Consider the following 115031-nt stretch of genomic DNA (forward strand, 5'->3'; position numbering starts at 1 on the left):
GCAGCCCGAGCCGGGCTCGCTGCCCACAGACCCGAACGCCAAGGCGCCGATTCCGCCCGCCAACTTCGCGGCCCCGAACATCAGCCCCGGTGACGGGGATGTGGTCGGCGTGGCCATGCCGATCATCATCAACTTCAAGGACCCGGTCGGCGATCACGCGGCCGCCGAGAAGTCGATTCGCATCACCTCCAGCAACAAGGTGAGCGGCCACTTCTACTGGATGGGCGACAAGCAGGTGCGCTGGCGGCCCGAGGACTTCTGGCCGGCCGGCTCCAAGGTGACCGTCCAGGCGGGCGGCACCGACGTCGCCTACCAGATCGGCGACGAGTTCATCACCACCGCCGACGACACCACCCACGAGATCACCGTGACCCACAATGGCGAGGTCGTGAAGACCATGCCGACCTCCATGGGCAAGAAGGATCACGAGACCCCGAACGGCACATACATCATCAGCGAGAAGAACCGCAAGATGATCATGGATTCCTCCACCTACGGTGTGCCGGTGACCGATCCGCAGGGCTACAAGCTCGAGGTCGAGTACGCCACCCGCATGTCCAACAGCGGCATCTTCGTGCACGCCGCCCCGTGGAGCGTTGCGCAGCAGGGCGTTTCGGACACCTCGCACGGCTGCCTGAACGTCTCCACCGAGGACGCCAAGTGGTTCCAGGAGAACGTGAAGAAGGGTGACCCGGTGATCGTCAAGAACACCAACGGCGGCACCTTCTCCACCAGCGACGGCTGGGGCGACTGGAACTGACGATCGTTTGATCACGAGCGCCCCGCCTTGGCGGGGCGTTCGTCGTTTCATAGGGCAAGGACGCGAAGCTCGTGACGCGACAACTGATTTCGTGAGCATCCGGGTAACTCGCCGGGTACGGCCAAAATCGGGTTGCTCCCCAACCGCCGGCACGCGTGCATGTCGGTGAACGGCTCTCAGCCGTGCGCAAAAGGCGCGGAGAGGCGGGGCAAGCCGTACGATTCGGCGCATGTCCGCGCCGCTCGAGGGTGTGACCGGTGAACAGTCGGTGGCGCGCGCCGATCGACAGTTCAGCGATCTTCCATCCAGAATTAACCAGCCAGTAGCCCCAAGCCGCAAGGCTGCGCGGGTGCGATCTTGGCCCGAACGAGTACTCCCGACGCCCCCCGGGCGCGGGTGGCGAAGCAGACCCTGGCAGGACCATGCGCTCTTCGTGGTCCTGGTCGCGCCGAACCTGATTCTGCTGGGGCTGTTCGTCTATCGGCCGCTGGTCGACAATATCCGCCTGTCGTTCACCGACTGGAACATCTCGGCGACCAGCCTGAACTGGGTCGGTGTCGACAACTACACCGAGTGGTTCGGCCGCGACGACTCCTGGCAGATCGTCGGCAATACGGTGATCTTCACCGTCGCCGCCGTTCTCGGCAGCATGCTGCTGGGCCTGGCGCTGGCCCTGCTGCTGGATCGCAAACTGTTCGGGCGCAATGTGGTCCGCTCCGCCATCTTCGCGCCCTACGTCATCTCGGGCGCGGCCATCGGCGTCGGCTTCCAGTTCATCTTCGACCCCGGCTTCGGCCTGGTCCCGGATCTGCTGGAGCGGATGGGGATACACTCACCCGACTTCGCGCAGAACCCGCACTGGGCGCTGTTCATGATCACGGTCACCTACATCTGGAAGAACCTGGGCTACAGCTTCGTCATCTATCTGGCAGCGCTGCAAGGGGTTCGGGCCGACCTCATGGAGGCCGCCGAGATCGACGGCGCGAGCCGCTGGACCACCTTCACCCGGGTGTTGCTGCCGCAGCTGCGACCCACCACCTACTTCCTGTCGATCACGGTGCTGCTCAACTCACTTCAGGTCTTCGACCTCATCAATGTGATGACCCGCGGCGGGCCCATCGGCACCGGCACCACCACCATGATCTATCAGGTCTATCGCGAATCCTGGGTGAACCAGCGTGCCGGATACGGGGCGGCCGTCGCCACCATCATGTTCCTGGTGCTGCTCATCGTGACGCTGGTGCAGGTGCGCATCATGGACCGAGGGGACGAGAAGTGAACCGGCTCAACGCGCTGAGCGCCTTCCGCGACCGGGAACTGTGGGCCAAGGTGTTCGGCTACGCCGCCATGGTGTGCGTGCTGGTCATCGTCGGCGTCCCGCTGTACTACATCCTCACCCGCTCCTTCATGTCGCACACGGAGGTCTACTCCCAGCCGGTCAGCTACTGGCCCGAACGCTGGCTGGCGTCGAACTACCACGACGCCACCACCACGCTGCCGTTCTGGCAGTTCCTGCGGAACTCGATCATCGTGACCGGCATCGTCGCGGCGGTGAAGTTCGTGCTGGGCGTGCTCAGCGCCTACGGCCTGGTGTTCCTGCGCTTCCCGGGCAAGAACATCGTGTTCCTGGTGATCATCGCGGCGCTCATGGTGCCCAACCAGATCACCATCATCTCCAACTACGCGCTCATCGCCCAGCTGGGCTGGCGAAACACCTTCCAGGGCATCATCGTTCCGCTCTGTGGCGTCGCCTTCGGCACCTTCCTGATGCGCAATCACTTCCTGTCGCTGCCGAGCGAGGTCATCGAGGCCGCGCGGATGGACGGCGCGGGCTGGTGGCGGCTGCTGACCCGGGTGGTGCTGCCCATGTCCGGACCCACCATGGTGGCGTTCGCGGTGGTCACGCTGGTGAACGAGTGGAACGAATACCTGTGGCCGTTCCTGATGGCCGACGACGCGCGGGTGGCCACCCTGCCGGTCGGCCTGACCCTGCTGCAGAACACCGAGAACCCGAGCGTCACCAACTGGGGTCCGGTCATGGCCGGGGTCATCCTGACCATGCTCCCCATCCTCATCGTCTTCCTGGTGCTCCAGCGCCAGATGATCAAGGGCCTCACCTCCGGTGCGGTCAAGGGTTAAGTCCCAGAAGGAGATTCCTGTGTCGGATTCACGTTTTCCCGCTCTTTCGCGACGCGGGTTTCTCGGCTTGGCGGGCGCGGCCGCGGGCGCGGCGGCGCTGACCGCGTGCGCCGGATCCGGCGGCGGCGGCTCGCAGGGCGGTGACTCGAAGACGATCACCTTCTGGTCCAACCACCCCGGTACCTCCAAGGACCAGGAAACCGAGCTGATCAACCGGTTCCAGGCCAAGTACCCGGACCTGAAGGTCAACCTCGTCGACGCGGGCAAGAACTACGAGGAGGTCGCGACCAAGTTCAACGCCGCGCTCTCCGGTGGTGAACTGCCCGACGTGGTCATCCTGTCCGATGTGTGGTGGTTCAACTACGCGCTCAACGGCACCATCGAGCCGCTGGACAGCCACTTCTCGTCGGCGGGTGTGAACGTGTCCGACTACGTGGACACCTTCGTCGGCGACTACAAGTTCAACGGCAAGACCTGGGCGCTGCCGTACTCGCGCTCGACGCAGATCTTCTACTACAACAAGGACGTCTGGGCCAAGGCCGGACTGCCCGACCGCACGCCGAACAGCTGGGACGAGTTCGACGAGTGGGGCCCGAAGATCCAGAGCGTGATGGGCGACGGCAAGTGGGCGCACGGCTGGGGCGACGCCAAGAACTACCTGGCCTGGACCTTCCAGGGTCCGTGCTGGACCTTCGGCGGCGCGTACTCGGACGAGTGGAAGCTGAAGTTCAACGACCCGGCCACCATCAAGGCCGGAAACTACCTGCGCGACTCCATCAATACCAAGAAGTACGCCAGCATCCGGCCCACCTACGCCGTGGACTTCGGCAACGGCATCATCGCCTCGGCCATCGGCTCCACCGGAGACCTGAAGAGCATCAACACCAATGCCGCGGGCAAGACCCAGTTCGGCACCGGCTTCCTGCCACACCCGAACGGGCTGGCGGGCTCCACCACCGGCGGCGCCGGCCTGGCGATTCCGTCGCGGATCAGCGACGCCCGCAAGGAGAACGCGCTCAAGTTCATCGAGTTCATCACCAATGCGGCCAACACCTCGTACTTCTCGCAGGCCACCGGCTATGTGCCGGTGCGCAAGTCGGCGCAGCAGGATCCGGGCATGCAGGACTTCCTGGCCAAGAACCCGAACTTCAAGACCGCGATCGACCAGCTGCCGCTGACCAAGCCGCAGAACTACGCACGCGTGTTCGTGCCCGGCGGCGACCAGATCATCGGCACCGGGCTCGAGCAGATCGGCCTGCAGAACCGGGACACCGCAGCGGCTTTCGGCGATATCGCCAACCAGCTGCAGACGATCATCGACCGGCAGATCACACCCAAGCTGCCCAAGTAAGAGACGCACCCGCACGCTGACGTCAGGGGCCGGAGGCGGCAGCCTGCGCAACCACGGAGGCCCCCGGCAGCGTGAGCATTGGACAAGGAGAGCGCCGGCATGGCGACTGTGCAGTTCGAGGGAGTTTCCCTCACCTATCCGGGTGCGCCCGGCCCCGCGGTCGACGACCTGAACCTGGACATCGCCGACGGCGAATTCCTGGTGCTGGTCGGGCCTTCGGGCTGCGGCAAGTCCACCAGTCTGCGCATGCTGGCGGGTCTCGAAGCGGTGACCGCCGGGCACATTCGCATCGGTGGACTCGACGTGACCGGCCTGCCGCCGCGTTCGCGCGACGTGGCCATGGTGTTCCAGAGCTACGCGCTCTACCCGAATATGACCGTGGCCGAGAACATGGGGTTCGCGCTGCGCAATGCGGGTATGAGCAAGGCCGACACCAGGGTTCGCGTCACCGAGGCGGCGGCCATGCTGGAGCTGGAGGACCTGCTCGACCGTAAGCCCGCGCGGCTGTCGGGCGGGCAGCGCCAGCGCGTCGCCATGGGCCGGGCCATCGTGCGGCGGCCGCAGGTGTTCTGCATGGACGAGCCGCTGTCGAATCTCGATGCCAAGCTGCGGGTTTCGACCCGCTCGCAGATCGCGGCCCTGCAGAAGCGGCTGGGCACCACCACCGTGTACGTGACCCATGATCAGGTCGAGGCCATGACCATGGGGCACCGGGTCGCGGTGATGAAGGACGGGAAGCTGCAGCAGATCGCCGCTCCCCGTGAGCTTTACGACGATCCGGTCAATACCTTCGTCGCCGGGTTCATCGGCTCGCCCGGCATGAACCTGCTGACCGCGCCGGTCCGCGAGGGCGCGGCCGTACTGAACGACCTGCGAATTCCCCTGCCGCACAATATCGACGGCAAGAACGTGGTCGTCGGCATCCGGACCGAATCCTGGGAGGTCACCACCGATGCGGGCAATGCGCTCGCGGTCGAGGTGGAACTGCTCGAGGAGCTCGGCTCGGAGTCGTTCGTCTACTCGCACGGCGTGGCCGACGAATGGTCCAGCCGCTCCGGCCGGGTGGTCGCGCGGGTGGATCGGCGCTTCCGGGTCGCGCTGGGCGACCGTCTGCTCCTGACGCCCAAGCAGGACGAACTCTTCTTCTTCGACGCGGAAACCGAAGAGCGCCTGCGTTAGCCGGCCGGGGCCCCCGCCACCTCGGCGAGGGCCCGGTCCGGACTACCAGATCTTCACGCGCTCAGCGGGATCCAGATAGAGCTCGTCACCCGACCGCACATCGAAGGCCTCGTGGAAGCTGTCGAGGTTGCGGACCACGCCATTGCAACGGAACTCCGGCGGCGAGTGCGGGTCCACCGCGAGGCGGCGGATGGCCTCCTCGGTGCGCGCCTTGGTGCGCCACACCTGCGCCCAGCCGAAGAACACCCGCTGCAGGCCGGTGAGTTCGTCGAGGACAGGGGAGTCCTGGCCCTCGATGGCGATCCGGTACGCCTCCAGGGCGATCGAGAGACCGCCCAGGTCGCCGATGTTCTCACCGATGGTGAACTCGCCATTGACCTTGTGGTCCGCCGACAGGTCCTTGGGGGAGAACTGGTTGTACTGGTCGATCAAAGCCTTGGTGCGCTTGCCGAATTCGGTGCGGTCCGACTCGGTCCACCAGTCGACCATATTGCCGTCGCCGTCGTACTTGGAGCCCTGATCGTCGAAGCCGTGGCCGATCTCGTGCCCGATGACCGCGCCGATACCGCCGTAGTTGGCGGCGTCGTCGGCGTTCATGTCGAAGAACGGGGGCTGCAGAATGGCCGCCGGGAAGACGATCTCGTTCATGCCCGGGTTGTAGTAGGCGTTCACCGTTTGCGGGGTCATGAACCATTCGCCGCGGTCCACCGGGCCGCCCAGCTTGTTCAGGTCGCGGTCGTGCTCGGCGGCGTAGCCGCTGCGGTAGTTGCCCACCACGTCGGCCGGATCCACGGTGACCGCGGCGTAGTCACGCCACTCCTCCGGGTAGCCGATCTTGGGGGTGAACTTCTCCAGCTTGGCCAGCGCGGCCTGCCGGGTGTCCGGGCCCATCCACTCCAGCTCGGAGATATTGCGGCGGTAGGCCTCCTGCAGATTCGCCACCAGCTCGACCATCCGGGCCTTGGCCTCCGGCGGGAAGTGCCGGGCCACATAGAGCTTGCCCACGGCCTCGCCCAGCAGGTCCTGCACCAGGGAGACGCCGCGCTTCCAGCGCTCCCGATTCTCCTGCGCGCCGGTCAGGGTGCGGCCGTAGAAGTCGAAGTTGGCCTCCACCAGATCCGCGGTCAGGTACGGCGCGCGGGCCTTCACCACCCGCCAGGCCGCCCAGGCCTGCCAGTCCGCCAGCGATTCCGAGGCCCACAGCTGGGCGAAGGTGCGCACGTAATCGGGCTGGCGCACGACGAGTTCCGCGAACAGCTCCGCACCGGAGCGATCCAGTCCCGCGGCCAGCGCGGAAGTCCAGGCGGTCCAGTCGAATTCCGGGTTCTCGGCGGCCAGCGCGTCGAAAGTGGTGAGGTTGTAGCTCAATTCGGCATCGCGGCGGCGCACCACGTCCCAGTGACCCGCGGCCAGCTTGGTCTCCAGCTCGAAAACCCGCTGGGCATCATGGTCCAACCCGGCCAGCTCGAACATGCGGCGGATGTGGGCGACGTACTTCTCGCGGATCTCCGCGTATTCGTCCTTGTGGTAGTACGACTCGTCGGGCAGGCCGATACCGGACTGGGTGGCGTGCACCAGGTACCGGGCGGAGTTCTTGTCGTCGGTGTCGACATAGAAGGCCAGCGCGCCGCCCACGCCGGTGCGCTGCAGGCGGCCGATGAGCGCGGCGAAGTCCGAACGGTCGGCGACGCCGGCCACGGCGGCCAGCTCCTCGGCGATCGGGGTCAGGCCCGCCGCCTCGATGGCCGCGTCGGCCATGAAGCTGTTGTAGAGATCGCCGATCTTGCGCTCTTCGGTGCCGGGCGCGGCATCGGCCGCCGAGGCGTCCTGGATGATCTTCTGCACATCCAGTTCGGCCTGGTCGTAGAGCGTGCGGAAAGCACCGTCCACCGCCCGGTCTGCCGGTATCTCGTAGCTCTCCAGCCATTTGCCGTTGACGTGCGCGAACAGGTCGTCCTGCACCCGTACGTCCGCGTCACGGAAGGACAGGTCGATACCGGAGGGAGGCGTCAGCTGCGAAGTCACGATCCCCAGTATGCACAGATCCGCCTCCCCGCGACTTCGGCGCACGGCTGAGATCGGAACGAGGGCAGCTCAAGCTGACACTGGTATCCGGTCGAACTCCCCGTCGCGGGCCCCGTCGATGAAGGCGCGCCATTCGCCAGGGGTGTAGACCAGGGTGGTGTCGCGGTGCCGGAGGGTGGTGTGGCCGTCCGCACCGGTCTCCGCGCTGAGCGCGGTGCGGAGGGAGTGGCGGCCCAGCACAGCGGCCAGGAATGTCATCCATTCGGTCGCGGCGACGGTGATGATGGGCTCGTCTTCAAGGCGATGTTCCGGATTGCGCCGGTACTTGCTGTCGCGGATGAGCACCGCATCACCGTCGAATCGAACCTCCACGCACTGATTTCCGTTATTGGTACGTGACGACGTGAACCAGCCGCGGGATACCGGCTGATAGTTCGCGGTGTTTAGCATGGGCAGCATTTTACCGTTACACATGCGTATCCTACCCTTGCGAATAGCGTTTGATGAGCTCCAAAGATTCTGCGCGACCGAGAGATTGGTCGAGCGCACGCACAAATGCGAACCGCAGATCGCGAATCTGCGACGAATCCTCCACCGCCCCACCGAAAACCGCGCTCTCCACCCAGGTGAAGGTCGGAAGATTCTCGGAAGCGAAATCCAGCAGATGGAAACTCGACCCGCCCAGCAGTGCGCCCCGGGTCGCGGTGAACGGAATCACCCGCACCGAAATGGAATCCAGCTCGTCCAGCAGTGTTGCCAGATGTTCCAGTTGCCCGCGCAATACTTTCGGGCCGCCGATCTGCTGTAGCAGCGTGGCCTCGCCGATCACCGCGGTGAGTTCCACCCGGTCGTCGCCGCGCAGCCGTTCCTGTCGCTTCAGCCGCACCGCTACCAGCTGTTCCACCTGGACGGGACGGATCATGACGTCGGCGCTGATGAGCGCCCGCGCGTATTCCTCGGTCTGCAACAGCCCGGGCACCACCAGGCTGTCGTAGCTGCGGATGCTCTCCGCGCCCAGCTCCATGCCGTAATACCGTTGCAGCTCCGGCCCGATCAGCGCCGAGGACCTGGCCCACCAGCCGCGCTCCTTGCTCAACGCCAGCAGTTCCAGCAGTTCCGCGCGCTCCTCGCCCTCCACCTCGAGCAGCTCCAGCACCGGGCCGATGGTGGTCGCCGTGAGGACGCGCCGGCCCTTCTCCACGTGCGACCAGTTGGCGGGGGTGAAGCCGACACGCTTGGCGAAGGTCGCCGAATCGAAGCCGCACTGCTCACGCAGTTCGCGCAATCGCAGGACCAGCTCCCACCGCGCGGCGGTGGGCGAGACGGGTGCCATGAGCAGTGATGCTACGCCGGGGAACTCACTGGCGTGTGACTATTGTCATACCGATAGCCCGGCTCTAAGGTCGGTAGCAGGAGGTTCGCCATGAGCGCGCTGGACCCGTCCTCGTATACCGCCACCCAGGAAGCGCTGGCTCGGTGCCGGCGCTATCGCAAGGAGCACGGCCTCTACGGCGTGGTGGACTCGGCACTGAGCCGAATCATGTTGGAGGTCGGGGCGGTCGGGGCCGTGACCATGCCCGCCGACCTGGGCCACCGGGTCCGCGACCATCTGGTCGCCCGGCGCCGCTGCGGGCCCGTCATCGCCCACCCGCGCTCGGGCCGCTGGACCTTCCTGACCGGCCCCACAGACGACTCGTATTACGACACCGCTTTGTTCTCAGACCTTTTCCGCGATTGCGCGTCCGTAGCGCAGCCGGGCAGCACCATCGTGCTGCCGTCTCCCGCGGACGAGCACAGCGCCTACCGCACGTGGATTCACCCGCCGGAAGGGGACTTTCGCCCCGAACTGGCCGAGGTGCTGGCCGCCACCCGCGAGTGCCATCCGGTCACCGGGTAGGCGCGGGCGTCAGCGTGACGCTGAACTTGTCCTCGACGCGCTTGTTGAATTCCTCCTGGCACTGCTGAACCTTGGACCTGTCGCCGCCGGCCTTGTTCAGGCAGTCGATCAGATCGGTGCCGCCGGTGTCCTTGAAGACGACCCACACCAGCACGCCGACCAGAATGCCGCCGATCAGGCTGATGACGCCCATGATCGCGCCCGCCAGCGCCATTCCGAAGCCGCCGGACGTGCCGCGGCGCGCCTTCATCGCGGCGATCACGCCGAGAATGATCGCGAGCGCGCCGAACAGGACGCCGACGATGGTGAGCAGCACCGTCCAGAAGGTGAGCAGACCCAGGATGCCGAAGGCCATCGCGGTGATCGCCATGCCCTTGCGCTGCGGCGATTCCTGCCAGTACTGCGGCCCGCCGGGCGGCGGATAGTTTCCGGGCGGAGGCGGCGGGTACTGGCCGTACTGCCCCGGTGGCGGGTACTGGTTCATGCGTCGATGCTATTGCCCGCCGAGTCGGGCATGCATTTCCCACACCAGAATCTCCGACGGCATGTTCGCGGTGACCCGCTGGCCTCCGCTGCGCGTCAACCGCACCGCGTCACCCTCGTACAGGGTGCCCGCCCCCTCCATCTCCACCTCGCCGCGCGCGATGAAGACATGCAGGTAGGGGGCCTCCGGCAGGCGGATCTCGGCGGCGTCGCCGGACATCCGGGCCACGTGCAGGGCGGAGTGGCTGCTGGCGATGGCAATGGCGGTGCGGTCGCGGTAGCGGGGCAGGCCCGAGGCCACCGTGATCAGGCCGCCGCCGGCCAGCTCGTCGTCGATCTCCAGCTGCTGATAGCCGGGGGTCAGCCCGGAATCGTCGGGCACCACCCACATCTGGACGAAATGCACCGGCTCCTGGTGTTCGGGCACATTGCCGATCCGCCAGGAATCGTTCTTCTCCGAATGCAGGATGCCGGTACCGGCGCTCATGCGCTGGGCCAGGCCGGGATAGATGACCCCGCTGTGCCCCAGCGAATCCTGATGGACCAGGCTGCCGCTCAGCACCCAGGTGACGATTTCCATGTCCCGGTGCGGATGGGTCTCGAAGCCCTCACCGGGCAGGACGATGTCCTCATTGTTGACCAGCAGCAGGCCATGATGGGTGTTGTCGGGATCGTAGTGTTCCCCGAACGAGAACGAATGCTTCGAATCCAGCCACGACACACGGGTTTTCATGCGGTCGCCGCCACGATGGATATCGATGTGTGGTGTCGTGAGGGTGGACACCGCCGTACTCCTCTCACCGGCGAGCACCGATCGGATTCCAGGGTAGGGGCCGATACGGCGGCCCAACCTGAATTCCGGGTTAAATTCTAGCGTGAGAGCAGCGCTGCTCCGCACGCCGCCGACCAGGTACTACGCTCTCGGCAACCGGCCCGGGCAAATGCCCGGCGATTGTGAGTGCGCGGTGGTGACGCCCGCCCACATGCCGTCGTACCCGCCAGCGGGTTTCGGTCGGCGACCGTATCATGATGTGCCGCAAGCGAAACGGGAGGGAGAGCAGGGGGATGCGACCCGAGGCACTCGCGGGCATCGAACGCGAGCTCCGGCAACAGGCCGAGAGCGAGGGGATCGCTCATTTCGTGGTGGGCGTGGCCGTCTTCCGGGACGGCAAACTGCTGGTCGTGCGGCGTGTCGCCGAAGGCTCGCACGGGGGGATGTGGGAACTGCCCGGCGGCGGCGTGGAATCCGGCGAGTCCTTCGCCGACTGCGTGGCCCGCGAACTGTTCGAGGAGACCGGGCTGAGCGTCGTGCGGATCACCGACGTGCTGGGCGGATTCGACTACGCCACCCGCACCAAGTCCCGGGTACGCAAATACAGCTTCGTGGTCGAGACCGAGGCCGCCGAGATCCGGCTGGACCCCCTCGAACACGATCGCTACCAGTGGATCGACGCCGACACCGTCGACAACCTGCCCATGGCCGACGATATGCGCGCGGCCGTCTTCGCGCTGGTGACCACGCACCCGTCCCGGTGACCGCGGCGCCGCCGCCGGCCACCCTGCGCGCCCGGCTGGCCGCGGTCGCGACCGGGCTCCGCGAGAATCCCGGCACCCTGCGGCTGACGCTGGTCCGGCTGTCCGGGCAGTTCGGCGACGGCATGTTCCAGGCCGCGCTCTCCGGCGCGATTCTGTTCAACCCCGAACGCCAGACCGATCCGCTGGCCATCGCCGGCGGCTTCGCGGCCCTGCTGCTGCCGTACTCGATCATCGGCCCGTACGCGGGCGCGCTGCTCGACCGCTGGGATCGCCGCCGGGTGCTGCTCTACGCGAACGTGCTGCGCGCGCTGCTCATCGTGGCGACCGCGGCGGGCCTGCTGGCCGGGGTGCACGCCACCCCGCTGCTGCTGGGCGCGCTGTCCGTGGTCGGGGTGAGCCGGTTCGTGGGCGCCGGCGTGTCCGCGTCGCTGCCCAAGGTGCTGGCCCAGCGCTGGCTGGTCCCGATGAATTCGGTGCTGGCGACGGTGGCCTCGGGGTGCGCGATCCTGGGCGCGGGCCTGGCCTTCTCGATCATCGGGCTGATCGGGGCGGGCGACTTCGCCTCGGCGGTGGCAGCGGCCGCCAGCGCCTCCGGTTCGATCGCCGGCGGGCTGGTGGTGGCCGGATTCCGGCCGCGCGCACTGGGACCCGACCGCGGCGAGCAGGCCGCGGCGCGGGGCGGGTGGAGCACGGTGCGGGCCATCGCCGGCGGACTGCGCGAGGGCGCCACCGCGGCCTGGCGGTCCCGGGAGGTAACCACGACCTTCCTGGGGATCGGCGCGCACCGCATCGTCTTCGGCGCGGACACCCTGCTGATGGTGCTGGTGCTGCGCCGCGGCGACGAGGCCGCGGTGGGGACGCACCTCGCGAAATTCAGTGCGGCCATCACCGCGACCGGGGCGGGCATGCTCACGGCGGCCGTGGTCGCGCCGGTGCTGATTCCCCGGCTCGGCCGGCCGCGGACGGTGGTGACCGGCCTGGTGACGGCGATCGCGGTACAGCTGGGCCTGGTCACGCCGATCACCGTCGCCACCGGGGACGCCGAGCGGCGGGCGGAGCTGCTGTTGCTGGCGGCGGCCTACCTGCTCGGGCTGGTGGGCCAGGTCATCAAGCTGACCGGGGACGCGGCCATGCAGATCGATATCGACGACGCGCACCGCGGGCAGGTCTTCGCCCTGCAGGACACGGTCTTCAACATCACCTTCGTGCTGGCGCTGGCGGGTACCGCGGTGCTGATTCCGGCGGACGGCCGCTCACCGGCGATGGTGGTGGCCGCGGCGGTGGTCTACGCGGGCGGGGTCCTGGCCATTGCGGCCAATTCACGCCGACAGGTCGGTACGTAGCCGAAGTAGGTATCGGCTCGGTCACACCCCTCCGGCGACACGGCGAGACGGCTCCGCGGATACGGCCCGGACGACTACGGTGAGGTGGATCCGATCACGGACGAGGAGACGCACCACGGATGACTGCGCGGCGCTCCGAAGCACCTGCGGCCCTGGCGCTCTCGAGCCTGGCGATGGCCGCGGTCATGCTGCTGCCCGCCACACCCGCCACCGCCGGCCCCTTGGCCCCGTGGGCCCCGCCGCCGTTGAACGCCTGCGGCGAAACGGGATTCGATCCGCTGGCCCGCGAACCCGACCCGGATGTGCCACTGCCGCAACCGCAACCGCAGCCGCCCGACAACACCATCCACATTCAGGTCCCGGTCCCGCAGTTCACGCCGGTCCCGATTCCGGGTCCGCGGCAGGACAACACCCGCAGCGATCCCGCGCCACTGCCCGCGGACCCGTGCGTCAATCCGTGCCCGGACCTGCGCAACGACCAGAGTCCCAAGCCGGAAAACCTTGCGCCCGAGAGTGATCCGGCCGACCCGCCGGGCGACCCGGCCGACACCTCCGGAAATCCCGGCACCGGCGATGACCAGCCTGCCCCGGAAGCGGCGACCCAGCCCACCCCCGCACCGCAGGCCGGCAGCGGCTCCGGCGGGATTCAGCTGCCGCACATCCGGATAGACCAGATTCCGGAGACCGTCCCGATCCCGGTGCCCGGCGGCGATCCCGAGCCACCGCAGCCCCGGCCCGCGCCCGCCGTGCAGCCCGTGGTTCCCGCGCCGGTCGCCGCACCCGTGGCCCCGGCCGAGCTCGACTCACTGGCGCTGGTGAACCAGGTGACCGGGCACGGCTCCACCAATCGCACCGATATGCGCTGGTCGGTGGACGGCACCGACCTCGGCATCATGTGGGAGTCCGAACCCGGGCAGATCGCCGTCGCCTTCGGCGACACCTTCGGCAAGGGCTGGGGGCCGATCGGCGCGGGCACCGGGGACCAGGACTGGCGCAGCAACTCCATCGCGTTCAGCAGCAATCGCGATCTCTCCCAGGGCCTGCGGCTGGACACCTTCGCCCAGGACAGCCGCTGTCACGCCGCCGAGATCCTGAGCAGCCGCAAGGTCGACAACTTCGAGATCACCACCATCCCGACCTCCGGCTTCGCGCTGAACGGGCGGCAGTACCTGACGTACATGTCGGTGGCCCGGTGGAGTCGCCACAAGCCGGGCATGTGGTGGACCAATCTGGGCGGGCTGGCCTGGTCCGACGACAACGGCGCGACCTGGACCAAATCCGATTGGGCGCGCTGGGACAACTTCTTCGGGCTGGGACGGTTCCAGGTCATGGGCATGGCACCGCACGACGGGTACGTGTACATGTTCGGCACGCCCAATGGGCGGTTCGGCACCATCGGGCTGGCCCGGGTGCCCACCGACCAGGTGCTCAACAAGTCGGCCTACCAGTACTGGATCGCCGATACCTGGGTGCCTGCCCTGGGGCCCGACGAACAGCTGGCCACGCCCATCCTGTCCGGGACCGCCGGTGAGCTGTCGGTGCGCTACGACGAGTCGACCGGGCAGTGGCAGATGATCTACCTGGATCTGGACCGCCACGCCATCGTGCTGCGCACCGCCGCCGAACCGCAGGGCACCTGGACCGATCCGGTGACCCTGGTCGACACCGACGACTATCCGACGACCTACGGCGGGTACATCCATCCGTGGTCGAGCGGGAAGGACCTGTACTTCACCATGTCGGCGTGGAACAGCTACAACGTCTACCTCATGCACGCGACGCTGAAGTAGCGACTCCGGCGATCCTCCGGCAGCGCAACGGAATCCGCGTCAATCGATCTTCCGGAAGCGCAGGGCCTGACCCGGGCGAGCCTGCGCCACGCAGTCCACATCGGCGTCCACCACCACCGCGATCACCGGATAACCGCCGGTGATCGGATGATCCGCCAGGAAGACGACGGGCTGACCGCTGGGCGGCACCTGCACCGAGCCCAAAGCCATGCCCTCCGTGGGTAATTCACTCGGTACGCTGCGCCGCAGGGCGGGACCGCTGCGCCTGTCCAGCCGCGCGCCGATCCGGTCGGTGTCCGGGGAGACCGTCCACTCGCCCGCGAAGAGGGCGGTGGCGTCGGTGAACCAGTCGGCCCGCGGACCGGGCACGGCCCGCACCGTGAGCAGGTCGTTGCCCAGCGCCGGCACCGGCGCGACATCCACGATGGGCAGCGCCCGCGGCGGCTTCCCCACCGGGAGCAGATCGCCCGGATGCAGCGGGTCGGGGCCGATGCCGGAGAGGGTGTCGCGGCTGCGGGAGCCCAGCACCGGCGCGACCTCGATGCCGCCGCGCACCGCCACATAGGTGCGCAGACCCGTGTCGGCGATGCCGAGCCGCAGCCGTTGCCCCTCCTCGATTTCCAGCACGCTGGCCGCGCCCATGGGGCGGTCGTCGACGGTGACCGGGGCAGGGGCGCCGGTCACCGCCACCGTGACGTGCTGATCGGCGAGCAGTTCCAGACCGCCCAGCAGCACCTCGATGCCCGCCGCACCCTCCGGATTCCCGACCAGGCGATTGGCCAGCCGCAGCGAAGCGCGGTCCGCCGCGCCCGCGGTGCCCACCCCGGAGTCGAACCAGCCCGGGCGGCCCAGGTCCTGAATGGTGGCCAGGGGGCCGACCCGGACGACACGTAATCCGCTCATGAGCCTGTCCCCGCATCCACGAATCGGACCCGGGCACCGGCGCGCACCAGGGCGGGCGGTTCCCGATCCACGTCCCACATCGAGAGGTCGGTGGTCCCGATCAGCTGCCAGCCGCCCGGACTGCGGCGGGGGTAGACGGCCGAATAGCCGCCCGCCAGCGCCACCGCGCCCGCGGGGATGGCGGTGCGGGCTCGCGCGCGCCGCGGCACGGTCAAGCGGCCGTCCGGCGATTCGAGATAGCCGAAGCCGGGCGCGAAACCCACGAAGGCACAACGCCATACGGTGCCGGTGTGCTGGGCGACGACCTCGGCTCCGGTCAGGCCGAGCAGGCGCGCGACCTCGGGCAGGTCCTCGCCGTCGTAGCGAACCGGGATCACGACGGGTTCGACAGGGGCGCCGTTGCCGGCCACCTCATCGAACGGATGGCCGGTCCGGTCCGGCCACCGACCGGGCCGGCTGCGGTCACCGGCGGTGACCCGGGCCGCCGCGTCGAGCCGGACCAGCAGGACCCGCAGCTGCTTTCGCACCGAGAGCGCCGACCGCGGCGAATCCAGCGTCACCAGTACGGTTTCCGCGGCGGGCAGGACATCGACCACCCCCGTCGGACGCGGCTGCAGGGCGGACACCAGATCGGCCACCATGGCGCGCAGCGGTGGAATCACCAGCAGCGCACGGTCACCCGCCGCCCGCACCTCGCCGACGTCGTCGAATTGTCCGGGATCGGTCATGGTCATCCACCCCGGATCACGCGAAAGCCCGGACAGGCGTACCGGATTCGTCGAGCGCGGCCCGAATCCGGCGGGCCATCTCGACCGCGGCCGGCGTATCGCCGTGCACGCAGATGCTGGCCGCCGTCACCGCCACCGTGCCGCCGTCCACGCTGGTCGCCTTGCCGTCCCGCGCGATCGACAGCGCCTGCGTCACCGCCGCATCCGCACCGAGCACCGCACCCGGCAGTCCGCGCGGCGCGAGCAGACCCTCCGGCGTATAGGCGCGATCGGCGAAACCCTCACCGACGAACGGGGTTCCGGCGGCCAGCGCCGCCCGCTCGAGCTCGGTACCGGCCGGGCCCAGCAGGGCCAGCCGCGCATCGAACTCCCGCAGGGCCAGGACGATGGCGTCGGCGAGCGCACGGTCGGCGGCGGCCTGGTGATACAGCGCGCCATGGGGTTTCACGTAGCGCACCCGGTCTCCGGCAGCGCGGGCGAAGGCATCGAGGCTGCCGATCTGATACAGCGTCTCGTCACGCAGCGCGGCCGGCGCGATCGCGATGGCGCGGCGGCCGAACCCGGGCAGATCACGATGGCCGACGTGCGCGCCGATGCGGACGCCCTTCTCGACGGCCAGCGCGCAGGTGCGGCGCATGATGGCCGGATCCCCGGCGTGGAATCCGCACGCGATATTGGCGCTGGTGACCACGTCCAGCATGGCGGCGTCGTCACCCATGGTGTAGTCGCCGAAACCCTCGCCGAGGTCGCTGTTCAGATCCAGCGTCATATGCGTCCTCCAGCTGTTCGTCGTGATCCGATTGTGGGCGCGCACGCATCCGGCGACAAGAATGTCACGCCAGAAACTGTGTCATGGATCACAGCTGCGTGCTGTCACTTCCGGCGGGCATTCCTTGTCCCATGGACATGAACGACACCAAGAACATCCTCCTGGCCGGTGCGAGCGGCGTCCTCGGCGGGCACATCACCCACGCCCTGCAGGAGCACGGCTACACGGTCCTGTCCCTCGGACGGGGCGCCGGCAACGACGTGGTCGCCGACCTGATGGACCGCGACCGGCTGCTGCGCGCGGTCGAGGGGTTGACCGTCGACACGGTCGTGCACGCGGCCACCGCGCTGCGCAAGGCACCCATGCGGCACCGGGACATGTACGCCACCGACGACCTGCGCGTCACCGGCACCGCCAACCTGGTGGCGGCCGCACAGCTGGTCGGGGCACGGCGCATGATCGCCGAATCGATGGTCTTCGGCTACGGCTACCGCGACTTCGGCGACCACGTCCTCACCGAGACCGACGAATTCGGCCGGGGCGGAAAGGGATCGGACGTCCGGCACCTGGAGGGCATGCGCGTGAAGGAGGAGCTCATGCTGAACACCCCTGGCATCGAGGGGATTTCACTGCGCTACGGCTTCTTCTACGGGCCGGGCGGCACCGAATCGATCGTGGAGATGCTGCGCAAGCGGCAGCTGCCCGCGGTGAACGACCACGGGCGGGTGCTGCCCTGGATCAACCTCGCCGACGCGGGCGCGGCCATGGCGTCCGCCGTCGAGGGCGGCACCCCCGGCTCGGCCTACAACATCGTCGACGACGGCCCGCTCGGCTTCGGGGCACACGTGCGGCTGGTGGCCGAAACCTTCGGCACGCCCAGGCCGTTCACCGTGCCCGGCGCGCTGCTGCGGCCCATGGCGTATCTGTACGAGATGACGCGGGCGAGCATGCGGGTCTCGAATGGCAAGGCCGAGGCCGAACTCGGCTGGAAGCCACGGTATTCGAACTGCGCCGAGGGCCTGCGCGCCCTGGCGGCCGCCTGAATGCCCCCGGCGGCAGGTCAATACGGGTAGACCTCTACTTCGGTCGCCTTCACCGCGAAGTACACCTCCGTCCCGGGGACCACACCGAGCTGGGCCACCGCGGCCGGGGTCAGATCCGCCGCCAGGCCCGCGGCCGCCCCCGGACCGTCCACCCCGCGTATCCGCACCAGACCGCCGCGATCCTCCAGCTCCGCCACCCGCACCCGGAACACATTGCGGGGACTGCCCTCCGGATGCTCCAGATGCACCGCCACGGCCACCGGCGAGAACACCGCCGCCGCCCGCCCGGCGGCCGTCCACTCGCCTTCGGACCTGCCGAAGACCTCGACCGTCCCGTCCGTGACCGCACCCAGCCCGGCGCTGCCGCCGCTCACGGCCGCACCCATGATCAGGTTGACTCCGGCGATCCGGGCAGCGAACCGGCTGCGGGGCCGCGCCAATACCGCAGCCACCGAACCGGACTCGATCACCCGTCCGGCCTCGAGGACCGCGACCCGATCGGCCAGGGTCACCGCGTCGATGATGTCGTGTGTCACCAGAATCGTGGCGATGGGCCGCGCATCCGGCAGCGTCACGGGATGCGCGGCGATATCCCGTGCGGTGGCGATCAACTCGCCATTTTCGTCGTCCGCACTGCCGGACGCGGGTTCCCGCAGGACTCTCCGCAGCAGCGCCCGCATGGCGGGCGCCGCGGTCACATCCAGCGCGGCCATCGGCTCGTCCAGCAGCAATACCCGCGGGTGCACGGCCAGCGCGCGGGCCAGGGCCACGCGCTGTGCCTGACCGCCGGACAATGACCCAGGCGACCGGTCCGCGAATTCCTCGGCATCGACGGCGCGCAGCCATTCCCGCGCGAGAGCGGCGGCGGCCCGGCCGCGCACACCCCGGCTGCGCGGCCCGAAGGCCACATTCGCGGCCACCGACAGGTGCGGGAAGAGCAGAGCGTCCTGCGCCAGCAACGAGACAGCCCGCCGATGCGGCGCCACCGCAATGCCTTTCGCGACATCCGTCAGTATCAGCTCGCCCAGCCGGACCTGACCCTCGTCCGGAATCACCAGTCCGGCAACCACATCCAGCAGTGTCGACTTTCCCGCGCCGTTGGGGCCGAGCACGGCCAGCACTTCCCCGGGCGGAATGTCCAGCCGCACCTCGAAGTCCCGGTCCGCCAGGCGCGCGGAGACCGCCAGCCCGCTGGTCATCGAATCAGCTCCCGTCGATCCCGAGCAGGGTGCGCAGATGGCGCGGGGCGGGGGAGCCGTGGGACAGCATGGCGTCGTGCCAGTCACGCAGGGGAGTGGCGGCCGGGCGAGCCGCGGCCACGGCGGCGACCTCGGTATAACCGACGAAATAGGTCGAGAGCTGGGTGGAGCTGAGCAGGGTACGGCGCCACTTGCCGGCGGCCTCGCCCTCCTCCTGGAGGCCGCGGTCCCGCATCAGCCGCAGGGCCTCGGCTTCGGTCATGCCGTCGCAGTGCACCGACTGGTCGAGGATGGCGTTGATGGTCATGCGCAGGTGGGACTTCAGCTGCTGCAACCGCACCGGCAGGCCGCCGAAACCGGTATCGGCCATGAGCTTCTCGGTGTAGACCGCCCAGCCCTCGATGAAGGTGCCGCTCCAGCACAGCGCGCGGACGGGGGTGGAGCCGCGGAAGCGGCGCGACCGGGCGAGTTGCAGGTAGTGGCCGGGCATGGCCTCGTGCACGGTCAGATTGCGCATCATGTGGTTGTTGTATTCGCGATAGAACGAGGTCACCCGCTCGGGCGACCAGTCCGCCGGGGTCGGTGCGATGGCGAAAAAGGTCGGCAGCTCGGCGGTTTCGAGCGGGCCGACCGGATCGCAGTACGCCACCGCCACCCCGCGCGCGAACTCCGGCATCTTCTGGATGACCAGCGGATCCTCGACCAGGGTGGCCAGGTCGTGGTCGCGGACGAAGGCGGTGGCCTCCGCCAGCGCCGCGGCCGCCTCCACGACCACCGTGTCATCGGCCGGGCGGTCCGCCGACAATTGCGCCAGCGCCCGGCGGACCGTCTCCGCATCCGGACTCGCGACACCGAGCAGTTCGCCTGCCGCGGAACGAATCTCGCCGGTCAACTGATCCAGGTGCCGGTGCGCGCGGTCCAGGATCTCCCGCGCGCCCAGCTCGGTGTCCAGGGTGTGCCAGAGCTTGGCCTCCCACAGCCTGCGGCCCAGACGCGGATCGCGGTCCGCGCTCTCGACCCGGCCGGTGAGCCACGCGGTGAAGTCGGTCAGCGCCGACATCGCCGCGGTGGCAGCGGGTTCGATCTCGAAGCCGGGCACCTCGGCGGCCAGCGCGGGCACCTGGTCGCGCACCAGCGCGGTCACGCCGCCGAACTGCCCGATGGCGGTCTCGACGTGCACGCGCGGCATCTCGCCGAGCAGCGCGCGGGCGGTGGCCAGCGCATCGGGCACCGCCGTCAGCCGGTCGCGCAGCGCCGCCAGCCGCACCTCGGCGGGCGCGAACGGGCGCGCCAGCAGGTGGTGGAGCAGCGGTCCGGGATTGTGCACCAGCGGATTCCACTCGTGCTCGCGGATCTCGGTGAGCTCGAACAGCAGGCCGTCGACCCGCTGCTGCAGGAGCGCGAGATCGACGCCGTCCGCCGGGGCCAGGTCGTCCGGATCGACCTCGGCCAGGGTGTGCGAGGCCTCGCGCAGCAGCTCGGCGTGCCCCCGCACCGCCTCCGCCGACCAGTCGGAGAGCCGATGATCGGCGCGGTGGTCGCCCACCGAGGCGGCCAGCTGCGGGCCGGCGGTCAGCAGCGCTTCGACGATGCGCTCGGCACGGGAGACGAATATCGGCGACATGGCAGCCACGCTAGCGCGCCTCCGGCCGCCGGTAGGCCACCAGCACGATCACTGCCGCGACCAGCACCAGCAGCAGCGAAAGCGCCACGGCGGCGTCCGGATCGGACTCGCGCTGGAGATAGATCTCCAGCGGCAGCGTGCGAGTCTTCCCCTGCAGGCTGCCCGCGAAGGTGAGCGTCGCGCCGAACTCGCCCAGGGCGCGGGCGAAGGCCAGGATCGTGCCCGACACCAGCGCGGGGCGCAGCAGCGGCAAGGTCACCCGCCACCACACCAGCGACGGCCGCGCACCCAGGGTGGCGGCGATCCGTTCGTAGCGATCGCCCGCGGTGCGCATCGCACCCTCCAGCGTGATCACCAGGAACGGCAGCGCCACGAAGGTCTGCGCCAGCACCACCGCGGTCGTGCTGAAGGCGATGCGGATGCCGAGCGACTCCAGCTGGTGGCCCACCAGCCCGTTCCGCCCGAACAGATACAGCAGCGCCAGACCACCCACCACCGGCGGTAATACCAAGGGCAGCAACACCAGTGCGCGCAGCACCGGCAGCGCCCGCCAGCGCGAGCGGGCCAGCACCGCGGCCATCGGCACACCCAGCAGCACGCACAGCAGCGCGGCCGCCACGGAGGTGCGCAGGCTCAGCAGCAGCGCCACCCGCGAGGACTCCGAGGTGATCAGATCCAGGAAATGCGACCAGTCCACCGCCCCGGTCAGCGCCACCAGCGGACCGGCCACCAGCACGAAGCCGATGGCCGCCGGCAGCAGCAGCCAGACCGGGGGTTTGATCACGGCCGTCCGAAACCGGCCTGCTGCAGCGCCTGCTGCCCATCGGGCCCGGTGACCAGCGTGACGAAGTCCTTGGCGGCCGCGGCGTTCTTCGAATCCGCCACGGTGGCAATCGGATAGGTGTTCACGGCGGTCGCGGACTCCGGGAAGTTCACCGTCGTCACCTTGTTACCCGCGCCGGCCGCGTCGGTGACGTAGACCAGGCCCGCATCGGCCTGCCCCGAGGTCACCTTGGCCAGCACGTCGGTCACCGAGGACTCCTCGCTGACCGGCGAAATCGACACGCCCGCACCGGAGGTCACCTTCTTGGTGGCCGAACCGCACGGCACCTGCGGCGCGCACACCACCAGGCGCAGCCCAGACTTGGACAGATCCGCCAGCGAACCGATGTGCGCCGGATTGCCCGGCGGCGTCACGATGGTGAGGACATTGGTGGCGAAGGTCTGGGGCTTGTCGGTGATCCGGCCGCCCTTCACCGCCTTGTCCATGTTCGCCTGATCGGCGGAGGCGAAGACGTCGGCGGGCGCGCCCTGATTCAACTGCGCCACCAGATCCGAGGAACCGGCGAAGGAGAAGGTCACCTTCGTGCCGTGGTGCGCGCTCTCGTACTGGGTGCCCAGCTGGGTGAACACCTGCTCGAGCGAGGCGGCCGCGAAGACCGTGATCGTCGTGGTGTCACTGCTGTCCGAGGAGGAATCGCAGCCCGACAGCAGACCCGCGCCCAGCACCGCGGTCGCGGCCAGCGCGGCTCCGGACCTGGAACCTAGGCCGCGCCACCGGTTTCCGTGGCGGTCTCCACCACCACCGTGGTGGCCTTCACGCTCGCCCACGCCACGCTGCCGGGTTGCAGCCCCAGCTCGCGCACCGACTCGCTGCTCATCAACGACACGACTGTGAACGGTCCGCATTGCATCTCCACCTGTGCCATCACGGTATCGGCCACCACCCTGGTCACCAATCCGGGAAAACGATTGCGTGCCGAACTGGCACTAGCCATCCGGGTCTGTGGAGTGCGAGCCTGCTCGACGGCCAATTCCGCGAGCTCACTGCCATCCACCACCAGGCGACCGGATTCGTCCTTGCGCGCGGACAGCACGCCACCGTCGATCCAGCGGCGCACGGTGTCGTCGCTGACGCCCAGCAGCTGGGCGGCGTCACGAATCCGAATTTCGGGCATGACAAGCAGAATAGATCCGCAAATACGGAAGTACCAATCGAATCGAACCGTAGATGCGGACAACAACGGCCGGCAAGGTGTTCCAGTTCACTGTCGCGCCGCTGGCGCCCGCACCGGCGGCCAGTACGCTCGAAGCAATCATGGCCACGTATTTCGATCCGAAGGCCTGGTCACCCCTGCGCGCGGTAGACCTGGGTATGGACCTCGGAAGACGCTTGTTCGATCAGAGCTGGCTGGACCAGTGGACCAGTTTCACCACCGCCTGGCTCGAACCAGCCGCCGACTTCGGAGCCGGGACAGTCACCGCGCTCATGCCCGACGTCCTCATGACGCTGCTGTCGGAGGGCATCCTCAGCCAGTTCGGCGGGCAGGAGGTCAGCGCCACCCTGCTCGGACACGACCTGCGAGCCACCCTCCACACGCTCAAGGTGCGCCGGCGCGGGGCGCACTTCCAGACCAAAACCGTGCTCACCGGGCTGATCTGGAACACCCACCCCATCGAGGAACTAACCGTCATCGCCCACGGCGTGCGGCTGATACCCGGCGTCCCCACCAAGCTGCGGACCTCACAGCTCGACCTCACCGGCGTGATAACCCTTGCGGCACTGCTGGAGTGGATCAACACCTGGCAGCCCGACTGGGAACTGCAGCCCGCCGATGACGGGCTCATCCTGGCCCGCCACCGCCGCCGCAGTATCCGGGCGCTGGCCGCGGCCGAGATCACCGACAACGTCCTGTCCATCACCGTGCACCGGGCCCACTGGCGAAAGGTGCGCGCGCCCAGGCGATTCACGACGCTGAACCCGATTCCGCTGTCGGGGCTGCCCAGCGAGGCGCGCATCAGCCGGGCCGAACACGTCGGGGAGCACGTGTTCTTCAGCGCCGACCTGCCCGCGATCAGCGGCTCGTTCGATCTCGCGCAGATCCGCTCGGCCATCGTCGCGGGGACGACGCTGATCATCTTCTAGGGAACCCCGACTCCCGGGCTATCGGACCTGCTGGGTCGGCCACCATTCGAGCAGGGCCGCCTCGGCCTCCTCACGCGTCATCGGACCACGGTCCAGGCGCAGTTCCTTCAAGAAACGCCACGCCTTGCCGACATCCGGGCCCGGCTTCAGGTCCAGCAACTCCATGATCGAATTGCCGTCCAGATCCGGGCGCACCCGCTCCAGATCCTCCTGCTCCCGCAGGCGTTCGATCCGGGTCTCCAGATCGTCGTAGGTCGAACGCAGGGCGGCGGCGCGGCGCTTGTTGCGGGTGGTGCAGTCGGCGCGGACCAGCTTGTGCAGACGGGGGAGCAGCTCACCGCCGTCGGTCACGTAGCGGCGCACCGCCGAATCGGTCCACTGGCCCTTGCCGTAGCCGTGGAAACGCAGGTGCAGGTACACCAGCCGCGCCACGTCCTCGGTGAACTGCTTCGGATACTTCAAGGCGCGCATGCGCTTTCGCACCAGCTTCGCGCCCACCACCTCGTGATGGTGGAAGCTGACCCCGCCGCCGGGCTCATTGCGCTTGGTCGGCGGCTTGCCGATGTCGTGCAGCAGGGCGGCCCAGCGCAGCACCAGATCCGGATCGCCCTGCTCCTGGTCGATGGCCTGACGCAGCACGGTCAGCGAATGCTGGTAGACGTCCTTGTGCTGATGGTGCTCGTCGATCTCCAGCTGCATGGCCGGGACCTCCGGCAGCACCCGCTCGGCCAGCCCGGTCTCGACCATGACATCGATGCCCTCGGTCGGGTATTCGCCGCCGATCAGCTTGTCCAGCTCCGCCCGCACCCGCTCGGCCGTGATGCGATCGATCTCCGGAGCCATCTCGACGATCGCCGCCCGCACCCGCGGCGCCAGCCGGAAACCCAGCTGCGCGACGAAACGCGCGGCGCGCAGCATGCGCAGCGGGTCGTCCTGGAACGAATCATGCGGCAGCGCAGGCGTATCCAGCACCCCGGCCAGCAGCGCCTCGACGCCGTTCAGCGGATCCACGAACTCCAGCTCGCCCAGCGCGCCGATGCGCACCGCCATCGCGTTCACCGTGAAATCGCGGCGCACCAGATCACCCTCGAGGGTATCGCCGAAGGTGACCGCCGGATTGCGCGAGACCCGGTCGTAGGCGTCGCTGCGGAAGGTGGTGATCTCCAGCTGCTGCCCGGACTTGGACGCGCTCACCGTGCCGAAGGCCAGACCGCCGGTGTCCCACAGGTGATCGGCCCAGCCGCGCATCAGCTCCTGCACCACCTCGGGGCGGGCGTCGGTGGTGAAGTCCAGATCGGTGCCCAACCGGCCGAGCACCGCGTCGCGCACGCTACCGCCGACCAGATACAGCTGATGACCGTGCGCGGCGAACAGTTCACCCAGCGGAGTCATCACATCCGAGAGCCGTCCCAGCGTTATCGCGGCCGCCGCCAGCAGGCGAGTACGACGATCCTCCACGGCTGCTTCCTCGGACTTCGGCGAAACCACGAAAACGCAGCTTAGTCGGTCGGGGTCCCGATCCCCGAAAAGTGTCCTGCCCGCTCCCGCCGGTCACCCGGCGTGCCGCGCCACGACCGGTGTCTACCTGCTATGAGAGCTCTGTATATATAGGAGCTACTCCGCTGGGGCGGGCGGAGCCGCCGTCCCCTATAGACTGACGCAGTGTCCCCGGCCGATCGCGCGAACAGTCGACGCCGCCAGCCCCGGCGGCGTGGTTCGGCCGGTACTGCGGCGAAATCCACCGGTGCGGCCAAGCCTCGTATGCGCACGGTCCGCGAAACCTCCGCGGGCGGACTGGTGGTGGACGGCCTCGACGGCCCCAGCGATAAACGCTGCGCCGCCCTCATCGGACGCACCGACCGGCGCGGACGACTGCTCTGGTCGCTACCCAAGGGCCACATCGAAGAGGGCGAGACCGCCGAGCAGACGGCCATTCGCGAGGTGCAGGAGGAGACCGGCATCCACGGCACCGTGGTCGCCGAACTCGGCAGCATCGATTACTGGTTCGTCACCGAGGGCCGGCGGGTACACAAGACCGTGCACCACTATCTGATGCGCTCACTCGGCGGTGAGCTCTCCGATGCCGACGTCGAGGTCACCAAGGTGGCCTGGGTTCCCTTGAGCGAACTAGACTCCCGGCTCGCCTACGCTGACGAACGCAGGCTGGCCGAGGTCGCCAACCGGCTGATCGACCGGATGGAGAACGGCAGACAATGACGCGTGCGGGATCGCAGCGCACGCTGCTTTCACTCGTCGCGGTAATGCTGGCGGTGCTCACGACACTGGGAATCGGACCCGGAATCGGCACACCCATTGCCGCCGCCGAACCCACCGGCAGCGGCAGCGGACAGCCGAGCGGACCGAAATTCCTGAAGCTCTCCCTGGATTCGGTGACGCCCACCGCCATCACCGCCGCCAGCGACCCCTACTTCGTGGTGTCGGGCACCGTCACCAATATCGGTGACCGGCCGGTGGACGACGTCAGCATCCGCATCCAGCGCGGCGCGGCCGTCACCAGCCCCAGCGGCCTGCGCTCCACCCTGCGCCTGGACCAGGTCAACTACGACATCAACGGCGAATTCCAAGACGTCTCGGACCAATTGACCCCGGGTCAGCGCAAACAGTTCAGCCTCACCGTCGCCCTGCGCGCGGGAACCGATCTGCCCAGCGACATCTCGTCACTCGACATCGCCGCGCCCGGCGTCTATCCGCTGCTGCTCAATGTGAACGGCCAGCCCGCGTACGGCGGGCAGGCCCGCCTCGACGACGCCCGCTTCCTGCTGCCCGTCCTCGGCGTCCCCGGCACCGACCCCAGACGCGCGCTCGCACCGGCCGCTCCGCCCGCCGTCGATGCCCCGCCGGTAGCCACCACCATGCTGTGGCCGCTGGCCGACCGGCCCCGCCTGGTCGCCGGACAGCCCGGCACCCCCGACGGGCAGGCACTGCTCACCGACGACGACCTGGCCGCCTCACTCGCGCAGGGCGGACGACTCGACCAGTTGCTGTCGGCCCTGGAGAGCGTGGTCAAACCCGACAGCGGGCGCGACCGCAACCTCGTCAACGCGCTCTGCCTGGCCGTCGACCCGGACCTGCTCATCACCGTGTCCGACATGACCAGGGACTACCGGGTGCTGGCCAGCCCCTCGGATCCGGACGGGCCGACCCGCTCCGGCACCGGCAGCCACGCCGCCAAGGCGTGGCTGGAACGGCTACGCGCCCTCGCACCCGGAATGTGCGTGGTGGCACTGCCGTTCGCGCAGGTCGACCCGAGCGCGCTGGCCGCCGCCGGCGACGTCACGCTGGCCGACCGCGCGCTCAACGCGCCCGCCGACCTGATCGACTCCCTGCTCGCGGTGAAATCGGTACGCGGCGTGGCCGTTCCGGACGCCGGCACCGTCGACACCGACGGCGCCACCCTGTTCGCGCACCACGGCTTCACCACCACCGTGCTCGCCGACAACGCCGTGACCACCGGCGACAACCGCGCCAACTTCACCGCCGCCAAGACCCCACCGGGGGGCGCCGCCCCCGAACCCGGAACCCCCGACGTGGTGAACCTCGCCGACATCACCCTGCCGCCCGCCGCTGGCGTGACCCCGCCGCCCGGGCCCGCCAGCCTGCACGCCGCCACCTTCGACATCTGGGCCGCGACCGCCCTGGCCGCCATCGGATCCAATCCGCCCACACCCCCTTTCACGCCCGACAAGGTCCGCTACGAGGTCACCAACGACTCCCGCGCCGCCCGACTGCAGGACGCGCTCGGAGCCATGGCCTGGACCGCGCTCAACCCGGAACCCGGCCGCCCGCGCTCGGCGCTGCTGATGCCGCCGCAGCAGTGGGGCGCCAACCGGGACGAAGCCTCCACCGTGCTGGGACAACTGGACCTGCTGGTGAAGAACGGCTTGGCCACGCCGCGGCCGTTCACCGATCTGGTTGCGCAGCAGGCCGATCCGCAGGGCTACGAGCTCGACTACCCGAGCGAGGCCGCCGACGACGCGGTACCCGCCCACTTCGCCGAACCGGTGCACCAGCAGGCCCAGCGCATCACCGAGCTGATGAGCGCCCTGGTGGACGTGCCGCAGCAGGAACTCAGCCCGCGCGCCTTCCTCACCCCGCTGCGCGACGACCTGATCCGGGTGCTCTCGCTGTCCGACCGGCGGGCCGGGGCCGCCGCCGCGGACACCAACGCCCAGCGGCGGCTCGACCAGACCACCAAAACCATGGACAACCTGTACGGTTCGGTGACGGTGCTGCCGCCCGGCGGCGTCTACACCCTCGCCTCCGAGCAGAGTCCGCTGCTGCTGGTGGCCCGCAACGACCTGCCGGTGGCCATCCGGGTGCGCTTCAAGATCGACGCGCCGGCCGAGACGAACATCACTGATATCGGCGAACAGCAGCTGCCCGCCAAGGGGAATCGATCCTTCCAGATCCCCACCGAGGTATCCGACAGCCGAAACCTGGTCATTCCCATCGCGCTCACCACATCCGACGGGGTGCCACTCGGCAATGCGGTATCGGTATCCGTGCGGTCCAACGCTTACGGTCAGGTGTTGGCAATAATTACTGCGTGCGCCTGTGCGCTGCTGCTCCTGCTGGTCGGCCGCCGGCTCTGGCACCGCTTCCGCGGACAGGCCGACCCGGCCGACGAAGGGTTCGACCCCGAACCCCGAGGTGGAGACGACAGTGCGGAGCGCGCGGGTAAGCGGGACAAGAAACGACAGGAGGCACGGTGAGCGAGTACGGCGGGCCGCGCTCATCCGGCCGAACAGAGGGACCCGACGGGCCGCCGCCGCGGCGCACGCCATCGGCGCCGTGGGAACGCGGCGCGCCCCGCCCCGGCCCGCGCGGCCCGCAGGGCCCGGCCTCCGGACAGCAGCGAGCGGTTCCCGGTAATCCGCAGGGATACCCGGGACAGCAGTATCCGGCCAAACCGTCCGGTCCGCAGCGGCAGGCGCCGCTGCCCGGCGAATCCGGGCCCATCATGCACCGCCCCCGCCCCCAGCCGGGACGACCCGATCCCATGGCGGACGGGCGCGTCCCGGCCGAAGAGCGCTACCACTGGGGACACCCCGGTGGCGAGGGCAACCGTCCGCCCGGCCCCGGCCCACAGCGCTATCAGACACCGCCGATGTCGAACCCGCGCCCGGCTCCGTCGACCGGCCCACAGCGCCAGGCTCCTGCGACCGGTCCGCAACGCGCGGCGATGCCGCGCACCGCCACCGTCCCCGCCGCGCAGGTGGCGGAGAAGGCCGACAACTCCAACGCCAAGCTGGTCCGGGATACCGGGTCCCTCGCCCTCGCAACCCTGATCAGCCGCATCACCGGTTTCGCCAAACAGGCTCTGTTGCTGACTGTGCTCGGACCGGCCATCGCCAGTGCCTTCACCATCGCCAGCTCGATCCCGAACATGATCTCGGAGCTGCTACTCGGCGCGGTGCTGACCGCCATCGTCGTGCCAACACTGGTCCGTGCCGAGCGTGAAGACGCCGACGGCGGCGCGGCCTTCGTGCGCCGCCTGTTCACCACGGCGCTTACCGTATTGGGCACAGGCACCGTCATCGCGTTGGTTCTCACCCCGGTACTTACAAAACACGTCTTCCTCTCCGCCGACAGCAAGGTCAATTCGGGACTCACCACCGCGTTGACCTACATGCTGATTCCCGCGGTCCTGCTGTACGGAATGTCGGCGCTGCTCATGGCGATTCTGAACACCCACCAGGTGTTCAAGCCCGGCGCCTGGGCACCCGTCCTCAACAACTGCGTCGCCCTGCTGGTGCTCGGTCTGTTCGCGCTGGCGCCGGGCGAGATCACACTGGATCCGATTCGGATGGGCGAACCGAAGCTGCTGTTGCTCGGTATCGGCACCACCCTCGGCGTGGCGGTCCAGGTAGCGACGTTGGTGCCGGCGATCCGGCGGGAAGGCATCGACCTACGCCCCCTATGGGGATTGGATGCGCGTCTCAAGCAGTTCGGCGGCATGGCCGCGGCCATCGTGCTCTACGTCCTGATCAGCCAGGCCGGTTTCAGCTTCACACTGCGCGTCTCCTCGCACGCCGACGTCGCGGGTCCGACCATCTACCAGAACGCCTGGCTGCTACTGCAACTGCCGTGGGGCGTGCTCGGCGTCACCCTGCTGACCGCGATCATGCCGAGGCTGAGCCGCAACGCCGCCGCCGACGACACCCCGGCGGTGGTGGACGACCTGGGCGCGGCCACCCGGCTGACCATGATCGCGCTGATCCCCATCGTCACCTTCCTCACCTTCGCCGGACCCCAGATCGGCGAGGCGATCTACGGCTACGGCCGCTTCGGCGCTGACGCCGCGCGACTCGGCGAGGCGGTGTCCTGGTCGGCGTTCAACCTGATTCCCTATGCGCTGGTGCTGATTCACCTGCGGGTCTTCTACGCTCGCGAACAGGCGTGGACACCTACCTGGATCATTCTCGGCATCACCAGCGTGCAGATCACGCTGTCCGCATTGGCACCTGCCCTGTTCTCCGCCGACCATGTGGTCATCGCCCTCGGTGTAGCCCGCGGGCTCGGCTTCGTCACCGGCGCCATCATCGGCGGCTGGCTCCTGCACCGCAGCCTGGGCGATCTGCGCATGGCCAACGTCGGCCACACCATCACGCGGGTGGTGCTGGCATCGCTGGCCGGTGGCGCGGTTCTGCTCATCGTGGACAAAGTGCTGGGACTGCATCGGCTTTCGGAGTCCTTCGGCGGCATCGGCTCGCTGGTGCGGGTCGGTCTCACCGCCATCGTCATGTTCGGCGTGGCCTTCGGCCTGATGCGCCTGCTCGGCATTCCCGAGATCGTGGCCATCACCGTCGCGGTCTCGCGCCGGCTCGGCATCACCCCGCCCGCACCGGATCTCGACCTCGACGGCACCCCGCTCGAGGACATCCACGAGACCACGCTGCTGCCCAAGCCGGACCTGCGGGCGGCACCGTACTACTACCGCTTCGATCCGTACCTCGACGCGCAGACCATGGTGCTGCCCGTCATCCGGCCCGATGCGGTTGAACTCACCGAAAAGACCGAGTTCCCGTACCCTGTTCGGCAGGCAAGCGCAACTGCCCAGACCGGCATGTCCGCGGACAGCTCCCGCGGCACGCCGGACAGTGCACGGACACCGGACGGCGGCTTCCGCACGACTTCGGATGCCGGCGCAGCGGTTCCGGCTCCGATACATCGGTCTTCGACATACCAGGGCGAAGGAGGAACGAGGGTGAGCGACGATGCGGCGGGCGGTGTCCCGCCCGCCGAATCCGCAACGGCCGCGGGCGGCGGGCTCTCCACGGACACCCCTCCCTCCGGCGCAGCCGGCGGAAAGCCCGGTGGCCGAGCCGAATCCACGGCCCGCTCCGGCGGTCCCGGCGACCACGAGGAACCCGAGCACCTACCGGAGGCGGAGGACCACGCCGGTCCCGAAACCGGTGTGTACGAGGCCATCTCCCCGCAGATGCCGCCCATGCGGGTGGAATCGCCGAGCAAGCGCATCCAGCGCGGCCCCAAGCTGACGCCCGGCGCGTCGGTGGCGGGCGGCCGGTACCGGCTGCTGGCCGGCCACGGCGGCGCGCGCGGGCTGAAGTTCTGGCAGGCCCTCGATGTGAAACTGGACCGCGAGGTCGCGCTCACCTTCGTCGACGCCGATCAGCAGGCCACCGACAACTCCGGACACGACGGGCCGCAGGCCATCCTGTCCCGCACGCTGCGCCTGGGCCGGATCAACTCGCCCGGTCTGGCCCGCGTGCTGGACGTGGTGCGCGGCTCCTCCGGCGGCATCGTGGTGGCCGAGTGGACCCCCGGCCGCTCACTCAAGGAGATGGCCGAGACCGTGCCGTCGCCGATCGGCGCCGCGCGCGCCGTCCGGGCGCTGGCGGCCGCGGCCGAAATGGCGCACCGCGGTGGCGGTTCGCTGTCCATCGACCATCCGGACCGGGTGCGCATCAGCGCCGCCGGCGACGCCGTGCTGGCCTTCCCCGGCACGCTGTCCGACTCGGACGCCCAGTCCGACGTGCGGGGCCTGGGCGCCATGCTCTACGCGCTCATGACCGCGCACTGGCCGATCCGGGTCGGCGGCATCTCCGGCAGCGCGGCCACCGTCGGCGGCCTGCCGCTGGCCGACTTCGGCCCGGACGGAACGCCGGTGGAGCCCAGAACCATTCGCCCCGAGGTGCCGTTCGAGATCTCCGCGGTCGCGGTGCGGTCGCTGGAGTCCAATAAGGGCGTGCGCACCGCCGCCACCGTCCAGCACGTGCTGGAGCAGGCGTCGGTGGTGGACCAGAAGACCGACTTCATCCCGGTGCTGCGCCTGGGTCAGAAGCCGCCCAGCGCACCCGACGAGACCCTCGCCGATCCGGAACTGCTCGCCGCCGAGAAGGAACGCTCGCAGCGGATGATGTGGATCCTGGTCGGTCTGGGCGTGCTGGCCGCGCTGGTGGTCGGCGTCATCATCTGGTGGCTGCTGAGCGTCTTCGCGCCCGGCTCCTCCAACGCGCCGCTCAACGAACAGCGCAATATCGGCCTCACCACCTCGGCGACGGCGCCGGCCAGCCCCGGCGCGTCCCAGGCTCCGGCCAGTGCGCCGGCCACCGGCGGGGTGCCGGTGCCGGTCACCGGCGCCACGGTGTTCTCCCCGGAGGGCACCCCGGACAATGTCGGCAGCGTCGCGGCGGTGCTGGACAACAACCCGGCCACCACCTGGCGTACCGACGCCTACTTCCAGCAGTTCCCGGCCCTGAAGAAGGGCGTGGGCGTGCTGACCACCCTGGGCAGCCCCAGCAAGCTGACCAAGGTGATCATCGAATCGCCTTCGCCCGGAACGCAGGTCGAGATCCGCACCTCGCCGACCGCCTCGCCGACCCTGGATCAGACCCAGCTGATCGGGTCGGCGGTGCTCGGCGACGGCACCACCGAGATTCCGGTGCGGGCCGATCAACCGGCCCGTTACGTGCTGGTGTGGATCACCCAGCTGGCCAACAACGGGGGCCAGTTCCAGTCTTCGATCGCCGAGATCCGGTTCGAAGCCAGCGTCTAATTTGCCCTCCGATTCGCTCCGGGCTGGTTCGCTGCCCCGAAGGTCTCGTTCTTCGCTCCTCCGCTCCTCCGCTTCGCTCCCCCGCTCCGTCAGTCCAGAACGAGACGGGCCGCGAACCTGAGAGTTGAGCAACGCTGAGCGATGGTTACAAGCAGATCGCGCAACTCAGACCAAGCGGCTGCTACCTGCGCTTTTTCTCGATTTTCGTTGCTACCGAATCGTTATCCTCGATATGATCTTGCGTACTCTCGGCAAGGGGAGCTCCCGGGCGCCGACTTCTACGGTCCCGGATGACAGCCACACATCTCGGTGACGCCCGGCCCGTGAACAGGCCGTGCCACCGGTCTGAGGGGAAGCATTGTCGTCAGCGCACGAACTCGTGGAAGCACCGCAGGTCAGCGATCGCGACCTGCTCACCGCCCACGCCGGTGGGGCGCCCTACGCCTTCGCCGAACTGCTCCGCCGCCACCGCGACCATCTCTGGCAGACCGCGCTACGCGCCTCCTACGGCCCCGAGGACGCCGCCGACTCGCTCCAGGACGCCCTGCTGTCCGCGCACAAGGCCGCGGGCGCCTTTCGCGGCGACGCCGAGGTGCGCAGCTGGCTGCACCGCATCGTGGTCAATGCCTGCCTGGACCGCATCCGCCGCAACAAGCTGCGCCGCACCGAACCCCTGTCCGAGGACACGGCCGACGAACCACGCTGCCCGCGAGACGATTTCGCGGCCCTGGAGGCCACCCTGATGGTCGACGAGGCGCTGTTCACCCTGCCCGCCGACCAGCGCACCGCCCTGGTCGCCATCGAGCTCGAGGGCTACTCCATCGCGGATGCGGCTGCGCTGCTGGGCATTCCGGAGGGCACTGTCAAGAGCCGGTGCGCCCGCGGACGGCGGCGGCTCGCGGCGCACTTTCACGAAGCGAACACCGGACCTGCGATGAACACCTGAATTCCACTCGAACACCGCGATATTGGGGGAACCTTGAACGGTTCCGCTGCGTCGGATACAAAGACAGGTCTGCGTTTCCTACTCGAGGCCCTGGAGGGGCAATGGAGGACACCGGAGGAGCAATGGCGGGTACCGCGGTACCCACGCCGCCCTTCTCCACCGAACTGCTCGCCGATCTGCACGGCGGCAGTCTGCCGCCGGAAGAATCCGAGCGGCTCTGGCCCGCGGTCCGGCGCGACCCGGAGGCCATGCGCTATCTGCACTCACTCGACCGCGTCGACGATCGCCTGCACGACCTCGGCCACGACGAACACATCGCCCACCCCATGCCCGCCGACGTGGCCGCCCGTCTGGAACGCATGATCGAAAACCTCGCCACCGGCGACGAGAACCCGGCCACCGGTCCGGCCACCGCCGACCGGCCTGCCACCGTCACCCGGCTGCCCGTCGCGCCGCCGCCCGTCACCCGCTCCACCCATCCGGCCCCGCCCTCCACCGCCCCCATGCCGGTGCTCGACGGCTCCGTCTTCGATACCGGCCGGCTCGATCCCCGGGAGCTCGAGGATCCCGAACCCCCGGCTGCGTTCGAGGACGACACGGATCCCGGCGAGCCCGTCCCGTCCGAGACCCCCTCCCGCCGCCTGCGCTGGCTCACCGTCGCCGCGGCCGCCGCGGCGGTGGTCGCGGGCGCCGTGGTGGCCGTGGACGCCGTCAGCACCCGCACCGTGGCCCCGGCCGCCCAACCGGCCGCCGACGCCAACCTGGACCCGGGTCTGGCGCCGACGGCCGTCCTCACCGCCATGGGCCGCCACGACATCACCGGCCCACTGGCGGCCGGCAACGCGCTCGCCGCGTGCCTGCAGGCGGCCGGGCTGGACCGCCAGGTGCTCGGCTCCCGCAGCGTCGTGTTCTCCGGCACACCCGGGGTACTGGTGTTGCTGGCCGGACCCAAACCTCCGCAGATCACCGCCGCCGTCCTCGGAACAGCCTGCGGCCCAGGCAATCCCCAGGTGCTCGGACGCGCCGATATCGGCTGAGGTCCGAGGTCGGGAAGCTGCGGGAACAACAGCGTTTAGGCTGTTGTTGACCGACACGCTCACGCTCGAGCGATCGAGATTCTGCACAACAGCTTCGGAGGGCCACCTTGAGCACGCCTGTTCGCGACCTGATCATCGTCGGTTCCGGTCCGGCCGGCTACACCGCCGCGGTGTACGCCGCCCGGGCGGAACTGGAACCGCTGCTCTTCGAGGGCACCCAGTTCGGCGGCGCGCTCATGACCACCACCGAGGTCGAGAACTTCCCCGGCTTCCGCGAGGGCATCATGGGCCCCGACCTCATGGAGGAGATGCGGGAGCAGGCCAAGCGCTTCGGCACCGACATCCGCACCGAGGACGTCGACGCGCTCGACCTGACCGGTCCCATCAAGAAGGTGACCGTCGGCGGCGAGGTCCACGAGGCCTACGCTGTGATCCTCGCCATGGGCTCCGCGGCCCGCTACCTGAACGTCCCGGGCGAGCAGGAGCTGCTCGGCCGCGGCGTCAGCGCCTGCGCCACCTGTGACGGCTTCTTCTTCAAGGGCCAGGACATCGTGGTGATCGGCGGCGGCGACTCGGCCATGGAGGAGGCGACCTTCCTCACCAAGTTCGCCAGCTCGGTGACCATCATCCACCGCCGCGAGGAGTTCCGCGCCTCCCGCATCATGCTGGAGCGGGCCAAGAACAACGACAAGATCCGCTTCGTCCTGAACTCGGAAGTCGTTGCGGTGCACGGGGATACCGCGGTCACCAGTCTGACCCTGCGCGACACCCGCACCGGCGAGACCTCCGAGCTGGCCGCCACCGGTCTGTTCGTCGCCATCGGCCACGACCCGCGCAGTGAACTAGTGCGCGGCCAGGTCGATCTGGACGGCGAGGGCTACGTGCTGGTCCAGGGCCAGAGCACCTACACCTCGCTGCCGGGCGTCTTCGCCGCCGGCGACCTGGTCGATCACACCTACCGGCAGGCCATCACCGCCGCCGGTACCGGCTGCCGCGCGGCCATCGACGCCGAGCGCTGGCTCGCCGAGCAGGGTGACATCACCACCAACACCCTCGATCACGCCGGTCAGCCGGTGGAAGTGAACAACTAAAAGGAGCTAGGCATGTCCGACGCCAAGACCGGTGCCACCAAGACGGTGACCGACGCCACGTTCGCCGACGAGGTATTGCTCAGCGAGAAGCCCGTTCTCGTCGACTTCTGGGCCGCCTGGTGCGGCCCGTGCAAGATGGTCGCACCGGTGCTGGATGAGATCGCCGCCGCCAACACGGACAAGATCACCATCGCCAAGGTGGACGCCGACAACAACCCCGAGACCGCGGCCCACTACGGCATCATGTCGTTGCCTACTATGGTCCTGTTCCAAGGGGGCAAGGAAACCAAGCGGATCGTCGGTGCGAAGGGCAAAGCTGCCCTCTTGCGCGAACTGGAAGAAGTTCTTTAACGACTCGCCGTAGGATGCCTGCACTCGACAGTTGCCGAAATTCGGTCCGGGTCTGAAACAATCGTTCGACGCTCCGGTCGTGCGTAGGTGTGAACCGCCGCATGAATGGGTACCCGGGTTGGCGGAAGGAAAGGGCTCTCACGCATGCACCGACTTCGTCACGGCGATACAGGACCAGCCGTAGCAGAGGTTCGGAGCACCCTGGCAAGCCTCGGGTTCCTGCATTCCCGCCCCAACAGCGACCCCTCGGGTCCGATCGGGGAGTACTGGAAGGACGCCGACGCGACCTTCGACCATGATCTGGACTCCGCGGTGCGTGCCTTCCAGCAGCACCGCGGACTCCTGGTCGACGGCGTGGTCGGTCCGGCGACCTACCGCGCGCTGAAAGAGGCGTCCTACCGCCTCGGCGCGCGGACCCTCATCTACCAGCTGTCCGCACCGCTGTACGGCGACGATGTCGCCACCCTGCAGCGGCGACTGCAGGATCTGGGCTTCTACGTGCACCGGGTGGACGGCTACTTCGGCCCGCACACCCACGACGCGCTCACCTCGTTCCAGCGCGAGATCGGGCTGTCCTCGGACGGTATCTGCGGTCCCGACACCCTGCGCTCGCTGGATCTGCTGGGCGCCCGCGTCACCGGCGGCAACCCGCACCGCATCGCCGAGGAAGAGGTGGTGCACCGGGCCGGGCCGCAGCTCACCGGTAAGCGCATCGTCATCGATCCGGGCCTGGGCGGACCCGACAAGGGCTCCCCGGTGCCGACCGAATTCGGTGACGTCTACGAATCGGAGATCCTCTGGGATCTGGCCAGCCGGCTCGAGGGACGCATGGCCGCAACCGGTATGGAGACCTTCCTGTCCCGGCCGTGGGGGGCCAACCCCTCCGACGCCGAGCGGGCCGAGACCTCCAACACCTTCGACGCCGACCTGATGATCTCGCTGCGCTGCGCCAGCAATGACAGCGGTGCCGCCAGCGGCGTGGCCAGCTTCCACTTCGGCAACTCGCACGGCTCCACGTCCATGATCGGACAGGTGCTGGCCGGGTTCATCCAGCGCGAGATCGTGGCGCGAACCTCGTTGCAGGACTGCCGGACCCACGCCCGCACCTGGGATCTGCTGCGGCTCACCAAGATGCCGACCGTCCAGGTCGACATCGGCTACCTGACCAGTGATTACGACTCCTCGGTGCTGACCAACCCGCGCATGCGCGACGTGATCGCCGAGGCGATCCTGATCTCCGTGAAGCGGCTGTATCTGCTGGGCCAGGACGACCAGCCCACGGGGACATACACATTCGCCGAACTGCTCGCCGAGGAACTGGCGGCCGCAGACCGGCTCTGATGTTTCACATGAAACAAACCCCTCCAACCCATTCTGGGCTGGAGGGGTTTTTCGTTGGGGGAGTGGGTGGGCTACCGCATGGCGATGCGGGTGGCTACCGCGTCGCGATGCGGGTCGGCATGGTCAGCGCGGCCGCCGCGAGGAGCTGATCGAGCGCCCGCTCGACGTCTTCCTTCCACAGGTGCTCGTGATCCAATTCCAGACGCAGGCGCGGGAATCGATGATGCGAGGCGACCACCTTGAAACCGACGTCCTCCAGGAAGTCGGCCTCGATCATGCACTGCTCCGGCGAACACCCGGACGGGGCAGGCGCGGGGGAGCGGCGCGGCGTGCCGATCCGCTCGCGCAGGGTCATGGAACCGACGGCCGGCATCGCGGTGGTCGGCGGATCCTTGCGAATACCGAACGCCTCGATGGCCCGCACACCGCGGCGCACCAGATCGCCCACCACGGCCTGAATCAGCTGCAGGGCTATGTCGGTGTCACGGTAGGGCATTTCGGCGCTCAGCGTGGTCAGCAGCACCGCATCCGGGCTCACCGGGGAGGTGGGGAAGAGACCGGCACGCGGCACCGCGCTGGGCGGCGCATAGAGCGCGCAGCCCGCCGACCGGTCGTCCACCACGGCGACCTGTCCGCACGACCCCCACTGCAACATGACGGTGGAGAGCCAGGCCTCCTTCTCGAAGGTCGGGTCGCTGAAGCTATGGGAATCCGCCGCCACGGCCGGATCGATCTCCCAGAACACGCACCGCCGCGCGTGTACCGGAAGTTTGTCGAGTCCGCCGAGGGTAAGTGCGGTCACGCTGGTCGACACCGCTCTGCTCAGCCTCCAGCTGTCTGATTCATCCACACTCACGCCGCATCACACAGTGCTCGCCAAAAAGAATAAGCGATCAACGCTTTACGCCTCTCCAGGGCCATGAACCCGAACGTCACAGTGACGTTTCCACTGTGACCCTCGGGGTGGACCCACTCTAGGGCTTCGACTGCTCCATGAGACTGACAATTCGCTCCAGATCATCGATGGAGCCGAACTCGACCGTGATCTTGCCCTTGCGCTTGCCCAGACTGACCGTCACGCGGGTGTCGAAGGACTCCGACAACCGCTCCGCCACGTCCTGCAGACCCGGCATCTGAATCGGCTTGCGCTTGGGCGCCGGGGGAGTAACCGCATCCGGATTCCGGTTCGCCAGGGTGACGGCTTCCTCGGTCGCCCGGACCGACATGCCCTCCGCCACGATCCGCGCGGCCAGGGCCTCCTGCGCGTCGGACCCCGCCTCCAGGGCCAGCACGGCACGGGCATGCCCGGCCGACAGCACGCCGGCCGCCACCCGGCGCTGCACCGGAATCGGAAGCTTCAGCAGGCGAATCATATTGGTGACGACCGGACGCGAACGGCCGATGCGCGAGGCCAGTTCCTCGTGGGTGACGCCGAACTCCTCCAGCAGCTGCTGATAGGCGGCCGCCTCTTCGAGCGGGTTCAGCTGCACCCGATGGATGTTCTCCAGCAACGCGTCTCGCAGCATGGAGTCGTCCGCGGTCTCACGCACGATGGCCGGGATGGCGGGCAGGCCCGCCTCCTGGCTGGCCCGCCACCGCCGCTCGCCCATGATGAGCTGATAGCGGGGGACCGGTACGGACTCGACCTGACGCACCACGATGGGCTGCATCAGACCGAATTCCTTGATGGAGTGCACCAGTTCGGCCAGCGCCTCTTCTTCGAAGACGGTGCGCGGCTGCTTGGGATTCGGCTCGATCTGCTCCGGCGGGATCTCCCGGTAGACCGCACCCGCGTCCGTGCCGTCGACGGCCGACTCGACCGGATCGGGAACCCGATGCAGGTACGCCGACGCCGGCTGCGGACCAACCGGATCCAGGCCGATGACAACATTGGCGGCGGCACTGCCGAGCCCGCCGGGCGTGGTCGCCGGGCCGGTCGGGATCAGTGCCGCGAGGCCGCGCCCCAGTCCACCCTTCTTCGCCTGACTCATCGGCCTAACGACCCCTTCCGTTGTTCACCTTCACCGCCACCGAGATTCACCTACACACCGGATTGTGCGTCCGAAACGGGCGCCGGCGCAGTCTGGCGCGCCGAGTTACGCGACGCGATCTCACGTCCGGCATCGAGGTAGCTCATCGCACCCCGCGAGCCCGGATCGTAATCGAGGACGGTCATGCCGTAGCCGGGAGCCTCCGACACCTTCACGCTGCGCGGGATGACCGCGCGCAGCACTGCATCGCCGAAGTGTGAGCGCACCTCCTCGGCCACCTGATCGGCGAGCTTGGTGCGGCCGTCGTACATGGTGAGAACGACGGTGGAGACGTGCAATCCGGGATTCAGATGTGCCTGCACCAGACCGATATTGCGGAGCAACTGACCCACGCCCTCGAGTGCGTAGTACTCGCACTGGATGGGGATCAGCACCTCCTTGGCGGCGACCATCGCATTGACGGTGAGCAGACCCAGCGACGGCGGGCAGTCGATCATGACGTAGTCGATGTCGTACCCGGCGAGATTGGCCTCCTGGATGGCGGCCTTGAGCCGGCCCTCGCGGGCGACCATGGAGACGAGTTCGATCTCCGCGCCGGCCAGGTCGATGGTGGCCGGGATGCACAGCAGCCGTTCATTGTGCGGGCTCTGCTGGATGGCGTCGCTGACCGAGCACTCGCCGATGAGGAGTTCGTAGCTGGAGGGGATGCCCGAGTGGTGCTCGATGCCGAGGGCTGTGCTGGCATTGCCCTGCGGGTCGAGGTCGATGACCAGCACCCGCATGCCCTGAATAGCGAGCGCGGCAGCCAGATTCACGGCCGTCGTGGTTTTGCCCACGCCGCCCTTCTGATTGGCGATGGTGATGATGCGCTGTTCCCGGGGACGCGGAATCTGGGCATTGGTGCCCGACAGCACCTGACTCGCGCGCTGCGCCTCGGCGGCAATCGGGGTGTCAGCGGAGATGTTCCCGAACGGGGTACGGCTGAACTCGTCGGTATCGAAGGGACCGCTATCGAGCATGCCGGGAACCCGGGACGTTGTTTCCCGTGAAACATTCGCCGGACCGTTGGACATACAGGCTCCTAACCCGAAGAACTCAAAGACACATGGCCGAGCAGAATTTCGCGCACCTGGCAGCAACGGCCGCGACGCTGCGTTGTCACCGAGGGCTGGCTCGAATCGGCTGGAAGTCGTTCACGCTCGACGTTCATTAGCTTGCCAGTAGAGGACACAATACGGAAGTTGAACGGGCAGCTTCGCACCGCGACACGCCCCGAGTCGGGGAAACTCACCCGCGAAACCACTCAAAGCTCGCAACCGGCTTCATGTTTCACATGAAACATCGCGACCCCGAAGTCGCCCGAGCTTCGTCAGTGACGCTTCGGGCGATTGGTCCCACGACCCCCGCCCTTGCGCTCCGCCCGGCGCTCGGCGCGTGCCAACCGCTCGGCACTGATGACATAGGTCGGCGTCTCGAGCACTCCCACACCACATTCCAGGACCTCGGCGTGCCCCGCGCCCGCCTTGGTCAGATCGTCGCGATCGCGCTCGAGTTCCTCGGCGGCGCTGATTCCCTTGAGCGCCAGCATCCGTCCGTGTTCGTGGACCAGCGGCATGGACCACCCCGCCAGCTTCGCCAGGGGAGCGACCGCGCGGGAGGTGACGATGTCCGCGCCGCCCGCCTCCTTCTTCACGCCGGCCTGCTCGGCCCGGCCGCGCACAATGAGCACATTGTCGAGTCCGGCCTCGGCCACGAACTCGGCCAGGAAGACGGTCCGGCGAAGCAGCGGCTCCACCAAGGTGATTCGGAGATCGGGGCGGGCAATCGCGAGCGGGATGCCGGGCAGGCCCGCCCCGCTGCCGATGTCGACCACGCGCACGCCGTGGGGGATCAGGTCACCGATCACCGCGCAGTTGAGAATGTGGCGATCCCACAGCCGGGGGACCTCACGCGGGCCGATCAGTCCGCGCTCCACACCCGCGGTGGCGAGGGCGGTGTAGTAGAGCCGGGCCTTGTCGAGCCGATCGCCGAAAACGACCGCGGCCGCGGCCGGGGGATCGACCGGACCCGGAGCGGTCATCTCGGTGTCAGGTTCCACGTGAAACATCCTTCCGAACGAACTTGCCCAACCCATGGGGACTGTCGGGGATCGTGCCCCCGAACCCCCTCGCACGGTGGCGAATTGCGACGGGGGACGACTCCAGATAAGCGTAGGGCCCCCGGGTCTCTGCAACCCGGGGGCCCTGCCGTACGTGTCCGCGTGTCAGGCGGGGAGTACCACCACGCGACGGTTCGGCTCCACGCCTTCGCTCTCGCTCACCACACCGTCGAGGGCGGCCACGGCGTCGTGGACGATCTTGCGCTCGAACGGGGTCATGGGGGCGAGGGCTTCACGCTCACCGGTTTCCAGCACGCGCTTGGCCGCCTCGGTGCCGAGCGCGCTCAGCTCCGAACGACGATTGGCCCGCCAGCCCGCGACATCCAGCATGAGCCGACTGCGCACGCCGGTCGCCTGCTGCACGGCCAGCCGGGTCAGCTCCTGGAGCGCGTCCAGCACCTCACCCCGGCGACCGACCAGCTTCGCCAGATCCTTGCCGCCGTCGATGCTCACGACGGCGCGGTCGCCCTCGACATCGAGGTCGATATCGCCGTCGAAGTCGAGCACGTCCAGCAGCTGCTCGAGGTAATCGCCGGCGATCTCACCCTCTTCGATGAGCGCTTCCTCGGCGTCGGTCGCGGCGTCCGGTGCCGCAGTCGCTGCCGTCACAGTGGGTTCCCCTCCGTCGGTTTCAACAGTCATGGTTGTTTCCTTCATCTGGTGTTGTAAGTCTCAGCGACGCCGCTTCTGGTTGGCGCGGCCACGATTACCGGAGCGCTTCTTGCCGGTGCTCGGCCGGGCGCCGGGCGCGGGCTTGGCACCATTCTGGGACGCCTGCGGCGCATCGGAGACGGCGTCCTCGACGGCATCGGAGACGGCGCCCTCGACCTTGGCGGCCGCCTGCTTCTTGCGGACGTCGACCGGCTTGGCGCCCGGCTTCGGGGCGTTCTGCGCGCGACGCTCCAGGGCCGCCTGCTTCTTCTCTTCTTCTTCCTTCTCGATGCGGCCGAAGACGAGGTGTTGCTGCCCGTAGGTCCAGATGTTGTTGGAGACCCAGTAGATCAGGATGGCGACGGGGAGGAACGGACCACCCACGAGCACACCGAGCGGGAAGACGTACAGCGCCATCTTGTTCATCATGGCGGCCTGCGGGTTGGCCGCGGCCTCCGCGGACTGCCGGGCCACCGAGGCGCGGGCGTTCATGTGGGTCGCGACACCGGCGATCACCATGAGCGGAATCGAGACCAGCGCGATGGCCAGCTTGGTCGGCACGCCGCCGTAGTCGGCGAAGGACTGCAGCACGGTGGCGGGCTCGGTGATGTAGGCCGAGAGGGGAGCGCCGAAGAGCCGGGCGGACAGGAAGGACTGAACATCGGCCGCGGAGAAGATGTAGTTCGGGGTGTGGGCATTGTCGTAGGGCGTCATGCCCAGCTGCCCGATCCCGTGGCCGGTGCGGTTGAACGACCGCAGCACGTGGAACAGACCCAGGAACACCGGAACCTGCAGCAGCACCGGCAGACAGCCCATCAGTGGGTTGAAGCCGTGTTCCTTCTGCAGCTTCTGCATCTGGACCGTCATCTCCTGACGGTCGTTCTTGTACTTCTTCTGCAGCTCCTTGATCTGGGGCTGCAACTCCTGCATCTGCCGGGTGGTGCGCACCTGCTTCACGAACGGCTTGTAGAGCACGAGCCGCAACGTGAACACCAGGAACACCACGGCCAGTGCCCAGGCGAATCCGCTGTTCTTGCCCAGCACATACCCGAATGCCTGGTGCCAGAACCACAGAATGGCCGACACCGGGTAATAGATGAAGTCGAGCACGGCGCTATGCACTCCCGTCGTTCGTATCCTCGGTCACCGCGGGCGATGATCCTTCGTAAGCTGATGCCGCGTGCCGGTGCTTGCGCTCCGGTACGGGGTCCCACCCACCAGGGTGCCAGGGCGCACATTTCGCCAATCGGACGGCCGTCAGTCCGAGCCCGACGAACAGTCCGCGGGTGCGCAGCGCCGTCACCGCGTACTCACTGCACGAGGGAGTGAATCGGCACACCGGCATGCGGGTGGGGGAGATATAGGTCCGATACAGCTCGATGAGGAATATCAGAGCTTTGGCCGGTATCCGGGCAGCGGCGCGCAGGGCGTTCATGACAGAGCACCGAGCTTGCGCAAACCGCTGTGTAATTGACGCAGCAGTTCGTCGGAGGGCGCGCCGGCCGCACCCGGCAGGGCGCGAATGACAATGTCTGCGCCGCCGGGCAATTCGGCCGTCAAGCTTGCGCAGATATGACGCAGGCGGCGGGCCACCCGGTGGCGTACCACCGCCGGACCCACCGCCTTGCTGACGATCAAGCCGAAACGCGGACCGCCCACCCGGATGGCCGGGGTCGATCCGCTCGACTGATCATCGTGTAGCAGTACGTGCACAACGAGGTCCCGTCTCCCGATCCGCCGGCCCTGGCGCACCGTCCGGGAAAAGTCGATGCGCCGGTGCAGCCGGTAGGGCTCAGGCAGCACCTGAGCATCCAGCGGAGTGCGGGCGGATGGGGGACCGGAGACCGGACGGCGAGTCGCACATACGACGCCGCATCCGGGGGTTACCGAATCAGGCCGTGAGCTTGGCGCGGCCCTTGCCACGGCGCGCCGAGACGATGGCACGACCCGCACGGGTCCGCATCCGAAGACGGAAGCCGTGGACGCGCGCCCGACGACGGTTGTTCGGCTGGAACGTCCGCTTGCCCTTGGCCACGGTCAACACTCCTCTAGGTGGTGGGCATCCGGTGACGCCCGAAGCTTGTCGGTGAAACAGTGCTCTCGAGGGACCTGGGTCTCTCGGCGCAATACCCTTGTCGGCACGGGCAGCAGACAGCCGCCACCGCACCATAGGGTGACTGTAGAAGGGTACTTACCCCCTGGACGAGGGTCAAACTCGGGGGTAGGGGCCCGATTTCCGCACTGGATCGATCGTTCCGCGTGGCGTTTGCTGCGGGTTCGTGTCGCGGCGCGGGCGTCGTGTACGGTCCTTTCCAGTCCTTCGCTGCGACTGCGGTTGACTTTGCCAGCTGATTGCTGTGAACCCGCAGGTACGCGCCAGATTCGGGGAATCAGACACGCAGTTGTGCGTATCCCCAGGTTGTCCACATCTGTGGATAATTGTGTGGAAAGACCCCTGGAGTGGCATATTCGTAGGGCCGACGGTGACTCGCCGACGCCCGGTGACCGGGGGAGCCGAGCAGCGCAGACCGTCTGCTCCTATCGACCTACATCCGGGGAGGACTACGTTCGTGGACGACGAGCAGAATGTGCTGACGGCTGTCTGGCCAGAGGTGATCGCCGAGTTGGCGAGTGGTTCCGCGGACGGGGAGATCCAGCCGGTCAGCAAGGCCCACAAGGCGTGGCTCAACACTATCGAACCGATCACCTTCGCGCAGGGCTTCGCCCTGCTCTCGGTGCCGGGCACGATGGCGCAGGTGACGGTCGAGCGGGACCTGCGGGAGCTCATTCTGCGATCCCTGGCCCGCCGCGGTCTCCAGGTCGAGGGCCTGGGCGTGCGCATTCGCGCGCAACAGCATCCGCCCGCCGGTCGCTCGGGGAATGCCCCGCGGCACGCGCGCATGACCTCCCGGCCCGAGCGCCCGCGCGAACCCGAACCCGCGCCTCCCGCGTATCCGGCCGAGCCGCCGCTGGGCGAGCGTCCACAGCCCATGTATCCGAGTCCGCAGGAGTACGCGGCGCCGCGCTACCTCCCTCCCCAGGACTACCCGGCCGAGTACGACGAGCGCGATGCTTATCCACCTGTGGAATTCGGGCAGCCGCCGATGGCCGAAGAGTTGCCGATGTCGGCGCCGGACCGTCCGATGCCGGTCGGGGAGCCGCCCGCGCCGCCCCGGCGCCGCGACAACCATCGCAGCGCGCCCATGCCGCCCGGGCAGGAGTCGCTGTTCTCGCCGGACCCCGAGGACGAACCCGTCCGTCCCGCCTCACAACGGTATTCCGACGAACCGCAGCGCTATGCCGATGAACCCGCCCCGCAGCGGTACTCGGACGAGCCCGCGCCCCAGCGTTATTCGGACGAACCCGCGCCGCGTTATTCGGAGGAACCGGCCGCGCGCCGGCCGGTGGACGAGGCGCACGACGACGAGCCGGTGGTGAATGTCCGCAATTCGTGGCCGACCTATTTCAACCGGACGCCCGAACGCGAGCCCGCGCCCGCGCCGTCCTCGGCCAGCCTGAACGCGAAGTACACCTTCGACACCTTCGTCATCGGCGCCTCGAACCGCTTCGCGCACGCCGCGGCGGTGGCCATCGCGGAGGCGCCGGCGCGCGCCTACAATCCGCTGTTCGTCTGGGGCGCTTCGGGTTTGGGCAAGACGCACCTGCTGCACGCGGCCGGCCACTACGCGCAGCGGCTGTTCCCGGGCATGCGGGTGAAGTACGTGTCCACCGAGGAATTCACCAACGACTTCATCAACTCGCTGCGTGACGACCGGAAGGTGGCGTTCAAGCGCCGCTACCGGGAGACCGACATCCTGCTGGTCGACGACATCCAGTTCATCGAGGGCAAGGAAGGTATCCAGGAGGAGTTCTTCCACACCTTCAACACCCTGCACAACGCCAACAAGCAGATCGTGGTGTCCTCCGACCGGCCGCCCAAGCAGCTGGCGACGCTGGAGGAGCGGCTGCGCACCCGGTTCGAGTGGGGGCTCATCACCGATGTGCAGCCGCCGGAGCTGGAGACCCGTATCGCGATCCTGCGCAAGAAGGCCCGCATGGACCGCCTGGACGTGCCGCACGATGTGCTCGAACTGATCGCCAGCCGGGTGGAGCGCAATATTCGCGAGCTGGAGGGCGCGCTGATCCGCGTCACCGCGTTCGCGTCGCTGAACGGGCAGCCGCTGGATCTGTCGCTGGCCGAGGTGGTGCTGCGGGATCTGATGCCCGACACCGCGACGCTGGAGATCACGGCGGCCACGATCATGGCCGTGACCGCGGAGTACTTCAACACCACGCTGGAGGAGCTGACCGGTCCAGGCAAGGCGCGGCCGCTGGCGCAGGCCCGGCAGATCGCCATGTATCTGTGCCGTGAGCTCACCGATCTGTCGCTGCCCAAAATCGGCCAGGCCTTCGGCCGCGACCACACCACGGTCATGTACGCGGAGAAGAAGGTGCGCAAGGAGATGACCGAGCGGCGGCGTGTGTACGACCAGGTTCAAGAACTCACAGCCCGAATCAAACAGCGTTCGCGCTGATCCACAGTCCACAGGACCCCACGTCGTCTGACGTGGGGTTCTTTGTTTTCCGGGGTTGTGGATTCCTCGAGGAGTCCTCGAGGAAGGTGTGTGGACTCCTCGAGGAATCCCACTGTTGTCCACCGGGTTGCCCCCAGGCCGTCATGCACAGGGGTGCACAACTTTTCGTGCACAGTTCCCACAGGTGGATTCATCCTCGAGGGCTGACCTGCCCGGATGCGCTCAGCGGCCTGTGGATTCCTCGAGGAGTCCATGTCAGGTCCTCGAGGAATCCTCGAGTTGTCCCCGGTTTCGCTCAGATGTGCGCAGCATGGCCCGAAACGTGGGACCAACTCGAGGATGGCTCGAGGAGAGATGTGGAGTAGCAGGTCAACTCCACAGCCACGCGTTGTTCATCCTCGAGCCACCCCGACGACATCCACACGCCGCCGGATGCTCCGACCTGGGTGAATGGCCGAAGTCCACAGAACTAACAGGACCTACTACTACTTCAGTTCTTCTTCTAGAAAAGGTTCTTCTAAAACAGGGTGTGTGGAATCTCGGGTTGGGAGGGCACGGTTCGATGGGCAGCCCCTCCCCACCCGATCGGGCAGCAAGGAGAAGGACGGGCAAGGGATCGGTGCCGAAGGGGTTCAGGGGCAACGCCCGTGAGCGCCCACCAGAGTTCCGGTGGTGAGCCGGAGGGTCGCCGTAGGCACGTCGGTCTCGCGCAGGTACGGTTTGGTGTCGGCCCCGTGTGCGAGACTGCCGATTACTGATCCGAAGATCCGAACGACCGACAGTGGAGAGGACAGACCGGGCGATGGAGCTTGCAAGCATGAAGTTTCGGGTCGCCCGCGAGGACTTCGCCGAATCCGTAGCCTGGGTGGCCCGCAGCCTGCCGTCGCGGCCTCCGGTGCCTGTGCTCGGTGGCGTGCTTCTCGTGGCTGACGAGGACGGCCTGACGGTCTCCGGTTTCGATTACGAGGTCTCCGCGCAGATGCGGGTGGCCGCGGAGGTCGCCGGTCCGGGTCAGGTGCTGGTATCGGGCCGCCTGCTGGCCGATATCACCAAGGCGCTCTCCAACAAGCCGGTGGACGTGTCGGTGGACGGCACCCGCGTGCTGATCGCCTGTGGCAGCGCCAAGTTCTCCCTGCCGACCATGCCGGTCGAGGACTATCCCCAGCTTCCCGAGCTGCCGCCGCAGACCGGTGAGCTCGCCGTGGACCTGTTCTCCGAGGCAGTCTCCCAGGTGGCCGTGGCCGCCGGTCGCGACGACACCCTCCCCATGCTCACCGGTATCCGCGTCGAGATCGAAGGCCCCAAGGTGGTCCTGGCCGCGACCGACCGCTTCCGTCTCGCCGTGCGCGAGCTGGAATGGCAGCCGGGCCGCGCCGATGTGGAGACCGCGGTGCTGGTCCCGGCCCGCACCCTGTCCGAGTCCGCGAAGACCCTCGGTGCGTCCGATCAGCCGGTGCAGCTGGCCTTCGGTACCGGCACCGACGGCCTGCTGGGCATCGTGAACGGCGGCCGCCGCACTACCACGCGCCTGCTCGACGCGGAATTCCCCAAGTTCCGGCAGTTGCTCCCCAAGGAGCACACCTCCATCGCCACCCTCGCGGTGAGCGCGCTGACCGAAGCCATCAAGCGTGTGGCCCTGGTGGCCGAGCGCGGCGCCCAGGTGCGGCTGGAGTTCTCCGAGGAGGGCCTGCTGCTCTCCGCCGGTGGCGACGACGCCGGCCGCGCCGAGGAGTGGCTGGAGGCCGAGTTCCGCGGTGAGCCGCTGACCATCGCCTTCAACCCCGGCTACCTGCTCGACGGCCTCTCCGCCTCGCATTCGGACCGGGTGACCTTCGGTTTCACCACTCCCAGCCGCCCGGCCGTGTTCCTGCCGGCGCCGGAGGAGGAGCCCGCCCAGCTGGAGTCGGGCGCGTTCTCGGCCCTCAGCGGCAACTACATCTACCTGCTGATGCCGGTGCGGTTGCCGGGCTGAGCCCGTTCGGCAACCCATCGACCCGGCACGGACGACATACCTGTGCACAGTGTTGACAAACCTGTGAAAAACTCGGCGCGCGCGGCGAATCCGCCGCGCGCGTTCGAGTATCCCCAGCCGGGGCCGGTACTGGATCCGATCGCGGGCATGGTGGACTAGCCGGATGCACGTGCGTGCGCTGTCACTGCGCGATTTCCGGTCATGGGAGGCCGCCGAACTCGAACTTTCGCCCGGTGGAACGGTTTTCCTGGGCGCCAATGGGAACGGCAAGACCAACCTGATCGAGGCCGTCGGCTATCTGTCCACACTCGGCTCACACCGGGTGGCGGCCGACGCTCCGCTCATCCGGATCGGCGCGCAGAAGGCCCGGATCGGTGCGACGGTGGTCAATACCGGCCGCGAGCTCCGGGTGGATATGGAGCTGAATCAGGGCACGGCCAATCGCGCCCAGATCAATCGCTCACCGGTGCGGCGGCCGCGGGAGATCCTGGGGATTCTGCAGACCGTGCTGTTCGCGCCGGAGGATCTGTCGCTGGTGCGCGGGGATCCGGGGGAGCGGCGGCGCTTCCTGGACGAACTGGCCACCGCCCGACTGCCGCGGCTTGCCGGGGTACGCGCGGATTACGACAAGGTGCTGCGGCAGCGGTCGGCGCTGTTGAAAACGGCTGGGCGTAATGCCCGTTCGGGTGCGCGTGGCGCGGAGATGAGCACCCTCGATGTGTGGGACGGCCATCTGGCGGCGCACGGGGCGGTGCTGCTGGCGCAGCGGCTGCGGCTGGTACACGACCTTTATCCACATCTTGCACAGGCTTATTCAGATATCGCGCCCGAATCCCGGCCCGCCGCAATCGGTTACCGCAGTACGAGCCTGCCGCCGGAATTCCTGGATCCCGCGCGTGCGCCACAGGCCGAGGACGAGGAGGCGCTGGAGGCGATCCTGCTGCGGGAGCTGGCCGCGGCGCGTCCCAAGGAGCTGGAGCGCGGGGTGTGCCTGGTCGGCCCGCACCGTGACGATCTGGATCTGATGCTGGGTTCCGCGCCCGCGAAGGGTTTCGCGAGTCACGGTGAGTCCTGGTCCTTCGCCCTGGCATTGCGGCTCGGGGCCTTCCAGCTGCTGCGTTCCGCCGGAACCGATCCGGTGCTGATCCTCGACGACGTGTTCGCCGAACTGGATCGCCGGCGCCGCACCGCCCTGGCCGCGGTCGCCGCCGGAGCCGAGCAGGTGTTGATCACCGCCGCGGTGCCCGAGGACGTGCCGCCGGAGCTGGATGCCGCGCCGGTGCGGGTGGAGACCACGGGCGAGGCCGATCACCGGGCGTCCCGGATAGCCGAGTCGGCGTCCATGTGACCTTGCGGCGGAATCGTGCGTCGTGCCGGTGAGTCCGTCGGTGCGATACGGCAGAATCACGTGACGAACCGCCGATGATCATCGGGATTCCCAGGTGTGGAAGGAGTTGTGGATGGCCGAGCCGACCGAAGGCAACGACCACACCCCGCCCGAGGCGAATCCTGGTGCCCCCGGTCGATCCAGCGACGGGACCGGCCCGGAACCGGAGTTGCGCGGCGTCGACCTGGCTCGGCGCGCCCTCGAAGAAGCACGTGCGGCGGCGCGCGCGGCCGGTAAGTCGGTGGGTCAGGGCCGAGCCTCGCCGCGCAAGGGTGGCGTTCGTGCCCTGCGGCGGCGCAGCGGCTGGTCGGGTGCGCATCCGGACGAGCGCGATCCGCAGACCCTCTCCGCGCTGGCCATGCAGCTGGCCAAGGGCCGCGGCTGGTCGGCCAAGGTCGCCGAGGGCACGGTTTTCGGCCGCTGGGCCAGCGTGGTGGGGGAGGACATCGCGTCCCACGCCCAGCCCATCTCGCTGGAGAACGGCGTGCTGAGCATTCAGGCCGAGTCCACGGCCTGGGCGACCCAGTTGCGCATGTTCCAATCCCAGATCCTCGCCAAGATCGCGGCCGCGGTCGGCAACGGCGTCGTCAAACAGCTCCGGATCAACGGCCCGACCGCACCGAGTTGGCGCAAGGGCGAGCGGCACATCAAGGGCCGGGGCCCGCGCGACACCTACGGGTAGGCCGCGAATTTCCGCTCCGCGGCGTTTGTTTCACGTGGAACGAGAAGAGATCGTCACGCGCAGCGTCCGGAGATCACGGAGAACCCTCGCGCAAACCGCTCGGGGCCCGCGCTCACATCGCCCGCTGAGGCTTCCGGAACCCCCCGCACCCATAACGGGTCATATCGCTGGTCGATTTCATGACCCTACGGCCCACTCAGGGGTGTCATAGGTGGGTTCTCTGTCGGTCGTACCAGTAGGATGGGGGAGTAACTAGCGGCGATACCTCCCGGCGCGTTCCGCAGCGCCCGCGCGTGAGCCCCCGTAATTCTCGAGCAGACAGCGTCTGGGTACTCGAGCAGACAGCGTCTGAGGGCTCCACGCGTGCCATGCACTGTGCCGGGAGGATCAGCAAGTAAGGAGAGCTACCCACCAGTGGCTGCCATGGACTCCAACGCAGAAGGCTCGACCAAGCAGGGCAATCAGTCGTACAGCGCGACCTCGATCACGGTGCTCGAGGGGCTGGAGGCGGTACGCAAGCGCCCCGGTATGTACATCGGCTCCACCGGTGAGCGCGGCCTGCACCATCTGATCTGGGAGGTCGTCGACAACTCGGTCGATGAGGCGATGGCCGGGTATGCGACGCGTGTCGATGTCACCCTGCTGGCCGACGGCGGTGTCGAGGTCGTCGACGACGGTCGTGGTATCCCCACCGATATGCATGCGCAGGGTGTGCCGACCATCGAGGTGGTCATGACCCAGCTGCACGCCGGCGGCAAGTTCGACGGCGAGTCCTATGCGGTGTCGGGTGGTCTGCACGGTGTCGGCATCTCCGTGGTGAACGCGCTGTCCACCCGCCTCGAGGCCGAGGTGAACTACGGCGGGTACCACTGGACCCAGGAGTACAAGGACGCCAAGCCCGGCAAGCTGATCCAGGGCGAGTCGACCAAGAAGACCGGCACCACCATCCGGTTCTTCCCGGACCCGGACATCTTCGAGACCACCACCTTCAGCTTCGAGACGGTCGCCCGCCGCCTGCAGGAGATGGCGTTCCTGAACAAGGGCCTCACCATCACGCTGACCGATCAGCGAATCCACGAGGGCGACATCACCGACGAGGTGGTGAGCGAAACCGCCGAGGCGCCCAAGCATCTCGACGAGAACGCGCCCGCCGCCGAGCCGAAGACGAAGACCCGCACCTATCACTACCCTGGCGGTCTCGAGGACTACGTCCGCCACATCAACCGGACCAAGACGCCGATCCACAACTCGATCGTCGGCTTCACCGGCAAGGGCACCGGCCACGAGGTCGAGGTGGCGATGCAGTGGAACTCGGGCTACTCCGAGTCCGTCCACACCTTCGCCAACACCATCAACACCCACGAGGGCGGCACCCACGAGGAGGGCTTCCGCGCGGCGCTCACCACGGTGGTGAACAAGTACGCGAAGGACAAGAAGCTCCTCAAGGAGAAGGAAGGCAACCTCACCGGTGACGACATCCGTGAGGGTCTCGCCGCCATCGTGAGCGTGAAGATCGCCGACCCGCAGTTCGAGGGCCAGACCAAGACCAAGCTCGGCAATACCGAGGTGAAGTCCTTCGTCCAGCGCACCTGCAACGAGCACATCTCGCACTGGTTCGAGGCGAACCCGGCCGATGCGAAGACGATTGTGCAGAAGGCGGTTTCGTCGGCGCAGGCGCGGGTCGCGGCCCGTAAGGCGCGTGAGCTGGTGCGCCGCAAGTCGGCCACCGATATCGGCGGTCTGCCGGGCAAGCTGGCCGACTGCCGCTCGAAGGATCCGAGCAAGTCCGAGATCTACATCGTGGAGGGTGACTCCGCCGGTGGTTCGGCCAAGTCCGGCCGCGATTCGATGTACCAGGCGATCCTGCCGCTGCGCGGCAAGATCATCAATGTGGAGAAGGCGCGCATCGACCGCGTGCTGAAGAACACCGAGGTGCAGTCCATCATCACGGCCTTCGGCACCGGTATCCATGACGAGTTCGACATCGCCAAGCTGCGCTATCACAAGATCGTGCTGATGGCCGACGCCGACGTCGACGGCCAGCACATCTCGACGCTGCTGCTGACCCTGCTGTTCCGCTTCATGCGCCCGCTGGTCGAGCACGGTCACGTGTATCTGGCCATGCCGCCGCTGTACAAACTGAAGTGGCAGCGGTCCGAGCCGGAGTTCGCTTACTCGGACAAGGAGCGCGACGGTCTGCTGGAGCGCGGCCTGGCGGCCGGTAAGAAGATCAACAAGGACGACGGTATCCAGCGCTACAAGGGTCTCGGTGAGATGAACCCGAAGGAGCTGTGGGAGACCACCATGGATCCGACCGTGCGCGTCCTGCGTCTGGTCACGCTCGATGACGCGGCCGCGGCCGATGAGCTGTTCTCGATCCTCATGGGTGAGGACGTGGAGGCTCGCCGCAGCTTCATCACTCGGAACGCCAAGGACGTCCGGTTCCTCGACGTGTAATTCGCGACAGCGGAGGCCTTCTCGGCCTCCGCGTGCGCGCCGCGAGGACCACCCCTACTTCTGACGGAGACCTGATTCATGACTGAGACTTCGCTTCCGCCCTCGGGTGGCGACCGCATCGAGCCGGTCGACATCCAGCAGGAGATGCAGAACTCCTACATCGACTACGCCATGAGCGTGATCGTGGGCCGCGCGCTGCCGGAGGTGCGCGACGGCCTGAAGCCGGTGCACCGCCGGATCCTGTACGCGATGTACGACAACGGGTATCGGCCCGACCGCGGCTACGTGAAGTCCGCGCGCCCGGTCGCCGACACCATGGGTAACTACCACCCGCACGGTGACACCGCGATCTACGACACCCTGGTGCGCATGGCGCAGCCGTGGGCGCTGCGCTACCCGCTGGTCGACGGCCAGGGCAACTTCGGTTCCCGCGGCAACGACGGCGCGGCCGCCATGCGTTACACGGAGTGCCGCCTGACGCCGCTGGCGATGGAGATGCTGCGCGAGATCGACCATGAGACGGTCGATTTCATCCCGAACTACGACGGTAAGACGCAGGAGCCGACCGTTCTGCCGAGCCGGGTGCCCGCCCTGCTCATGAACGGCTCGAACGGCATCGCCGTCGGCATGGCGACGAACATTCCGCCGCACAACCTGAACGAGCTGGCCGAGGCCATCTACTGGGCGCTGGACAACCATGACGCCGACGAGGAGACCACCCTCGCGGCGTGCATCGAGCGCGTGAAGGGCCCGGACTTCCCGACCGCCGGCCTGATCGTGGGCACCCAGGGCATCATCGACGCCTACACCACCGGTCGCGGTTCGGTCCGCATGCGCGGTGTGGTGGAGATCGAGGAGGACAACCGGGGTCGCACCACGATCGTCATCACCGAGCTGCCGTACCAGGTCAATACCGACAACTTCATCAACGCCATCGCCGAGCAGGTGAAGGACGGCAAGATCGCGGGTGTCTCCGACATCCACGACGAGTCGTCCGACCGTGTCGGTCTGCGCATCGTCATCACGGTGAAGCGCGACGCCATCGCCAAGGTGGTGCTGAACAACCTGTACAAGCACACCCAGTTGCAGACCTCCTTCGGCTGCAACATGCTCTCGATCGTCGACAAGGTGCCACGCACGCTGCGCCTGGATCAGATGATCCGGCTGTATGTGAACCACCAGTTGGAAGTGATCATCCGGCGCACCAGGTACCTGCTGCGCAAGGCCGAGGAACGCGCGCACATCCTGCGCGGTCTGGTGAAGGCGCTCGACCAGCTGGACGCCGTGATCGCATTGATCCGCCGCTCGGCCGACACCGAGACCGCGCGCACCGGCCTGATGCAGTTGCTGGAGATCGACGAGATCCAGGCGACCGCCATCCTCGATATGCAGCTGCGCCGCCTGTCGGCCCTGGAGCGTCAGAAGATCCTCGACGAGTTGGCCAAGATCGAGGCCGAGATCGCGGACCTCAACGACATCCTGGCCAAGCCGGAGCGCCAGCGCGCCATCGTCCGTGACGAATTGGCCGAGATCGTCGACAAGTACGGCGACGAGCGCCGCACCAAGATCATCGCGGCCGACGGCGATGTGCAGGACGAGGATCTGATCGCCCGCGAGGACGTGGTCGTGACGATCACCGAGACCGGCTACGCCAAGCGCACCAAGACCGACCTCTACCGTTCGCAGAAGCGCGGCGGCAAGGGCGTGCAGGGCGCGGGTCTCAAGCAGGACGACATCGTCAAGCACTTCTTCGTCACCTCCACCCACGACTGGCTGCTGTTCTTCACCAACAAGGGCCGGGTGTACCGGGCCAAGGCGTACGAGCTGCCCGAGGCCAACCGCACCGCGCGCGGCCAGCACGTGGCGAACCTGCTCGCCTTCCAGCCGGACGAGAAGATCGCCCAGGTCATTCAGCTCAAGTCCTACGAGGACGCGCCCTATCTGGTGCTGGCCACCCGCAAGGGTCTGGTCAAGAAGTCCAAGCTGACGGACTTCGATTCCAACCGGACCGGCGGCATCGTGGCGGTGAATCTGCGCGATGAGGACGAATTGGTCGGTGCGGCACTGTGTTCGGCGGACGACGATCTGCTGCTGGTGTCGGCGCACGGCCAGTCCATCCGCTTCAATGCCAATGACGAGGTGCTGCGCCCGATGGGCCGGGCCACCTCCGGCGTGCAGGGCATGCGCTTCAATGCCGACGATGAACTGTTGTCGCTCAACGTGGTTCGCGACGCGGAGGGCATCTATCTGCTTGTCGCGACGGCGGGTGGGTACTCCAAGCGCACGGCCATCGACGAGTACACGGCGCAGGGTCGCGGCGGCAAGGGTGTGCTGACGATCCAGTACGACGAGAAGCGTGGCAATCTGGTCGGTGCGCTCATCGTCAATGATGATGATGAGCTGTATGCGATCACCTCCGGTGGCGGTGTCATTCGCACCGCGGCGAACCAGGTTCGCAAGGCCGGTCGCCAAACCAAGGGTGTGCGGTTGATGAACCTGGGCGAGGGCGATATTTTGCTCGCGATCGCCCGGAACGCGGATGAGCCCGACCAGGTTGCCGAAGATGACACCAGCGGTTCGGCGAAGCAGTAGTTTCACCACAGCAGCGGCGGCACAAACGGATCGAAGGATTCACCATTGACCACGAATCAGCCGAATGACCAGCGCGGTCATGCCAATGGCGTGACCGAGAGAATCGCCCCGTCCCCGATTCCGCCGCGGCCTATTCCGCGGACCGGCGGGAATGACGGCGGTGCGCCGCAATCACCCGAATTGTCGGACCAGTCCGGCGATTTCGGGCCGGAAGGTAACAATTCGGCAGACGCCGCGGCACCGGAGGCCGCGGACGCCCAGGGCGGTTCGCCCTTCCAGGAAGGCTGGTCGCAGCTGCCGCAGCGGGAGCCGCAGTCCAACCTGTACCGCCCGGGCCAGGCCCCGACGCCGGGCAGCACCGCCAGCCTCAAGGGCGGCGGTCTGCAAGGCGGCGGTCTGCAGGGTGGTGGCCTCAACGCCGGCGTCTCCAATGCCCGCACCACCGCCGACCTGGCGGCCAAGGCGGCGCGCAAGGAGGCGGCCATGGTGAAGTCCGTCGGCATCGACGGACCGACCCGCAGCATCGCCCGCCCGGAACTGGTCAAGGATCTGCCGGATCTGTCCGAGCTGCGGCACCCGCTGCCGCCGCCGGAGCCGATCGCGCCGGCCGGTCCGGTCTCGCCGTCCGCCCCCGCGGCGGTGGCGCAGGCCGCGGCCACCGGTGAGCCGCTGCGCGCCACCGTGCAGCTGCGCCACATCGACCCGTGGTCCACGCTGAAGGTCTCGCTGGTGATCAGCGTGGCCATGTTCTTCGTGTGGATGCTGGCGGTCGGCCTGCTGTACCTGGTGCTCGAGGGCATGGGTGTGTGGGAGCGCCTGAACTCCACCTTCACCGACATGGTCTCGGACAACTCCAGCTCGGCGCTCATCGACGCGGGCACGGTCTTCGGCTACGCCGGTGTGATCGGTCTCATCAATGTGGTGCTGCTGACGGCGCTGTCCACGGTCGGCGTCTTCGTCTACAACCAGTGCACCGATCTGGTCGGCGGCATCCAGGTCACCCTGGCCGATCCCGACTAGAAACCGCTGTTTCGATCCGCCGCTACGGCCGGTCCGTCCTGCCCTTTGCAGGGCGCTGACCGGCCGTTTTGGTTATCGGCGCTCCGGTACGGTAATCTTCTGCCTCGTTCGAGTGACACACTTCGAACACCCACTCAGGGCCTATAGCTCAGGCGGTTAGAGCGCTTCGCTGATAACGAAGAGGTCGGAGGTTCAAGTCCTCCTAGGCCCACTCGAAAGATCGAAAACGCCTTCCGGGAATCCCGGGAGGCTTTTTTCATTTCACGATTCGGCCACTGCGGCATCGGGATACGACACGCACGGAATACGAAAAAGCCGCAGGTTGCGAGGCAACCTGCGGCTTTCTTTTGTGGAGCCTAGGGGAATCGAACCCCTAACCCCTGCCTTGCAAAGGCAGTGCTCTGCCAATTGAGCTAAGGCCCCAGACCTGCACGAAGGTACATGTCGGAGTTGGCCCAGGTCAAACCCCGTGCTCAGTCGCCCGCCGGTTGATGCTCGGGGCAGTTGACGCGGAGGTCACGCGGGGGGAGCGGCTGCTGGAGCAGGTCGCAGCGGGGCGTGCCCGCATCGCCCGGGCGGTAGAAGTGGCAGGTGGTGCAGGTGCGGGCCACCTGCACCACTCCGGCCCGGAGCAGCCCGGCGATCAGGTCGAGCAGGGTGCGGAGGGCCTGATCCTGTTGTGCGCCGGGCAGATCCGCGACGCAGGCGCGCAACACGTCGTCCGCGGCGCGGATCTCGGCGGCCAGTTCGGCGCCGTCGGGGGTGAGGACGATGGCGCTGCGCCGGCGATCGCCCGGGGCGGGCTGCCGGGCCACGTGACCCTTGCGTTCCAGCGCCAGCAGCGAATCCGACACGGTGGGCTGGCTGACCCCGAGTTCGGCGGCCAGCAGCCCGGTGAGGGGTTCCGGCGGCGGGCCGTCGGCGAGGGTGCGCAGTAGTTCGAGTTGCAGGGGCGTCAGGCCGGTGCGGGAGGCGATGGCCTGACGGTGGGTGCGGACGCCGCGGGCGATCCGGTCCAGTGCCGCGACCACCTTGTCCGCGACCTCGTTGTCGTCTCCCGCATTCACCACAGGTCAGGACTGTACGGCCTGGCCCACAGCACCGCCGACAGGGTGATCGCCTTGAACCAGGCGTGATACATGACATCGACCTCGGCGGCGGGTGCGCCGGTCGCGCCCAGGAAGTCGCGGACCGTCACGGTGATCGGCACGATGAGCGCGAGCAGATGCCGCAGGGGGATGTGGGTGGCGGGCGAGTCCACCCCATCGGTGCGGTTCTTGCCGGAGGTGTGGTGGCGGCGCGCGATCTCCTCTTGGTAGGCCAGCCAGTTCGCGTCGTACTCGCGGGTGCACACATCGGCGATCCACTGCCCGAACCGGGCTCGCACGGCGGCCAGGTAGGCCGGATCGGGTTGCCCGTCGGCGCCGGCGAAGGTGGCGACCAGATGGCTGTTCGCGCCGACGAATCCGTACCAGACGTCGAGGATTCGATCGGTCTGCGGCACCAGGATCTCCCCGGCGCGCCGCAGGGCCGCGGCATCCTCGGCGCTCCACAGCAGCGATCGCTGGAGTTCGGCGAGCTCGTCCGGCGAGATCGGGGAGGACGTGAGATTCGGGCTGTCGTAGGTGTATCCGGCGGGGGCTGGGATCGTCATGCCGAGAACCATAGGAGTCCTATGTTTGTTCGTCAAGACTCCGCCACGTAGGGTGGGAGACATGAAATTCGTCCTCACCCTCGTTGTGATCGCCGCCGTTGTCTTCGGAATCAGCAAGCTGCGTCAGCGCAATGACGCCGACCTCTGGCACGAGGTCACCACTCGCTGAAAACCGCTGACGGTGTGCTGATTTCGTCAACCTGATGACGAAATCGGCACACCGTTCGCTGGTTTCCCAAGCCGGCCACCGAAAGACACACCCGCGCAGGCGATCTGGCGGCGGCTCCCCGCACATCGCACGCTGGCCACCGTCGGACAGGATCCGCACAGTGGTGGTCCTGCCCGCGCCGTTCGGTCCGGGCAGCCGCGGTTTCACGCGGTGGCGGGGCGGTGGAACCGATCGGGAGGTTCGGGGCTGTGACACGAAACAAGCCTGGGTTTTCCGGTCGATTCACGCCGTAAGGTCGAAGTATGGCGCCCACTGAGATGTCCGAACTGGTGCAGTCCGTGGTGGAGCCCTATCTGCTCAGCGGGCCGCGCAAGTACAACCGGCACCAGGTGTCGGACCTGACCGGGCTGCCCAACAGCGTCACCCGGCGGCTGTGGGTGGCGCTCGGTTTCCCGGCCGACCCGGACGACGAGGCCGTGGAGTACGGCGACTCCGATGTCGAGGCCGCCCGGACCTTCGCCAAACTGCACGTGCTGGCCTCCGCGGACGTGCACCGGCAGACCACCGCGGCGCGCACGCTGGGCCGGTCCATGGCCCGGCTGGCCGAGTGGCAGGTCGATCTGGTGACCGAGGAGATCCTGGATCGCCTCGCCGCCATCACCCGCGAGCGGCCGGACATCGATCCGACGGAGGCCGCGCGCATCGCCACCGACGAGGTGGTCACCGAGTTCGAGACATTGCAGCGCTATGCCTTCCGCCGGCACCTGGACGCCGCGCTGGCGCGGTCGCTGGACGGGGGAGCGGTGGCCGGGGACACGCTGCGCGAACTGGCCGTCGGATTCGCCGACATGGTCGGTTACACCCGCCTGACCCGGCACCTGGAGGCCGATGAGCTGTCGGCGCTGCTGGAGGCCTTCGAGACGGCCACCAGCAATGCGATCGTGGCCAACGGTGGCTGGGTGATCAAGAACGTCGGTGACGAAGTCATGTTCGCGGCGAACACCGCCGCCGAGGGCGCGCGCATCGCGCTGGCCGTGCAGGAGGCCGCCATTGCCTCGCACGGCGTCACCCAGGAACTGCGGGTGGGGCTGGCCTACGGCGAGGTCCTGCAACGCTTCGGCGACCTCTACGGCTCGGTGGTGAATACCGCCGCGCGGCTCACCGGTGTGGCCCGGCCGGGCACGGTGCTGGTCGACGACGGCGCGGCGGCGGCGATCGAGACCGACCCGGAATTCATGCTGCGGCATCTGGCCACGGTGCGGGTGAAGGGCATCAACCGGTTGTACGGGCATGTGCTGCGCCGCAATGAGATTCGGCCATTGGTCTGAGCGATTCCGCTGCCGGACGGTGATTCCGCCGCCGCGCGAACCTACTCCGGGAATAGGGGCGGGCCTCGGCGAAGGGGGGGAGTTAGCCGAGGCCCGCGTAAGGTCGGCCCGGGGGGGAGGGGCCGACGGGAACGATCCTACGCGACGAATTCGGATTGTGTGGCTATCGGGGGCCCGCGTTCCAAGTTTTTTTTCGCGGAAAAAGTGTCGTACCCGGGTGAGACCATGGCGGCGTGACCGAAATGCGCTCTTCGCCGAAATCGATTCGAGTAGTGCACTACTCGCGATCGTGGCCGGTGTGCGGGCGGATCATCGAATCGGTCGCATCCCGTACCGGCAACCCCGAGCACCGCCGGACCCCCAACGGGATGCGGCCTCTTTGGTGTAATGGCAGTCAAGAGTCGTTGCGGCAGTCCCACCACGAGACACCAGGAGAATCATGCCCGACGCGATAGTCGCCGAGGGTCTGGTCAAGAGGTACGGCCATCTGGTCGCCCTCGACGGCCTGGACCTGTCCGTTCCCGAAGGCACCGTGACCGCCTTGCTCGGCCCCAACGGCGCGGGCAAGACCACCACCGTGCGCGTGCTCACCACCCTGCTGATCCCGGACGCGGGCCACGCCACCGTCGCCGGGGTGGACGTGCTGAAGGATCCGCAGCTGCTGCGCTCCCGTATCGGCACCTCCGGCCAGTACGCGGCCGTCGACGAATACCTCACCGGCTTCGAGAATCTGGAGATGGTGGGGCGGCTGTACCACATGGGCGTGCAGCGCAGTAAGGAGCGCGCCCGCGAGCTGCTGGACCGCTTCCGGCTCGCCGACGCGGCCGACCGGCCGGTGAAGGGCTACTCCGGCGGCATGCGGCGGCGGCTCGACCTGGCCGGCGCGCTGGTGGCGAATCCGCCGGTGCTGTTCCTGGACGAACCCACCACCGGCCTGGATCCCCGTGCGCGCCTGGATCTCTGGGATGTCATCGAGGAGCTGGTGGCGGGCGGCACCACGCTGCTGCTGACCACCCAGCACCTGGAGGAGGCCGACCGGCTGGCCGATTCCATCGCCGTCATCGACCACGGCCGGGTCATCGCCAAGGGCACCTCCGACGAACTCAAGGCCAAGGTGGGCGGCGACCGCATCGAGCTCGTCGTCGACCATGCCGACAATCTGGCCATCGCACAGCAGGCGCTGGAAGGCTTGGCGCACGGGGAGATTCGCCTCGAACCCGGCCTGCGACGCATCATCGTGCCGGTCGAGGACGGCTCGCAGGCCCTGGTGGACGCCATCGGGCAACTCACGAAACATGAAGTGCGCATTCATGATGTGGGTCTGCGCCGACCCTCGCTGGATGACGTGTTCCTGTCGCTGACCGGGCACCAGGCCGAGGAGCTGGTCAACGGAAAACGTTCCGCCGACGAGAACACGGGGGGTGGTGCCCGATGAGCGCCATCCTCGCCGTCGCCGGGAAGCCCTCGCTCGCACAGCGACTCGCCATGGTCGTCAGCGACAGCCTGACCATCACCAAGCGCAATGTCATCAAGATTCGGCGCGTGCCGGACGTGCTGGTCTTCTCGACCTTGGCGCCGATCATGTTCGTGCTGTTGTTCGCCTACGTCTTCGGCTCGGCGATCACCGTGCAGGGCACGTCCTACCGGGAATTCCTGATCGCCGGCATCTTCGCCCAGACCGTGGTGTTCGGGGCCACCTATACCGGTCTGAGCCTGGCCGAGGACATGCAGAAGGGCATCATCGACCGCTTCCGCTCGCTGCCCATGGCGCCGTCCGCGGTGCTGATCGGCCGCACCGTGGCGGACATGGTGATGAATGTGGTCAGCCTGATCGTCATGTCGCTGACCGGCCTGGTGGTGGGATGGCGGATCCGCGGTTCGTTCCTCGACGCCGTGCTCGCGTATGTCCTGCTGCTGTTGTTCGCCTACGCGATGTCGTGGATCCTGGCCACGATCGGCCTGATCGTGCGGGCTCCGGAGGTGTACAACAATGCCAACTTCATGGTGATCTTCCCGCTCACCTTCATTGCCAACACCTTCGTGCCCACCGCCAACCTGCCCACGGTGCTTCGTGTTGTGGCGGAGTGGAATCCGGTGTCGGCGGTGACGCAGGCGACCCGCGACCTGTTCGGCAACACCAGCCCGATGGGGCTGAGCGCGGATGTCTGGCCCATGCGGCACCCGGTCGCGACCACCCTGATGTGGGTCGTGGTGATTCTCGCGATCTTCGTGCCGCTGGCGCTGAATCAGTACAAACGGTCGGTGAGCCGCTGACCCGTCGGCCGATGCCGCCGACCCGTCAGTGGGTCGGAGTCAGGTCCGGAGTCGGCGCCGAGCCGTTGCGCGAGTAGCCCAGGCGCGGCGGCTCCGCGGCCGGCGCCTGCGGCTGCGGGCGCTTGCTCACGAAGAACGCGATGACGCCGCCCGCAATCGCGACGAGGGCGGCCACAATGACCTTGTTACGAACGCTCCCCAGCTCCATCCGACCATGCTGGCACAGCAATGGAATTCGTGCACGAACGGGGGAGCGAACGCGGTTACTCGACGGTAACGCTCTTGGCCAGATTGCGGGGCTTGTCCACGTCCCGGCCCAGCGCCATGGCCGTGTGATAGGCCAGCAGCTGCAGCGGGATGGTCAGGATGATCGCGTCCAGCTCCGGGCACACCGCCGGGACCCGGATCACCGCGTCCGCCAGGCCGTCCGGCAGATCGGTGTTGGTGACCGCGATGACCGGCCCGCCGCGCGCCTTGATCTGCTCGATGGTGGTGATGTTCTTGGCCAGCAGCTCGTCGCCGGGGACCAGCACGATGCTCGGCATCTCCGGATCGATCAGCGCCAGCGGGCCGTGCTTGAGCTCGGAGCCCTGGTACGCCTCGGCGTGAATGTAGGAGATTTCCTTGAGCTTCTGCGCGCCCTCGCGCGCCACCGGCCAGGCGCGCACCCGGCCGATGAAGAACATGCTGCGCGCCTTGGCGAATCGGGACGCGATATCGGCGATCTCCTCGTCGGCGGCCAGCACCGCGTCGATCGCGTCGGGCAGCGCGCGCAGTCCGCTGACGATGCGCTCACCGCCGGCCGCGGACAGATCCCGCACCCGGCCCAGCAGCAGCGCCAGCATGGCGAACGACACCGTCATATTGGTGAGCGCCTTGGTGGAGGCCACCGACACCTCCGGGCCCGCGTGCAGGAACACGCCCGCACCGCACTCCCGGGCGATGGCGCTGCCGACCACGTTCACCGCGCCGATCACCCGGCCGCCCTTGCGCTGCAATTCCTGAACGGCCGCAAGGGTATCCAGGGTCTCGCCGGACTGGCTGATGGCCACGTACAGGGCGTCCGGGTCCACTACCGGATTGCGGTAGCGGAACTCCGAGGCGGGCTCGGCGGTGGCCGGAATCCGGGCCAGCTCCTCGACCAGCTGCGCGCCCAGCTGGCCCGCGTAGTAGGCCGAGCCGCAGCCCAGGAACACCACCTTGCTGATGCCGCGCAGCTCGCGCGCGTCCATATTGAGGCCACCCAGGTGGGCGGTGGCGAATCGTTCGTCCAGGCGGCCGCGGAGCGCCCGGCGCACGGCGTCGGGCTGTTCGGCCATTTCCTTGCGCATGAAGTCCGGGTACCCGCCCAGCGCGTAGTCCTCGGCCGCCATGTCGATGGTGGTGGGGATCTTGTCGGTGCGGCGCGCCTCGAGACCGAGTGTGCTGGTGCGGAATTCGCCCGCGCGCACGGTGGCCAGCTCGCCGTCGTCGAGGAACACCACGCGCTGGGTGTGGTGCACCAGGGCGGCCACATCGGAGGCCACGAACATCTCACCGTCGCCGACGCCGAGCACGATGGGGGAGCCGTTGCGGGCCACCACCAGCTCGTCGGGCCGGCGGGCGTCGAGCACCAGCAGGCCGTAGGTGCCCTCGACCCGGTGCAGCGCGGTGCGGACCGCGTCCTCGAGCGTTTCGGCCCCGTCCAGGGCGGCGGCCACCAGGTGCGCGATGGCCTCGGTATCGGTGTCGGAGAGGAATTCCACCCCGTCGGCGGTCAGCGCGGCGCGCAGTTCCTCGGCGTTCTCCACAATGCCGTTGTGCACGACCGCGATCCGGCCGGAGCCGTCGGTGTGCGGGTGCGCGTTCGCGTCGGAGGGCTCGCCGTGGGTGGCCCAGCGGGTGTGCGCGATGCCCACATTGCCGCGCAGCCGGGCGCCCTCGGCGTCGGCCCGGTCGCGCAGGTCCTGGACCCGGCCCTGGGTCTTGGTGACCCGGAGCCGGCCGCGGTGCGGCACGGCCAGTCCCGCGGAGTCGTAGCCCCGGTACTCGAGCCGGTGCAGGCCCTCCAGCAGGACCGGGACGGCCTCGCGGTGGCCGATGTAACCGACGATTCCACACATTGCGCGACGGACTCCTCACCCGTAGACGATGCGACGCAGTTGTCGCTCGGTGAAGTCGGGGGCGGCCACCGGGCGCTGCGCGAGCTCCGCCGCCAGGCGCTGCCAGATCTCGGCATTGCGGACCTGACGGCCCTGCAGTTCGGCATGTCTGCGGCGCACGAACTGCTCGGCGGTCTCGTCGAAGTATCCGACGACGTCGGCGACCACGCGGGCCGCGACGGCGGGCGGCAGGCCGGTGGAGGCCGCTACATGGCGCACCAGATCGACCGGAACCCCGTCATTCACCCGACAGAACTTGCCATGCCGCGGCCCTTTCCGCCACTTTTGTGCCCGGATTCGGGCAGGGAATCACATGTCCAGGTCATTCTCCGAGTAAAAAATGTGCCGATTCCGGGCGCGTTCCGGCCCTGCGCCTAGGCTGGCGGGCGTGACCTCACCGAATCAGACCGCTGTGGCGACGCTGCACACCAGCCACGGTGACATCAAGATCTCGCTCTTCGGTAACCACGCCCCCGCCACGGTCCGCAACTTCCTCGGCCTGGCCGACGGTTCCGCGCGGTACACCACGAAGAACGCCTCCGGCACCGACTCCGGACCGTTCTACGACGGCGCGATCTTCCACCGCGTGATCGACGGATTCGTGATTCAGGGCGGCGACCCCACCGGCACCGGCCGCGGCGGTCCCGGTTACGAGTTCAAGGACGAATTCCACCCGGAACTGCGGTTCACCCGCGGCTATCTGCTGGCCATGGCCAATGCCGGGCCGGGCACCAACGGCTCCCAGTTCTTCATCACCCTGGGCCCGCAGCCGGGCCTGAACCGCAAGCACACCATCTTCGGTGAGGTCCTCGACCCCGAATCCCGCAAGGTGGTCGACGCCATCGCCGGCCTGCCGACCGATGACGACGACCGTCCCCGGGACGGCGACGTCGTGATCAACAGCATCACCATCTCCTGACACGGCCGAATCAGGCCAGAGCCGAAGAGAATTCACATGCAACCCCAGCCGCCCGCGCCGACCTGCTACCGCCACCCCGACCGGCCCACCGGTCTGGCCTGCACCCGGTGCGGGCGCTCGGCCTGTCCCGAATGCCTCACCCCGGCCGCGGTCGGACAGCACTGCGTGGAGTGTGTCCAGCAGGGCCGCAACGATGTCCGGCCGGTCCGCAATGCCGCCGGGACAGCGGTGTCGCGGATACCCAACCCGTACGTCACCTACTCGCTGATCGCGATCAATGTGATCGTCTACGCGGCCACCGCGCTCCAGGCCCACAGCCTGATGGACAACCAGCGGTCGCGGCTGTTCTACGACTGGGTGCTGGTGCCCGCCTTCGTCGGTGACGGCGGCTGGGTGCGGGTGCTGGGTTCGGGCTTCCTGCACTACGGGCCGATTCACCTGCTGGCCAATATGTTCGCGCTCTACGTGCTCGGCCCGTACTGCGAAGTGGCGCTGGGCCGTGGGCGATTCGTGGCCGTCTACCTGGCCTCGCTGCTCGGCGGTTCGGCGGCGGTGACCGCGCTGTCGGATCCGCTCACCGCCTCGGCGGGCGCGTCGGGCGCGATCTTCGGCATCTTCGGCGCGGTGGCCGTGATCATGCTGCGCACCCGGCAGAACCTCACCCAGATCGCGGTGCTGCTGGTGATCAACCTGATCATCACCTTCTCGGTGCCCGGCATCTCGATCTGGGCGCACCTGGGCGGACTGCTGGCGGGCACGGTCGCCACCACCGGCATCCTCTACGTGCCGCGCTGGCTGGGGATTCGGGAGACCCGCACGGCGCTGAACATCGGCTGGGCGGCGGTGGCGATGGTGGCGCTGCTCGCGGTGCTGGCGACGGTGCTGGCCGTGCCGAGCCTCTAGCGCGCCAGGTGGATACGCAGTACCTCGAGGACATCCTCGGGGTGCGCGCCCAGATCCCAGCGGCCCAGGATCAGCAGCTTCTCCTCGCCGTGGTGATCCACATCCATCTCCAGCATGGGCATCCGCCGGCCGAGTCGCCGGTAGTACACCACGCGGATGCGCGGGATCTGCTGGGGCGTGTAGCGCTGCGGCCCGGTCAGGCCGCGCACCACGATATGCACAGGGTCACCGGGCTCGATCGCCAGGCGCGGCCGCTGCCGCAACCCCATGCCGGTGAGGAAGAGCAGTCCCAGCGCGGCGACTCCGATGAGCAGGCGGCCGGGAGCATCGTTCGTCACGAAGGCGGCCACGGCCAGCGCGATGCCGCCGACGCCGCAGGCCGCGAGCGCGGCCGGGGGTGTGGACCAGGCGAGATGGGAGGAGGGATCGGGGGCTGTCACTGTCCCCACTCCCTCCTCGAGTTGTCCACAGGCTCATCCACAGGTGTGTATGAATAACAATGGTGTAAGCCACACATGTGCTGGACTCAGCGCCAGCGCATGGTCATGATCAGGCCGACGACCATCAGGCCGAACCCGATCAGGAAGTTCCACGCGCCCAGGTCGCTCATCCAGCCGATGTGCTCGTTCGCCAGGTAGTAGACGAGCAGCCAGGCCAGGCCGGCCAGCATGAAGCCCAGCATAATGGCGACGTACCAGACCGGCGACGGACCTGCCGATTTCACGCGTACGGGCGTGCGGCTGGCCGGGTTGATCGTGTAGTCGGTCTTCTTCCGGACCTTTGACTTAGGCATGACGTCCTCGTATTCGGCGTTCTGTCTGCATAGACATTATCCCGGCAACCCTGTGGAAAGTGTCGTTGGGGAGTGCCCGGTCGATTGTGGCGACACGGTTCGGCGGTATTGCATGCGACGGCGCGCGTCGCGCCAACTACTCTCGAATCATGCGTGTACTGGTCGTCGACAACTACGACAGCTTCGTGTTCAACCTGGTTCAGTATCTCGGACAGCTGGGTGTGGATGCCGAGGTCTGGCGCAACGACGATGATCGGCTCGCGGACGTGGACAAGGTTGTGCAGGACTACGACGGGGTGCTGATCAGCCCCGGGCCCGGCACCCCCGATCGCGCCGGCGCCAGCATCGCCCTGGTGCACGCCGCCGCCCGGCACGCCACTCCGCTGCTCGGCGTCTGCCTGGGTCATCAGGCCATCGGAGAAGCGTTCGGCGCCACCGTGACCCGTGCCCCCGAACTGTTGCACGGCAAGACCAGCGAGGTCTTCCACATCGGCGCGGGCGTGCTGGCCGGTCTGCCGGATCCGTTCATCGCCACCCGCTACCACTCGCTGACCGTCCTCGAGGAGACCATGCCGCCGGAGCTGGAGGTGCTGGGCCGCACCGAATCCGGCATCGTCATGGCTCTGCGGCATCGCGATCTGCCCATCCACGGTGTGCAGTTCCATCCCGAATCCGTGCTCACCCAGGGCGGGCACCGCATGCTCGCCAACTGGCTGGGCGTGTGCGGCGAGCGGCCGGCGGAGGGACTGGTGCAGACCCTGGAGGCGGAGGTCGCGGCACTCGCGTCATGAGGCCACACGTCATGCTGTCGGTGGCCGTCAGCATCGACGGTTATATCGACGACACCGGACCCGACCGGCTGCTGCTGTCCAACGCAGCCGATTTCGATCGGGTGGACGCGCTGCGCGCGGACTCCGATGCCATCCTGATCGGCGCGGAAACCCTGCGGCGCGACAATCCCCGGCTGCTGGTCAACAGTGCGGATCGGCGCCTGCATCGGGTCGCCGCGGGCAAGCCGGAGTATCCGGTGCGCGTGATCGTCACCGCCGGTGGCGATCTCGACCCGGAACTGCGGTTCTGGCACTGCGGCGGCGAAAGACTGGTCTACACCACCGATTCCGGGGCCACCCGCATCGGTGACCGTTTGGCCGGGCTGGCTGAGGTCGTCTCCCTCGGCTTGTTGATCGAATTCGATGCCCTGCTCGATGACCTGGGCAAACGCGGCCTGGAGCGGCTCATGGTCGAGGGCGGCGGTGCCATTCACACCGGCTTCCTGTCCGCCGGTCTGGCCGACGAGATCTGGATGGCCGTGGCGCCGGTCGTGGTCGGGGATCCGGCTGCCCCGCGCTTTCTCGGGCCCGCCGCCTTCCCGGGCGGCCCCGATCACCGCATGCAGCTGGCCGATGTGGGCCGGATCGGCGATATCGCGCTGCTGCGCTATCTGCCGAAGGAGGATTCCGATGTCGGGTGATGAGGCACGGCTGGATCGCGGGTGGATGCGGCACGCCATCGGCCTGGCGCGGTTGTGCTCGCACAGCGACACCGCCTTCGCGGTGGGCGCGGTGATCGTGGGCGCGGACGGGGTGGAGATCGCGCACGGGTGGTCGCGGGAGACCGACGACAAGGTGCACGCCGAGGAGTCGGCGCTGAACAAGCTGGAGCCGGACGATCCGCGGCTGCCGTCGTCCACGCTGTACAGCACGCTGGAACCGTGCTCGCAGCGGGCGAGCCAGGACCGGCTGCCCTGTACGGATCGCATTCTCCGGGCCGGCATCCGGCGCGTGGTCATCGCCTGGCGGGAGCCCGGCACCTTCGTGGACAACTGCGTCGGGGTGGAGAAGCTGCGCGAGCACGGCGTCGAGGTGATCGAGCTGCCGGATCTGGCCGAAGAGGCCATGTCGATGAACCGTCATCTGCGACTGTAGGTTTCGCGCGCCGAAGGTTTCACATGAAACAAAGGGGGTTCGCGGACAGTCCGCGAACCCCCTCTGTTCTCACAGTGGAATCGACATCACGGCGGGCCGAGCGAGAGCACGCCGGTCGTGATGGTCACCGTCTGGCTCTTGCCCAGCGGCGAGCCCGCGGTCGGCTGCTGGGCCAGGATGCGCCCGACCTCACCCGCGTTCAGGGTGCTCATGTTGTTCTGGCTGACCTGCCCGTTCCAGCCCTTCTGCCGCAGCATGTCCACGGCCTGGGCCGGGGTCATGCCGCGCAGGTCGGGCATGGTCAGCTGGTCGCCGCTGGAGACCTGCACGGTGATGCTGGAACCCTTGTCGGCCTGGGTGCCCGCGGGCGGATTGGTGGCGATGACCGTGCCCTTGGGCTGGTTGTTCGGCACCTCCTGCACGGTCACCTTGAAACCGGCGGTGTCCGACAGCGTCGACTGCGCGACATCGATGGACTGGCCGACCACGTCGGGCACCCGCACCTTGTCCGGGCCGGAGCCGAGGGTGATGGTGACCTGCCCGTCGGAGTCGATCTTCTGCCCCGCGTCGGGGGTCTGCCCGACGATCTTGTCCTTGTCCTCGGTGCTGGACGCTTCCCGCTTCACATCCGGATTCAGCCGCAGCCCCTGGGAATTCAGCTGCTGTTCGGCCTGCTGCTGGGTGAGCCCGGCCAGTTTCGGCACCGGCACCTGCTGCGGGCCGGCCGACACCTGCAGGGTGACGGTGCTGCCCTTGTCGACCCGCGAACCGCCCAGCGGCTGGGTGGCGATCACATTGCCCTGCGCCACCTTGGGATCGTTCTTCTGCTGGATGGCGACCGTGAAACCGGCTCGCTCCAGATCCCGTTGCGCCAGTTGGTAGTTCTGATTGGCCACATCCGGCACCGCGACCTGATCCGGATGCGAGCCGGGTCCGATCAGCATCCACAGCAGCCCGCCGACCGCGGCGATCGCCGCCACCGCGAGCACGGTGATCAGCGCCGTGCGCCGGCGCGGGCTCGCCTCGACGATCTCCTGCTCGGTGGTGTCGTCACGGCGTTCGACGGTGCGGTAGCTGCGCGGCGGTGGCAGTTCGTCGTCGAAGCTGCGGTCCTCGTCGGTCATCACCATGGGCGCGGTGGGTTTCTGCCCGCCCAGCACCCGGATCAGGTCGGCGCGCATCTCGGCGGCGGTCTGGTACCGGTTGGCCGGGTTCTTGCTCATGGCCTTGAGCACGACCGAGTCGAGTTCGCGCGGCACGCCCGGATGCACCTGCGACGGCAGCCGCGGATCCTCCCGGACGTGCTGGTAGGCCACCGCGACCGGCGAGTCGCCGGTGAAAGGCGGTTCGCCGGTGAGGATCTCGTAGAGCACACAGCCCACCGAGTACACGTCCGAGCGGGCGTCCACCTGTTCGCCGCGGGCCTGCTCGGGCGAGAGGTACTGGGCGGTGCCGATGACGGCGGCCGTCTGGGTCATGGGGTTGGAGCTGTCGGCGAGGGCCCGGGCGATGCCGAAGTCCATCACCTTCACCGCGCCGGCGCGGTTGATCATGATGTTGGCGGGCTTCATGTCCCGGTGCACGATGCCGTTGCGGTGCGAGAAGTCCAGCGCCGCACACACATCCGCGATGACCTCCATGGCGCGCCGGGGCGGCAGCGGGCCCTTGCCGCGCACCAGGTCGCGCAGCGTGTCGCCGTCGACGTACTCCATGACGATGTAGGGCAGCGGGCCGCCGTCCACCTCGGCCTCGCCGGTGTCGTACACCGCCACGATGGCCGGATGGTTGAGCGCCGCCGCGTTCTGCGCCTCCCGCTTGAAGCGCAGATAGAACGTGGGGTCGCGGGCCAGGTCGGCGCGCAGCACCTTGATGGCCACATCCCGGCCGAGCCGCAGATCCCGGGCCTTGTGGACCTCGGACATGCCACCGAACCCGATGATCTCGCCCAGCTCGTAGCGGGAGGAGAGGTTCTTCGGGGTCGTCATGGCAATCCTTGCTGCGGGACTGTGGATGAATAGGGGTCGGACTCGTAGACAGGACCGCGGTTACTGCCGGGACTTACTGCGCCGGGAGTCACCCCGCCGGGATTCCCGCCGCCGGGACTCACTCCGCCCGGATTCGCTGGCAATGATGGTATGTCGTTGTTCGGCCAGGGCCAGCGGCCGGTGGTGGTCGGCCGGGCCGAGGTGGTGGTCTTCGGCACGGTGGTGGTCGGCGGCGCGGTCGTGGTGGGCGGTGGCGTGGTCGTCGGCTCGGGTGTGGTGGTCGGCGGCGGCTCGTAGGTGGTCACCGCGGGCGGCGGCACCGGCCGTTCCCGGGTGGTCGTGGTCGGCGGGGGCGTGGTGGTGGTCGGCGCGATCACCGGGGGCGCCACCACCGCGCTGGTGCGGGCGGGCGGCGTGGAGTCGTGCGAGGCGCTGCTCATCAGCACGATGGCGGCGGCCGCGCCCAGAATGAGCGCGCCCACGCCGAGCCCGGCGATGGCCTTCTGGCCGGCGGTGAATCGCCCGGTTCCGGGGTCTTCGGCGCCGGTGACGGTCATCGGGCCCACCGGGGTACGCGGTCCGGGCATCACGGTGGTCGCGGAGGCGGGCGGCTCGGCGACGCCGCGCATGGGCGGCGGCGGCGCGTACCGGCTGGTGGCCTGGTCGGCCCGGGCGCCCGGAATGATCATGGTCGGTCCGGGCGGCAGCACCCGGGTGGCGCCGGTCATCGACGACACGGCCGGAATGCCGCCGGGCGGCGTGGGCCGGCGACCCGAGCGCACCGCGGCCACCGCGTCGGCGAACTCGCCGCCATTGGTGTAGCGCTGGCCCGGATCCTTGGCCATGGTGATCTCGATGAGCTCCCGCACATTCGGCGGCAGATCGGCGGGCAGCGGCGGCGGGGCCTCCCGCACGTGCTTCATGGCCACGGTCAGCGCGCCGTCACCGGTGAACGGCCGGGCGCCCGAGAATGCCTCGTAACCGACCACGCCCAGGGAGTACACGTCGGAGGCGGCGGTGGCGTCCTCGCCGGTGGCCTGCTCCGGCGCGATGTACTGGGCGGTGCCCATCACCATGCCGGTCTTGGTGACCGGGGAGGCGTCCACCGCCTTGGCGATGCCGAAGTCGGTGATCTTCACCTGACCGGTCGGAGTGACGAGGATATTGCCCGGCTTCACATCCCGGTGCACCACGCCCGCCAGGTGCGCGACCTGGAGCGCGCGCCCGGTCTGCTCGAGCATGTCCAGACCCTGCGCCACCGAGAGCCGGTTCAATCGCGACAGCACCGCGTTGAGCGGTTCACCCTGCACGTACTCCATCACCAGGTAGGCGATTTCACCGCCCGACCCGTCCTGCGTCTCGCCGTAGTCGTAGATGCTCGCGATGCCCGGGTGGTTCAGCTGCGCGGTGGTCCGCGCCTCGGTACGGAAGCGCTGCCGGAAGGTCGGATCGGCGGAGAACTCCGCCTTCAGCACCTTCACGGCGACCCGGCGGTCCAGCCGGGTGTCCAGCGCTTCCCAGACCTGACCCATGCCGCCGGTCGCGATCAGCCGCTGCAGCCGGTACCGGTCCGCGATCATCGCACCGTTGTTCAGCATTCGTGACCCTGTCTACCTTGCACTTTCATATCGTTCAGCCCCCCAGTCCGGCATCCAGCACCGCTCGCGCGATCGGGGCGGCCACGGAGCCGCCGGTGGCCGCCAGTGCCCGGTCGCCGCCGTTCTCGACGATCACCGCGATCGCGATCTTCGGGTTCTGCGCCGGCGCGAAGGCGATGTACCAGGCGTGCGGCGGCGTGTTGCGCGGATCGTTGCCGTGCTCGGCCGTGCCGGTCTTCGACGCGATCTGATACGAGCGCGGCTGCGTCCCTCCCTGCGTGTTCTTCTCCGACTCCAGCATCAGATTGGTGATCTGGGTGGCCACCTGCGGTGTCACCGCCTGGCCCACCGAGGTCGGCTTGGTGGTCTCCAGCGTGCTCAGATCGGGCGCCTGCAGCTGATCCACCAGATACGGCTTCATTCGCACGCCGCCATTGGCGATGGTGGCCGCGATGACCGCATTGTCCAGCGGGGTGAGCGCGACGTCGCGCTGGCCGATACTGGACTGGGCCATGGCCGCATTGTCGGGAATCGTTCCGACGGTACTGTCCGCCCAGGGGATCGGAATATTGGGGTGCTGGGTTCCGATTCCGAACGCGCTGGCCTCGTCCTTGAGTTTCGCGGCTCCGACCTTCATACCGAGCTCGGCGAAGGCGGTGTTACAGGAGTACTTGAAAGCGTCGGTGAGAGAAGCGGTTTGGGCGTCGCCGGGACCGCAGTGGCTGCCGTTGTAGTTCTCCAGCGTGGTGGTGGTGTCGGGCAGCGTGATCCGCGGCGCCGCGGTGAACTGATCGTCGGGCTTGGCGATGCCGTTGGACAGCGCGGCCGCGGTCACGATCACCTTGAAGGTGGAGCCCGGCGGATAGGTCTGCGAGACAGCGCGATTCAGCATCGGCTGGCGCGGATCCTGCTGCAGCTGCTCCCAGGTCTTCTGGGTGGCGGCGCCGTCGTGCCCGGCCAGCAGGTTCGGGTCGTAGGACGGCGTGGAGACCATGGTCAGGATGCGGCCGGTGCTGGGCTCGACGGCCACGACCGAACCGGTCAGGTTCTTGGCGGTGAGCTGGTCGTAGGCGACCTTCTGCATGACCGGGTTGAGCGTGGTCACCACATTGCCGCCGCGCGGATCCCGGCCGGAGATCATGTCGATGAGCCGGCGCCCGAACAGGCTGTTGTCGGAGCCGTTGAGCACCGAGTCCTCGGCGTGCTCGAGCTGGTTGCTGCCGTACTGCATCGAGTAGTAGCCGGTGGCGGGCGCGTAGGCCAGCGGATCGGTCGGGTAGGTGCGCAGGTACTTGTAGCGGTCGTCGGTGGCGACCGACGAGGCCAGCACCGTGCCCGCCGCGGAGATCTGGCCGCGCTGACGCGCGTATTCGTCCAGCAGGACTCGCACATTGCGCGGATCGTTGCGCAGGCTGTCGGCCTTGAACACCTGCACATAGGTGGCATTGGCGAGCAGCGCGACGATCATCACCATGACCGCCAGTGCCACCCGGCGCAGAGGCGTGTTCACGCGCCACCCCCCTCGACCTTGCGCAACAGTTGAGTCGACGCGTCCGCGATCGGCTCCGCCCGCTTCCGGGCGGGCGCCGGCCGGCGGGCGGCGTCGGACACCTTGATCAGCAGGCCCAGCAGCACATAGTTGGCGAGCAGGGACGAACCGCCGTAGGACATGTACGGCGTGGTGAGACCGGTCAGCGGAATCAGCTTGGTGACCCCGCCGACCACCACGAACACCTGGATGGCGATCGTGAAGGACAGGCCCGCGGCCAGCAGCTTGCCGAAGCTGTCGCGAATGGCCAGCGCGGTGCGGATCCCGCGAATGGCGAACACGCAGAACAGCATCAGGATGGCGGTCAGCCCGATCAGGCCGAGCTCCTCCCCGATGGCGGAGATGATGAAGTCGGTCTTGGCGAACGGTACCTGCGAGGGCCGCCCGCTGCCCAGCCCGGTCCCGGCCAGTCCGCCGGTGGCCAGCCCGAACAGCGACTGCGAGATCTGGTAGCCGGTATTGGAGTAGTCGGCGAAGGGATGCAGCCAGGTCGAGAACCGCACCCGCACATGCCCGAAGGCGAAGTAGGCGAACACGACCCCGATGGTCAGCAGCACCAGCCCGACCGCCACCCAGCCCACCCGCTCGGTCGCGATGTAGAGCATGCACAGCACGGTGGCGAAGATGAGCAGCGAGGTGCCCAGATCCTTCTCCACCACCAGCACACCCACCGACAGCACCCAGACCAGCAGGATCGGGCCCATGTCGCGCATGCGCGGCAGCTCCATGCCGAACACGTGCTTGCCCGCGCCGGTGAACAGGTCGCGCTTGGACACCAGCACACCGGCGAAGAACACGATCAGCGCGATCTTGGCGAACTCACCGGGCTGAACACTGAAGCCCGGCAGGCGAATCCAGATCTTCGCGCCGTTCACCTGCGAGTACCGGTCCGGCAGCACCGCGGGCAGGGCGAGGGCGATGACCCCGATCAGGCCGAGGGTATAGGCGTAGCGGGCCAGGCTGCGGTAGTCATGCAGCGCGAGCAGCAACCCCGTGAAAACCACCATCCCCAGCCCCGTCCACAGCACCTGCTGGTTGGCGTCGGGGGAGGGGATGGGCAGGGAGGCGAACGCGGCGTCCTGTGCCTGCGCCAGGTCGATGCGGTGGATCACCACCAGGCCCAACCCGTTCAGCAGCGCCACGATCGGTAGTAGGACCGGATCCGCGAAGGCCGCGAACCGCCGCACCGCCAGATGCGCGACGCCGAACAATGCCATGTACGCGGCACCGAGTTTGGCGATCTCCCAGGTGATCGCCTGCTCCTGACTGGCCTCCACCAGCACCAGCGACACCGTCGTGATGACGGCCGCCAGCCCCAGCAGCAGCAACTCGACATTGCGCCGGGTGGCGGGCGGCGGCGCAGGAGCGAATCCGCCCGGTGGACTGGGAAAAGCCCCAGTGGACGGCGGTGCCGGTGCGGACATCAGTCCGCCGTCCTGCAGTTCTGCCCCGGAGTCTGCGGTGCCGTGGTGGTGGTGACAGGAGCGGTCGGCTGGTCGGTCTTGCGGGGTTCCAGCGGGTGGTTCTCGCCGGTGCGCTCACCGCCGGTGAGGTTGCCGGGCGCGGCCGGAGCGGCCGGCGTGGTGGTGACGGGTGTGCCCGGCTGGTTGGGGTCGGCGGGCGGCGGGACCGGCGTGGTCGACGGAGTGACCGGCGCCTGCTGCTGCTTCTCGCACGGGGGCAGCAGTTCGCCCTGCACCAGGTTCCGGATCTGCTTGACGGCGTCGTCGCGGGAACCGGGCGGCAGGCCCTTGTCGACCGAATCGCGGCCGCTGGGGCGGAGATCGTTGCGGGTCAGCTGGGCACAGCCGGAGGGAAACTTGTCGCCGGGCGCGGTCAGCGTCAATTCGCCGCCGCGCGTGACGCAGCCGACCTGGTCCACACCGCGGATGGAGTAGCCCAGCACCGAACCGGGCAGGCCGCGCAGCACGACCACCTTCTCGCCGTCCACGCCGACGTAGTAGTTGCTGCGAATCATGTTGTAGCCCACGGTGAGTCCCGCGCCCACCGCCACCAGCAGAGCCAGCGACAGCGCCAGCCAGCGCAGCTTGTGGCTCTTCTTGGGCGGTTCGGGTTCGGGCTGCGGCACCGCGCGGCGCGGTGTGGCGCGCGGCGGGCGCATGGCGGCGGCCCGGCCGGCGGCGGTGTTCGGCGGGGGAGTGTCCTCGTCCTCGCCGGAGGCCGCGCCCGCCACGATCGGGTGGCTCTGGCCGTAGTCCAGGTCGATGACGTCGGCGACCACCACGGTCACGTTGTCGGGACCGCCACTGCGCAACGCCAATTCGATGAGCCGGTCCGCCGACTCGTCGGTGGTGCCCTCGCGCAGCGTGTTGGCGATGGTCTCGTCGCTCACCACGTCCGAGAGGCCGTCCGAGCAGAGCAGATAGCGATCCCCGGCACGCGCCTCCCGCACCACCAGGGTGGGGTCGATCTCGTTGCCGGTGAGCGCCCGCATGATCAGCGAGCGCTGGGGATGAGTGTGGGCCTGCTCCGGGGTGATCCGCCCCTCGTCCACCAGCGACTGCACGAAGGTGTCGTCACGGGTGATCTGGGCCAGCTCACCGCCTCTGAGCATGTAGGCGCGGGAGTCGCCGATGTGCGCGAGGCCGAGTTTGCGTCCGGCGAACAGGATGGCGGTGAGCGTGGTGCCCATGCCGTCGAGTTCCGGCTCCTCCTCGACCTGGTCGGCGATGGCCGCATTGCCTTCGTGCACAGCACGATTCAGCTTGCCGAGCAGATCGTCGCCGGGCTCGTCGTCGTCCAGATGCGCCAGGGCGGCGATCATCAGCTGCGAGGCGACCTCACCGGCGGCGTGGCCGCCCATGCCGTCCGCCAGTGCGAGCAATCGCGCACCTGCGTAGACGGAATCCTCGTTGTTGGCTCGGACGAGACCACGGTCGCTGCGCGCTGCGTAGCGGAGAACAAGTGTCACGATCGCAGCTCGATCACTGTCTTGCCGACACGGACAGGGGTGCCGAGTGGAACTCGGACCGGAGTGGTGACCTTCGACCGGTCGAGGTAGGTCCCGTTGGTGGAACCGAGATCCTCGACGTACCAGTCCTCACCGCGCGGAGACAGTCGCGCGTGGCGGGTGGAGGCATAGTCGTCGGTGAGAACCAGTGTGGAGTCGTCGGCCCGCCCGATCAGCACCGGCTGTGTGCCGAGCGAGATGCGGGTGCCGGCGAGAGAACCCTGAGTCACCACGAGATATTTGGCGCCCTTCTGGCCCCGGCGAAATGATGGGAGCACCGCGGAACCGCCTGCGGCCCGAGGCGCGACCCGGAGGCCGGAAGCCGCGTAGATATCGCTGCGCAGGGTCCGGAGCACCGCCCACACGAACAGCCACAACAACAGCAGGAACCCCGCACGGGTCAATTGCAGGATCAATCCCTGCACGGTGCTCCACCTCCTGTTCGACCGTGTCGTAAGTACGGGGCAGTTACGGAGGTGTGGCTCCGTGACCCCCAACCGGTGTGTTGCTGGTCAGCGCGGCCAGAGTCCGCCGCGAGCATTGGCAGCATCATAGGGCCGTCGACCGGTTGCGATCACGATACGACCGAGGAATTCCCAGCCATATCGTGACCTGCACCGCGAGCTTACGGGATCAGACGATCCGGATCAGGATCTCGGAATGTCCGGCGCGGATGACATCCCCGTCGGCGAGCTGCCAATCCTGGACGGGAGACCCGTTGACCAGCGTGCCATTGGTCGAACCGAGGTCCGAGAGCATCGCGGTCTGGCCGTCCCAGCGAACCTCGATGTGGCGCCGGGAAACTCCCGTATCCGGCAACCGGAAGTGCGCGTCCTGCCCGCGGCCGATGATGTTGCTGCCCTCGCGCAACTGGTAGGTGCGGCCGGAGCCGTCGTCCAGTTGCAGCGTGGCCGAGTAGCCCGAGCCGGCGCGCGCCGGCGCCGCGCCGTAGCCGGCCTGCTGCTGGCCGTAGCCCTGCTGCTGCCCGTACGCCTGCTCGTCGCCGTAGCCGGCCTGCTCCTGGTACTGGTCGTAGCCCTGCTGGCCGTAGCCCTGCTGCTGCCCGTACCCCTGCTCGGCGTAGCCCTGCTGACCGTAGCCGCCCTGGTCGTAGCCCTGCTGGCCGTAGCCCTGCTGCTGGCCGTAGCCCTGCTCGGCGTAGCCCTGCTGCTGACCGTAGCCGCCGCCCTGCTCGCTGTAGGCCTGGTCGTAGCCGTGCTGCTGCTGGCCGTAGCCCTGGTCGGCGTAGCCCTGCTGGCCGTAGGCCTGCTCGGACTGGCCGTAGCCCTGCTGCTGGCCGTAGCCCTGCTCGGCGTAGCCGCCCTGCTGGCTGTAACCGCCGCCCTGCTGCTGGTTGTAGTCGTAGCCGTTCTGGTAGTCGCCGTAGGCCTGCTCGGACTGGCCGTAGCCGCCCTGCTCGTAGCCCTGCTGACCACCGCGGCCGTACTCGCCGTAACCCTGCTGACCTTGACGGCCCGCAGGCGGGGGCGCGTACCCGCGGTTCCGCGGATCGGACTCCGCGGGCTCACGGCTTGGGTCGTAGCCTGAGTTCTGCGTCATGGGGCCAGCTCCTGGTTGCGGGTTGGGTCGTTGTGGGCGTCCAGGTCCCGGTGACGGGCCTGCCCGCCCACCCGCGTCCGGATCGACCCGGCCGCGTGTCCTGAACTGTCCGGTGTGCAGCGTAGGGGATGCCTCGAACTCCACGTGTACTTCACCGTAGGTCTGCCACCCTTGCTCGCGGATGTAGTCCTGCAGATGCTTGGCGAAAGCACGCTTGGTGAGCTCGTAATCCTGCGTGGCGAGATCGCGATCCGGCTGTCCCTCGCCCTGGACGAGGTGCCGTAGATCCGACTCGTTGACGGTGATGGCATAGCTGTTCGGAGCCAGCAGATGCCCACCACCGAGATCCTGGACGTGGTCGGCGGCCTCGCGCTGCAGTGCGGCCTCGACCTCCTGGGGCACGACGCTCCCGCCGAAGGCGCGGGCGAAGACATCGCCGACAGCCCCCTGGAGACGGCGCTCGAATCGGGAAACAATTCCCATGCCCCCTCCCTTCTCGGGTCCTGCCGCTCCGGTGCGGGAGCGTGCGTCGTGTCATCTGTCCGATCGGCGTGACGTGCGCGATGCGTCCTTGAATAGCAACACGCGGACATGGCGTGTCGCCGCAAGGACACGGTGATTGCATGATATCCACGATCGTCCACACCTGTAACTCTTGGCGGCGAGCCGAGGTTCCCGGGTTGAACGCGGATCGTGATCGCCCCGCCGCACCCCCGATAACCAGGCGATTTCGTTTTGGTGCAGACCCCGTGATACGTTTCTTCCCGTCGCTCGGGCGAGTGGCGGAATGGCAGACGCGCTGGCTTCAGGTGCCAGTGTCCGTAAGGACGTGGGGGTTCAAGTCCCCCCTCGCCCACCACGAGGAAGGCCCTCGATCCGAATCGGATCGGGGGCCTTCTTCTATGTCCGGGTTCAGCTGTGTCCGGGTTCAGCTGTGTCCGGGTTCGGCGTCCTGCCGTCCGGTTCGGCGTCCGGGCGGGGAGTGCGATGTCGGATCGGCATGAGTGTGGCGCCCGGTGCCGGCTCGCGCGGGCGGGGTCGCGGCGCGAATCCGCACGGTGTCGGTTCCGCTCAGCGAGACTCGAAAAGCCGCTGGTCACAACGGATGTGACGAAGATCGCACACCCTGTTCGGGGTTACCCGCCGGAGGCGTTGCCAGGGGGCGTTTCGGGGCCTTCGCGAGGGCGAAAATCGTTTGCCGGAAGATGCCGAGTTGGGTATGCGCCCGATTACGGTCCAGTTATGCCTGATGATCATTTAGCGAAAGCCATTCGAAACAAACTTGAGGTTTGTTTGACCTTGTGTGATCGGTGGGCAATCGGCCTGATCTGGGGAAAAACGCCAGCTTAACGGGGGTTGAATCGATGGTGAGCGGAAAATTTTCGAGTTTTTGGCAAACCAACGGACGGGGTTCGAAACGCATCGCGCGCCAGGGTTCGAAAGGGGTCTCGAAACGCGACCGCGGGGATAGTTTCGGACCCCTCCGCAGACCGCCCGCAAAGCGTATGCCGAGAATTAGCGATCTTGTCGGGTTGTCTACTGGGAAAGGGTGTTTCGCCTGGTCGCCTTATGCGTCCGGTGGGCAAGTCGGAGGTTGCGTAGCCATAACGATTGTGTAGAGTCATCGGCAACGCTGGCCGCAGCTGAGCCGGACTCGCTGCGGCCAGTGGAAATCAATCCGAACGGTGCCGCGACTACGAAGTCGCCACTCCTGCAACCGGTTCCGGACCCTTCTCGATCGAATAGCCCGTGATGTGCTCCGGGTGATCGCTCGCTGCCCGCTCCAACCGCAGGCGCTCCTGCTCCCGCACCGCACCGCGGCCACGCCCGAATACATAAGCCAGGAAACCGAGTTCGGCCAGCGCCCCGATGCCGACCCGGGCCGCCGTGGGCAGTCCGCTGGGTGTGACGAAGCCCTCGAGGAAACCCGACACCAGCAGCACGCCCACCAGCCCGAGCGCGATCACCGCGGTCGCCCGGCCCTGCCGTGCCAGCGCCTGCGGGCGGCTCTCCCGGCCCGGATCGATCAGCGTCCAGCCCAGCTTCAGACCCGCCCCGCCGGCCACGAAAATGGCTGTGAGCTCCAGCATTCCGTGCGGCAGGATCCAGCCGAAGAACGGGCCCAGCCGCCCCGCCCCCGCCATCAGCCCGGCACTGATACCGAGGTTCAAGGCGTTCATGGACAACAGATAGACGGCGGGCAGGATGAGCACCCCGAGAAAGAGCGCCATGGCCGACACCCACGCGTTGTTGGTCCACACCTTGGCGGCGAAGGCGTCGTGCGAGTGCTCGTAGTAGTAGGTCTCGAATTCGCCACCGGGGCGCGTCAAGGCATCTGTATCCGTGTCCAGGCCGAGATGCCGGCGCGCGGCCTCCGACCTGGCCACCCACGCGGCCAGCCCCGCCGACCCGAGCAGGAACACCGTCGCGACCGACAGCCACCAGGGCCGAGCCCGGTACACGGCGGCCGGGAACCGGTGCGTGAAGAAGTAGGCGATCTCCCGCGGCGTGTCGAAGCGGGCGCTCAGTATCCGGCCCCGCGCTCGGGTCAGCACCGCCGACAGCCCGGCAATGAGGTCCGGATCCGCCTCCCTGGTCTGCAGGCGGGCCAGCTGCTGCGACGCCAGCCGATACAGCCGCACCAACTCGTCGGCCTCCGCGCCGGTGAGCCGCCTGCTCCGGGAGGCCAGCCGATCCAGCCGATCCCAGGAGGGCCTGTGCACAAAGGTGTAGGCGTCCAGATCCATGAGTACCCCTCCTGCGCCGACGCTGACAGAATGCTATCCATCGCGATCCCACGGGGCGGAGGAAGACGACCCTCATGGCACTGTTCACCACCGGCGAAGCCGTGGCCGTCGAGCTGCCGATTGCGCGGATCCCCACGCGGGCCGCGGCCTTCCTGCTCGACCTGCTGCTGCAGGCCGTGATCGGAACGGTGCTGGCGCTGCTGTTCGAGGCGCTGCTGGTGTGGATCGGCGCCGACTCCGCGTGGCGCGACGCCGCCGTGCTGGTGGCCATGGTGAGCGCGCTGATCGGGTATCCCGTGCTGTTCGAGACGTTTTCGCGCGGGCGCTCGGTGGGGAAGATGGCGGTCGGGCTGCGCGTGGTGCGCGCCGACGGCGGGCCCATCGACTTCCGGCACGCGGTCACCCGCGGACTGGCGGGGATCGTCGACTTCTGGATCATGGGCACCGGGCTGATCGCCGTCGTGGTGTCGCTGTGCTCGCCCCAGGCCCGGCGGGTCGGGGACGTGCTGGCGGGCACCGTCGTGGTGCACGACCGCAGCCGGCTGCCCTTCGCCGCGCTGGCCGCGCCGCCGCCCTGGCTGGCGGGCTGGGCGCGGCAGCTCGATTTGTCCGGTCTCTCCGATGAATTGGCGCTGTCGACGCGTCGGTACCTGTTGCGGTTCCGCACCCTGACCCCGGAGGTCCAGGACCGGTTGGGCCGCACCCTGGTCATCGCGGTGTGCACGAGCCTGCGCACGCCGCCGCCGAACGGCTATCCGCCGCTGCAGATCCTGGGCGCGGTGTTGGCCGAGCGGCAGCGGCGGGCCATCCCGCCGCCGCCCTTCGTGCGGCAGTACCCGACGGCCGTGCCGGCTACAGCGCTCCGGTCCGCTTGAGTTCCAGGTATTCGTCGGCCAGCGCCTCCGGCAGCCGGTCGGGTGCATCGGCGATGACCCGGACACCCATGCGGCGCAGCGTCTCCCGGGCCACCGCGTGCTCGGCGATGACATTCTCGGCGGCGGCCGCGGCGTAGAGGTCGTCCGGGCCGGAGCGGCGGGTGGCGGCGGCCGCCACCTCCGGATCGGTCACCGCGACCACCAGCACCCGATGCCGCTCGGTCAGCACCGGCAGCACCGGTAGCAGGCCCTCCTGCACGGTGGCGGCGTCGAGATGAGTGAACCACACCACCAGGCTGCGGCGGCGGGCGCGCTGCAGCGTCGCGCGCAGCACGCCCTGATAGTCGGTGTCGACCAGTTCGGGCGTGAGCCCGGCGAGCGCGTGCATGAGCTTGATCTGCAAGCGCTTTCCGCCGATGCCGCGCACCTCGGTGCGTAGCCGGCGGTCGTAGGCCAGCAGATCCACCGAGTCGCCGCCGGAGGCGGCCAGCCCGCCCAGCAGCAGGGCCGCCTCGATGGTGGCGTCCAGGCGGGTGCCGTCGCCGACCCGGCCGGCGCTCACCCGCCCGGTGTCCAGCAGCATGACCACGTGCCGGTTGCGTTCCGGACGCCAGGTGCGCACCAGCACGTCATTGGCGCGGGCGGTGGCGCGCCAGTCGATGGTGCGCACGTCGTCGCCCGCGACATACTCACGGAACGAATCGAATTCGGTGCCCTGCCCGCGAATCGTGGTGGTGTTGCGGCCCTCCAGATGCTGCAGCTGCCGGACCTTGGAGGCCAGCAGCCGCTCACTGCGGAACGGCGGCAGCGCGCGCAGCCGGGCCGGGACCTCGCGCCGCACCTGGCGGCCGGCCATGCCCAGCGGGCCCAGCAGACGCAGCGTCACCGGGCCGGCCACCCGGTCGCCGTGATAGTCCGGCGTCAGCTCGGTGTGCAGCCGAATCCTGGTGTTGGGCGGCAGGTTCAGGGCGTGGGTGCGATGGCGGGCGTGCGCGCTGGGCGGCCAGTCGTCCCACAGGGTGCCGCGCACCGGCCAGGCGCCGCCGTTGAGCACCGCCAGCTCCACGTCGATGCTGCGACCGGTGCGCACCGTCGTGACGGGGGCCCGCGAAAGCTCCAGCGCGCCCGGCGATCCCAGCAGCAGCAGATCGGCCGCGATCAGCCCGATCAGCGCCAGGGTGGCGAGCAGCACACCGAGCCACGAGGGCAGCGCCAGCGTGACGAACAGGGCCGCGAGCACCGCCGCGGCGGCCAGCCGGCCGGTGACGACCACGGCCTACACCGGAACGGGGACGGACATCAGCAGCGAGGCCAGCACGCCCTCGGCGGTGACGCCCTCCACCTCGTGCTCGGGCCGCAGGTGCAGCCGATGCCGGAGCACCGTCGTCGCAACGGCTTTCACATCGTCGGGCGTCACATAGGCGCGCCCGTTCAGCCAGGCGAAGGCCCGCGCGGCTGCCATCAGCGCGGTCGCGCCGCGGGTGGATGCGCCGTGCGCCACGGCCGGGGAGGTGCGGGTGGCCCGGCACAGGTCAACGGTGTACGCCAGCACCTCGGGGCTGATGGCCACCTGTGCGACGGCGGCCCGGGCGGCCGCGAGGTGCGCGGGACCGGCCACCGGGCGCAGCCCGGCGGCGTTCAGATCCCGCGGGTCGAAGCCCGCCGCATGCCGCTGCAGGATGCGGAATTCGTCATCGCGCCCGGGCAATTGGACGTCCACCTTGAACAGGAACCGGTCCAGCTGCGCCTCCGGCAGCGGATAGGTGCCCTCCTGCTCGATCGGATTCTGGGTGGCGACCACCACGAACGGATCCGGCAGCGGCTGCGGCACGCCGTCCACCGAAACCTGGCGCTCCTCCATGGATTCCAGCAGCGCCGACTGCGTCTTCGGCGGGGTGCGGTTGATCTCGTCGGCCAGCAGCAGGTTGGTGAACACCGGGCCGCGGCGGAAGGTGAACTCGGCCGAGTGCGGATCGTAGATCTGCGATCCGGTCACATCGCCCGGCATCAGGTCGGGGGTGAACTGGATGCGGGAGTGCTCCAGATCCAGCGCCGTGGCCAGGGCGCGCACCAGCAGCGTCTTGGCCACGCCCGGAACGCCTTCCAGCAGTACGTGGCCGCGGCACAGCAGCGCCAGCACCAGGAACATGACGGCGTGGTCGTTGCCGACCACCGCCTTGCCGATCTCGGCGCGCAGCGCCAGCAGCGCCTGCTGGGCGTCCTGGGCGGTGGGCGCGTGGTTGGTGTCCACGACGTCCTGGGAGAGTTCGGTCACAAGACCTCCGCTTCGATCCATTCGAGTTGTGCGGCCACGAGTTCCAGGGCGACCCGATCGGCGACCGGGTCGTACAGGGCGGCGCGGATGACGGCCGGGTCCGCGCCGGTGCGGACCGTGATGGACCCGACCACCAGTTCCGCCGGGGTGTCGGCGGTGACGCCGAGCGCGGGCCGCAGCCGGCGCAGCGACGCTGCCCGCAGTTTCGCGGCCACGTGCTCGTGATCGCGGGACTTCCGGTACAGCCCGGCCTGTCCGGCGAGCAGCTCGTGGGCCGGGGCCTCCACCGGCAGCGGTTCGCGCACGATGGCGCCGCGGCGGCGGCCGCGCCACCACAGCACGGCGACCCAGGCGATGAGGAACTGCAGACCGCCGAAGGCCAGCCGGCCCGGCAGCTGCTGGAAGATGGAGTCGCTGCCCGCGCCGAAGTTCGGCGGCGGCACGTCCGGCCGGTTGGGCGGCGGCGGATTCGACGGTGGCGACGGCGCGTGGGTCGGCGGCGGGGTCGACGGCCCGGACCCGGCATGGGTGAGCGCGTACACCAGCACCGCGACCGCCAGCACGGCCACGACCGCGGCCCAGAAGCGCCAATCCTTCAGCAGCTGCGGCAGTTCCGCGCGCTCACGGTCCTTCTTCTCCTTGGCGACCTTGGTCTTACGGGTCCGGCGCCGCTCGGTGATCTCGGCCGGGCCGGCCTTGGGCGGCGGCGCGGTCGAGTACCGGTCGGCCTGTTCCAGCTGCCGGTACTCCGCCTCGGTGGCGTAGCGGCCGCCATAGACGACCTCGTCGAAACTGTGTGCCGCCGAGGGCAGTTCGCCCGCGTCCGGGACCGCCGCGGTGGCGGCCCGCGCGGTTTCCCGTGCCGTGCGCGCCCGCTCCTCGTCGAGGATGCCGTGCTGCTCCAGCCCGCGGGTGACGGCGCGGTACCGCTCGCGCAGCGCGGCACCGAAATCGCCGCGCCGGGCGGCCTCCTCGGCCGCGGCCAGGTGCGCGGCGGCCGGACCCAGGGCGGGCTCGGGCGGGGCCGCGCCGACGAGATTCGGCGCGGCACCGGCGATCTCCGGCCCGGTCGCCCGGTCGGTCCCGGTCATCGGCCGCTCCCGTCGGGCACCCGGATGTCCCAGGCCTCGCGGCGGCAACGCCGGTCGACGTAGGTGACGACCTGCGTCGAGGACTCGACCAGCTCCGCGACCGCCACGATGAGCAGGGTGGCGGTGATGATCAGCACCGTCACCGTCCAGCGCCGGGTGCCGGAGAACTGTGCGGTGAACTGCGGCAGCGCCAGCAGCGGCACCACCAGCACGAGCAGCAGCCCGCGCAGGTACAGCCACAGCCCGACCAGCTGCCATTCCGTCCCGCGCGCAAGCAGTTTCGCGCGTCGCGCCGCCGCGCCGTAGGTGGCCGACTGATCGAAGATGGTGGGCACCAGCGTGAATCGCCGCCCGCGCAGCCAGGCCAGCCAGATCACCGCGGGCGGCACGGTGAACAGCAGCGGAGTGCCGACGGCCAGCACGCCGATACCGATGAGCGTGTACATCACCTGATAGCCGAGTAGCGGACCGGCTTCCGCGGCCAGTCGCCGCAGCGCCCCGCGCCAGGTCGCCGGCCTGCGGTACACGACCGCCAACCCGATCGGCACGGTCACCCCGCGGACGAACAAGCGGACCGACCAGGCGCACAGCAGGGTGACCAGCACCGCGCCCCAGAGGGTGCCGCGGTCGGAATTCCCGCTGGCGACGGCCGCGAGCACCGTGCCCGCCACGGCCACCACCGAGGCGACCAGCACCGCGACGCCGAGCAGGCCCGCCAGGGTCTTGATCCGCGCCTGGATCAGGGCGAACGGGAGGTCGAGGAGTTCACGGAACTGCATCGGGCGAATCGGCACAACCACCGGTTCGGTAGAAGTCGGTTCCCCCACCGAGCCGGTCGGCGAACCGACGGAGTCGGCGGCGGTCGGCAACACGCGGCCGAGTCTATCCGGACCAGCGTCTTCGGTCGCCCGATGCGCGTCCGGGCGGCGAACTTCGCACCCCGGGTGTCAGGCGGTGGGTGTGCCGGTCTCCAGCAGCCGGGCCACGACCCGGCGGTAGAGCCCGGGTTCGATCGGCGGCAGGCCCAGCAGGGCTCGCAGATAGACGCCGTCGCCGACCAGGCGCACGATCTCGGCCCGCACCGGATCCTCGATCTCGTTGTCCAGGGCCGTCTTCCAGGACCCCATCACCTCGGTGAGGGCCCGGTCGGTCTCCGCCTGCGCGGCGTCCTGCGGCGCGTCGACGCTCCGCATGGCGGCCAGCATCGATCGGTACAGGGCGAGCTCGACGGCGTCGGTGTCGTCCTCGGGATGCGGAGCCTGCAGATACCACTCGGCCACCGAGCGCCCCTGTGCCACCGCGGCTCTCACCTGCTGATCGGCCCGGTCGGTGACGCGGCGGAGCAGTCCGGCGAGCAGTGCGTCCTTGCTCTTGAAGTGATAGAGCAGCCCGCCCTTGGAGACGCCCGCGGTGGCGGCCACATTGTCCAGGGTCACCTGGGACAGGCCCTTGTCGAGCAGCAGGGTTTCGAGCGCGTCGAGGATCCGGTCGCGGGTGCCGGCGGGATCGCGTGTGGTCACGACAATTGACTGTACCGTCTGGACGGTTCAGAGTGCTACTGTACCGTCTGGACGGTTCACCACAAGAGAGAAAGCTCATGAGCACCCACGCGACCGCACGTTCCGGAACTCCCGCGACCATCGACCGGCAGCCCACCGCCGCGCCGCCGAAGGCCCGGCCCAGGGATTGGGCCGGGCTCGGCGTTCTCGCGCTCGCGCTGTTGCTGATCTCCGTCGACGCCACCGTGCTCGACCTGGCGGTCCCGGCGATCAGCGCGCACCTCGCGCCCACCACGCCGCAGCTGCTGTGGATCATCGACGTCTACTCGTTCGTACTCGCGGGCCTGCTGGTCACCATGGGCACCGTCGGCGACCGCATCGGCCGCCGCCGCCTGCTGCTCATCGGCGCGGCCGGCTTCGCCCTGGCCTCGGCCGTCGCGGCCTGGGCGGTCACCCCCGAGATGCTCATCGCCGCACGGGTTCTGCAGGGTGTCGCCGGTGCGACCCTGATGCCCGCCACGCTGGGCCTGATCCGGTCCATGTTCGCCGACGCCCGCCAGCGCACCCTCGCCATCTCGGTCTGGGGCGCCATGGCCGCCTCCGGCGCGGCCTTCGGCCCACTGCTGGGTGGCTGGATGCTCGAACACTTCTGGTGGGGCTCGGTCTTCCTGGTGAACCTGCCGGTCATGGCGCTGCTGCTGGTCCTGGCCCCGGTCCTGGTACCGGAGTCGCGCGACCCCAACCCCGGCCGTTTCGATCTGATCAGCGCCGGTCTGTCCATGCTGGCCCTGATCCCGATCGTGTACGCGGTCAAGGAGTTCGCGGCCCACGGCCCGAGCCTGAACCTGCTGATCAGCGCCGGTGTCGGCGTGGTCGCCGGCGTGGTGTTCGTGCGCCGGCAGCGCGGCCTGCCCGCCCCGCTCATCGACCTGGACCTGTTCCGGCTGCCGGCTTTCCGGGCCGCGGTGTTCACCAACCTGCTGTCGGTGTTCGCGCTGGCCGGCGTGCTGTTCTTCGGCTCGCAGTACCTGCAGCTGGTGCTCGGCAAGTCGCCGCTGGCGGCCGGTCTGCTGCTCATTCCGGGCACCATCGGCTCCATGCTGGGCGCGCTGGCCGCGGCCTGGCTGGTCCGCTACTGGCGTGCGGCGACGGTGCTCGCGGGCTCGCTGGTGACCGTCGCGATCGGCGCGGGCCTCTACTGGCTGCTGCCCACCGATCCCTCGGGCTCGGTGACCCCGTTCATCGTCGGGTTCCTGCTGATCGGCCTGGGTGAGGGTGTAGCCCTGACCGTCTCGGCCGACATGATCGTCAGCACCGCGCCCGAGGCGCGCGCCGGTAATGCCGCCGCCATCTCGGAGACGGCGATGGAGATGGGCATCGCCCTCGGCGTCGCCGTGCTGGGCAGTGCCGTCATGGCGGCCTTCCGTCACGGTCTGGACCTGACGCACGTCCCGTCCGGCCAGGCGGACGCGGCCCGCGAGTCGCTGGGCGGCGCGATCGAAACCGCCCGCGCCCTACCGCAACCCGCGGCCGGGGAACTGCTGACCTCGGCGCACTCCGCCTTCGTCAGCGGCATCCACCTGGCGGCCACCTCCACGGCGGCCATCCTGGTCCTGACCGCTGTCGTCGCCTACCGCTCGGCGACGCGGAAGTCCCCGGCGGCGTGATCGAAAGGCTGTGGCCCGGATGTTTCCGTGTTCAACGTGAAACATTCCGGGCCACAGTGGGTTTCGAAAGGCTACTCCCGGCCCCTGCCCGGCGGCAGTTCGCGCGGGCTGCGGTAGTCGAGTTCGGGGTTGCGGCGTGCCGCCAGCGCATCGTGCTGCGCACCCGAGGGCAGGGGATAGCCGGGGTCCGCCACCTGGCCCTGGGGGAGGGCCGAGTAGGAGGGGTACTGGGCGTAGGGCTGATCCACCACGCTCGCGGCCACCCGCTGGGCATGCACCTGCTGCGGGGCACCCTGCGGGAGGTAGCCGTACTGCGGCTGGGCGTAGGCCTGCTGGTGCTGCTGCGCCGAATCCTGGGAATCCACCGTCACCTTGCGCGTGCGGCGCAGCGTGAAGGTGATCTCCTCCGCCTCCTCGAACGCCTGACGCACGGTGCGCAGCGGGTGGGTGGCGGTGTCGATGGCATTGGCCACGAAGGACGGCACCAGCGGACGGATCCAGCGGGCGGCGGTGTCGGTGAACGGCACCGTCCCGATGATCGGAAGTTCCAGCCCCCCGCCCTTGTTCGCGGGCTGCGCGACCGGCACCGCGGGGACGAGTGCCCCACCCTGCGGTGCGGGGGCCAGGGCCCCGGAGGTGAGCTGGGCGGGCAGGTTCGGCGACTGTGTCACGATCCCCTCCTGGGACACGGTGCTGTCCTTTCGATCCCCGGCCGGGCCGGCGGGGAGTTCATGTCTGGTGGCATTGTCGAATTCGGCGATCGCGCGCTGGGCGGGTTCGGTGATGCCGATCTCGAAATTGCCGATGGCGGCGATGATGCGGGTGCGCTGCCGTTCCCGGTCGATGGCGGTTTCGGCATGTGCGGCCAGCCGCGCGGCGGTGAGTTGTTGTTCGGCGCGCAGGCTCTCGGTCTCCACGCGCACCTCGGCCTGTTTGACGGCGATGGCGGTGGCGGCGGCCTGGTCTATGCGGTCGGTGGCGGTACGGACCGCGACGGTGCGGTCGAACGCCGTCTCACCCCGCCACCACCGCAGCAGCAGCGGCAGCAGGGCCAGCACGATCATGAGCACGGACACGGCGAGCCGCAAGACGAACGGCCCGAAATGTCCGGTGGTGTAGTCGTTCATGGCCACCCAGCGCGCCCCGAGCCCGCGGTCGCCGTCGGTGTAGGCGGCCTTGCGGGCCGTCGCGAGGGCCCTGTCCGTCTCGGTGACCTTGGCGTCGAGCCCGTCGACCTTGCCCTGCGCCGCGCTGAGCTGGTTGCGGGCGTCGTCGAGCATCTGGTTGGCGGTGCGCTCCTCGGGACCGCGCCCGGGCACGCGGGTGATCATGTTCTGCGGGCAGTCCGCCCCCGGGTTGAATTCGCAGCGCGCGATGATCAGCGCATTGGTGACGTCGTTCTGCGCCTTGGTGATCTGCTGGTCCAGCGCGGTGCGATCGGTCCGGGCCTGCTCCAGCTCGGTGCGTGCGGTGACCACGGCGGGCGCGGATTCCACTGCGTGCTGGGCGGATTCGTCGAGCAGCCGGTTCACGGTGCCGGAGAACAGGATGGTGCAGGCCAATTCGGCGACCACCACCCCGGCGAGCACTGCCACCGCGATGCGGCCGCCGAATTCGGCTACCGCTCGGCGATTCTCCCGGCGATCGGGTGTGGCGGCGGTGGCCAGCGCCCGGGCGACGGCCCCCATCAGTACGGTCGCGATGAGCGCGACCGCCACGATGGCGATGACCGGCCAGCGCGCCGCTCCCGTCGCGGCGGCCGTGACGGCGCCCGCGGTGCCCGCGAACAGCGCCACCACGGCGCCGGTGACGGTGTAGCCGCCGCGCTCGGGCCCGTCGGTGAGCTGCGGTTGTGCGCCGCCCAGCCAGACCAGCAAGGCGCCGAGCCCGGCGGACCTGGGGACATGGTGAACGGTCATGGGAGTTCACATCCTCTGAGTCCCGGGTGATTCGGCTTCTCGAAACCGTCGCTGATTCGTTGTCTCAGCGTGACAGGCGTACACCTGTTCCATCGACCGCGGCGGCTGGGATGTGGCCAGGCTCACAATGCCACGTTTCGGGCGTGTGACGTGGTGTTGATCACGCCCAGACCGGCTCGGATAGCACGGAAAACGCGGGTAAGAGACGGATTTACGGTTTGCTGGACGTGTGCTGAATCCCACATTCAGGAAAAATTCCGTACGGTCCGCAGGTGACCTGCCCATGTATCCCGGACGGCCGCCGCGGCGACGGAACTTGTCCGGAAAGTTAGCCCGCCAACGCCCGGTTTGCCGGATCCCATTGTGGGGAAATCTGATTCATTGCAGGTGAGAGGCAGTCTGGAGCTGCGCTGGACCGCCCGGCCGGAGTCCTCGCGTGCGTGCGATGCAGTGGTGAACTCAACTGAAACGCACGTGCACCCCTGCCTTACACTGGAGAACGCGCGTGTGTTGGAGGACCGATGAAGAAGCCCAGCTAGAACCTGGAATTAGTACAACCTAAGTTGGTTGGGCTCAAGTCCTGACTTATCGTTTGCTCTTACGCCGAACTACACAATTCGGCATATCTCCCCATACGGTCAGAGGCCCGATCGGTGCTCAGCCTAGCGGGCGAGACCTGCGCGGTGTGTAGCGAAGACGTAAGGGTTCCGTTACCACCGAGCACCCGACTAGGTAATCGAAGCGGGTGGACAACTGCAAAGTTGACTGCACGGAATGACCATCAGCGCCGCTGGTCTCCGAACGTCCGGACGCAGTCCAGACCGGAGGCGTTCGACGAAGGCCGCATTCTTCGAAGGCCTGTTTTTTGTGAAGGCAGAGGCATGACGCAACTTCCTGGCCACAGGTCCCCTGGACCCATCGGGCTCTATGACCCGGCGAATGAACACGACGCCTGTGGTGTCGCATTCGTCGTCGACATGCACGGCCGCCGCAGCCGCGACATCGTCGACAAGGCTATTACGGCATTGCTGAACCTGGAGCACCGTGGTGCCGCCGGTGCCGAACCCAACTCGGGTGACGGCGCGGGCATCCTGATCCAGCTCCCGGACAAGTTCTTCCGTGCTGTCGTCGACTTCGAGCTCCCCGCCGAAGGTTCGTACGCCACCGGTATCGCTTTCCTGCCGCAGGCCCGCCGCGAGGCCGCCCGCGCCGGGTACGGCGTCGAGAAGATCGTGCGCGAGGAGGGCCTCGAGGTCCTCGGCTGGCGCGAGGTCCCGATCGACGGGTCGTCGCTGGGCGCGCTGTCGCGTGACGCCATGCCGACCTTCCGGCAGATCTTCATCGCCTCGCCCAAGGGTGGCGCCGAGCAGCTGTCCGGCATGGACCTGGAGCGTCGCGCCTATGTCATCCGCAAGCGCATCGAGCACGAGCTCGGCAAGTCGGGTGCCGGCGAGGGCGCGACCGGCAAGGAGTCGGTCTACTTCCCGAGCCTGTCCGGCGAGACCTTCGTCTACAAGGGCATGTTCACCACCCCGCAGCTGCGGGCGTTCTACCTGGACCTGCAGGACGACCGGGTCGAGTCGGCGCTGGGCATCGTGCACTCGCGCTTCTCCACCAACACCTTCCCGTCGTGGCCGCTGGCGCACCCGTTCCGGCGCGTCGCCCACAACGGTGAGATCAATACCGTGTCCGGCAACGAGAACTGGATGCGGGCGCGTGAGGCGCTGCTGAACTCCAACGTGTTCGGCACCGACCACGCGGGCAACAACCGCCTGGAGAAGATCTTCCCGGTCTGCACCCCCGGCGCCTCGGACACCGCGCGCTTCGACGAGGTGCTCGAACTGCTGCACCTGGGCGGCCGCAGCCTGCCGCACGCCGTGCTCATGATGATTCCGGAGGCGTGGGAGCGCCACGAGTCCATGACCCCGGAGCAGCGCGCCTTCTACCGCTACCACTCCTTCCTCATGGAGCCCTGGGACGGCCCGGCCTCGGTGTGCTTCACCGACGGCACGGTCGTCGGCGCGGTGCTGGACCGCAACGGTCTGCGCCCCGGCCGCATCTGGGTCACCGAGGACGGCCTGGTCGTGCTGGCCTCCGAGGTCGGCGTGCTCGACATCGACCCGGCCAAGGTCGTCTACAAGAAGCGCCTGCAGCCCGGCCACATGTTCCTGGTCGACACCTCGCAGGGCCGCATCATCAGCGACGACGAGGTCAAGTCCTCGCTGGCCGCCGAGTTCCCGTACCAGCAGTGGCTGGACGAGGGCCCGACCAAGTTGAGCGACCTGCCCGACCGCCCGCACGTGCACATGTCGCACGACCGCGTGCTGATCCGTCAGCAGATCTTCGGCTACACCACCGAGGAACTGAACCTGCTGGTCTCGCCGATGGCGCAGACCGGTGGCGAGGCGCTCGGCTCGATGGGCACCGACACCCCGATCGCGGTGCTGTCGGCTCGGCCGCGCCTGCTGTTCGACTACTTCTCGCAGCTGTTCGCGCAGGTCACCAACCCGCCGCTGGACGCCATCCGCGAAGAGGTCGTCACGTCGCTGCGCAGCATGATCGGCCCGGAGGCCGACCTGCTGAATCCGGGCCTGGAGTCCTGTCGTCAGATCACGCTGACCCAGCCGATTCTGGACAATGACGAGCTGTCCAAGCTCGTCCACATCAATGACGACGGCTCGCGCCCCGAACTGCGTTCGGTCGTGGTCCACGGCCTGTACCCGGTCAAGAAGGGCGGCAAGGGACTTCGCAAGGCCCTCGAGGCCGTGCAGCGTCAGGTCTCGGCGGCCATCGACGGCGGCGCGCGCATCATCGTGCTGTCCGACCGCGAGTCCAACGAGAAGCTGGCCCCGATCCCGTCGCTGCTGCTGACCGCCGCGGTGCACCACCACCTGGTCCGGGAACGCACCCGCACCAAGGTCGGCCTGGTCATCGAGGCCGGTGATGCTCGCGAGGTGCACCACATGGCCATGCTGGTCGGCTTCGGCGCTGCGGCCATCAACCCGTACATGGCCTTCGAGTCCATCGAGGACATGCTGGAGCGCGGCGCGCTGCAGATGCCGGGCAGCACCGGCGATCACGCGGCCGACTTCAAGAAGGCCGTCTACAACTACAACAAGGCCGCCGGCAAGGGTGTGCTGAAGGTGATGTCCAAGATGGGCATCTCCACCATCGCCTCCTACCGTGGCGCGCAGCTGTTCCAGGTCGTCGGCCTGGCGCAGGAGCTGGTGAACGAGTACTTCACCGGTCTGAAGTCGCCGCTGGACGGCATCGGCCTGGACGACATCGCGGACGAGGTCGCGCAGCGGCACCGGGTCGCGTTCCTGGAGAACCGCAACGAGCGCGCGCACCGCGAGCTCGAGATCGGCGGCGAGTACCAGTGGCGTCGTGAGGGCGAGTACCACCTGTTCAACCCGGACACGGTGTTCAAGCTGCAGCACGCCACCCGCTCGGGCCAGTACAAGGTCTTCAAGGAGTACACGAAGCTGGTCGACGACCAGTCGGAGCGTCTCGCCTCGCTGCGTGGTCTGTTCAAGTTCAAGTCCGAGCACCGGCACCCGATCTCGATCGACGAGGTCGAGCCGGCGTCGGAGATCGTGAAGCGCTTCTCGACCGGTGCGATGAGCTACGGCTCCATCTCGGCCGAGGCCCACGAGACCCTGGCCATCGCCATGAACCGCCTCGGCGGCCGCTCCAACTCCGGTGAGGGCGGCGAGCACCCGGCGCGCTTCGAGCCGGAGGACGGCGGCGACTGGCGCCGGTCCGCGATCAAGCAGGTGGCCTCGGGTCGCTTCGGTGTGACCGCGCACTACCTGACCAACTGCACCGACATCCAGATCAAGATGGCGCAGGGCGCGAAGCCCGGTGAGGGCGGCCAGCTGCCGGCCCACAAGGTGTACCCGTGGGTCGCCGAGGTCCGGCACTCGACGCCGGGCGTCGGCCTGATCTCGCCGCCGCCGCACCACGACATCTACTCGATCGAGGATCTGGCGCAGCTGATCCACGACCTGAAGAACGCGAACCCGCAGGCGCGGATTCACGTGAAGCTGGTCGCGGAGCCGGGCGTCGGCACCGTCGCCGCGGGTGTCTCCAAGGCGCACGCCGACGTGGTGCTCATCTCCGGCCACGACGGTGGTACCGGTGCGTCGCCGCTGACCTCGCTGAAGCACGCGGGTGGCCCCTGGGAGCTCGGCCTGGCCGAGACCCAGCAGACCCTGCTGCTCAACGGTCTGCGCGACCGCATCGTGGTGCAGGTGGACGGTCAGATGAAGACCGGTCGCGACGTCATGATCGCCGCTCTGCTGGGCGCCGAGGAGTTCGGTTTCGCGACCGCTCCGCTGGTGGTCTCGGGCTGCATCATGATGCGCGTCTGCCACCTCGACACCTGCCCGGTCGGCGTCGCCACCCAGAACCCGGTTCTCCGTGAGCGTTTCACCGGCAAGCCGGAGTTCGTCGAGAACTTCATGCTCTACATCGCCGAAGAGGTGCGGGAGCTGCTGGCGTCGCTGGGTCTGCGGACCCTGGACGAGGCCATCGGCCGGGTCGACCTGCTCGACACCACCGCCGCCAAGGCGCACTGGAAGGCCGCCAAGCTGGACCTGTCGCCGATCCTGGACGACGTCGAGACGGCGTTCATGTTCCAGGACCGCCGCCGCACCAAGGACCAGGACCACGGTCTGGACAAGGCGCTGGACAACGAGCTCATCGCGCAGTCCGCGGACGCGCTGGAGCGCGGCAAGCCGGTCAAGTTCGAATCCAAGATCACGAACGTGAACCGGACCGTCGGCACCATGCTCGGCCACGAGGTCACCAAGCTCTACGGCGGAGTCGGCCTGCCGGACAACACCATCGACATCACGTTCACCGGTTCCGCCGGTAACTCGTTCGGTGCGTTCGTCCCGGCCGGTATCACCCTGCGGGTGGTCGGCGACGCCAACGACTATGTCGGCAAGGGTCTTTCGGGTGGTCGCATCACGGTGCGCCCGTCCGATGACGCGCCGGAGGCGTTCGTCGCGGAGCAGAACATCATCGCGGGCAACGTGATCCTGTTCGGCGCCACCAGCGGTCAGGCGTTCCTGCGCGGTGTGGCCGGCGAGCGCTTCGCCGTCCGCAACTCGGGCGCCACCGCGGTCGTCGAGGGTGTGGGCGACCACGCCTGCGAGTACATGACCGGTGGCCGCGTGGTCATCCTCGGCGAGACCGGCCGCAACTTCGGCGCCGGCATGTCGGGCGGTATCGCCTACGTCTACAACCCGAACGGCACCTTCGAGGCCAACCTCAACACCGAGCTGGTCGACCTCGAGCAGCTGTCGGCCGAGGACGCGCAGACCCTGCACGACATCGTGGCCCAGCATCGCGACGAGACCGGATCCGCTGTCGCCGACAAGATCCTGGGCGACTGGTCGCAGCAGGTGACGAAGTTCGCGAAGGTCATGCCGCGCGACTACAAGAAGGTCCTGCTCGCCATCTCCGAGGCCGAGAAGGCCGGCCGGAATGTCGACGAGGCGATCATGGAGGCGGCGCGTGGGTAACTACGCACTCATGTCGACGAGGCGCTGTAACCATTCAAGGCAGCTCGTGGCTGACCTCACCTTGGCGGTGCAACGCAGCACCACTGTTGTTGTTCCGTGCGCGCTGCGCATTAGTCAGGAGTTCGTAAATGGGTGACGCACAAGGCTTCCTGAAGCACACTTCCCGGGAACTGCCCAAGCGCCGTCCGGTTCCGCTGCGACTGCTGGACTGGAAAGAGGTTTACGAGGAGAAGTTCTCCCACGAGACCCTGCAGAAGCAGGCCAGCCGCTGCATGGACTGCGGTATCCCGTTCTGCCACAACGGCTGTCCGCTCGGGAACCTGATTCCCGAGTGGAACGACCTGGTGTACAAGGGCGCGTGGAAGGAGTCGTTCGATCGGCTGCACGCGACCAACAACTTCCCGGAGTTCACCGGCCGCCTGTGCCCGGCTCCGTGCGAGGCGTCCTGCGTCCTGGGCATCAACCAGGATCCGGTGACCATCAAGCAGGTCGAGGTCGAGATCATCGAGAACGGTTTCGACGAGGGCTGGGTGACCCCGGTCTACCCGACCCGCCTGACCGGCAAGCGCATCGCGGTCGTCGGTTCCGGCCCCGCGGGCCTGGCCGCCGCCCAGCAGCTGACCCGGGCCGGCCACACCGTGACCGTGTTCGAGCGCGACGACCGCATCGGCGGCCTGCTGCGCTACGGCATCCCGGAATTCAAGATGGAGAAGCGCTTCATCGACCGCCGCATCGCGCAGATGGAGGCCGAGGGCACCATCTTCAAGACCGGCGTGAACGTGGGCGTGGACATCACGGCCCAGCAGCTGCGTGAGCAGTACGACGCGGTCGTGCTCGCCGGTGGCGCCACCATCGCGCGTGACCTGCCGATCCCGGGCCGCGACCTGGACGGCATCCACCAGGCCATGGAGTTCCTGCCGCTGGCCAACCGGGTGCAGCTGGGCGACCCGATCGCCGACGAGGACGGCCTGCCGCGCATCAACGCGCGCGGCAAGAAGGTCGTCATCATCGGTGGCGGTGACACCGGCGCGGACTGCCTGGGCACCTCGCACCGGCAGGGTGCGGAGACGATCCACCAGTTCGAGATCATGCCGCGTCCGCCGGAGCAGCGGGCCGACTCGACCCCGTGGCCGACCTACCCGCTGATGTACCGCGTCTCCTCGGCGCACGAGGAGGGCGGCGAGCGCGTGTTCTCCGTCAACACCGAGCGTTTCATCGGCGCCGACGGCAAGGTGACCGGGCTGCAGGCGCACGAGGTGTCGATGGTCAACGGCCGCTTCGAGAAGGTCGAGGGCACCGACTTCACCCTCGAGGCCGACCTGGTGCTGCTGGCCATGGGCTTCGTCGGACCGCAGAAGAACGGTCTGCTCGAGGGCCTGGGCGTGGGCTACGACCAGCGCGGAAATGTCATGCGCGACAAGGAGTGGGCCACCACCGTGCCCGGCGTCTTCGTCGCCGGTGACATGGGCCGCGGTCAGTCGCTGATCGTGTGGGCCATCGCCGAGGGCCGCGCGTGCGCGTCCGCGGTGGACAAGTACCTGGAGGGTGAGACGGCGCTGCCGTCCCCGATCACCCCGACCATGGTCGCCCAGCGGTGATCCAGCGCTGAGCTGAAACCCTGAAGAGCGCTCCCGGACTTCGGTCCGGGAGCGCTTTTTGTTATGCAGGGAAACGATCTGAAATGTGTACTAGTCAGTAACTGGGAGCAGTTTTGTCAAACCCTGGACAGGGGACCAGTTACACCTGTTTACTTACTCCCCGTGTGGAGTCCACCCTCCGAGTCGTCCGCAGCGCTCGGTAAGTATGGATCGGTCCCGGAGGATCTCGGGACACTTGGAGGAAAATATGTTCCGTAATCGCCGTGCGGCCGCGATCGCGACCTCTGCCGCAATGGTTTTCGCGGGCCTGAGCATGACCACGCTGGAGACGGGCGCCGCGTCAGCGGATACGACCTGTGCCCTGAGCTCGCATGCCACCAAGAATGACATCAGCACCGTGGGTATCACCATGACCTACGACAAGAGCGCCAACCTCGACTCGATCGGCGTCGGCACCACGGTGACCTACAAGGTCGTCGTCGGCACCACGGGTATCGGTAACCCGTACGTCAACACCATCACCGACTTCCCGCCGTCGGGCTTCGGCGCGCCGGTCAAGGCCAGCATCACCGCCTACCACCTGGCGGGCGGTCAGCGCACCGAAGACGTCACCCCGGAGCCGAACGCCGGCGGCTGGAAGGTGACCAGCACGGGCTGGTTCGTGAACTCCGGTAACCCGGTGACCCTCAACATCACCTACCCGGTTCCGACCAACCTCTCGGCCGGTCAGCAGGTCACCAGCGGTGGCATCGGCGTCGCCGGCACCGTCGGTGTGAGCAACGAGCTCCCCAACCTGACCGCGTGCTTCACCGCCCGCGCCAACACCGTCGGCGAGGACGCGCTGGGCAGCCTCAACAACAACGGCCTCGGCTCGGCCGACGGCCAGCTCAGCTCGACCGGTTCGCTCAGCACCATCCTGTCGGACGCGATCCGCAAGTACATCGGCAGCTGATTCCCGTTCCGGGCCGATTCGATCGATAGGAAAACCGTACCGATGCTCACCGGTAAGCTCTCGGCGCTCGCCGCGATCTCGGCAATTGCACTCTCCCTGGCATTGTCGTCCGCACCCGGGACCATCGGTACGGCCACGGCGGATGATTCCACCGGATCCCATCTGGTTTCGATCGATCGGCCCGGCCAGCGGCAAGAGGAGATCTCGGTCTATTCGGCCGCGATGGACCGGGTGATCACGCTTCAGGTGATTACCCCGTTCGACAACAGTGTGCCGCGGCCCACGCTGTATCTGCTGAATGGCGCGGGCGGTGGTGAGGATGCCGCGACCTGGTATCGCCAAACCGATATCGTGCAATTCTTCGCGGATAAGAACGTGAATGTTGTTTCCCCGATCGGTGGCAAATTCTCCTATTACACCGACTGGCAGAAAGACGACCCGAGTCTGGGCCGCCAGAAATGGGAGACCTTTCTGACCGCGGAACTGCCGCCGATCCTGGATTCGGTACTGCACGCCTCCGGCGCGAATGCGGTAGCGGGTGTGTCGATGTCGGCGACCTCCGCGTTGAATCTGGCCATTGCGGCCCCCGATCGGTACCGGGCGGTCGCCTCCTACAGTGGCTGCGCCTCCACCGCCGACGAGAACAGCCGCCGGTACATCCAGCTCGTCCTCGACCGCGGTGACGCGGATTCCCGCAATATGTGGGGCGAGCCCGGCGACCCGGACTGGCAGCAGCACGACGCCGTGCTCAATGCCGCCGCCCTGCGCGGGAAGGCGCTGTTCATCTCGAGTTCGACCGGTCTGCCCGGGCCCATGGACACCCTCGATTCACCCTCGATCGGCGGGCGTCCGGCGACGCTGGCCAACCAGATCATCCTGGGTGGCGTGATCGAGGCCGCGACCAATGCGTGCACGCACCAGCTCGCAGATCGCCTCGGCCAGTTGGGGATCCCCGCAGAGGTCGAATTCAGCCCTGCCGGAACGCATTCCTGGCGGTACTGGCAGGACGCGCTGCATCGGTCGTGGCCGATGCTCGAGGCGGCATTGCAGGGCTGAGGTCCGAAATGTGGCTTCCGGCACAACTTTCGGCCGGAAATCGGACGTCTTCGCCTTCTCGCCTGGCATGGTCGATTAGGCCCCTTTATGCTTGTCGGCGGTGTGTCGCCGATCTCGTCATTCGGTCTGTTCCAGTCACAGCTCATGCGGGGCGGTTACTTGGGTTAACCCTCAGTGCACCGGACTGTCATCCGGCGACCGCACCATGATCCGGAATCGGGACACGCAACCTGTCCCGGCACAAGCGGGAACTGGAGCAGTATGCGGTTGAAGAATGTTGTCGCGGCTGCGGGGGCAGCGGCGAGCGTGCTCATGTCGGGAATCGTCCTGGGCAGCGGTCCCGCTACGGCCGCCCCCGGCGCGGGCTGCCCGAGTCTCTACACGGTCGCCGTGCCCGGCACCTGGGAGACCGGCCACGACAAGGACCCCAAGCCCGGCATGCTGGCCGGGGTGACCGACGGACTGCCCGGTGAGGTCGACTATGTGACCTACGCGGCCACCGCCTTCCCCTGGGAGGGCGACGTCTACGCCGCCTCCAAGAAGGAAGCCGTCGACAATGCCCGCGGTCTGGTGCAGGACATGGGCGCGCGCTGCCCGGGCACCAGGATCGCCATCACCGGCTACAGCCAGGGCGCCGACGCGGCCGGCGATGTCGCCGCCGAGATCGGCAGCGGCCACGGCGTGGTGCCGCCGGATCGCATCGCGGCGGTCGCGCTGATCTCCGATCCCCGCCGCTCGCCCACCGACGCCCAGATCGGCCCGCTCGCCCCCGGTGCGGGTGCCGGCGGGCCACGGGTCGGCGGCTTCGGCTGGATCAGCGACAAGGTGCGCACCGTGTGCGCCATCGGCGACCTGTACTGCTCCACCGAGGAGACCGACTTCCTCACCCGCTTCGCGGGTTTCCTGGCGCAGTCGTCCAACCCGAACAACTTCAACCTGTGGCAGACCCAGCTCGAACTCGGGTCCATCCTCAACGACCTGATGGCGCAGGGCGGTTTGCCGACGCTGCAGGCCCAGCTGGCCGACGGCCCGGACAGCGAGTACGCCCACCAGCTCGAGCAGTTCTACCGCAGCGGCAAGCACACCAGCTACGGCAGCTACGGCGTCGGCGGCGGCCAGACCGCACTGACCTGGATGCACAACTGGATCGCGACCAACGCGTAGCGGACGGCCCGGCGGTGAGCCGGGCCCGCGAAACCTGAAAAGGCCGCTCCCACACTGGGAGCGGCCTTTTCGGTGTCCGAGCCGATGAGGTCGTCGCCGGCCGGGTTACATGCCGAAGGAGCCGGTGGGCGGCAGCCAGGCGGGGGCCGGAGCCTGGTTGTTGTTCCAGCCGTTGTCGCCGTTGTTGTTCCAGCCGCCGTTGTTCCAGCCGTTGTCGCCGTTGTTCCAGCCGCCGTCGTTGTCGTGGTCGTGGTGGTGGTCACGGTCGTGATCCCAGGGGCCGTGGTCGTCGATCTGCTGGGCGACGACCGGGGTGGCGGCGTCGTCGGGGGTCGCGGCATTCGCGGGGAGGGCGACGACGGCGAGCGGGATGGCGGCCAGGGCACCGGCCGCGGCGAGGCGCAGGGCGAGACGGCGGCGGGGCTTGATGGTGGACATCGTGGTGCCTTTCTGTCGGGATCGTGGGCCGCGAGGGGAGCGGCTCTCGAGTTCCCATCGAAGGCGTCGGCCCTTGGAAGGGTGTGGGATCGGGCTGGGAGTCCGCTGAGCGTCTAGGCGCGCGGACGCTGCATGCGCGGCAACAGATCCCAGACGTGGCCGTTCTCGTTGACGGTGGCCGCGGTGCGGCCGCCGCTGCGCGAGTACAGGATCCGGGTGATCGAGCAGTAGTCGATGGGGAAGGTGAGCGGGCGGGCCAGGCCCAGCACCTCCTGCAGCAGCACGTTGATCACGCCGCCGTGCGCGAAGACGACCACGGTGTCGGTGTGCTCGGCGGCCGCCACGATGCTCGCGACGCTGTCGCGCACGCGGCCGATGAAGGCGTCGCCGTCGATCTGCTCGGGCAGGTGCCCGGCCTTGATGCGCGCGTAGGTTTCCCGGAATTCCTGCTGAGCGTCCTCGATCGGGACGTATATCGGCAGGTCGCGGTCGTACTCGGCGAGCCCGTCGAGTACGTCGATGTCGAGTCCGAGCTTCTCCGCGGTGGGCCGGGCGGTTTCGCGGGCCCGTAGTTGCGGGCTGCTGACCACGCGGGCGATGCGGTGGTGGGCGAGTGCGGCCGGGACCCGGCCCGCCTGTTCGAGGCCGATCGCGGTGAGATCCGGGTCGGCATGGCCGGATTCGGCCAGGACTCGTTGCGGCTGGGCGTGGCGGACGAGGATCAACTGCACGCCCACCACTCTGCCGCACCCCGCCCGCGGTGCGCCGCGGGGGCTAGCGGTTCTTGCGGCGGCTCATCAGGTAGACGATGCCGAGCACCAGCACCACGATGCCGATGCAGCAGACCGCGAGGAAGCCCCAGAAGCTGGTGCCGCGCCGGCTGCTGGTGCGGCGGGCGGCGGTGTTCTCGAGGGCGGCGTTCCAGGTGTCCGGGTGGGTCCACACGTGGTGGTCCAGCAGGGTCGCCTGGGTCATGAGATCTAGGTAGTGCATGGGTACCCCAATCCGTGTGGCCGGTGGGCCCGCCCCGGGCCGAATCCCAGATTAACCGGGGATCCGGCTCGGGGAATCAGGGTTTTCCCTGGTCCCAATGGGCGCTGTCGGCCTAGCCGTCCTCAGCCCCGCGCATGGCCGGAGCGAATGCGGAGGTACGCCTATCGGGATTCGCTCTGTGCGGTGCGGGGTTTCACGAGCGGGAACGGCAGCGTTTCGCGGATGCTACGGCCGATCAGCAGCATGACCACCCGGTCCACGCCGACGCCGAGACCGCCGGTGGGCGGCATGGCGTGTTCGAGGGCCTGCAGGAAGTCCTCGTCGAGTTCCATGGCCTCCGGGTCGCCGCCGGCGGCAAGCATGGACTGTTCGGTGAGGCGGCGGCGCTGTTCCACCGGATCGGTCAATTCGCTGTAGGCGGTGCCCAATTCGACGCCCCAGGCGACCAGGTCCCAGCGCTCGGTGACGCCCGGAATGTGCCGGTGCGCGCGGGTGAGCGGGGAGACGGAGGTCGGGAAGTCGATGTAGAAGGTGGGTTCCTCGGTGGCCGATTCCACCAGGTGCTCGTACATCTCGAGCACGAGTTGCCCCGCGTCCCAGCCCAATTGGAAGGGCACGCCCGCCTTCTCGCAGAGCAGCCGCAGCCGCTCCTCGTCGGTGTCGGGGCTGATGGTCTCGCCGATCGCCTCGGAGACGGCCCCGTGCACGGTCTTGACCGGCCAGTCGCCGGAGATGTCCACCTCGGTGACGGCGCCGTCGGGTCCGGGGCGCAGCGCCACCATCTTGCCGTTGGCGGCCACCGCGGCCTCCTGGATGAGCTGGCGGCAGGCGTGCATCATGCGTTCGTAATCGCTGTGCGCCTCATAGGCTTCCAGGATGGTGAACTCGGGGTTGTGGCTGTAGTCCACGCCCTCGTTGCGGAAGACGCGGCCGAGTTCGAACACCTTCTCCATGCCGCCCACGCACAGTCGCTTGAGGTAGAGCTCGGGGGCGATGCGCAGGTACAGGCCGAGGTCGTAGGCGTTGATGTGGGTGGTGAACGGGGTGGCGTTGGCACCGCCGTGCACCTGCTGCAGGACGGGGGTCTCGACTTCGAGGAATCCCCAGCCGTGCAGGGTGTCCCGCAGCGACCGCACCACCGCGCTGCGCTTGGCCATCACCTCGCGGATATCGGTGTTGATGGCCATGTCGACATAGCGTTGCCGCACTCGGGCTTCCGGGTCGGACAGGCCCTTCCACTTGTCCGGCAGCGGGTGCAGGCATTTGCCGATCATCCGCCAGTCCTGGGCGAGCAGCGAGAGTTCGCCGCGGCGGCTGCGGCCGATCTGCCCGCTCACCTCGACCAGGTCGCCCAAGTCGAAGAATTCGGTGAACGACTCGCTGCGGTCGGCGCCCACCCGGCCGCGGTCGATGAGCAGCTGGATGTCGCCGGACCAGTCGCGCAGCACGGCGAAGATGACGCCGCCGTAGTCGCGAATCCGCAACAGCCGCCCGCAGACTCGCACCGTGGTGCCCTGCGGGCAGCCGCGGGCGGCGGACACGGTGTGGGTGGGCGGGTAGGCGACCGGGTAGGCCTCGACGCCGGATTCCTGGAGCTTCTCCAGCTTGTCCATGCGCACCCGTACCTGTTCGGGGCGGCGCGGGCCCTGCTCCTCGAGCTCCTCCGGCGGCAGGTCGGGCGGGCTGCCGTCGGCGTGCAGCCCGGTCATGGTGGGCGGCACCGAGGGCCGCAGACCGGTGTGCGCGGAGGCGTCGTGTTCGCGGCCGATGCGGGGCAGGAAGCCTTCGGCGAGCGCGCTGGCCGTGGCGACGCGCACCAGGTGCCGGCGTTCCTCGAACAGCGAGAACCGCGGCACCCATTCCGGCTGGTACTTCACATTGGAGCGGTAGAGCGCCTCCAGCTGGTACCAGCGGGAGAAGAACATGAGCACGCCGCGCCACAGGCGCAGCACCGGGCCGGCGCCGATGCGGCCGCCCTCCTCGAAGACCGCGCGGAAGACCGCGAAGTTCAACGAGATTCGGGTGATGCCGTACTGCTCGGAGGTGAGGGCGAGCCGCGAGATCATGAGTTCCACCAGCCCGTTGGGCCCGGTGCGGTCGCGGCGCATGAGGTCGAGGGAGACGCCGGTGCGGCCCCACGGCACGAACGACAGCATGCCGAGCACCTGGCCGTTGGGGGCGACGGACTCGACCAGCAGGCAGTCGCCGTCCAGCGGATCCCCGAGCCGGTCGAGGGCCATGGAGAAGCCGCGTTCGGTCTCGGTGTCGCGCCAGGCGTCGGCGCGGCGCATGACGTCGACCATCTCCTCGGGCGGGACCTCCCGGTGCCGCCGCACCCGCACCGTGATGCCCTGTTTGGCAAGACGATTGGCGGCCTGGCGGACGGGCTTCATATCGGGTCCGGCGAGGGAGAAGCTGCGGGTCTCGAGGATGGCCTCGTCGCCCAGCCGCAGCGCGGACAGTCCGGCCCGCCGGTAGGCGGTCGCGCCGATCTCGCTGGCGCCCATCACCGCCGGGGCCCATCCGTACTGGTCGGCCAGTCGCAGCCAGGCGTCGATGGCGTGGCCCCAGGACTCCTTCTGCCCGATGGGGTCGCCCGAGGCCAGGCACACGCCGAGTTCGACGCGGTAGGTGACGGCGGCCTTGCCGCTGGGCGCGAAGACGACCGCCTTGTCGCGGCGGGTGGCGAAGTAGCCGAGCGAGTCCTCGACATCGGAGCGTTCGATGAGCCCGCGAATCGCGGATTCGTCCAGCCCGGTCAGTGCGTTGGAGGAGCGCTGCGACCGGAACAGGGTGATGACGGCGGCCAGCAGCGCGATCGCGCCGAACAGGCCGAGCAGCAGGTTGACCAGGTGCGGCGGGTGCCCGTCGAAGTCCTCGTTGGAGACCAGGATCGCGCCGGTGACCCGGGACACCGCCCACAGGGCGCGTTCGGTGTGGTCGGGCAGGCTGCCGGGGAACAGTTCGACCAGTCCCCAGCCGACCAGGCAGCCCAGCGCGAGCCCGCCGGCCAGCACGCCGAGCGCGCGCCAGACCGCGCCGCGCTGCACGTGCGTGTAGAACTCGGACCACGCGGCGATGAGCACGCCGATGACCACGACGTGAATGATCAACGCCACCAGGGCATTGATGTCGCCCTCGGCGGCGAAGTCGAGGGCGTTGGCGAGCGCGAAGGCCGCCATGTACCCGACCAGCAGCCACCAGGCGATCCGCTTGCGGCTGGCGGTCGCGCCCGCGAGCAGGCCCACCACCAGCGCCCACACCAGTGAGGTGTCGGGGGCGTCGAAGTAGTAGGTGTCGACGAAGTGGCGTAGGTGCGAGGTCAGGAACCGCAGCCCGGGCGAGATGCTCCAGGCGAAGCAGAGGACCGAGAAGGCGCCGAGCGTGGTGCCTGCGATATGCGGCACCTCGCGCAGCCGGCCGTGCCCGCGGTGTGGCACCTCGGGCGATCGCGGCTCCGGTCTCTGGTCGGAGTCGTGCGGCGGCCGGTCCTGCATCGAAGTCACTGCACCAGTGTGAATGTTGCCGTTGCCCATATGCACTCAGAACCCGGTTCGTGTCTCGTGGCCGCCGCGTGGCGGCTGGTGGTGGGGGCGGCGTTTGGTGTGGAGACGGCCGCGGGTGAGGATGTACCCCATGTCGGATCCAGTCGATGTCCCGATCGAGGACGATGTCATTCGACTCGGCCAGTTCCTGAAGCTGGCGAACCTCATCGATTCCGGTTCGGAAGCCAAGACGGTTATCGCCCAGGGCCTGGTTCGTGTCAACGACGAGGTGGAGCTGCGACGGGGTCGCCAGCTACATGCGGGCGATGTGGTCGCACTGGCCGGGCACAAGGCCCGGGTCACCAACGGCTGAGCGCGCTTCGCGGGCAAGGTACTCCCGGATCCGTAGGGGTTCGGTCTGCGCCCCGCGCGGCTCACCGCGTTCCCTGCGGGTTGCCGGCGGCGTGACTCCCGCGGGGGCTCGGGGGCTGGGCCCCGGCTCCCCATTCTCGGGGGTACGGAGGCCGTTACCCCTGAGAGCTTCCCGAGAGTTGGGTCAATCCTCGCTGCGAACGACAACGCCGTCATGGTCGCTGTAGAGCATGTCGCCGGGAACGAAGGTGACGCCGCCGAATTCGACGGTGACATCCTTCTCGGCATTCGCGCCGGTCTGGGTGCTCTTGCGCGGGTTGGTGCCCAGCGCCTTGATGCCGATGGGCAGGGTGCGCAGGATGGCCGAGTCCCGGACCGCGCCGTTGACGACGACGCCGGCCCAGCCGTTGTCGACGCCGCGGCCCGCGATGATGTCGCCGACCAGCGCGGTGTGCACGCTCGCGCCGCCGTCCACGACGAGCACGCGGCCCGCGCCGGGTTCGCCGAGGGTCTGCTTGACGAGCAGGTTGTCCTGGAAGGTCCGGATGGTCACGATGCGGCCGGCGAAGGCCTCGTGGCCGCCGAACTGGATGAACTGGGTGTCGCAGCTGCGGATCTCGGGGCCGATCTCGTCGGCGAGGTCGGCGGTGGCAATGGCGTTCGCTGATTCGGTCACGGGAACTATCTTGTCAGGGCGAATATGCGCAAGTCACGAGCGGTGCGATTGCGGTAGGCGGTGTACGCCTGCGTGGTCTCCTCGAAGCGTTCGAAGATCGTCTGCTGGCGGTCCTCGTCGGTGACCAGGGCGGCGGTGACCGGAATGTGCTGCCCGGCGATGGCGACCTCGGCGGCCGGACTGGCGAGCAGGTTGGCGGTCCACGCCGGGTGGTGGGACTGACCGAAGTTGGATCCGATCACGTAGAGCGTGTCGCCCTCGTGCACGTAGAGCAGGGGAGTGGTGCGCGGCTGCCCGGATTTGCGGCCGACGGTGGTGAGCAGGATGACGGGCGCGCCGATCGGGCCGAGCACGGTGTACTTGCCGCCGGTGCGTTCGAGCACCTTGCGATCCAGCGGCGTCAGTTTGCGGATGACCAGCGAGCCGACCTTGGTGGCGGCGAACGGACTGGCCAGGCGGGACAGCAGATTGGTGCGGGAACCCCAGATCCGCTCGGGAAACTGCTCACTCATACCGCGACTCTAGTGGCCCGTGACCGGCGGTGTTGTGCCGTCGCGATGCGCTCTGCGGCTGCCGAACGATCTATCTACAAGAGTTAATCAACCGTGCAGTCGGATTCTCGGGCGCATACTGGCGACACCCGATGAGTCCAGGTCGGGAGAGGCATGAACGTAGAACAGGCGGTCGACTCGGGTGCTGTCGACGAGACCCGCTCCCTGCTGGCGTCCGTGCTCGCCGGATTCCAGGCCGCCTGGGAGGCTGCCGCGGCGCCGCCCCGCCTGGCCGAATTCCTGCCACGCACACCGCACCTGCGCCGCCTGGTGCTCATCGAACTGATCAAGGTCGACCTGGAATACCGCTGGATCCGCTACGACTTCCCCAAGCGCCTGGCCGACTACCGGGCCGAGTTCGACGAATTGCGTTCCGGTCCACTGCCGCCCGATCTGGCCTACGAGGAGTTCCACGCGCTGCGGCGTTCCGGGCTGCACGGGAATGGTCACGGTGCGGCGGTGGATGGCGGCTGCCATCCGACCGAGGTCGCCGCTACCGAATGGGCCGAGCACGACTACCGCAGCACCCTGATCGCCCGGCCGCAGGCCCAGCACGCCCTGGAGGGCATCGAGGTCGGCGATCGGCTGGACGATTTCGATCTGCTGGTGGAACTGGGCAGCGGCGCCTTCGCCCGGGTCTTCCTGGCCCGGCAGCGGTCCATGCAGCGGCTGGTGGCGGTGAAGGTCTCGCAGAACCACGGCACCGAATCCGAGACCCTGGCGCGGCTGGATCACGAGCACATCGTGCGCGTCTTCGACCAGCGGCTGCTCGGCGACCGCGAGCTGAAACTGCTGTACATGCAGTATCTTCCGGGCGGCACGCTGTCGAAGGTGCTGGCACTGGTGCGTTCTCGCGAGCCGGCCGATCGGGACGGCGGGCTGCTGCTGGAGGCGGTGGACGCGGCCATGCGGGACCGGGGCGGCCTGGTGCCCGGCGAATCACCCACGCGCGCAGCGATGCCGGAGCGCAGCTGGCCGGAAACCGTTGCCTGGCTGGGCAGCCGGTTGGCGCGCGCACTCGACCACGCGGCCCGGAACGGGGTGCTGCACCGCGATATCAAGCCCGCCAATGTGCTGCTCACCGCCGATGGCAGCCCGAAACTGGCGGATTTCAATATCAGTTTCAGCGCGCATGTGGCGGGGACCAGCCCGCTGGCCTACTTCGGCGGCTCGCTGGCGTACATGTCCCCCGAGCAGCTGGCGGCCTGTCACCCGCAGCTGCCCGAGACCGCCGTGGATCTGGACGGCCGCAGCGACATCTACGCGCTGGGGGTGGTGCTGTGGGAGCTGCTCACCGGCCGCCGCCCCTTCGACGACGAAACCCGCGCGGGCGATTCGGAATCCTCGCTCGAACGCATGCTCCGGCTGCGCCGACACGAGATCGAGCCCGCCCGCCTCGACGACCTGCCGCCGGACTGCCCGGCCACGCTGCGGCGGGTGCTGCTCAAATGCCTGGCCCCCGATCGCGAGGACCGCTGGGCCACGGGTGCGGCGCTGGCCCAGCAGCTGGACCTGTGCCTGGATCAGCGGGCCCGGGATCTGGTGGATCCGCCGGCGAGCAGCTGGCGGTCCCGGGTCGGCCCGTGGTCGCTGCTCGCGCTGATCACGGCGGCGAGCATGTTCGGTGACGGGCTCGGCATCGCCTACGCCAACCTGCACAATCATCCGCTGTTCGCGCTCTGGTTCTCGCCGGGGGAGCAGGCGCGGCTGCGGTTGGTCGGCAATCTGATGTTCCTGGTCTCCACGCCGGCCGCCATCGCGCTCACCAATTACATGTGCCGCCGGGCGTTCATCGTGTGGCGCGGACTGCGGCGGGGCCGGACCTACGACCCGGAGACCCTGGCCCGGGCGCGGCGCGACACCCTGATCGACGGCGACCGGGTGGCGCTGCTGGCCTTCGGCTGGTGGGTGGTGTCGGCCGCGATTACCGCCATAGCGCTGGTCGTGTATACCGGCCTGCCGCCGGGGCGCATTGTGAATCTGGTTGCGACGATGCTGGTTTCGGGTGCGATCGCGGTCGCGTACCCGTTCTTCGTGGTGACGTTCTTCGTGGTGCGCTGCTTCTATCCGCGGCTGCTCACCCACGGTGAGACGGCGCGGGATCACGATGCCCTGCGCGCCCTGAGCCGTCGCTGCACCCGGTATCTCGCGGTGGCGGTGGCGATTCCGTTGATCGGAGTGATCGCGAGTCTGACGTTCCTGACCGCCGAAGAGGTTTCGCTGGAGCTGATCTCCATCTACGCGCTGTGCGCGGTGGGTGTCCTCGGGTTCCTCGGCGACTACTGGCTGTTCCGCCGGACCGAGGCCGATCTGCGGGCCTTCGCGGGGGTCGGCGGCTCTGGCGACCCCGGGTGACTAGGCGGACGTGCGGGTGGTGTGGAACGCGGCGACCTGGGTGACCAGATTGTGGGTGGAGCCCTTCACCGCGAGCTTCACGAACGGCTCGATGGTCTTGCCGAGGATCTTGCCCGCGATGCCGCCGGGGACCCGGTAGTCGACGATGGCGTCGATGGTGCAGGATTCCTCGCCCTTGTCGTGGAAGAGGAAGGTGGATTCGATCTCGAAGCCCTTGATGGACTTCACCGCGATGGCGGAGCCGGGTTCGTGCCGGACGATCTTGATAGTGGAGTGCAGGGTGATCGGGCCCAGCTGAATGGTGCCGTCGAAGGTGGCGTCCACGCCTTCGACCTGGTCGGTCAGCGGGGTGAAGGCGCTGATCTCATTGATGAATTTCGGCAGGTGCCGGTAATCGTTGACGTAGGCGAAGGCCGATTCGGCCGAGGCGGCGCAGTCCGCGACGATCTTGACTTCGGTCATGGGCGCAACTGTAACGTGTTCTAGTTTTCCCCGCAGGTCTTGTGATGCATGCCATCTATGAACCGGCACACCCGAATTCGAGAACCGCGGACCACCTCACGCGGTGACGGCCAGCGTACCGGCCAGCCCGAACACTAGCGCCATCACCAGCACTTCGGCAATCGCGCGCCGCAGCGAGTCGTCCGCGGTCATGCGGTGATCGGCGACCTTGGGCACCCAGCTGCGCCGCCACCACCAGCCCAGCCCGAGCAGCACCGCCAGCAGCACCGTCTTCGCCAGCAGGATCCGCCCGTACCCGCTGGTGAACAGCGGGCTCACCCCGCCGATCCGCACCAGCCCGTTGATCACCCCGGTCACCATCACCGTCACCACCAGCGGCATCGCCCACGCCGAGTACCGCGGCAGCAGCACCGCCCACTCGCCCCGGGTGCGCACGGTCAGCGCCAGCGCCAGCAGCAGGCCGAACCAGGCACCGGCCGCCAGCGCGTGCAGCGCCGCCAGCACCGAACCGAGCGGCTGCTGCGACATGTGCCCGGTGATCGGCCGCAATGCCAGCGTGACGGCGGTGAACACCAGCACCAGATCGCCGGTGGCCCGGTCGGGCCGCCGGAATCCGAAGGCGCTGTAGATCGCCACCGTGCCGCTGCCGATCAGCAGCGCGATACCGATCTGCCCGCCGCTCACGTGCGCGAGGTAGTCGCCGAACTGCGCGGCGCTCAGCTGCCGCGCCGTAATGCCCTGCACCTCCGCGGCTTCCAGCGCGAGCACGGCGAATTCCATTGCCGCCCAGAGCGCGGCGAGCACGGTGAGCGGCCGCCACTGTGGAGTCAGCCGGTCCGAGAGCCGCGGCAGCGCGGCCAGGCCCAGCACCGTCGCCCCCGCGCAGTCGGCGAGGACCCGGACCGGGGCCTCGGCCTGCACGGGTTCGGCGGCGGCCAGCGCCCAGGCCAGGGCCGCACCGGCCAGGGCGATCGGGATGACCAGCGTCAGCAGCCATCTCGGTGAGCTGCCACCGCCGGTCGTCCCGCGCTCCCGGCGACGATCGGTGCGGTCGATCCGATTCACCTGCGCTGCTTGCCCCGTCCGCCGAACAGGGCGAAGGCCAGGCCGCCGCCGAACAGCACCACCGCGCCCACGATGAAGATCCACAGCGGCACCCCGCCGCCCCCGGAGCCGCCGGACTTGGCGGCACTGTCGGCCCTGGGGCCCGGAGTTCCATTGCCGGGCTTGGTCAGTGTGAACGTCCGCTTGCCGCTGACCGGATGCCCGTCCGCCGAGGTGACCCGGTACGCGATGGTGTATTCGCCGGTCGGCCCCAGCTCACCGACCTCGATGCTGATGGTCGGTCCCTCCACCTTCGGCTGCCCCTTCGACCACAGGTTGTGATCCGGCCCGGTGACCGTCATGGACGGGTAGGCCGCCTGCAGGTTCTCGTTGAAGGTGATGCTCACCGACGCCGGTGAGGTGTCGATCTGCGCGCCGTTGTCCGGGCTGGAGGAAACAGGGGTGGAGTGCGCGCCGGCGACACCGCCGCCTAGCAGTGCGAATCCGGTGACCAGCAGGCCGGTGACCAGCCCGGCCAGCAGCTTGCGGTTCACGACCGCCGTCCCCGGATGACGCTGCCGAGGCCGAGGGCCGCGCCCAGCGCGCCCAGCGCCAGGCCGACGCCGCCGAGCCAGCGGGCGGTGTCGTCGCTGCTGCTCTTGTCGCTCGCGGCGGCATCCGTGGCGGCCGGGGCGTCGTCATCGCCGCCGGTGCTCTTGGCCAGGGTGAGGCTGGGGGCCGGGTGATCGGGCTCGCTGCCGTCGGCGTTCATGGGCTGGTTCCAGTCGACGACCTTGCCGTCGCTGTAGGTCTGGGACGTGTTGAAGCTGACCTTCTCCTGCTTGGGCAGCGGGCCCACGGAGAGCGCGAAACGCTGGAACTGGCCGGGGGCGACGCCCGGGTTGCCCGGATCGGCGGTCCAGGTGACCGCCACGGCCTCGCCCTGGGCGTTCTTGTCGACCTTGGCGGTCCAGCCCGCGATGGGCTCGGTGCGTGCGCTCTTCAGATTCGGCAGCGTCACAGTGAGTTTGGTGGTGGAGGCGGTGTCGGACTCGGTCGGCACCCGGAAGGTGGCGACGGCGTAGCCGCCCTGGCTGGCGCCGGGGGCGTCCACGACCACGTGCGCGGCGGCGATGCCCGCGCCGGACAGCAGCAGGCCGGCGGCGGCCACCGACGTGACGAGGGTGCGCGAAAGGGAGGTGTGCATGACTGTATTGCCTTCTCTGACAATGGTTACGGGTAGATAGGAACGGGGGTTACGCCGTAACCGGTGGCGCGCGCGGTCCGCTCGCGCCCAGGGCGAGAAGGGTTTTCGGGGTCGGGACCGATCGCGGGCGGCGCGCCTGCGCGGCCCGTGCCGGACGTCCGCCGGGCCGGGTGAGGATCACCCGGACGGCGCTCGAGATCAGCCCGTAGAGCCGCTCGGCGGCCAGGATCAGGATCGCGCAGCCGGCCGCCGCCACCGCGTGTGCGAGCAGCATCGGCCCGTGCGCGGTGAATTCCATTGCGCCCGCGGCATGCCCGTGCTGCACGAGGCCGCTGAGGGCGAGGTGGCAGACGGGCTGGCCGGCCACCATGAGGATCGGCAGCGCGGCGGGAGGCCGCAGCGCGGCGGCGAGCGCGCCGATGACGGCCGCCGCCAGCATCAGCAGCATCAGCCCGGAGGAGCCGGGGTAGCCGCCGCCCGCGAACCCGTGCGCGCCGACCGCCAGGGCCGCCATGGCGACGCCTGCCAGTCCACCGCGCATCGGGCTCATGGGTGTCTCAGCTCACGCCGAGGCGGGCGAGCACGTCGGCCTCGATACCGGAGAGCTCGTTGGAGATGGAGGCGTGCACGGCGCGGCGGCGCGGCACCGGCATCTGGGCGGCGGTGCGGACGGCCGCGGTCAGGCTGTCGAGCCGATCGCGGCTGGCGGTCACGAACTTCTTGGTCTCGGTGTCGGAGTTCTTGGACTCGATCTCCGACAGCGTGGACTCCACGCCCGCGATGCGCGCCTGCAGCTTCGCGCCCGGACCGGAGAACTCGCTCAGCTGATCGAGCCCGATGCCCAGCTGCTGGGCGCGGCGGGTGTCGAGCTGCCCGCGCACGAAGGTCGCGCCCCGGTAGGCGAGCGGGGCCAGCACCGGCACCAGCACCCGGGCCACGCCCAGGTACTTCCGGATCGAGGCCGCGCTGAACGGATCCCGTTCGGCCCGGGCGGCGATCTTCTGCGCGGCCTTCTCCTCGGCCTGCAGCTTGGCGATCTCCGCCTTGGCGACCTGCTTCTGCGTGCGCGCTGCCGCCCGGTTCTTCTTGCGCTCGTTGCGCGCGCCGAGCTTGGCCTCCATGCCGGCCTTGTGTTTGAGGGCTTTCGCCTCGGCCCGACGGCTGACCCGCTTCTTGCGCTTGCCGAACAACCCCATTGATGGCCTCCGTCATGCTGGTTCGCCATGGCAGCACAGGGCCGGGGGAAATGCCTGTCCGCCCATGAAACACAGTTTGCGAATCACCCTAACGGGTGGGTTCGCCGCGCAGCGAGCGCCTTGGGGTTTCGGTGCCAGTTCGTAGGGATGTCGGGGGTTGAGGCCATACTGACTGGCGTGTATTCGGGCATCGGTGACCATGGTGAGCGTGCGGCATTCCTGGATGCGCGTGCGCTGATCGGCTGTCGGCACCGGCTGCATCTGGATGCGAGTTATCCGGGCATGTTGACCGGGGTCGCCGAGGACGCGGGCGTGCAGCAGCGACGAGAAGCCGCTTCGGCGCACCGATCTCACGTGCGGGACACGCTGGTCGCCGCGGCGCCCGGCAGCTGGACGGTCATCGATCCGAAGCAGCCCGCGCCGCAGCGGGCCGCGGCCACCATGGCCGCCATGACGGCGGGGGCGGACCGGATCTGGGGCGGGCTGCTGCCGCAGGAGCCCGACACCGGCCGCCGCGGCGGCTGCGAAATCCTGTGGCGCGACAGCGATCGCGGCGGATACATCCCGGTCATCGTGGTGAACCACAAGGTGACCGATCCGCGGCAGCCGGACCCGGCCGACCACCACCCGACGACCAGCGATCTGTACCAGTGGAATCCGCAGCCGGACCGGCACGTCCGCACCCGGCCGCAACCGCGGGACCTGCAGCGCCTCGCGCACCTCTACCGCATGCTGCAGCGGCACGGGCTGGCCAGCCCCGCCCTGGTCGGCGGCGCCATCGGCTATCACTTCGACCGGGTCCTGGTCCACGACCTGGGCCCCGTCCTCGCCGATTACGACATCCGCTACGCCGAACGCATCGCGGTGGTGCGCGGCGAACTCCCCACCGTCCCTTCGAAAGTCCCCGAGTGCCGCCAGTGCCCCTGGTGGAGCCGCTCGCCCGAGGAGGGCGGGCGCAGCTGTGAGCAGTGGCTGTCCGAGCACCGCGATGTGAGCCTGGTGGCGCCGGGCTCGCGCGCGGAGGTGCTGCGCCGCCACGGCGTCGAGACCATCGACGATCTGGCGTCCTGGAGCGGCGACGATCCCGACGACTGGCAGTACGAGCCGTTCACCGAGGCCGTGGTCACCGCCCGCGCCTGGGCCACCGGCGCGCCCCTGGTCCG

Annotated in this window: 101 protein-coding genes and 3 tRNA genes (2 of these 104 running past the window's edge); 47 read left to right on the top strand and 57 right to left on the bottom strand. The window is 68.5% G+C overall.

The features are described from left to right. The 5 genes from ACFXHE_RS18545 to ACFXHE_RS18565 form a co-directional block, all read left to right on the top strand. Positions 1–760, top strand: the 3' portion of a protein-coding gene (locus ACFXHE_RS18545; RefSeq protein ID WP_379384509.1) for an Ig-like domain-containing protein. 146 nt of this gene lie to the left of the window's left edge; only the last 760 of its 906 coding nucleotides appear in the window; its start codon lies off the left edge, out of view; the stop codon is at positions 758–760. A 349-nt stretch (positions 761–1109) separates the two neighbouring features. Further along, the gene (locus ACFXHE_RS18550) at positions 1110–2039 is read left to right on the top strand and encodes a carbohydrate ABC transporter permease (protein ID WP_379384511.1); all 930 of its coding nucleotides are present in this window, start codon (positions 1110–1112) and stop codon (positions 2037–2039) included. A 68-nt stretch (positions 2040–2107) separates the two neighbouring features. Further along, positions 2108–2899, top strand: a complete 792-nt coding sequence (locus ACFXHE_RS18555) for a carbohydrate ABC transporter permease (protein ID WP_379384764.1) — start codon at positions 2108–2110, stop codon at positions 2897–2899. 19 nt (positions 2900–2918) lie between these two features. Further along, complete coding sequence (locus tag ACFXHE_RS18560) at positions 2919–4250, top strand: ABC transporter substrate-binding protein (RefSeq protein WP_379384513.1); 1332 nt, start codon at positions 2919–2921, stop codon at positions 4248–4250. A 99-nt stretch (positions 4251–4349) separates the two neighbouring features. Beyond that, positions 4350–5429, top strand: a complete 1080-nt coding sequence (locus ACFXHE_RS18565) for an ABC transporter ATP-binding protein (RefSeq protein WP_379384514.1) — start codon at positions 4350–4352, stop codon at positions 5427–5429. Positions 5430–5471: 42 nt separating this feature from the next. On the opposite strand, the gene ACFXHE_RS18570 is transcribed toward ACFXHE_RS18565, so the two are convergent. From ACFXHE_RS18570 to ACFXHE_RS18580, 3 genes are all read right to left on the bottom strand, one after another. Beyond that, the gene (locus ACFXHE_RS18570) at positions 5472–7454 is read right to left on the bottom strand and encodes a M13 family metallopeptidase (protein ID WP_379384516.1); all 1983 of its coding nucleotides are present in this window, start codon (positions 7452–7454) and stop codon (positions 5472–5474) included. Positions 7455–7523: 69 nt separating this feature from the next. After that, positions 7524–7904, bottom strand: a complete 381-nt coding sequence (locus ACFXHE_RS18575) for a DUF397 domain-containing protein (protein ID WP_379384518.1) — start codon at positions 7902–7904, stop codon at positions 7524–7526. A 31-nt stretch (positions 7905–7935) separates the two neighbouring features. Next, the gene (locus ACFXHE_RS18580) at positions 7936–8787 is read right to left on the bottom strand and encodes a Scr1 family TA system antitoxin-like transcriptional regulator (protein WP_379384520.1); all 852 of its coding nucleotides are present in this window, start codon (positions 8785–8787) and stop codon (positions 7936–7938) included. Between the two features lie 90 nt (positions 8788–8877). Here ACFXHE_RS18580 and ACFXHE_RS18585 point away from each other — a divergent pair, with 90 nt between their 5' ends. Beyond that, positions 8878–9351, top strand: a complete 474-nt coding sequence (locus ACFXHE_RS18585) for a hypothetical protein (protein ID WP_379384522.1) — start codon at positions 8878–8880, stop codon at positions 9349–9351. On the opposite strand, the gene ACFXHE_RS18590 is transcribed toward ACFXHE_RS18585, so the two are convergent. Both ACFXHE_RS18590 and ACFXHE_RS18595 read right to left on the bottom strand, forming a co-directional pair. Next, positions 9341–9835, bottom strand: coding sequence for a DUF4190 domain-containing protein (locus ACFXHE_RS18590; protein WP_379384524.1), 495 nt, complete (start codon positions 9833–9835; stop codon positions 9341–9343). The two genes, ACFXHE_RS18585 and ACFXHE_RS18590, sit on opposite strands and share 11 nt — an antisense overlap. Before the next feature lie 9 nt (positions 9836–9844). Next, positions 9845–10618 carry a pirin family protein gene (locus ACFXHE_RS18595; protein WP_379384526.1) on the bottom strand — a complete coding sequence of 258 codons (774 nt, stop codon included), beginning with the start codon at positions 10616–10618 and terminating at the stop codon, positions 9845–9847. A gap of 281 nt (positions 10619–10899) precedes the next feature. On the opposite strand from ACFXHE_RS18595, the gene ACFXHE_RS18600 reads away from it, so the two are divergent. The 3 genes from ACFXHE_RS18600 to ACFXHE_RS18610 all read left to right on the top strand — a co-directional run bounded on the left by ACFXHE_RS18600 (position 10900) and on the right by ACFXHE_RS18610 (position 14503). Beyond that, entirely contained in the window at positions 10900–11370 is a 471-nt protein-coding gene (locus ACFXHE_RS18600) for an NUDIX hydrolase (RefSeq protein WP_379384528.1), read from the top strand. Further along, on the top strand, positions 11367–12713 hold the full coding sequence (locus ACFXHE_RS18605; protein ID WP_379384530.1) for an MFS transporter: 1347 nt from the start codon (positions 11367–11369) through the stop codon (positions 12711–12713). Before ACFXHE_RS18600 ends, ACFXHE_RS18605 begins: the two co-directional genes overlap by 4 nt. 119 nt (positions 12714–12832) lie before the next feature. Beyond that, positions 12833–14503, top strand: a complete 1671-nt coding sequence (locus tag ACFXHE_RS18610) for a DUF4185 domain-containing protein (RefSeq protein WP_379384531.1) — start codon at positions 12833–12835, stop codon at positions 14501–14503. Positions 14504–14542: 39 nt separating this feature from the next. Here the strand turns inward: ACFXHE_RS18610 and ACFXHE_RS18615 are convergent, their stop codons facing one another. Genes ACFXHE_RS18615 through ACFXHE_RS18625 form a run of 3 tightly spaced genes read right to left on the bottom strand, consistent with a single transcriptional unit; the run spans position 14543 to position 16903 of the window. After that, entirely contained in the window at positions 14543–15406 is an 864-nt protein-coding gene (locus ACFXHE_RS18615) for a biotin-dependent carboxyltransferase family protein (RefSeq protein WP_379384533.1), read from the bottom strand. Then, positions 15403–16134, bottom strand: coding sequence for an allophanate hydrolase subunit 1 (locus ACFXHE_RS18620; RefSeq protein WP_379384535.1), 732 nt, complete (start codon positions 16132–16134; stop codon positions 15403–15405). The genes ACFXHE_RS18615 and ACFXHE_RS18620 overlap by 4 nt, the downstream gene beginning before the upstream one ends. 16 nt (positions 16135–16150) lie before the next feature. After that, positions 16151–16903 (bottom strand): LamB/YcsF family protein, encoded by a 753-nt coding sequence (locus tag ACFXHE_RS18625; RefSeq protein ID WP_379384537.1) that lies wholly within the window; start codon positions 16901–16903, stop codon positions 16151–16153. Positions 16904–17034: 131 nt separating this feature from the next. Between ACFXHE_RS18625 and ACFXHE_RS18630 the strand changes: the two genes are divergently transcribed. Then, the gene (locus ACFXHE_RS18630; protein WP_379384539.1) at positions 17035–17946 is read left to right on the top strand and encodes an NAD-dependent epimerase/dehydratase family protein; all 912 of its coding nucleotides are present in this window, start codon (positions 17035–17037) and stop codon (positions 17944–17946) included. A gap of 17 nt (positions 17947–17963) precedes the next feature. Here the strand turns inward: ACFXHE_RS18630 and ACFXHE_RS18635 are convergent, their stop codons facing one another. The 5 genes from ACFXHE_RS18635 to ACFXHE_RS18655 are packed head-to-tail and all read right to left on the bottom strand — an operon-like array spanning position 17964 to position 22727. Next, the gene (locus tag ACFXHE_RS18635; RefSeq protein WP_379384541.1) at positions 17964–19145 is read right to left on the bottom strand and encodes a sulfate/molybdate ABC transporter ATP-binding protein; all 1182 of its coding nucleotides are present in this window, start codon (positions 19143–19145) and stop codon (positions 17964–17966) included. 4 nt (positions 19146–19149) lie between these two features. Beyond that, positions 19150–20769, bottom strand: a complete 1620-nt coding sequence (locus ACFXHE_RS18640) for a DUF885 domain-containing protein (protein WP_379384542.1) — start codon at positions 20767–20769, stop codon at positions 19150–19152. A gap of 10 nt (positions 20770–20779) precedes the next feature. After that, positions 20780–21553 (bottom strand): ABC transporter permease, encoded by a 774-nt coding sequence (locus ACFXHE_RS18645; RefSeq protein ID WP_379384544.1) that lies wholly within the window; start codon positions 21551–21553, stop codon positions 20780–20782. Then, positions 21550–22293, bottom strand: coding sequence for a molybdate ABC transporter substrate-binding protein (gene modA / locus ACFXHE_RS18650; protein ID WP_379384766.1), 744 nt, complete (start codon positions 22291–22293; stop codon positions 21550–21552). Before modA ends, ACFXHE_RS18645 begins: the two co-directional genes overlap by 4 nt. A gap of 20 nt (positions 22294–22313) precedes the next feature. Further along, positions 22314–22727 carry a TOBE domain-containing protein gene (locus ACFXHE_RS18655; RefSeq protein WP_354849050.1) on the bottom strand — a complete coding sequence of 138 codons (414 nt, stop codon included), beginning with the start codon at positions 22725–22727 and terminating at the stop codon, positions 22314–22316. A 53-nt stretch (positions 22728–22780) separates the two neighbouring features. On the opposite strand from ACFXHE_RS18655, the gene ACFXHE_RS18660 reads away from it, so the two are divergent. Then, entirely contained in the window at positions 22781–23695 is a 915-nt protein-coding gene (locus ACFXHE_RS18660) for a hypothetical protein (protein ID WP_379384546.1), read from the top strand. Between the two features lie 18 nt (positions 23696–23713). Here the strand turns inward: ACFXHE_RS18660 and ACFXHE_RS18665 are convergent, their stop codons facing one another. Then, entirely contained in the window at positions 23714–25183 is a 1470-nt protein-coding gene (locus tag ACFXHE_RS18665; RefSeq protein WP_379384548.1) for a CCA tRNA nucleotidyltransferase, read from the bottom strand. Positions 25184–25357: 174 nt separating this feature from the next. On the opposite strand from ACFXHE_RS18665, the gene ACFXHE_RS18670 reads away from it, so the two are divergent. The 8 genes from ACFXHE_RS18670 to ACFXHE_RS18705 all read left to right on the top strand — a co-directional run bounded on the left by ACFXHE_RS18670 (position 25358) and on the right by ACFXHE_RS18705 (position 37501). After that, entirely contained in the window at positions 25358–25912 is a 555-nt protein-coding gene (locus ACFXHE_RS18670; protein WP_354849043.1) for an NUDIX hydrolase, read from the top strand. Then, positions 25909–28428: a DUF6049 family protein gene (locus tag ACFXHE_RS18675; protein WP_379384551.1), complete on the top strand. Its 2520-nt coding sequence runs from the start codon at positions 25909–25911 to the stop codon at positions 28426–28428. Before ACFXHE_RS18670 ends, ACFXHE_RS18675 begins: the two co-directional genes overlap by 4 nt. Positions 28429–28898: 470 nt before the next feature. Further along, entirely contained in the window at positions 28899–32735 is a 3837-nt protein-coding gene (locus ACFXHE_RS18680) for a lipid II flippase MurJ (protein ID WP_379384768.1), read from the top strand. A 358-nt stretch (positions 32736–33093) separates the two neighbouring features. Further along, complete coding sequence (gene sigM / locus ACFXHE_RS18685) at positions 33094–33681, top strand: RNA polymerase sigma factor SigM (RefSeq protein ID WP_379384552.1); 588 nt, start codon at positions 33094–33096, stop codon at positions 33679–33681. A gap of 122 nt (positions 33682–33803) precedes the next feature. Continuing rightward, the gene (locus ACFXHE_RS18690; protein ID WP_379384554.1) at positions 33804–34718 is read left to right on the top strand and encodes a hypothetical protein; all 915 of its coding nucleotides are present in this window, start codon (positions 33804–33806) and stop codon (positions 34716–34718) included. A gap of 107 nt (positions 34719–34825) precedes the next feature. Continuing rightward, a complete protein-coding gene (gene trxB / locus ACFXHE_RS18695) occupies positions 34826–35809 on the top strand; it encodes a thioredoxin-disulfide reductase (protein ID WP_379384556.1) in 984 nt (327 codons plus the stop codon). A 12-nt stretch (positions 35810–35821) separates the two neighbouring features. Then, positions 35822–36160: a thioredoxin gene (trxA, locus tag ACFXHE_RS18700; protein WP_354849029.1), complete on the top strand. Its 339-nt coding sequence runs from the start codon at positions 35822–35824 to the stop codon at positions 36158–36160. A gap of 144 nt (positions 36161–36304) precedes the next feature. Beyond that, positions 36305–37501 carry an N-acetylmuramoyl-L-alanine amidase gene (locus tag ACFXHE_RS18705; RefSeq protein ID WP_379384558.1) on the top strand — a complete coding sequence of 399 codons (1197 nt, stop codon included), beginning with the start codon at positions 36305–36307 and terminating at the stop codon, positions 37499–37501. A 94-nt stretch (positions 37502–37595) separates the two neighbouring features. On the opposite strand, the gene ACFXHE_RS18710 is transcribed toward ACFXHE_RS18705, so the two are convergent. The 9 genes from ACFXHE_RS18710 to rpmH form a co-directional block, all read right to left on the bottom strand. Next, on the bottom strand, positions 37596–38315 hold the full coding sequence (locus ACFXHE_RS18710) for a GNAT family N-acetyltransferase (RefSeq protein WP_379384560.1): 720 nt from the start codon (positions 38313–38315) through the stop codon (positions 37596–37598). A gap of 160 nt (positions 38316–38475) precedes the next feature. Then, the gene (locus ACFXHE_RS18715; RefSeq protein WP_379384562.1) at positions 38476–39492 is read right to left on the bottom strand and encodes a ParB/RepB/Spo0J family partition protein; all 1017 of its coding nucleotides are present in this window, start codon (positions 39490–39492) and stop codon (positions 38476–38478) included. Between the two features lie 50 nt (positions 39493–39542). Continuing rightward, entirely contained in the window at positions 39543–40511 is a 969-nt protein-coding gene (locus tag ACFXHE_RS18720) for a ParA family protein (protein WP_379384564.1), read from the bottom strand. A gap of 350 nt (positions 40512–40861) precedes the next feature. Beyond that, positions 40862–41599 (bottom strand): 16S rRNA (guanine(527)-N(7))-methyltransferase RsmG, encoded by a 738-nt coding sequence (gene rsmG, locus ACFXHE_RS18725; protein WP_379384566.1) that lies wholly within the window; start codon positions 41597–41599, stop codon positions 40862–40864. 156 nt (positions 41600–41755) lie between these two features. Then, positions 41756–42292, bottom strand: a complete 537-nt coding sequence (locus tag ACFXHE_RS18730) for a protein jag (protein WP_354849012.1) — start codon at positions 42290–42292, stop codon at positions 41756–41758. Between the two features lie 30 nt (positions 42293–42322). Continuing rightward, positions 42323–43411, bottom strand: coding sequence for a membrane protein insertase YidC (gene yidC, locus ACFXHE_RS18735; RefSeq protein ID WP_379384770.1), 1089 nt, complete (start codon positions 43409–43411; stop codon positions 42323–42325). Positions 43412–43415: 4 nt separating this feature from the next. Beyond that, entirely contained in the window at positions 43416–43736 is a 321-nt protein-coding gene (gene yidD, locus ACFXHE_RS18740; protein WP_379384568.1) for a membrane protein insertion efficiency factor YidD, read from the bottom strand. Continuing rightward, positions 43733–44104: a ribonuclease P protein component gene (gene rnpA / locus ACFXHE_RS18745; RefSeq protein ID WP_354849003.1), complete on the bottom strand. Its 372-nt coding sequence runs from the start codon at positions 44102–44104 to the stop codon at positions 43733–43735. The genes yidD and rnpA overlap by 4 nt, the downstream gene beginning before the upstream one ends. Positions 44105–44192: 88 nt before the next feature. Beyond that, positions 44193–44336 carry a 50S ribosomal protein L34 gene (rpmH, locus tag ACFXHE_RS18750; RefSeq protein ID WP_033085250.1) on the bottom strand — a complete coding sequence of 48 codons (144 nt, stop codon included), beginning with the start codon at positions 44334–44336 and terminating at the stop codon, positions 44193–44195. A 535-nt stretch (positions 44337–44871) separates the two neighbouring features. Between rpmH and dnaA the strand changes: the two genes are divergently transcribed. The 8 genes from dnaA (at position 44872) to ACFXHE_RS18790 (ending at position 57157) form a co-directional block, all read left to right on the top strand. Next, the gene (dnaA, locus tag ACFXHE_RS18755; protein ID WP_379384571.1) at positions 44872–46836 is read left to right on the top strand and encodes a chromosomal replication initiator protein DnaA; all 1965 of its coding nucleotides are present in this window, start codon (positions 44872–44874) and stop codon (positions 46834–46836) included. Positions 46837–47638: 802 nt separating this feature from the next. After that, positions 47639–48808 carry a DNA polymerase III subunit beta gene (gene dnaN, locus ACFXHE_RS18760; RefSeq protein WP_379384573.1) on the top strand — a complete coding sequence of 390 codons (1170 nt, stop codon included), beginning with the start codon at positions 47639–47641 and terminating at the stop codon, positions 48806–48808. Between the two features lie 163 nt (positions 48809–48971). Beyond that, positions 48972–50156, top strand: coding sequence for a DNA replication/repair protein RecF (gene recF, locus ACFXHE_RS18765; protein ID WP_379384575.1), 1185 nt, complete (start codon positions 48972–48974; stop codon positions 50154–50156). 112 nt (positions 50157–50268) lie between these two features. Beyond that, positions 50269–50877, top strand: a complete 609-nt coding sequence (locus tag ACFXHE_RS18770) for a DUF721 family protein (RefSeq protein WP_379384577.1) — start codon at positions 50269–50271, stop codon at positions 50875–50877. 423 nt (positions 50878–51300) lie between these two features. Continuing rightward, positions 51301–53334 (top strand): DNA topoisomerase (ATP-hydrolyzing) subunit B, encoded by a 2034-nt coding sequence (gyrB, locus tag ACFXHE_RS18775; protein ID WP_354848986.1) that lies wholly within the window; start codon positions 51301–51303, stop codon positions 53332–53334. A gap of 78 nt (positions 53335–53412) precedes the next feature. Further along, positions 53413–55926, top strand: a complete 2514-nt coding sequence (gene gyrA, locus ACFXHE_RS18780) for a DNA gyrase subunit A (RefSeq protein ID WP_379384579.1) — start codon at positions 53413–53415, stop codon at positions 55924–55926. Positions 55927–55971: 45 nt separating this feature from the next. Further along, positions 55972–56946, top strand: coding sequence for a DUF3566 domain-containing protein (locus tag ACFXHE_RS18785; RefSeq protein ID WP_379384581.1), 975 nt, complete (start codon positions 55972–55974; stop codon positions 56944–56946). 137 nt (positions 56947–57083) lie between these two features. Continuing rightward, a tRNA-Ile gene (locus ACFXHE_RS18790) sits at positions 57084–57157 on the top strand. Positions 57158–57296: 139 nt separating this feature from the next. Here ACFXHE_RS18790 and ACFXHE_RS18795 read toward each other — a convergent pair. From ACFXHE_RS18795 to ACFXHE_RS18805, 3 genes are all read right to left on the bottom strand, one after another. Continuing rightward, positions 57297–57369, bottom strand: a tRNA-Ala gene (locus ACFXHE_RS18795). Between the two features lie 50 nt (positions 57370–57419). Beyond that, complete coding sequence (locus ACFXHE_RS18800; protein ID WP_379384583.1) at positions 57420–58016, bottom strand: MarR family winged helix-turn-helix transcriptional regulator; 597 nt, start codon at positions 58014–58016, stop codon at positions 57420–57422. Beyond that, positions 58010–58600, bottom strand: a complete 591-nt coding sequence (locus tag ACFXHE_RS18805) for a protoglobin domain-containing protein (protein WP_379384585.1) — start codon at positions 58598–58600, stop codon at positions 58010–58012. The genes ACFXHE_RS18800 and ACFXHE_RS18805 overlap by 7 nt, the downstream gene beginning before the upstream one ends. A 61-nt stretch (positions 58601–58661) precedes the next feature. Between ACFXHE_RS18805 and ACFXHE_RS18810 the strand changes: the two genes are divergently transcribed. The 4 genes from ACFXHE_RS18810 (at position 58662) to ACFXHE_RS18825 (ending at position 62371) form a co-directional block, all read left to right on the top strand. Next, positions 58662–58769: a DLW-39 family protein gene (locus ACFXHE_RS18810; RefSeq protein ID WP_354848972.1), complete on the top strand. Its 108-nt coding sequence runs from the start codon at positions 58662–58664 to the stop codon at positions 58767–58769. Between the two features lie 302 nt (positions 58770–59071). Continuing rightward, positions 59072–60097, top strand: a complete 1026-nt coding sequence (locus ACFXHE_RS18815) for an adenylate/guanylate cyclase domain-containing protein (protein WP_379384587.1) — start codon at positions 59072–59074, stop codon at positions 60095–60097. Positions 60098–60536: 439 nt separating this feature from the next. Continuing rightward, a complete protein-coding gene (locus ACFXHE_RS18820; RefSeq protein ID WP_379384589.1) occupies positions 60537–61532 on the top strand; it encodes an ATP-binding cassette domain-containing protein in 996 nt (331 codons plus the stop codon). Continuing rightward, positions 61529–62371 carry an ABC transporter permease gene (locus ACFXHE_RS18825; protein ID WP_379384591.1) on the top strand — a complete coding sequence of 281 codons (843 nt, stop codon included), beginning with the start codon at positions 61529–61531 and terminating at the stop codon, positions 62369–62371. Before ACFXHE_RS18820 ends, ACFXHE_RS18825 begins: the two co-directional genes overlap by 4 nt. Positions 62372–62396: 25 nt before the next feature. Here the strand turns inward: ACFXHE_RS18825 and ACFXHE_RS18830 are convergent, their stop codons facing one another. From ACFXHE_RS18830 to ACFXHE_RS18840, 3 genes are read right to left on the bottom strand one after another with little or no spacing between them, the layout of a single operon-like run. Then, positions 62397–62579, bottom strand: a complete 183-nt coding sequence (locus tag ACFXHE_RS18830) for a hypothetical protein (protein WP_354847382.1) — start codon at positions 62577–62579, stop codon at positions 62397–62399. Positions 62580–62634: 55 nt separating this feature from the next. After that, the gene (gene glmS / locus ACFXHE_RS18835) at positions 62635–64473 is read right to left on the bottom strand and encodes a glutamine--fructose-6-phosphate transaminase (isomerizing) (protein WP_379384593.1); all 1839 of its coding nucleotides are present in this window, start codon (positions 64471–64473) and stop codon (positions 62635–62637) included. Between the two features lie 15 nt (positions 64474–64488). Beyond that, positions 64489–64758, bottom strand: coding sequence for a hypothetical protein (locus tag ACFXHE_RS18840; RefSeq protein ID WP_354847388.1), 270 nt, complete (start codon positions 64756–64758; stop codon positions 64489–64491). A gap of 94 nt (positions 64759–64852) precedes the next feature. Here ACFXHE_RS18840 and ACFXHE_RS18845 point away from each other — a divergent pair, with 94 nt between their 5' ends. Both ACFXHE_RS18845 and ACFXHE_RS18850 read left to right on the top strand, forming a co-directional pair. Further along, complete coding sequence (locus ACFXHE_RS18845; protein ID WP_379384595.1) at positions 64853–65431, top strand: peptidylprolyl isomerase; 579 nt, start codon at positions 64853–64855, stop codon at positions 65429–65431. A gap of 36 nt (positions 65432–65467) precedes the next feature. Beyond that, complete coding sequence (locus ACFXHE_RS18850) at positions 65468–66334, top strand: rhomboid family intramembrane serine protease (protein ID WP_379384597.1); 867 nt, start codon at positions 65468–65470, stop codon at positions 66332–66334. Here ACFXHE_RS18850 and ACFXHE_RS18855 read toward each other — a convergent pair. After that, entirely contained in the window at positions 66331–66774 is a 444-nt protein-coding gene (locus tag ACFXHE_RS18855) for a PH domain-containing protein (protein ID WP_379384599.1), read from the bottom strand. The two genes, ACFXHE_RS18850 and ACFXHE_RS18855, sit on opposite strands and share 4 nt — an antisense overlap. Positions 66775–66860: 86 nt before the next feature. Then, positions 66861–67127, bottom strand: coding sequence for a cell division protein CrgA (gene crgA / locus ACFXHE_RS18860; RefSeq protein ID WP_040862582.1), 267 nt, complete (start codon positions 67125–67127; stop codon positions 66861–66863). Between the two features lie 149 nt (positions 67128–67276). Here crgA and ACFXHE_RS18865 point away from each other — a divergent pair, with 149 nt between their 5' ends. The 3 genes from ACFXHE_RS18865 to ACFXHE_RS18875 are packed head-to-tail and all read left to right on the top strand — an operon-like array spanning position 67277 to position 69052. After that, positions 67277–67918: an aminodeoxychorismate/anthranilate synthase component II gene (locus tag ACFXHE_RS18865; RefSeq protein ID WP_354847397.1), complete on the top strand. Its 642-nt coding sequence runs from the start codon at positions 67277–67279 to the stop codon at positions 67916–67918. Beyond that, the gene (locus ACFXHE_RS18870; RefSeq protein ID WP_379384601.1) at positions 67915–68598 is read left to right on the top strand and encodes a RibD family protein; all 684 of its coding nucleotides are present in this window, start codon (positions 67915–67917) and stop codon (positions 68596–68598) included. Before ACFXHE_RS18865 ends, ACFXHE_RS18870 begins: the two co-directional genes overlap by 4 nt. Beyond that, the gene (locus ACFXHE_RS18875) at positions 68588–69052 is read left to right on the top strand and encodes a dCMP deaminase (RefSeq protein ID WP_379384603.1); all 465 of its coding nucleotides are present in this window, start codon (positions 68588–68590) and stop codon (positions 69050–69052) included. The genes ACFXHE_RS18870 and ACFXHE_RS18875 overlap by 11 nt, the downstream gene beginning before the upstream one ends. Positions 69053–69138: 86 nt before the next feature. On the opposite strand, the gene pknB is transcribed toward ACFXHE_RS18875, so the two are convergent. The 7 genes from pknB to ACFXHE_RS18910 form a co-directional block, all read right to left on the bottom strand. Next, on the bottom strand, positions 69139–71037 hold the full coding sequence (pknB, locus tag ACFXHE_RS18880) for a Stk1 family PASTA domain-containing Ser/Thr kinase (protein WP_379384604.1): 1899 nt from the start codon (positions 71035–71037) through the stop codon (positions 69139–69141). Continuing rightward, a complete protein-coding gene (locus tag ACFXHE_RS18885) occupies positions 71034–72635 on the bottom strand; it encodes a protein kinase (RefSeq protein ID WP_379384606.1) in 1602 nt (533 codons plus the stop codon). The genes pknB and ACFXHE_RS18885 overlap by 4 nt, the downstream gene beginning before the upstream one ends. 34 nt (positions 72636–72669) lie before the next feature. After that, positions 72670–74145 (bottom strand): peptidoglycan D,D-transpeptidase FtsI family protein, encoded by a 1476-nt coding sequence (locus tag ACFXHE_RS18890; protein ID WP_379384608.1) that lies wholly within the window; start codon positions 74143–74145, stop codon positions 72670–72672. Next, positions 74142–75608 carry an FtsW/RodA/SpoVE family cell cycle protein gene (locus tag ACFXHE_RS18895; protein ID WP_379384609.1) on the bottom strand — a complete coding sequence of 489 codons (1467 nt, stop codon included), beginning with the start codon at positions 75606–75608 and terminating at the stop codon, positions 74142–74144. The genes ACFXHE_RS18890 and ACFXHE_RS18895 overlap by 4 nt, the downstream gene beginning before the upstream one ends. Then, a complete protein-coding gene (locus ACFXHE_RS18900) occupies positions 75608–77116 on the bottom strand; it encodes a PP2C family protein-serine/threonine phosphatase (protein ID WP_379384611.1) in 1509 nt (502 codons plus the stop codon). The genes ACFXHE_RS18895 and ACFXHE_RS18900 overlap by 1 nt, the downstream gene beginning before the upstream one ends. After that, on the bottom strand, positions 77113–77580 hold the full coding sequence (locus ACFXHE_RS18905; RefSeq protein ID WP_040862589.1) for an FHA domain-containing protein: 468 nt from the start codon (positions 77578–77580) through the stop codon (positions 77113–77115). Before ACFXHE_RS18905 ends, ACFXHE_RS18900 begins: the two co-directional genes overlap by 4 nt. Positions 77581–77788: 208 nt before the next feature. Further along, on the bottom strand, positions 77789–79198 hold the full coding sequence (locus ACFXHE_RS18910; protein ID WP_379384613.1) for a DUF3662 and FHA domain-containing protein: 1410 nt from the start codon (positions 79196–79198) through the stop codon (positions 77789–77791). Between the two features lie 290 nt (positions 79199–79488). On the opposite strand from ACFXHE_RS18910, the gene ACFXHE_RS18915 reads away from it, so the two are divergent. Continuing rightward, a tRNA-Leu gene (locus ACFXHE_RS18915) sits at positions 79489–79574 on the top strand. Between the two features lie 835 nt (positions 79575–80409). On the opposite strand, the gene ACFXHE_RS18920 is transcribed toward ACFXHE_RS18915, so the two are convergent. Beyond that, entirely contained in the window at positions 80410–81462 is a 1053-nt protein-coding gene (locus ACFXHE_RS18920) for a stage II sporulation protein M (protein ID WP_379384615.1), read from the bottom strand. A 74-nt stretch (positions 81463–81536) separates the two neighbouring features. Here ACFXHE_RS18920 and ACFXHE_RS18925 point away from each other — a divergent pair, with 74 nt between their 5' ends. Beyond that, positions 81537–82337, top strand: a complete 801-nt coding sequence (locus ACFXHE_RS18925; RefSeq protein ID WP_379384617.1) for an RDD family protein — start codon at positions 81537–81539, stop codon at positions 82335–82337. On the opposite strand, the gene ACFXHE_RS18930 is transcribed toward ACFXHE_RS18925, so the two are convergent. From ACFXHE_RS18930 to ACFXHE_RS18950, 5 genes are all read right to left on the bottom strand, one after another. Next, positions 82315–83610, bottom strand: a complete 1296-nt coding sequence (locus ACFXHE_RS18930) for a DUF58 domain-containing protein (RefSeq protein ID WP_379384619.1) — start codon at positions 83608–83610, stop codon at positions 82315–82317. The two genes, ACFXHE_RS18925 and ACFXHE_RS18930, sit on opposite strands and share 23 nt — an antisense overlap. 3 nt (positions 83611–83613) lie before the next feature. Next, the gene (locus tag ACFXHE_RS18935; RefSeq protein WP_379384620.1) at positions 83614–84633 is read right to left on the bottom strand and encodes an AAA family ATPase; all 1020 of its coding nucleotides are present in this window, start codon (positions 84631–84633) and stop codon (positions 83614–83616) included. Beyond that, positions 84609–85703, bottom strand: coding sequence for a DUF4129 domain-containing protein (locus tag ACFXHE_RS18940; protein WP_379384622.1), 1095 nt, complete (start codon positions 85701–85703; stop codon positions 84609–84611). Before ACFXHE_RS18940 ends, ACFXHE_RS18935 begins: the two co-directional genes overlap by 25 nt. Then, positions 85700–86575: a hypothetical protein gene (locus tag ACFXHE_RS18945; protein ID WP_379384624.1), complete on the bottom strand. Its 876-nt coding sequence runs from the start codon at positions 86573–86575 to the stop codon at positions 85700–85702. The genes ACFXHE_RS18940 and ACFXHE_RS18945 overlap by 4 nt, the downstream gene beginning before the upstream one ends. A 75-nt stretch (positions 86576–86650) precedes the next feature. Further along, on the bottom strand, positions 86651–87223 hold the full coding sequence (locus ACFXHE_RS18950; RefSeq protein ID WP_379384626.1) for a TetR/AcrR family transcriptional regulator: 573 nt from the start codon (positions 87221–87223) through the stop codon (positions 86651–86653). 77 nt (positions 87224–87300) lie between these two features. Between ACFXHE_RS18950 and ACFXHE_RS18955 the strand changes: the two genes are divergently transcribed. Beyond that, a complete protein-coding gene (locus ACFXHE_RS18955; protein ID WP_379384628.1) occupies positions 87301–88869 on the top strand; it encodes an MFS transporter in 1569 nt (522 codons plus the stop codon). Between the two features lie 71 nt (positions 88870–88940). Here the strand turns inward: ACFXHE_RS18955 and ACFXHE_RS18960 are convergent, their stop codons facing one another. Further along, entirely contained in the window at positions 88941–90788 is a 1848-nt protein-coding gene (locus tag ACFXHE_RS18960; RefSeq protein ID WP_379384630.1) for a DUF4407 domain-containing protein, read from the bottom strand. A gap of 881 nt (positions 90789–91669) precedes the next feature. On the opposite strand from ACFXHE_RS18960, the gene gltB reads away from it, so the two are divergent. The 5 genes from gltB (at position 91670) to ACFXHE_RS18985 (ending at position 101089) form a co-directional block, all read left to right on the top strand. Further along, entirely contained in the window at positions 91670–96319 is a 4650-nt protein-coding gene (gltB, locus tag ACFXHE_RS18965) for a glutamate synthase large subunit (protein WP_379384632.1), read from the top strand. A gap of 128 nt (positions 96320–96447) precedes the next feature. Beyond that, positions 96448–97917 carry a glutamate synthase subunit beta gene (locus ACFXHE_RS18970; RefSeq protein WP_379384634.1) on the top strand — a complete coding sequence of 490 codons (1470 nt, stop codon included), beginning with the start codon at positions 96448–96450 and terminating at the stop codon, positions 97915–97917. A gap of 247 nt (positions 97918–98164) precedes the next feature. Continuing rightward, on the top strand, positions 98165–98869 hold the full coding sequence (locus ACFXHE_RS18975; RefSeq protein ID WP_379384636.1) for a hypothetical protein: 705 nt from the start codon (positions 98165–98167) through the stop codon (positions 98867–98869). A gap of 42 nt (positions 98870–98911) precedes the next feature. After that, entirely contained in the window at positions 98912–99925 is a 1014-nt protein-coding gene (locus tag ACFXHE_RS18980) for an alpha/beta hydrolase (RefSeq protein WP_379384637.1), read from the top strand. A gap of 261 nt (positions 99926–100186) precedes the next feature. Next, positions 100187–101089 (top strand): cutinase family protein, encoded by a 903-nt coding sequence (locus ACFXHE_RS18985; RefSeq protein ID WP_379384638.1) that lies wholly within the window; start codon positions 100187–100189, stop codon positions 101087–101089. Between the two features lie 105 nt (positions 101090–101194). Here the strand turns inward: ACFXHE_RS18985 and ACFXHE_RS18990 are convergent, their stop codons facing one another. The 4 genes from ACFXHE_RS18990 to lysX all read right to left on the bottom strand — a co-directional run bounded on the left by ACFXHE_RS18990 (position 101195) and on the right by lysX (position 106017). Further along, positions 101195–101527 (bottom strand): hypothetical protein, encoded by a 333-nt coding sequence (locus tag ACFXHE_RS18990; RefSeq protein ID WP_379384640.1) that lies wholly within the window; start codon positions 101525–101527, stop codon positions 101195–101197. A 113-nt stretch (positions 101528–101640) separates the two neighbouring features. Beyond that, complete coding sequence (locus tag ACFXHE_RS18995; protein WP_379384642.1) at positions 101641–102258, bottom strand: histidine phosphatase family protein; 618 nt, start codon at positions 102256–102258, stop codon at positions 101641–101643. A 43-nt stretch (positions 102259–102301) separates the two neighbouring features. Continuing rightward, the gene (locus ACFXHE_RS19000; protein WP_379384644.1) at positions 102302–102502 is read right to left on the bottom strand and encodes a hypothetical protein; all 201 of its coding nucleotides are present in this window, start codon (positions 102500–102502) and stop codon (positions 102302–102304) included. A gap of 179 nt (positions 102503–102681) precedes the next feature. After that, positions 102682–106017 carry a bifunctional lysylphosphatidylglycerol synthetase/lysine--tRNA ligase LysX gene (lysX, locus tag ACFXHE_RS19005; protein ID WP_379384772.1) on the bottom strand — a complete coding sequence of 1112 codons (3336 nt, stop codon included), beginning with the start codon at positions 106015–106017 and terminating at the stop codon, positions 102682–102684. A gap of 139 nt (positions 106018–106156) precedes the next feature. Between lysX and ACFXHE_RS19010 the strand changes: the two genes are divergently transcribed. Then, positions 106157–106378, top strand: a complete 222-nt coding sequence (locus ACFXHE_RS19010) for an RNA-binding S4 domain-containing protein (protein ID WP_379384646.1) — start codon at positions 106157–106159, stop codon at positions 106376–106378. Between the two features lie 183 nt (positions 106379–106561). Here the strand turns inward: ACFXHE_RS19010 and rraA are convergent, their stop codons facing one another. Both rraA and ACFXHE_RS19020 read right to left on the bottom strand, forming a co-directional pair. Then, positions 106562–107053, bottom strand: a complete 492-nt coding sequence (gene rraA / locus ACFXHE_RS19015) for a ribonuclease E activity regulator RraA (protein ID WP_379384648.1) — start codon at positions 107051–107053, stop codon at positions 106562–106564. 5 nt (positions 107054–107058) lie between these two features. Further along, complete coding sequence (locus tag ACFXHE_RS19020; protein ID WP_379384650.1) at positions 107059–107565, bottom strand: nitroreductase/quinone reductase family protein; 507 nt, start codon at positions 107563–107565, stop codon at positions 107059–107061. A gap of 153 nt (positions 107566–107718) precedes the next feature. On the opposite strand from ACFXHE_RS19020, the gene ACFXHE_RS19025 reads away from it, so the two are divergent. Further along, on the top strand, positions 107719–109959 hold the full coding sequence (locus ACFXHE_RS19025; RefSeq protein ID WP_379384652.1) for a serine/threonine-protein kinase: 2241 nt from the start codon (positions 107719–107721) through the stop codon (positions 109957–109959). Here the strand turns inward: ACFXHE_RS19025 and ACFXHE_RS19030 are convergent, their stop codons facing one another. The 6 genes from ACFXHE_RS19030 to ACFXHE_RS19055 form a co-directional block, all read right to left on the bottom strand. After that, a complete protein-coding gene (locus tag ACFXHE_RS19030; RefSeq protein WP_354847486.1) occupies positions 109960–110421 on the bottom strand; it encodes an SRPBCC family protein in 462 nt (153 codons plus the stop codon). It abuts the gene before it with no gap. 96 nt (positions 110422–110517) lie between these two features. Further along, on the bottom strand, positions 110518–111486 hold the full coding sequence (locus ACFXHE_RS19035) for a copper resistance D family protein (protein ID WP_379384654.1): 969 nt from the start codon (positions 111484–111486) through the stop codon (positions 110518–110520). Next, complete coding sequence (locus ACFXHE_RS19040) at positions 111483–112019, bottom strand: copper resistance protein CopC (RefSeq protein ID WP_379384655.1); 537 nt, start codon at positions 112017–112019, stop codon at positions 111483–111485. The genes ACFXHE_RS19035 and ACFXHE_RS19040 overlap by 4 nt, the downstream gene beginning before the upstream one ends. Next, positions 112016–112672: a YcnI family protein gene (locus ACFXHE_RS19045; RefSeq protein WP_379384657.1), complete on the bottom strand. Its 657-nt coding sequence runs from the start codon at positions 112670–112672 to the stop codon at positions 112016–112018. Before ACFXHE_RS19045 ends, ACFXHE_RS19040 begins: the two co-directional genes overlap by 4 nt. Before the next feature lie 49 nt (positions 112673–112721). Continuing rightward, the gene (locus tag ACFXHE_RS19050; RefSeq protein ID WP_379384659.1) at positions 112722–113222 is read right to left on the bottom strand and encodes a hypothetical protein; all 501 of its coding nucleotides are present in this window, start codon (positions 113220–113222) and stop codon (positions 112722–112724) included. 7 nt (positions 113223–113229) lie between these two features. Then, positions 113230–113868 carry a DUF6474 family protein gene (locus ACFXHE_RS19055; RefSeq protein WP_379384661.1) on the bottom strand — a complete coding sequence of 213 codons (639 nt, stop codon included), beginning with the start codon at positions 113866–113868 and terminating at the stop codon, positions 113230–113232. A 177-nt stretch (positions 113869–114045) separates the two neighbouring features. On the opposite strand from ACFXHE_RS19055, the gene ACFXHE_RS19060 reads away from it, so the two are divergent. Then, positions 114046–115031: the 5' portion of a TM0106 family RecB-like putative nuclease gene (locus ACFXHE_RS19060; RefSeq protein ID WP_379384663.1), read on the top strand. Its footprint extends 664 nt past the window's final position; the window shows 986 of its 1650 coding nt (coding positions 1–986); it begins with the start codon at positions 114046–114048; its stop codon lies off the right edge, out of view.

This window comes from Nocardia sp. NPDC059229, assembly GCF_042754165.1.
Lineage (GTDB): Bacteria > Actinomycetota > Actinomycetes > Mycobacteriales > Mycobacteriaceae > Nocardia.

What these genes read in the sequence shown, in the direction of transcription:
- ACFXHE_RS18925 (WP_379384617.1), top strand. Translation starts at nt 81,537, where the DNA reads ATGGCACTGTTCACCACCGGCGAAGCCGTGGCCGTCGAGCTGCCGATT.
- ACFXHE_RS18850 (WP_379384597.1), top strand. Translation starts at nt 65,468, where the DNA reads ATGCAACCCCAGCCGCCCGCGCCGACCTGCTACCGCCACCCCGACCGG.
- glmS (WP_379384593.1), bottom strand. Translation starts at nt 64,473, where the DNA reads ATGTGTGGAATCGTCGGTTACATCGGCCACCGCGAGGCCGTCCCGGTC.
- ACFXHE_RS18935 (WP_379384620.1), bottom strand. Translation starts at nt 84,633, where the DNA reads ATGGATCGAAGCGGAGGTCTTGTGACCGAACTCTCCCAGGACGTCGTG.
- ACFXHE_RS18705 (WP_379384558.1), top strand. Translation starts at nt 36,305, where the DNA reads ATGCACCGACTTCGTCACGGCGATACAGGACCAGCCGTAGCAGAGGTT.
- ACFXHE_RS18955 (WP_379384628.1), top strand. Translation starts at nt 87,301, where the DNA reads ATGAGCACCCACGCGACCGCACGTTCCGGAACTCCCGCGACCATCGAC.
- ACFXHE_RS19045 (WP_379384657.1), bottom strand. Translation starts at nt 112,672, where the DNA reads ATGCACACCTCCCTTTCGCGCACCCTCGTCACGTCGGTGGCCGCCGCC.
- ACFXHE_RS18960 (WP_379384630.1), bottom strand. Translation starts at nt 90,788, where the DNA reads ATGACCGTTCACCATGTCCCCAGGTCCGCCGGGCTCGGCGCCTTGCTG.
- ACFXHE_RS18985 (WP_379384638.1), top strand. Translation starts at nt 100,187, where the DNA reads ATGCGGTTGAAGAATGTTGTCGCGGCTGCGGGGGCAGCGGCGAGCGTG.
- ACFXHE_RS18620 (WP_379384535.1), bottom strand. Translation starts at nt 16,134, where the DNA reads ATGACCGATCCCGGACAATTCGACGACGTCGGCGAGGTGCGGGCGGCG.
- gyrB (WP_354848986.1), top strand. Translation starts at nt 51,301, where the DNA reads ATGGACTCCAACGCAGAAGGCTCGACCAAGCAGGGCAATCAGTCGTAC.
- ACFXHE_RS18920 (WP_379384615.1), bottom strand. Translation starts at nt 81,462, where the DNA reads ATGGATCTGGACGCCTACACCTTTGTGCACAGGCCCTCCTGGGATCGG.
- pknB (WP_379384604.1), bottom strand. Translation starts at nt 71,037, where the DNA reads ATGACGACCCCGAAGAACCTCTCCTCCCGCTACGAGCTGGGCGAGATC.
- ACFXHE_RS18870 (WP_379384601.1), top strand. Translation starts at nt 67,915, where the DNA reads ATGAGGCCACACGTCATGCTGTCGGTGGCCGTCAGCATCGACGGTTAT.
- ACFXHE_RS18610 (WP_379384531.1), top strand. Translation starts at nt 12,833, where the DNA reads ATGACTGCGCGGCGCTCCGAAGCACCTGCGGCCCTGGCGCTCTCGAGC.
- ACFXHE_RS18970 (WP_379384634.1), top strand. Translation starts at nt 96,448, where the DNA reads ATGGGTGACGCACAAGGCTTCCTGAAGCACACTTCCCGGGAACTGCCC.
- ACFXHE_RS18680 (WP_379384768.1), top strand. Translation starts at nt 28,899, where the DNA reads ATGCCGCGCACCGCCACCGTCCCCGCCGCGCAGGTGGCGGAGAAGGCC.
- ACFXHE_RS18585 (WP_379384522.1), top strand. Translation starts at nt 8,878, where the DNA reads ATGAGCGCGCTGGACCCGTCCTCGTATACCGCCACCCAGGAAGCGCTG.
- ACFXHE_RS18845 (WP_379384595.1), top strand. Translation starts at nt 64,853, where the DNA reads ATGTGCCGATTCCGGGCGCGTTCCGGCCCTGCGCCTAGGCTGGCGGGC.
- ACFXHE_RS19020 (WP_379384650.1), bottom strand. Translation starts at nt 107,565, where the DNA reads ATGAGTGAGCAGTTTCCCGAGCGGATCTGGGGTTCCCGCACCAATCTG.
- ACFXHE_RS18830 (WP_354847382.1), bottom strand. Translation starts at nt 62,579, where the DNA reads ATGGAGCTGGGGAGCGTTCGTAACAAGGTCATTGTGGCCGCCCTCGTC.
- ACFXHE_RS18615 (WP_379384533.1), bottom strand. Translation starts at nt 15,406, where the DNA reads ATGAGCGGATTACGTGTCGTCCGGGTCGGCCCCCTGGCCACCATTCAG.
- recF (WP_379384575.1), top strand. Translation starts at nt 48,972, where the DNA reads ATGCACGTGCGTGCGCTGTCACTGCGCGATTTCCGGTCATGGGAGGCC.
- ACFXHE_RS18565 (WP_379384514.1), top strand. Translation starts at nt 4,350, where the DNA reads ATGGCGACTGTGCAGTTCGAGGGAGTTTCCCTCACCTATCCGGGTGCG.
- ACFXHE_RS19010 (WP_379384646.1), top strand. Translation starts at nt 106,157, where the DNA reads ATGTCGGATCCAGTCGATGTCCCGATCGAGGACGATGTCATTCGACTC.
- crgA (WP_040862582.1), bottom strand. Translation starts at nt 67,127, where the DNA reads ATGCCTAAGTCAAAGGTCCGGAAGAAGACCGACTACACGATCAACCCG.
- ACFXHE_RS19030 (WP_354847486.1), bottom strand. Translation starts at nt 110,421, where the DNA reads ATGACCGAAGTCAAGATCGTCGCGGACTGCGCCGCCTCGGCCGAATCG.
- ACFXHE_RS18635 (WP_379384541.1), bottom strand. Translation starts at nt 19,145, where the DNA reads ATGACCAGCGGGCTGGCGGTCTCCGCGCGCCTGGCGGACCGGGACTTC.
- ACFXHE_RS19050 (WP_379384659.1), bottom strand. Translation starts at nt 113,222, where the DNA reads ATGAGCCCGATGCGCGGTGGACTGGCAGGCGTCGCCATGGCGGCCCTG.
- ACFXHE_RS18660 (WP_379384546.1), top strand. Translation starts at nt 22,781, where the DNA reads ATGCGGACAACAACGGCCGGCAAGGTGTTCCAGTTCACTGTCGCGCCG.
- dnaN (WP_379384573.1), top strand. Translation starts at nt 47,639, where the DNA reads ATGGAGCTTGCAAGCATGAAGTTTCGGGTCGCCCGCGAGGACTTCGCC.
- ACFXHE_RS18895 (WP_379384609.1), bottom strand. Translation starts at nt 75,608, where the DNA reads ATGTCCGCACCGGCACCGCCGTCCACTGGGGCTTTTCCCAGTCCACCG.
- ACFXHE_RS18885 (WP_379384606.1), bottom strand. Translation starts at nt 72,635, where the DNA reads ATGCTGAACAACGGTGCGATGATCGCGGACCGGTACCGGCTGCAGCGG.
- gyrA (WP_379384579.1), top strand. Translation starts at nt 53,413, where the DNA reads ATGACTGAGACTTCGCTTCCGCCCTCGGGTGGCGACCGCATCGAGCCG.
- ACFXHE_RS18720 (WP_379384564.1), bottom strand. Translation starts at nt 40,511, where the DNA reads ATGCTCGATAGCGGTCCCTTCGATACCGACGAGTTCAGCCGTACCCCG.
- lysX (WP_379384772.1), bottom strand. Translation starts at nt 106,017, where the DNA reads ATGCAGGACCGGCCGCCGCACGACTCCGACCAGAGACCGGAGCCGCGA.
- trxA (WP_354849029.1), top strand. Translation starts at nt 35,822, where the DNA reads ATGTCCGACGCCAAGACCGGTGCCACCAAGACGGTGACCGACGCCACG.
- ACFXHE_RS18815 (WP_379384587.1), top strand. Translation starts at nt 59,072, where the DNA reads ATGGCGCCCACTGAGATGTCCGAACTGGTGCAGTCCGTGGTGGAGCCC.
- ACFXHE_RS18555 (WP_379384764.1), top strand. Translation starts at nt 2,108, where the DNA reads ATGGTGTGCGTGCTGGTCATCGTCGGCGTCCCGCTGTACTACATCCTC.
- ACFXHE_RS18980 (WP_379384637.1), top strand. Translation starts at nt 98,912, where the DNA reads ATGCTCACCGGTAAGCTCTCGGCGCTCGCCGCGATCTCGGCAATTGCA.
- ACFXHE_RS18625 (WP_379384537.1), bottom strand. Translation starts at nt 16,903, where the DNA reads ATGACGCTGGATCTGAACAGCGACCTCGGCGAGGGTTTCGGCGACTAC.
- yidD (WP_379384568.1), bottom strand. Translation starts at nt 43,736, where the DNA reads ATGAACGCCCTGCGCGCCGCTGCCCGGATACCGGCCAAAGCTCTGATA.
- ACFXHE_RS18770 (WP_379384577.1), top strand. Translation starts at nt 50,269, where the DNA reads ATGGCCGAGCCGACCGAAGGCAACGACCACACCCCGCCCGAGGCGAAT.
- rsmG (WP_379384566.1), bottom strand. Translation starts at nt 41,599, where the DNA reads ATGTTTCACGTGGAACCTGACACCGAGATGACCGCTCCGGGTCCGGTC.
- ACFXHE_RS18715 (WP_379384562.1), bottom strand. Translation starts at nt 39,492, where the DNA reads ATGAGTCAGGCGAAGAAGGGTGGACTGGGGCGCGGCCTCGCGGCACTG.
- ACFXHE_RS18690 (WP_379384554.1), top strand. Translation starts at nt 33,804, where the DNA reads ATGGCGGGTACCGCGGTACCCACGCCGCCCTTCTCCACCGAACTGCTC.
- ACFXHE_RS18975 (WP_379384636.1), top strand. Translation starts at nt 98,165, where the DNA reads ATGTTCCGTAATCGCCGTGCGGCCGCGATCGCGACCTCTGCCGCAATG.
- ACFXHE_RS18655 (WP_354849050.1), bottom strand. Translation starts at nt 22,727, where the DNA reads ATGCCCGAAATTCGGATTCGTGACGCCGCCCAGCTGCTGGGCGTCAGC.
- ACFXHE_RS18825 (WP_379384591.1), top strand. Translation starts at nt 61,529, where the DNA reads ATGAGCGCCATCCTCGCCGTCGCCGGGAAGCCCTCGCTCGCACAGCGA.
- ACFXHE_RS19025 (WP_379384652.1), top strand. Translation starts at nt 107,719, where the DNA reads ATGAACGTAGAACAGGCGGTCGACTCGGGTGCTGTCGACGAGACCCGC.
- gltB (WP_379384632.1), top strand. Translation starts at nt 91,670, where the DNA reads ATGACGCAACTTCCTGGCCACAGGTCCCCTGGACCCATCGGGCTCTAT.
- ACFXHE_RS18590 (WP_379384524.1), bottom strand. Translation starts at nt 9,835, where the DNA reads ATGAACCAGTACCCGCCACCGGGGCAGTACGGCCAGTACCCGCCGCCT.
- ACFXHE_RS18675 (WP_379384551.1), top strand. Translation starts at nt 25,909, where the DNA reads ATGACGCGTGCGGGATCGCAGCGCACGCTGCTTTCACTCGTCGCGGTA.
- ACFXHE_RS18575 (WP_379384518.1), bottom strand. Translation starts at nt 7,904, where the DNA reads ATGCTAAACACCGCGAACTATCAGCCGGTATCCCGCGGCTGGTTCACG.
- ACFXHE_RS18640 (WP_379384542.1), bottom strand. Translation starts at nt 20,769, where the DNA reads ATGTCGCCGATATTCGTCTCCCGTGCCGAGCGCATCGTCGAAGCGCTG.
- ACFXHE_RS18820 (WP_379384589.1), top strand. Translation starts at nt 60,537, where the DNA reads ATGCCCGACGCGATAGTCGCCGAGGGTCTGGTCAAGAGGTACGGCCAT.
- ACFXHE_RS18810 (WP_354848972.1), top strand. Translation starts at nt 58,662, where the DNA reads ATGAAATTCGTCCTCACCCTCGTTGTGATCGCCGCCGTTGTCTTCGGA.
- ACFXHE_RS18600 (WP_379384528.1), top strand. Translation starts at nt 10,900, where the DNA reads ATGCGACCCGAGGCACTCGCGGGCATCGAACGCGAGCTCCGGCAACAG.
- ACFXHE_RS18990 (WP_379384640.1), bottom strand. Translation starts at nt 101,527, where the DNA reads ATGTCCACCATCAAGCCCCGCCGCCGTCTCGCCCTGCGCCTCGCCGCG.
- ACFXHE_RS18875 (WP_379384603.1), top strand. Translation starts at nt 68,588, where the DNA reads ATGTCGGGTGATGAGGCACGGCTGGATCGCGGGTGGATGCGGCACGCC.
- ACFXHE_RS18730 (WP_354849012.1), bottom strand. Translation starts at nt 42,292, where the DNA reads ATGACTGTTGAAACCGACGGAGGGGAACCCACTGTGACGGCAGCGACT.
- ACFXHE_RS18940 (WP_379384622.1), bottom strand. Translation starts at nt 85,703, where the DNA reads ATGACCGGGACCGACCGGGCGACCGGGCCGGAGATCGCCGGTGCCGCG.
- ACFXHE_RS19055 (WP_379384661.1), bottom strand. Translation starts at nt 113,868, where the DNA reads ATGGGGTTGTTCGGCAAGCGCAAGAAGCGGGTCAGCCGTCGGGCCGAG.
- ACFXHE_RS18630 (WP_379384539.1), top strand. Translation starts at nt 17,035, where the DNA reads ATGGACATGAACGACACCAAGAACATCCTCCTGGCCGGTGCGAGCGGC.
- ACFXHE_RS18865 (WP_354847397.1), top strand. Translation starts at nt 67,277, where the DNA reads ATGCGTGTACTGGTCGTCGACAACTACGACAGCTTCGTGTTCAACCTG.
- ACFXHE_RS18805 (WP_379384585.1), bottom strand. Translation starts at nt 58,600, where the DNA reads ATGACGATCCCAGCCCCCGCCGGATACACCTACGACAGCCCGAATCTC.
- ACFXHE_RS19000 (WP_379384644.1), bottom strand. Translation starts at nt 102,502, where the DNA reads ATGACCCAGGCGACCCTGCTGGACCACCACGTGTGGACCCACCCGGAC.
- ACFXHE_RS18910 (WP_379384613.1), bottom strand. Translation starts at nt 79,198, where the DNA reads ATGGGAATTGTTTCCCGATTCGAGCGCCGTCTCCAGGGGGCTGTCGGC.
- ACFXHE_RS18580 (WP_379384520.1), bottom strand. Translation starts at nt 8,787, where the DNA reads ATGGCACCCGTCTCGCCCACCGCCGCGCGGTGGGAGCTGGTCCTGCGA.